This is a genomic window from Rhodovarius crocodyli, from assembly GCF_004005855.1.
Taxonomy (GTDB): Bacteria; Pseudomonadota; Alphaproteobacteria; order Acetobacterales; family Acetobacteraceae; genus Rhodovarius; species Rhodovarius crocodyli.
The window spans coordinates 835,728-947,952 of sequence record NZ_SACL01000001.1 but is presented as its reverse complement, the minus strand read 5'-3'; the positions used below and the strand labels follow the sequence as shown (position 1 = coordinate 947,952).

The 112,225-nt window shown below is 69.7% G+C and carries 100 protein-coding genes and 2 tRNA genes (2 of these 102 only partly in view); 44 read left to right on the top strand and 58 right to left on the bottom strand.

Annotated elements, in window-relative coordinates; translation table 11 throughout:
• From EOD42_RS04530 to EOD42_RS04505, 6 genes are all read left to right on the top strand, one after another.
• A protein-coding gene (locus EOD42_RS04530; protein ID WP_127786256.1) for an ABC transporter permease crosses the window boundary here: on the top strand, positions 1-828 show its 3' portion. 3 nt of this gene lie to the left of the window's left edge; only the last 828 of its 831 coding nucleotides appear in the window; the start codon falls outside the window, past its left edge; it ends in the stop codon at positions 826-828.
• Between the two features lie 13 nt (positions 829-841).
• Positions 842-1,495 (top strand): ABC transporter ATP-binding protein, encoded by a 654-nt coding sequence (locus EOD42_RS04525; protein WP_127786255.1) that lies wholly within the window; start codon positions 842-844, stop codon positions 1,493-1,495.
• 85 nt (positions 1,496-1,580) lie between these two features.
• Positions 1,581-2,702, top strand: a complete 1,122-nt coding sequence (locus EOD42_RS04520) for a capsule biosynthesis protein (RefSeq protein WP_127786254.1) — start codon at positions 1,581-1,583, stop codon at positions 2,700-2,702.
• Positions 2,692-4,383, top strand: a complete 1,692-nt coding sequence (locus tag EOD42_RS04515; RefSeq protein ID WP_127786253.1) for a polysaccharide biosynthesis/export family protein — start codon at positions 2,692-2,694, stop codon at positions 4,381-4,383. The genes EOD42_RS04520 and EOD42_RS04515 overlap by 11 nt, the downstream gene beginning before the upstream one ends.
• 2 nt (positions 4,384-4,385) lie before the next feature.
• Positions 4,386-5,234 carry a DMT family transporter gene (locus EOD42_RS04510; RefSeq protein WP_240654887.1) on the top strand — a complete coding sequence of 283 codons (849 nt, stop codon included), beginning with the start codon at positions 4,386-4,388 and terminating at the stop codon, positions 5,232-5,234.
• Positions 5,235-5,252: 18 nt separating this feature from the next.
• Positions 5,253-8,033, top strand: a complete 2,781-nt coding sequence (locus tag EOD42_RS04505; RefSeq protein ID WP_240654884.1) for an ATP-dependent DNA helicase — start codon at positions 5,253-5,255, stop codon at positions 8,031-8,033.
• 230 nt (positions 8,034-8,263) lie between these two features.
• Here EOD42_RS04505 and cysE read toward each other — a convergent pair whose 3' ends face one another.
• Genes cysE through EOD42_RS04490 form a run of 3 tightly spaced genes read right to left on the bottom strand, consistent with a single transcriptional unit; the run spans position 8,264 to position 10,877 of the window.
• Complete coding sequence (cysE, locus tag EOD42_RS04500) at positions 8,264-8,905, bottom strand: serine O-acetyltransferase (RefSeq protein ID WP_127786252.1); 642 nt, start codon at positions 8,903-8,905, stop codon at positions 8,264-8,266.
• A complete protein-coding gene (gene cysK, locus EOD42_RS04495) occupies positions 8,905-9,879 on the bottom strand; it encodes a cysteine synthase A (RefSeq protein ID WP_127786251.1) in 975 nt (324 codons plus the stop codon). Before cysK ends, cysE begins: the two co-directional genes overlap by 1 nt.
• Positions 9,867-10,877, bottom strand: coding sequence for a cysteine synthase A (locus EOD42_RS04490; RefSeq protein ID WP_127786250.1), 1,011 nt, complete (start codon positions 10,875-10,877; stop codon positions 9,867-9,869). The genes cysK and EOD42_RS04490 overlap by 13 nt, the downstream gene beginning before the upstream one ends.
• A 78-nt stretch (positions 10,878-10,955) precedes the next feature.
• On the opposite strand from EOD42_RS04490, the gene EOD42_RS04485 reads away from it, so the two are divergent.
• The gene (locus EOD42_RS04485; RefSeq protein WP_127786249.1) at positions 10,956-11,399 is read left to right on the top strand and encodes an RrF2 family transcriptional regulator; all 444 of its coding nucleotides are present in this window, start codon (positions 10,956-10,958) and stop codon (positions 11,397-11,399) included.
• On the opposite strand, the gene EOD42_RS04480 is transcribed toward EOD42_RS04485, so the two are convergent.
• Positions 11,396-12,025 carry a peroxiredoxin gene (locus EOD42_RS04480; protein WP_127786248.1) on the bottom strand — a complete coding sequence of 210 codons (630 nt, stop codon included), beginning with the start codon at positions 12,023-12,025 and terminating at the stop codon, positions 11,396-11,398. The two genes, EOD42_RS04485 and EOD42_RS04480, sit on opposite strands and share 4 nt — an antisense overlap.
• 96 nt (positions 12,026-12,121) lie before the next feature.
• Between EOD42_RS04480 and EOD42_RS04475 the strand changes: the two genes are divergently transcribed.
• Complete coding sequence (locus EOD42_RS04475) at positions 12,122-13,081, top strand: Bug family tripartite tricarboxylate transporter substrate binding protein (protein WP_127786247.1); 960 nt, start codon at positions 12,122-12,124, stop codon at positions 13,079-13,081.
• A 169-nt stretch (positions 13,082-13,250) separates the two neighbouring features.
• On the opposite strand, the gene EOD42_RS04470 is transcribed toward EOD42_RS04475, so the two are convergent.
• Entirely contained in the window at positions 13,251-14,756 is a 1,506-nt protein-coding gene (locus EOD42_RS04470; protein ID WP_127786246.1) for a gamma-glutamyltransferase, read from the bottom strand.
• A gap of 130 nt (positions 14,757-14,886) precedes the next feature.
• Here EOD42_RS04470 and EOD42_RS04465 point away from each other — a divergent pair, with 130 nt between their 5' ends.
• Positions 14,887-17,019: a malate synthase G gene (locus EOD42_RS04465; RefSeq protein ID WP_408902130.1), complete on the top strand. Its 2,133-nt coding sequence runs from the start codon at positions 14,887-14,889 to the stop codon at positions 17,017-17,019.
• A gap of 262 nt (positions 17,020-17,281) precedes the next feature.
• On the opposite strand, the gene EOD42_RS04460 is transcribed toward EOD42_RS04465, so the two are convergent.
• The 4 genes from EOD42_RS04460 to EOD42_RS04445 all read right to left on the bottom strand — a co-directional run bounded on the left by EOD42_RS04460 (position 17,282) and on the right by EOD42_RS04445 (position 21,385).
• Complete coding sequence (locus EOD42_RS04460; protein WP_127786244.1) at positions 17,282-17,599, bottom strand: DUF4387 domain-containing protein; 318 nt, start codon at positions 17,597-17,599, stop codon at positions 17,282-17,284.
• 1 nt (position 17,600) lies between these two features.
• Positions 17,601-18,965 (bottom strand): acyclic terpene utilization AtuA family protein, encoded by a 1,365-nt coding sequence (locus EOD42_RS04455; RefSeq protein WP_240654882.1) that lies wholly within the window; start codon positions 18,963-18,965, stop codon positions 17,601-17,603.
• A gap of 11 nt (positions 18,966-18,976) precedes the next feature.
• Positions 18,977-19,936 carry a tripartite tricarboxylate transporter substrate binding protein gene (locus EOD42_RS04450; protein ID WP_127786243.1) on the bottom strand — a complete coding sequence of 320 codons (960 nt, stop codon included), beginning with the start codon at positions 19,934-19,936 and terminating at the stop codon, positions 18,977-18,979.
• A 66-nt stretch (positions 19,937-20,002) separates the two neighbouring features.
• Complete coding sequence (locus EOD42_RS04445) at positions 20,003-21,385, bottom strand: LLM class flavin-dependent oxidoreductase (RefSeq protein ID WP_127786242.1); 1,383 nt, start codon at positions 21,383-21,385, stop codon at positions 20,003-20,005.
• 376 nt (positions 21,386-21,761) lie between these two features.
• Between EOD42_RS04445 and EOD42_RS04440 the strand changes: the two genes are divergently transcribed.
• Complete coding sequence (locus EOD42_RS04440) at positions 21,762-22,823, top strand: LacI family DNA-binding transcriptional regulator (protein WP_127786241.1); 1,062 nt, start codon at positions 21,762-21,764, stop codon at positions 22,821-22,823.
• Between the two features lie 50 nt (positions 22,824-22,873).
• Entirely contained in the window at positions 22,874-24,304 is a 1,431-nt protein-coding gene (locus EOD42_RS04435; RefSeq protein WP_127786240.1) for an NAD(P)-binding domain-containing protein, read from the top strand.
• Between the two features lie 131 nt (positions 24,305-24,435).
• Here the strand turns inward: EOD42_RS04435 and EOD42_RS04430 are convergent, their stop codons facing one another.
• The 3 genes from EOD42_RS04430 to EOD42_RS04420 are packed head-to-tail and all read right to left on the bottom strand — an operon-like array spanning position 24,436 to position 27,410.
• Entirely contained in the window at positions 24,436-25,407 is a 972-nt protein-coding gene (locus EOD42_RS04430) for a Bug family tripartite tricarboxylate transporter substrate binding protein (protein WP_164867777.1), read from the bottom strand.
• A gap of 17 nt (positions 25,408-25,424) precedes the next feature.
• Positions 25,425-26,384, bottom strand: coding sequence for a Bug family tripartite tricarboxylate transporter substrate binding protein (locus EOD42_RS04425; RefSeq protein WP_127786238.1), 960 nt, complete (start codon positions 26,382-26,384; stop codon positions 25,425-25,427).
• Between the two features lie 57 nt (positions 26,385-26,441).
• Entirely contained in the window at positions 26,442-27,410 is a 969-nt protein-coding gene (locus EOD42_RS04420; RefSeq protein WP_206020232.1) for a D-2-hydroxyacid dehydrogenase, read from the bottom strand.
• Positions 27,411-27,516: 106 nt separating this feature from the next.
• Between EOD42_RS04420 and EOD42_RS04415 the strand changes: the two genes are divergently transcribed.
• Complete coding sequence (locus EOD42_RS04415; protein ID WP_338069627.1) at positions 27,517-27,816, top strand: hypothetical protein; 300 nt, start codon at positions 27,517-27,519, stop codon at positions 27,814-27,816.
• On the opposite strand, the gene EOD42_RS04410 is transcribed toward EOD42_RS04415, so the two are convergent.
• The 5 genes from EOD42_RS04410 to EOD42_RS04390 all read right to left on the bottom strand — a co-directional run bounded on the left by EOD42_RS04410 (position 27,813) and on the right by EOD42_RS04390 (position 30,758).
• On the bottom strand, positions 27,813-28,181 hold the full coding sequence (locus EOD42_RS04410) for a zinc-ribbon domain-containing protein (RefSeq protein ID WP_127786237.1): 369 nt from the start codon (positions 28,179-28,181) through the stop codon (positions 27,813-27,815). The genes EOD42_RS04415 and EOD42_RS04410 overlap by 4 nt on opposite strands.
• Before the next feature lie 76 nt (positions 28,182-28,257).
• The gene (locus tag EOD42_RS04405) at positions 28,258-28,584 is read right to left on the bottom strand and encodes an AzlD family protein (RefSeq protein WP_240654879.1); all 327 of its coding nucleotides are present in this window, start codon (positions 28,582-28,584) and stop codon (positions 28,258-28,260) included.
• Positions 28,581-29,282 carry an AzlC family ABC transporter permease gene (locus EOD42_RS04400; protein ID WP_127786236.1) on the bottom strand — a complete coding sequence of 234 codons (702 nt, stop codon included), beginning with the start codon at positions 29,280-29,282 and terminating at the stop codon, positions 28,581-28,583. Before EOD42_RS04400 ends, EOD42_RS04405 begins: the two co-directional genes overlap by 4 nt.
• Positions 29,279-29,848: a RecX family transcriptional regulator gene (locus EOD42_RS04395; RefSeq protein WP_127786235.1), complete on the bottom strand. Its 570-nt coding sequence runs from the start codon at positions 29,846-29,848 to the stop codon at positions 29,279-29,281. The genes EOD42_RS04400 and EOD42_RS04395 overlap by 4 nt, the downstream gene beginning before the upstream one ends.
• Before the next feature lie 7 nt (positions 29,849-29,855).
• Positions 29,856-30,758 carry a branched-chain amino acid aminotransferase gene (locus EOD42_RS04390; protein WP_127786234.1) on the bottom strand — a complete coding sequence of 301 codons (903 nt, stop codon included), beginning with the start codon at positions 30,756-30,758 and terminating at the stop codon, positions 29,856-29,858.
• Between the two features lie 158 nt (positions 30,759-30,916).
• Between EOD42_RS04390 and EOD42_RS04385 the strand changes: the two genes are divergently transcribed.
• From EOD42_RS04385 to EOD42_RS04375, 3 genes are read left to right on the top strand one after another with little or no spacing between them, the layout of a single operon-like run.
• On the top strand, positions 30,917-31,435 hold the full coding sequence (locus tag EOD42_RS04385; protein WP_127786580.1) for a MarR family winged helix-turn-helix transcriptional regulator: 519 nt from the start codon (positions 30,917-30,919) through the stop codon (positions 31,433-31,435).
• Entirely contained in the window at positions 31,432-32,133 is a 702-nt protein-coding gene (locus EOD42_RS04380) for a response regulator (protein WP_127786233.1), read from the top strand. Before EOD42_RS04385 ends, EOD42_RS04380 begins: the two co-directional genes overlap by 4 nt.
• Before the next feature lie 10 nt (positions 32,134-32,143).
• Complete coding sequence (locus EOD42_RS04375; protein ID WP_127786232.1) at positions 32,144-33,502, top strand: ATP-binding protein; 1,359 nt, start codon at positions 32,144-32,146, stop codon at positions 33,500-33,502.
• Positions 33,503-33,511: 9 nt separating this feature from the next.
• Here the strand turns inward: EOD42_RS04375 and EOD42_RS04370 are convergent, their stop codons facing one another.
• The 5 genes from EOD42_RS04370 to EOD42_RS04350 form a co-directional block, all read right to left on the bottom strand.
• The gene (locus EOD42_RS04370) at positions 33,512-34,474 is read right to left on the bottom strand and encodes a Bug family tripartite tricarboxylate transporter substrate binding protein (RefSeq protein WP_164867776.1); all 963 of its coding nucleotides are present in this window, start codon (positions 34,472-34,474) and stop codon (positions 33,512-33,514) included.
• A gap of 43 nt (positions 34,475-34,517) precedes the next feature.
• Positions 34,518-35,612, bottom strand: coding sequence for a 2OG-Fe(II) oxygenase family protein (locus tag EOD42_RS04365; RefSeq protein ID WP_127786230.1), 1,095 nt, complete (start codon positions 35,610-35,612; stop codon positions 34,518-34,520).
• A gap of 13 nt (positions 35,613-35,625) precedes the next feature.
• The gene (gene trpS / locus EOD42_RS04360; protein ID WP_127786229.1) at positions 35,626-36,627 is read right to left on the bottom strand and encodes a tryptophan--tRNA ligase; all 1,002 of its coding nucleotides are present in this window, start codon (positions 36,625-36,627) and stop codon (positions 35,626-35,628) included.
• A gap of 61 nt (positions 36,628-36,688) precedes the next feature.
• On the bottom strand, positions 36,689-38,227 hold the full coding sequence (gene murJ / locus EOD42_RS04355) for a murein biosynthesis integral membrane protein MurJ (protein ID WP_127786228.1): 1,539 nt from the start codon (positions 38,225-38,227) through the stop codon (positions 36,689-36,691).
• 273 nt (positions 38,228-38,500) lie between these two features.
• Complete coding sequence (locus EOD42_RS04350; RefSeq protein WP_127786227.1) at positions 38,501-39,640, bottom strand: M20/M25/M40 family metallo-hydrolase; 1,140 nt, start codon at positions 39,638-39,640, stop codon at positions 38,501-38,503.
• A gap of 46 nt (positions 39,641-39,686) precedes the next feature.
• Here EOD42_RS04350 and EOD42_RS04345 point away from each other — a divergent pair, with 46 nt between their 5' ends.
• Genes EOD42_RS04345 through EOD42_RS04335 form a run of 3 tightly spaced genes read left to right on the top strand, consistent with a single transcriptional unit; the run spans position 39,687 to position 41,397 of the window.
• The gene (locus EOD42_RS04345; protein ID WP_127786226.1) at positions 39,687-40,412 is read left to right on the top strand and encodes an aspartate/glutamate racemase family protein; all 726 of its coding nucleotides are present in this window, start codon (positions 39,687-39,689) and stop codon (positions 40,410-40,412) included.
• Positions 40,412-41,101, top strand: coding sequence for an AzlC family ABC transporter permease (locus EOD42_RS04340; RefSeq protein WP_127786225.1), 690 nt, complete (start codon positions 40,412-40,414; stop codon positions 41,099-41,101). Before EOD42_RS04345 ends, EOD42_RS04340 begins: the two co-directional genes overlap by 1 nt.
• Positions 41,098-41,397, top strand: coding sequence for an AzlD family protein (locus EOD42_RS04335; protein ID WP_127786224.1), 300 nt, complete (start codon positions 41,098-41,100; stop codon positions 41,395-41,397). Before EOD42_RS04340 ends, EOD42_RS04335 begins: the two co-directional genes overlap by 4 nt.
• On the opposite strand, the gene EOD42_RS04330 is transcribed toward EOD42_RS04335, so the two are convergent.
• The gene (locus EOD42_RS04330) at positions 41,384-42,343 is read right to left on the bottom strand and encodes a LysR substrate-binding domain-containing protein (RefSeq protein ID WP_240654876.1); all 960 of its coding nucleotides are present in this window, start codon (positions 42,341-42,343) and stop codon (positions 41,384-41,386) included. The genes EOD42_RS04335 and EOD42_RS04330 overlap by 14 nt on opposite strands.
• On the opposite strand from EOD42_RS04330, the gene EOD42_RS04325 reads away from it, so the two are divergent.
• Positions 42,342-43,079: a TSUP family transporter gene (locus EOD42_RS04325; RefSeq protein WP_127786223.1), complete on the top strand. Its 738-nt coding sequence runs from the start codon at positions 42,342-42,344 to the stop codon at positions 43,077-43,079. The genes EOD42_RS04330 and EOD42_RS04325 overlap by 2 nt on opposite strands.
• Here the strand turns inward: EOD42_RS04325 and EOD42_RS04320 are convergent.
• Both EOD42_RS04320 and EOD42_RS04315 read right to left on the bottom strand, forming a co-directional pair.
• A complete protein-coding gene (locus EOD42_RS04320; protein ID WP_127786222.1) occupies positions 43,076-44,053 on the bottom strand; it encodes a Bug family tripartite tricarboxylate transporter substrate binding protein in 978 nt (325 codons plus the stop codon). The genes EOD42_RS04325 and EOD42_RS04320 overlap by 4 nt on opposite strands.
• Positions 44,054-44,173: 120 nt before the next feature.
• Positions 44,174-45,472: an Nramp family divalent metal transporter gene (locus EOD42_RS04315; protein ID WP_127786221.1), complete on the bottom strand. Its 1,299-nt coding sequence runs from the start codon at positions 45,470-45,472 to the stop codon at positions 44,174-44,176.
• Between the two features lie 69 nt (positions 45,473-45,541).
• On the opposite strand from EOD42_RS04315, the gene mntR reads away from it, so the two are divergent.
• From mntR to EOD42_RS04290, 5 genes are all read left to right on the top strand, one after another.
• Positions 45,542-45,988: a manganese-binding transcriptional regulator MntR gene (gene mntR / locus EOD42_RS04310; RefSeq protein WP_127786220.1), complete on the top strand. Its 447-nt coding sequence runs from the start codon at positions 45,542-45,544 to the stop codon at positions 45,986-45,988.
• A gap of 76 nt (positions 45,989-46,064) precedes the next feature.
• Positions 46,065-47,144, top strand: a complete 1,080-nt coding sequence (locus EOD42_RS04305) for a 2-aminoethylphosphonate--pyruvate transaminase (protein ID WP_127786219.1) — start codon at positions 46,065-46,067, stop codon at positions 47,142-47,144.
• Positions 47,144-48,034, top strand: a complete 891-nt coding sequence (locus EOD42_RS04300; protein ID WP_240654874.1) for a YicC/YloC family endoribonuclease — start codon at positions 47,144-47,146, stop codon at positions 48,032-48,034. Before EOD42_RS04305 ends, EOD42_RS04300 begins: the two co-directional genes overlap by 1 nt.
• Positions 48,024-48,656 (top strand): guanylate kinase, encoded by a 633-nt coding sequence (gmk, locus tag EOD42_RS04295; protein WP_127786218.1) that lies wholly within the window; start codon positions 48,024-48,026, stop codon positions 48,654-48,656. The genes EOD42_RS04300 and gmk overlap by 11 nt, the downstream gene beginning before the upstream one ends.
• Positions 48,657-48,705: 49 nt before the next feature.
• Positions 48,706-49,626, top strand: coding sequence for an AEC family transporter (locus EOD42_RS04290; protein ID WP_127786217.1), 921 nt, complete (start codon positions 48,706-48,708; stop codon positions 49,624-49,626).
• 1 nt (position 49,627) lies between these two features.
• Here EOD42_RS04290 and malQ read toward each other — a convergent pair whose 3' ends face one another.
• From malQ to EOD42_RS04260, 6 genes are all read right to left on the bottom strand, one after another.
• The gene (gene malQ / locus EOD42_RS04285) at positions 49,628-53,212 is read right to left on the bottom strand and encodes a 4-alpha-glucanotransferase (RefSeq protein WP_127786216.1); all 3,585 of its coding nucleotides are present in this window, start codon (positions 53,210-53,212) and stop codon (positions 49,628-49,630) included.
• A complete protein-coding gene (glgA, locus tag EOD42_RS04280; protein WP_164867775.1) occupies positions 53,205-54,638 on the bottom strand; it encodes a glycogen synthase GlgA in 1,434 nt (477 codons plus the stop codon). Before glgA ends, malQ begins: the two co-directional genes overlap by 8 nt.
• Positions 54,638-55,906, bottom strand: a complete 1,269-nt coding sequence (gene glgC, locus EOD42_RS04275; RefSeq protein ID WP_127786215.1) for a glucose-1-phosphate adenylyltransferase — start codon at positions 55,904-55,906, stop codon at positions 54,638-54,640. The genes glgA and glgC overlap by 1 nt, the downstream gene beginning before the upstream one ends.
• Complete coding sequence (glgB, locus tag EOD42_RS04270) at positions 55,885-58,104, bottom strand: 1,4-alpha-glucan branching protein GlgB (RefSeq protein WP_127786213.1); 2,220 nt, start codon at positions 58,102-58,104, stop codon at positions 55,885-55,887. The genes glgC and glgB overlap by 22 nt, the downstream gene beginning before the upstream one ends.
• The gene (gene glgP / locus EOD42_RS04265; protein WP_127786211.1) at positions 58,101-60,542 is read right to left on the bottom strand and encodes a glycogen/starch/alpha-glucan family phosphorylase; all 2,442 of its coding nucleotides are present in this window, start codon (positions 60,540-60,542) and stop codon (positions 58,101-58,103) included. Before glgP ends, glgB begins: the two co-directional genes overlap by 4 nt.
• A 225-nt stretch (positions 60,543-60,767) precedes the next feature.
• Complete coding sequence (locus EOD42_RS04260) at positions 60,768-61,313, bottom strand: MarR family winged helix-turn-helix transcriptional regulator (protein ID WP_164867774.1); 546 nt, start codon at positions 61,311-61,313, stop codon at positions 60,768-60,770.
• A 106-nt stretch (positions 61,314-61,419) separates the two neighbouring features.
• On the opposite strand from EOD42_RS04260, the gene EOD42_RS04255 reads away from it, so the two are divergent.
• Positions 61,420-62,919 (top strand): 4-hydroxyphenylacetate 3-hydroxylase family protein, encoded by a 1,500-nt coding sequence (locus EOD42_RS04255; protein ID WP_127786207.1) that lies wholly within the window; start codon positions 61,420-61,422, stop codon positions 62,917-62,919.
• Between the two features lie 20 nt (positions 62,920-62,939).
• On the opposite strand, the gene EOD42_RS04250 is transcribed toward EOD42_RS04255, so the two are convergent.
• Entirely contained in the window at positions 62,940-64,259 is a 1,320-nt protein-coding gene (locus tag EOD42_RS04250) for a sensor histidine kinase (RefSeq protein WP_127786205.1), read from the bottom strand.
• Entirely contained in the window at positions 64,259-64,921 is a 663-nt protein-coding gene (locus EOD42_RS04245) for a response regulator transcription factor (RefSeq protein ID WP_127786203.1), read from the bottom strand. Before EOD42_RS04245 ends, EOD42_RS04250 begins: the two co-directional genes overlap by 1 nt.
• An 88-nt stretch (positions 64,922-65,009) precedes the next feature.
• Between EOD42_RS04245 and EOD42_RS04240 the strand changes: the two genes are divergently transcribed.
• Positions 65,010-65,990, top strand: a complete 981-nt coding sequence (locus EOD42_RS04240; RefSeq protein WP_127786201.1) for a class I SAM-dependent methyltransferase — start codon at positions 65,010-65,012, stop codon at positions 65,988-65,990.
• Here the strand turns inward: EOD42_RS04240 and EOD42_RS04235 are convergent, their stop codons facing one another.
• Positions 65,991-66,632: a CoA transferase subunit B gene (locus EOD42_RS04235; protein WP_127786199.1), complete on the bottom strand. Its 642-nt coding sequence runs from the start codon at positions 66,630-66,632 to the stop codon at positions 65,991-65,993.
• Positions 66,633-66,644: 12 nt separating this feature from the next.
• Positions 66,645-67,355 (bottom strand): CoA transferase subunit A, encoded by a 711-nt coding sequence (locus tag EOD42_RS04230; RefSeq protein ID WP_127786197.1) that lies wholly within the window; start codon positions 67,353-67,355, stop codon positions 66,645-66,647.
• A gap of 109 nt (positions 67,356-67,464) precedes the next feature.
• Here EOD42_RS04230 and EOD42_RS04225 point away from each other — a divergent pair.
• Positions 67,465-67,540 (top strand) — tRNA-Ala (locus EOD42_RS04225).
• Positions 67,541-67,638: 98 nt separating this feature from the next.
• Here EOD42_RS04225 and EOD42_RS04220 read toward each other — a convergent pair.
• Together EOD42_RS04220 and EOD42_RS04215 are read right to left on the bottom strand one after the other, a co-directional pair.
• Positions 67,639-68,589 carry a Bug family tripartite tricarboxylate transporter substrate binding protein gene (locus EOD42_RS04220; protein ID WP_127786196.1) on the bottom strand — a complete coding sequence of 317 codons (951 nt, stop codon included), beginning with the start codon at positions 68,587-68,589 and terminating at the stop codon, positions 67,639-67,641.
• Between the two features lie 26 nt (positions 68,590-68,615).
• The gene (locus EOD42_RS04215) at positions 68,616-69,755 is read right to left on the bottom strand and encodes a muconate/chloromuconate family cycloisomerase (RefSeq protein ID WP_127786194.1); all 1,140 of its coding nucleotides are present in this window, start codon (positions 69,753-69,755) and stop codon (positions 68,616-68,618) included.
• Positions 69,756-69,850: 95 nt separating this feature from the next.
• Between EOD42_RS04215 and EOD42_RS04210 the strand changes: the two genes are divergently transcribed.
• Positions 69,851-70,705 carry a LysR substrate-binding domain-containing protein gene (locus EOD42_RS04210; RefSeq protein WP_127786192.1) on the top strand — a complete coding sequence of 285 codons (855 nt, stop codon included), beginning with the start codon at positions 69,851-69,853 and terminating at the stop codon, positions 70,703-70,705.
• A 119-nt stretch (positions 70,706-70,824) separates the two neighbouring features.
• On the opposite strand, the gene EOD42_RS04205 is transcribed toward EOD42_RS04210, so the two are convergent.
• The 6 genes from EOD42_RS04205 to EOD42_RS04180 are packed head-to-tail and all read right to left on the bottom strand — an operon-like array spanning position 70,825 to position 77,825.
• Positions 70,825-72,150, bottom strand: coding sequence for an LLM class flavin-dependent oxidoreductase (locus EOD42_RS04205; protein ID WP_127786190.1), 1,326 nt, complete (start codon positions 72,148-72,150; stop codon positions 70,825-70,827).
• A 29-nt stretch (positions 72,151-72,179) separates the two neighbouring features.
• Positions 72,180-73,910 (bottom strand): ABC transporter substrate-binding protein, encoded by a 1,731-nt coding sequence (locus EOD42_RS04200; protein ID WP_127786188.1) that lies wholly within the window; start codon positions 73,908-73,910, stop codon positions 72,180-72,182.
• 16 nt (positions 73,911-73,926) lie between these two features.
• Positions 73,927-74,910: an ABC transporter ATP-binding protein gene (locus tag EOD42_RS04195; protein ID WP_127786186.1), complete on the bottom strand. Its 984-nt coding sequence runs from the start codon at positions 74,908-74,910 to the stop codon at positions 73,927-73,929.
• Positions 74,907-75,950 (bottom strand): ABC transporter ATP-binding protein, encoded by a 1,044-nt coding sequence (locus EOD42_RS04190; RefSeq protein WP_127786184.1) that lies wholly within the window; start codon positions 75,948-75,950, stop codon positions 74,907-74,909. Before EOD42_RS04190 ends, EOD42_RS04195 begins: the two co-directional genes overlap by 4 nt.
• Positions 75,922-76,851, bottom strand: a complete 930-nt coding sequence (locus tag EOD42_RS04185) for an ABC transporter permease (protein WP_127786182.1) — start codon at positions 76,849-76,851, stop codon at positions 75,922-75,924. The genes EOD42_RS04190 and EOD42_RS04185 overlap by 29 nt, the downstream gene beginning before the upstream one ends.
• A gap of 5 nt (positions 76,852-76,856) precedes the next feature.
• Complete coding sequence (locus EOD42_RS04180; protein ID WP_127786180.1) at positions 76,857-77,825, bottom strand: ABC transporter permease; 969 nt, start codon at positions 77,823-77,825, stop codon at positions 76,857-76,859.
• A 372-nt stretch (positions 77,826-78,197) separates the two neighbouring features.
• Between EOD42_RS04180 and EOD42_RS25810 the strand changes: the two genes are divergently transcribed.
• From EOD42_RS25810 to EOD42_RS04155, 5 genes are all read left to right on the top strand, one after another.
• Positions 78,198-79,115, top strand: coding sequence for a LysR substrate-binding domain-containing protein (locus EOD42_RS25810; protein WP_164867773.1), 918 nt, complete (start codon positions 78,198-78,200; stop codon positions 79,113-79,115).
• A gap of 377 nt (positions 79,116-79,492) precedes the next feature.
• Positions 79,493-80,851 (top strand): LLM class flavin-dependent oxidoreductase, encoded by a 1,359-nt coding sequence (locus tag EOD42_RS04170; RefSeq protein WP_127786178.1) that lies wholly within the window; start codon positions 79,493-79,495, stop codon positions 80,849-80,851.
• A 4-nt stretch (positions 80,852-80,855) separates the two neighbouring features.
• The gene (locus tag EOD42_RS04165; protein WP_127786176.1) at positions 80,856-82,205 is read left to right on the top strand and encodes an LLM class flavin-dependent oxidoreductase; all 1,350 of its coding nucleotides are present in this window, start codon (positions 80,856-80,858) and stop codon (positions 82,203-82,205) included.
• A gap of 3 nt (positions 82,206-82,208) precedes the next feature.
• Positions 82,209-83,051: an amidohydrolase family protein gene (locus EOD42_RS04160; RefSeq protein WP_127786174.1), complete on the top strand. Its 843-nt coding sequence runs from the start codon at positions 82,209-82,211 to the stop codon at positions 83,049-83,051.
• A gap of 29 nt (positions 83,052-83,080) precedes the next feature.
• Positions 83,081-83,446, top strand: a complete 366-nt coding sequence (locus EOD42_RS04155) for a nuclear transport factor 2 family protein (protein WP_206020231.1) — start codon at positions 83,081-83,083, stop codon at positions 83,444-83,446.
• Here the strand turns inward: EOD42_RS04155 and EOD42_RS04150 are convergent.
• From EOD42_RS04150 to solA, 4 genes are all read right to left on the bottom strand, one after another.
• Positions 83,443-86,100: a DUF2339 domain-containing protein gene (locus tag EOD42_RS04150; RefSeq protein ID WP_127786170.1), complete on the bottom strand. Its 2,658-nt coding sequence runs from the start codon at positions 86,098-86,100 to the stop codon at positions 83,443-83,445. The genes EOD42_RS04155 and EOD42_RS04150 overlap by 4 nt on opposite strands.
• 45 nt (positions 86,101-86,145) lie before the next feature.
• Positions 86,146-86,349: a hypothetical protein gene (locus tag EOD42_RS04145; RefSeq protein ID WP_127786163.1), complete on the bottom strand. Its 204-nt coding sequence runs from the start codon at positions 86,347-86,349 to the stop codon at positions 86,146-86,148.
• Between the two features lie 73 nt (positions 86,350-86,422).
• Positions 86,423-91,342 (bottom strand): putative Ig domain-containing protein, encoded by a 4,920-nt coding sequence (locus EOD42_RS04140; RefSeq protein WP_127786162.1) that lies wholly within the window; start codon positions 91,340-91,342, stop codon positions 86,423-86,425.
• A gap of 150 nt (positions 91,343-91,492) precedes the next feature.
• Positions 91,493-92,668, bottom strand: a complete 1,176-nt coding sequence (gene solA, locus EOD42_RS04135; protein WP_127786160.1) for an N-methyl-L-tryptophan oxidase — start codon at positions 92,666-92,668, stop codon at positions 91,493-91,495.
• A 605-nt stretch (positions 92,669-93,273) separates the two neighbouring features.
• Here solA and EOD42_RS04130 point away from each other — a divergent pair.
• The 5 genes from EOD42_RS04130 (at position 93,274) to EOD42_RS04110 (ending at position 98,107) form a co-directional block, all read left to right on the top strand.
• Positions 93,274-93,801 (top strand): hypothetical protein, encoded by a 528-nt coding sequence (locus tag EOD42_RS04130; RefSeq protein ID WP_127786158.1) that lies wholly within the window; start codon positions 93,274-93,276, stop codon positions 93,799-93,801.
• The gene (locus EOD42_RS04125) at positions 93,719-94,069 is read left to right on the top strand and encodes a hypothetical protein (protein WP_127786156.1); all 351 of its coding nucleotides are present in this window, start codon (positions 93,719-93,721) and stop codon (positions 94,067-94,069) included. The genes EOD42_RS04130 and EOD42_RS04125 overlap by 83 nt, the downstream gene beginning before the upstream one ends.
• A gap of 335 nt (positions 94,070-94,404) precedes the next feature.
• Positions 94,405-94,869: a (2Fe-2S)-binding protein gene (locus tag EOD42_RS04120; RefSeq protein WP_127786154.1), complete on the top strand. Its 465-nt coding sequence runs from the start codon at positions 94,405-94,407 to the stop codon at positions 94,867-94,869.
• Between the two features lie 5 nt (positions 94,870-94,874).
• Positions 94,875-97,193, top strand: coding sequence for a xanthine dehydrogenase family protein molybdopterin-binding subunit (locus EOD42_RS04115; RefSeq protein WP_127786152.1), 2,319 nt, complete (start codon positions 94,875-94,877; stop codon positions 97,191-97,193).
• Positions 97,190-98,107: an SDR family oxidoreductase gene (locus EOD42_RS04110; RefSeq protein WP_127786150.1), complete on the top strand. Its 918-nt coding sequence runs from the start codon at positions 97,190-97,192 to the stop codon at positions 98,105-98,107. Before EOD42_RS04115 ends, EOD42_RS04110 begins: the two co-directional genes overlap by 4 nt.
• A gap of 24 nt (positions 98,108-98,131) precedes the next feature.
• Here EOD42_RS04110 and EOD42_RS04105 read toward each other — a convergent pair whose 3' ends face one another.
• A complete protein-coding gene (locus EOD42_RS04105; protein ID WP_164867772.1) occupies positions 98,132-98,737 on the bottom strand; it encodes a DedA family protein in 606 nt (201 codons plus the stop codon).
• Positions 98,738-98,739: 2 nt separating this feature from the next.
• A complete protein-coding gene (locus EOD42_RS04100) occupies positions 98,740-99,354 on the bottom strand; it encodes a class I SAM-dependent methyltransferase (RefSeq protein ID WP_127786146.1) in 615 nt (204 codons plus the stop codon).
• Between the two features lie 154 nt (positions 99,355-99,508).
• Between EOD42_RS04100 and EOD42_RS04095 the strand changes: the two genes are divergently transcribed.
• Both EOD42_RS04095 and EOD42_RS04090 read left to right on the top strand, forming a co-directional pair.
• On the top strand, positions 99,509-100,219 hold the full coding sequence (locus tag EOD42_RS04095; protein ID WP_206020230.1) for a response regulator: 711 nt from the start codon (positions 99,509-99,511) through the stop codon (positions 100,217-100,219).
• An 11-nt stretch (positions 100,220-100,230) separates the two neighbouring features.
• Complete coding sequence (locus EOD42_RS04090; protein WP_127786142.1) at positions 100,231-101,538, top strand: sensor histidine kinase; 1,308 nt, start codon at positions 100,231-100,233, stop codon at positions 101,536-101,538.
• 197 nt (positions 101,539-101,735) lie between these two features.
• Here EOD42_RS04090 and EOD42_RS04085 read toward each other — a convergent pair.
• Positions 101,736-101,810, bottom strand: a tRNA-Val gene (locus EOD42_RS04085).
• A 101-nt stretch (positions 101,811-101,911) separates the two neighbouring features.
• On the opposite strand from EOD42_RS04085, the gene EOD42_RS04080 reads away from it, so the two are divergent.
• Entirely contained in the window at positions 101,912-102,700 is a 789-nt protein-coding gene (locus EOD42_RS04080; protein WP_127786140.1) for a DUF3108 domain-containing protein, read from the top strand.
• A gap of 2 nt (positions 102,701-102,702) precedes the next feature.
• Here the strand turns inward: EOD42_RS04080 and EOD42_RS04075 are convergent, their stop codons facing one another.
• From EOD42_RS04075 to EOD42_RS04065, 3 genes are read right to left on the bottom strand one after another with little or no spacing between them, the layout of a single operon-like run.
• Complete coding sequence (locus EOD42_RS04075; protein ID WP_127786137.1) at positions 102,703-103,866, bottom strand: acyl-CoA dehydrogenase family protein; 1,164 nt, start codon at positions 103,864-103,866, stop codon at positions 102,703-102,705.
• Positions 103,867-103,890: 24 nt separating this feature from the next.
• Positions 103,891-105,969, bottom strand: coding sequence for an acetate--CoA ligase family protein (locus EOD42_RS04070; protein ID WP_127786135.1), 2,079 nt, complete (start codon positions 105,967-105,969; stop codon positions 103,891-103,893).
• Positions 105,970-105,973: 4 nt separating this feature from the next.
• A complete protein-coding gene (locus tag EOD42_RS04065; protein WP_127786133.1) occupies positions 105,974-106,765 on the bottom strand; it encodes an enoyl-CoA hydratase/isomerase family protein in 792 nt (263 codons plus the stop codon).
• 106 nt (positions 106,766-106,871) lie between these two features.
• Between EOD42_RS04065 and EOD42_RS04060 the strand changes: the two genes are divergently transcribed.
• Positions 106,872-108,275 (top strand): MmgE/PrpD family protein, encoded by a 1,404-nt coding sequence (locus EOD42_RS04060; protein ID WP_127786131.1) that lies wholly within the window; start codon positions 106,872-106,874, stop codon positions 108,273-108,275.
• Positions 108,276-108,319: 44 nt separating this feature from the next.
• Positions 108,320-108,592, top strand: a complete 273-nt coding sequence (locus EOD42_RS04055; RefSeq protein WP_127786129.1) for a hypothetical protein — start codon at positions 108,320-108,322, stop codon at positions 108,590-108,592.
• Here the strand turns inward: EOD42_RS04055 and EOD42_RS04050 are convergent.
• From EOD42_RS04050 to gloB, 4 genes are all read right to left on the bottom strand, one after another.
• Positions 108,589-109,194: a class I SAM-dependent methyltransferase gene (locus tag EOD42_RS04050; RefSeq protein WP_127786127.1), complete on the bottom strand. Its 606-nt coding sequence runs from the start codon at positions 109,192-109,194 to the stop codon at positions 108,589-108,591. The genes EOD42_RS04055 and EOD42_RS04050 overlap by 4 nt on opposite strands.
• Positions 109,191-109,610: a cupin domain-containing protein gene (locus EOD42_RS04045; protein WP_127786125.1), complete on the bottom strand. Its 420-nt coding sequence runs from the start codon at positions 109,608-109,610 to the stop codon at positions 109,191-109,193. Before EOD42_RS04045 ends, EOD42_RS04050 begins: the two co-directional genes overlap by 4 nt.
• A complete protein-coding gene (locus EOD42_RS04040) occupies positions 109,607-110,200 on the bottom strand; it encodes a glutathione S-transferase family protein (RefSeq protein ID WP_127786123.1) in 594 nt (197 codons plus the stop codon). Before EOD42_RS04040 ends, EOD42_RS04045 begins: the two co-directional genes overlap by 4 nt.
• Positions 110,201-110,289: 89 nt before the next feature.
• The gene (gene gloB / locus EOD42_RS04035) at positions 110,290-111,015 is read right to left on the bottom strand and encodes a hydroxyacylglutathione hydrolase (protein ID WP_127786121.1); all 726 of its coding nucleotides are present in this window, start codon (positions 111,013-111,015) and stop codon (positions 110,290-110,292) included.
• A gap of 58 nt (positions 111,016-111,073) precedes the next feature.
• Here gloB and EOD42_RS04030 point away from each other — a divergent pair, with 58 nt between their 5' ends.
• A complete protein-coding gene (locus EOD42_RS04030; RefSeq protein ID WP_164867771.1) occupies positions 111,074-111,766 on the top strand; it encodes a class I SAM-dependent methyltransferase in 693 nt (230 codons plus the stop codon).
• Between the two features lie 77 nt (positions 111,767-111,843).
• On the opposite strand, the gene EOD42_RS04025 is transcribed toward EOD42_RS04030, so the two are convergent.
• A protein-coding gene (locus EOD42_RS04025; protein WP_127786117.1) for an SDR family NAD(P)-dependent oxidoreductase crosses the window boundary here: on the bottom strand, positions 111,844-112,225 show its end. Its footprint extends 527 nt past the window's final position; 382 of the gene's 909 nt are visible here — the last part of the coding sequence; its start codon lies off the right edge, out of view; its stop codon occupies positions 111,844-111,846.

Sequence of the window (112,225 nt, the reverse complement as noted above, 5' to 3'; positions counted from 1 at the left end):
CAGGCGGGTGAGCGCCCCATCGCCGCGCCATCCGGCCTGCGGCGCTTCCACGCCGCGCTCCAGCTGCAGCTGCGCGTCATCGGCGCCCTGCTGCTCCGCGAACTGCATACCCGGTTCGGGCGCCATCACGGCGGCTATGTCTGGATGTTCTTCGAGCCGATGCTGCTCGCCGCCTGCATCGCCGGCCTGCACACGGTGCTCGGCCATCACCTGCCGGGCGACATGGACATCCCGAGCTTCTACCTGACGGGCTACGTCCCCTATTACCTGTTCCGCGGCATCATCAACCGCTCGGGCAGCGCGCTGTTGGGCAATGCGCCCCTGTTCTTCCACAAGCAGGTCACCTACCTGGACGTGATCATCGCCCGCAACGCGCTGGAAATCCTGTCGGTTCTGTTCGTGCAGAACTTCCTGCTGTATCTGGTGGGCGTCTTCACCGGCACCTTCCCGGACAATCCCGCGCAGGTTTCCCTGGGTGTGCTGCTGATCGGCCTGTTCTGCCACGGCGTCTCCATGGCGATCACGGCCGCGACGGTGATCGGCACGGAGGAAGTGGACCGCGTGACCCACCCGATGACCTATCTGATGATCCCGCTCGTCGGCGCCTTCAGCATGATCTGGTGGTTCCCGTCCGACATGCAGGCCATCATGATGCTGAACCCGACGATGAACATGTTCGAATATATCCGCGAAGGGCATTTCGGCCCGATGGTGCCCTATCACTACGACATGACCTTCATGGTGAGCTCGGTCATCGCCGCGAACTTCTTCGGGCTGTTCTGCCTGCGCGCCGCAGGCAACAAATACCCCTACTTGGCCGACGTCTGAGCGACAGACGCCGATGATGGAGCTGCGCGATGTCTGGGCCGGGTACAAGGTGCATGGGCGGGAGCACATGGTCCTGCGCGGGGTCAACGCCACCTTCTGGCGGGGCGACGCCGTGGGCATCCTGGGGCGGAACGGCGCCGGCAAATCCACCCTGATCAAGGTGCTGGGCGGCCGACTTCAGCCCAAGAGCGGCAGCTTCCGCCATGATCCGGATTTCCGCATCTCCTGGCCGCTGGGGTTCACCGGCGCCATCCATGGCTCCATCACCGGGGCGGACAATGCGCGCTTCGTCGCCCGCATCTATGGCCGCGACCCCTATGAGATGGAACAGGAGGTCGAGGCCTTCGCCGAGCTGGGCAGCCACATGTACAAGCCGGTGAATACCTATTCCTCGGGTATGCGCGGGCGCCTGGCCTTCGCCATGTCCATGGCCATCGACTTCGACTGCTACCTGGTCGATGAGGCGATCGCCGCGGGTGACGCCCGTTTCCAGTCCCGCTTCCGCAACGCGATGGAGGAACGGCGAGACCGCAGCACCATGATCCTGGTGACGCACTCCGCCGGCATCCTCCGTGACCTCTGTACCTCCGCCGCCATTCTCCAGCAGGGAAAACTCGCCTTTTATGAAGATCTGGACGAGGCTATCTCCATCTACGAAAGGCTCTGAGGCCACTTCCGGTCGCGGCCGGAAGATCGCCTCGCGCCCATCGACCGAAAACGGGCTCGTACTCGGCGGCTTCGGCTCGCTTGAGGTGCAGCCGGCCGGCCCGGTGGAGCGACTGCGCGGATGGGTGCGGCGGCATCCCTACTGGTTCTTCGTGCTGCTGCCGACGCTGGTCGTCGCCGCCTATTTCTATCTGGTCGCCGCCGACCAGTATGTCTCCGAAAGCCGCTTCGTCGTTCGTTCCCGCACCCAGAGCTCGGGCCTTTCCGCCCTGACGGACGCGTTGAACAGCGCGGGCTTCCGCTCCGCGCCCGAGGACGCGGTGATGGTGAAGGATTTCATCACCTCCCATGATGCGGTCCAGCAGCTGCGCCAGCAGATGGACCTGGTGGCGATGTTCCGCCGTCCGGAATCTGATCTCTGGTCCCGGCACTGGTATGAGACGCCGCCGGCCGAGCGGCTGCTGCGTTTCTACCGCGGCATGGTCACGGCGCAGATCGACACCACCTCCGGCATCGCGACGCTGGAGGTCCGCAGCTTCCGCCCGGCGGACAGCCTGCAGATCAACGAGGCGCTGCTGAAGATGAGCGAGGGCCTGGTGAACGGCCTGAACTCCCGCATCCAGCAGGACACCATCACGGGCGCCCGCCAGGAAGTGGCGCGCGCCGAGCAGCGCGTCGCCGACGCGACCGAAGCGATCTCCCAGTTCCGGGAGCGTGAGCGCCAGCTCGATCCCACGCGTTCCGCCGGCATCGCGGTCGAGACCATCGGCCGGCTGCAGGGCACGCTGGCCGAGACCCGCAGCCAGCTTCAGACCCTCCAGGGCTATGCCCGGCCCAACAACCCGCAGATCGCGGTGCTGCAGAACCGAATCCAGGCGCTGGAAGCCCAGATCGAGGAAGAGCGCGGCCGTACCTCCGCCGGCGACAACCGCGGCTTCACCGCCCAGGTCGCGGCCTATGAGCGGCTGCGGCTGGAGCTTGAATTCGCCGGTCGGCAGCTGACGACCGCGACCGCCAGCCTGGAATCGGCGCTGAACAGCACCCTGCGGCAGCAGATCTTCCTGCAGCGGGTGGTCGAGCCGAACCTGGCGGAATATAGCCTCTATCCGAAGCGCTTTCTCTCCATTCTCTATACTTTCATCGGCCTTTCCGTTGTCTACGGTCTGGGCTGGCTGCTGATCGCGGGGGTCAAGGAACATGCTGCGTAACAAGCTTCTGATGGCGGCCGCGCTGACGGCCGCGCTTTTGCCCGCGCTCGTCCACGCCCAGCCCGCGCAGGATCTGGCGCCCGGGCGCGCCGAGGCGGGGGCCCGCCAGACCAACCGCGTGGGCTCCGCGACCGAGGCCGAGGCCGGGGCGCAGGCCGTGCTGCCGCTGGGCGCCGGGCAGCGCAACCCGGGCCCGGCCACCGCCGTGTTCGGCTCCGCGCTGTTCACCAACAACGCGACGGCCACCTCCGACGCACCGAACCCCAACTACGTCATCACTCCCGGTGACCGCGTGTCCGTCCGCGTCTGGGGCGCGACGGAGGCCGAGGTGACTGGCCAGGTCGACAGCGCGGGCATGCTGTTCCTGCCGCAGATCGGCCCGGTCCGCCTGGCCGGCACCCGCGCCGGAGACCTGCAGCGCACGGTCGAGGGCGAGGTCCGCCGCATCTACACGCAGGAGGTGAACGTCTATGCCGTGCTGCTGTCCACGCAGCGCATCGGCGTGTTCGTCACCGGCTTCGTCAAGACGCCCGGGCGCTTCGGCGGCTCGGCCGCCGATTCCGTCATCGACTTCCTGGTGCGCGCCGGCGGCGTCGACCCCTCTCGCGGGTCCTACCGGGATATCGTGGTGCGCCGGAACGGGGCCAATGTCGCCAGCGTCGACCTCTACAACTTCCTGATCGAGGGCCGCCTGCCGGCCCTGCGCCTGCAGGAGGGCGACACGATCGTCGTCGGCCGCCAGCGCGCGCTGGTGGGCGCGGACGGCGCCGTGCGCAACAACTTCCTGTTCGAGGTTCCGGGCCGCGCCATGACCGGGCGTGAGCTGGTGGAATATTCCCGCCCGCTGCCGGCGGCCACCAATGCCGTGATCCAGGGCAGCCGCGGCGGCCGCCCCTTCAGCCGCTATGTCACGCTGGGTGAGCTTTCCTCCGCCCAGCTGGGCGACCAGGACACGGTCAGCTTCATCACCGACGCGCCCGCGCGCACCATCCGCGTGACGATCGAGGGCAGCCGCATCGGCCCCTCGGTGCTGGTGGCCGATCGGGACACGCAGCTCTGCACCCTGCTCGACTATGTGGCGGTGGACCCCTCGCTCGCGAACACCCAGGGCGTGTTCCTGCTGCGCCAGCGCGTGGCGGCCCAGCAGCAGCGCACCATGGAGGAAACGCTGGACCGGCTGGAACGCCAGCTGTTCCTCGCCACCTCTCCCACCACCGGCGTGTCGCAGATCCGCACGGCCGAAGCCAATCTGGTCGGCCAGTACATCCAGCGCGCCCGCCGCACCCGTCCCGACGGGCTGGTGGTGGTGATGGATTCGACCGGAAACTGCGCGCCCGTGCGGCTTGAGGACGGCGACGTGATCGTCATCCCCGAGCGCAGCCAGACCATCCTGGTCTCGGGCGAGGTGAATGCCCCGCGCGCCATCCTGTGGCAGCAGAACCTGGTGCCGGCGGACTACATCCGCCAGGCGGGCGGCCTCTCGCCGCGCGGCAACACCTCTTCCCTGATGATCCGCCGCGCGAGCGGCGAGCTGGTGCTGGACGCCACCCAGCCGCTGCGGCCGGGTGACGAGCTCATCGCGCTTCCGCACCTCGACCGGCGCGTGATCCAGCTGTTCACGGATTTCAGCTCCATCGTGTTCCAGCTGGCCTACGCCGCGAGGTCGCTGCAGAACTTCTGACCTTGTCCAAACCGTTGCAGGGCATGGCGCTGATGGCCGGCGCCGCCCTTTTCTTTTCGGCCATGGGCATGTGCTACCGCGTCGCCTTGCAGGAGGGGCTGCCGACACCGGCGGCCCCTTTCGCGCGTGGCGCGATCACCCTCATCATCATCCTGCCCTGGCTGCTGCGGGTGGGCGTGTCCGGCATGGCCACGCGGCGGCCCTGGCTGATGACCTGGCGCTGCGCCGCGGGGCTGGTGGCCTTCCAGTGCTCCATGCTGGCGCTGCTGCTGCTGCCGCTGGCCGATGCGGTGGCCATCGGGCAGGCTCGCCCCATCTGGGCCATCTGCCTGGCCGCCGTGCTGCTGAACGAGAAGCTCAGGCGTGACCGCGTGGTGGCGGCCCTGGTGGGCTTCGCGGGCGTCATCGTCATCGCGGACCCGGGCGGGCACATCTCCTGGGGGTTGGCCGCCGCCGTGGGGGCGGGCATCTCGGGCGCGCTGGTGCTGATCTCGGTGAAGAAGCTGGCGCCGACCGAGCCCCCCATGCGCGTCATCGCCTGGTATGCGGTGGCCAGCGTGGTGTTCTGGGCGCCGCTGACGGCCTGGCTGTGGGTCACGCCCAGCCTGGGCGCGCTGACGCTGCTGGTCGTGGGCACGCTGGCCTCGGTGATCGGTGACTACATGGTGTCCGCAGCCGCGCGGCGGGCCGATGCCGGGCTGCTGGCCCCGATGGAATATGTGCAGATCCCGTCCGGCGCCTTCTGGGGCTGGCTGGTGTTCAGCGAGGTGCCGGGCTGGGGCCTGCCGGCGGGTGTCGCGCTGATGCTGGGGGCCAGCCTGTACCTGGCCCGCAGTGCAGGGAAGCGTTAGCCGCGCTATATACTGCAGGTGCCCGTTGCCCCCCGCCTTCTGCTGCCTGACTCGCCCGCCCTGGTGGCCGGGCCCGGCCGCGCCACCCTGCTGACGCCGGATGGCGAGCTGATGGTGCTGCAGGGGGCCGAGATCGAGCGCGAACTGGCCCTGCACCCGCCGCCGATCCTGGTACACGCCCCAGCCACCGCGCGGCGGCTGGACATCCCGCCCTTCCTCGACAGCTATGACCTGCTGGAGCTGTTCGCCTTCGCCCTGCCGGCGCGGCTGGCTGCCCCCACGCCGCGCGGCCTGGCCGCCGCCCTGGGCCTGACGCCCCCGCATGAGGACGCGGACGCCGCCGCCCTGCTGCCCGAGATCGCGACCAAGCTGCTGCGCGCCCTGGCCGAAACGCGCAACAGCGCGGCGGGCGCCGATGCGGCCGCCATGGCCGCCCAGCTGAAGGCCACCATCAACTGGGCCTGGGCCGATTCCGTGCTGGCCGCGCTGGGCACGCCGGACGCCAAGCCCGACCGCAACGCCTTCCGCCCCTGGCGCCGCCTGCCGGAATGGGAGGACGACGCGCCCCCGCCGCCGCCCGCCAGCCACGGCATCACCGCCACCGAGACCCGCCAGCGCCTGGCCGAGATCCTGGGCGAAGGCTCCGAGCAGCGCCCCAGCCAGGCCGACTATGCCTCCGCCGCCGCCATGGCCTTCCAGCCGCGCGAGGTGGAGGGCGAGCCCCGCCTGGTGCTGGCCGAGGCCGGCACCGGCACCGGCAAGACGCTGGGCTATATCGCGCCCGCCAGCCTGTGGGCCGAGCGCAACGGCGCGCCGGTCTGGCTCTCGACCTATACCCGCAACCTGCAACGGCAGCTGGACCAGGAACTGGCGCGCCTCTACCCGGACCCCGAGGAACGCCGCGCCCGCGTTGTGCTGCGCAAGGGCCGCGAGAACTACCTGTGCCTGCTGAACCTGGAGGAAGTGCAGGGCCAGATGACGCTGAAGGACAGCGTGCTGCCCCTGGCGCTGGCAGCGCGCTGGACCACCCACACGCGTGAGGGCGACATCCTGGGCGGCGACTTTCCCGGCTGGATGACGGAGGTGTTCGGCGTGGGCGTGATCGGCCACCTGCCGGACCGGCGCGGCGAGTGCATCCGCTCCGCCTGCACGCATTACCGGAAGTGCTTCGTCGAGCATTCGATCCGCCGCGCGCGCCATGCCCGGCTGGTGGTGGCGAACCACGCGCTGGTGATGGTGCAGGCGGCCCTCGGCGGCGGCGAGGACGGCAAGCCGCTGCGATACGTCTTCGATGAGGGGCACCACATCTTCGACGCCGCCGACGGCGCCTTCTCCGCCGCCATCACCGGCTTCGAGACCGCCGAGCTGCGCCGCTGGCTGCTGGGTGCCGAGGGCGGGCGCAGCCGCGCCAAGGGGCTGCAACGCCGCATCGAGGATCTGGTGGAGGAGTCCGGCGAGGACGTGACCGGCCCCCTGCTGGCCGCCCTGCACGCCGCCCAGGGCCTGCCGGGGCCCTTCTGGCAGACCCGCATGGCCGAGGGCACCGGCGCCAGCAACCCCACCGAGGCCTTCCTGGCCGCCGTGCGCGCCCAGGTGCTGGCCCGCGCGCCCGAGGATGACGGGCAATACGGGCTGGAGGCCGACGTCCACCCGCTGAACCCGGAGGTGGAGGAAACCGGCCGCCTGCTGGATGTGGCCCTGTCGGCCCTGGAAGACCCGCTGAAGAAGCTGTGCCAGGCCCTGCAATCACGCATCGACCACGCGCCGGAGGAACTGGAGACCTCCGACCGGATCAAGCTGGAAACCGCGATCCGCGGGCTGGAACGGCGCGGGCTGATGCCGCTGGCGGCCTGGCGCGGCATGCTGAAGGGCATGACCGTGGTGCCTGAGCCCGGCACCCGCCCGCGCATGGTGGATTGGTTCGAACTGACCCGGCGCGAGGCGCGCGACGTCGACGCCGGCATGCGCCGCCACTGGCTGGACCCGACCATCCCCTTCGCGACCGACCTTGCCGGCCCGGCCCATGGGTTGCTGATCACCAGCGCCACCCTGCGCGACCGCGCCCCCAACGCCGATGAGGAAGCCGCCTGGCGCGCCGCCGAAGCCCGCACCGGCGCCGGCCACCTGGCCATGCCCGCCATCCGCGCGGCGGTGCCCAGCCCCTTCGACTACCAGTCCCAGACGCGCGCCTTCGTCGTGACCGATGTGGACAAGAGCCGCACCGAACAGGTGGCCAGCGCCATGCGCGCGCTGTTCCTGGCCTCGGGCGGTGGCGGCCTGGGGCTGTTCACCGCCATCCGCCGCCTGCGCGAAGTGGCCCGCCTGATCGCCCCGCCCCTGCTGGCGGAGGGCATTCCCCTCTACGCCCAGCATGTGGATGCGATGGACAACTCCACCCTGGTGGACGTGTTCCGCGCCGAGGAGGATTCCTGCCTGCTCGGCACCGACGCGATGCGAGATGGCGTGGACGTGCCCGGCCGCTCCCTGCGGCTGCTGGTCTATGAGCGCGTGCCCTGGCCGCGCCCCACCATCCTGCACCGCGAACGGCGCATCCACCTCTCCGGCGGCTACCCCAAGGGATACGACGACGCCGAGGCGCGCCACCGCCTGCGCCAGGGCTTCGGCCGCCTCATCCGGCGCGGCGAGGACAAGGGCGTGTTCGTCCTGCTGGACCCCCGCGCGCCCAGCCGCCTGATGGCCGGCCTGCCGGTCGAACCGCGCCGGGTGACACTGAAGGAAGCAGTGGCGGAGACGGAGGCGTTTCTGCGGGAAGAGAGCACAGGGGGCTCCGCCCCCTGACCCCCGGCAAGGGCTTTGCCCCTGCACCCCACCAAAGGCCGAAGGGCCTTTGGAAACCGGGAGCCGAAAGGTTGAGGAGGGGGCGGGTGGCGCGTGTTGGGCCAGGGGGCCGCTTGCTGCCCCCTCCTCAACCTTTCGGATAACTCATGGGGGTCCAGGGGCCACAGGCTCCTGGCGGGTCCAGGGCAGAGCCCTGGTCGGGGTCCGGGGGTGAAACCCCCGGGTGCGCCTCACCCCCCAGCAGCCACCCTCGTCTCCATCCGCGCCTTCAGTGCTTCCAGCTCGGCGCGGATCTGGGCGATTTCCTCGCCCAGCGGGTCGATGTCGCGGTCGCGTGGCATGCCGTAGCCCACGGTGGCGCCCGTGCTCTGCGCCGGTGCGCGGGCCGGGATGCCCACCACCGTCACGCCTTCGGGCACGTCTTCCACCACCACGGCGTTGGCGCCCACGCGCGCCTTGCGGCCCACGGTGATGGGGCCGAGGACATGGGCGCCGGCGCCGATCACGGCGCCGTCCAGCACGTCCGGGTGGCGTTTGCCGGGTTTCAGGCTGAGGCCGCCGAGGGTGACGCCCTGATAGATCGTGACGTCGTCGCCCAGTATCGCCGTGCCGCCGATCACCACCCCCATGCCGTGGTCGATGAACAGCCGCCGGCCGACGCGGGCCGCCGGGTGAATCTCGATGCCGGTCAGGAAGCGGGAGAGGTGGGAGATGAAGCGCCCGGCACCGGGCAGGCCCCAGCCGTAGAGGCGGTGGGCCAGCCGGTGCCACAGCACCGCATGCACGCCGGGGTAGCTGAAGATGACTTCGAACCAGGTGGGCCGGGCGGGGTCTCTGTCCCGTATCGATCGGCCGAGTTCGATGAGTTCCATCACTCCAATCCTTGGAATAGCGCCGTCGAGAGGTAGCGTTCCGCGAAGGAGGGGGTGATACAGACGATGCGCTTGCCGGTGTTTTCCGGCAGGGCCGCGAGGCGCAGCCCGACCGCCAGGCAGGCGCCGGAGGAAATGCCGATGGCCAGCCCCTCGGTGCGGGCGGCGCGGCGGGCGGTGGCGATGGCGTCGCGCTCGGTGGCGGTCTCCACGCCGTCCAGCAGATCCAGTTCCAGCACGCGGGGCTTGAAGCCGGGGCCGATGCCCTGGATGCCGTGGGGCCCCGGGTCGTCGCCGTGCAGGATGGCGCTCTCGGCGGGCTCGATGCCCAGCACCTTCAGCCCTGCCTTGCGGGGCTTCAGCGCGCGGGCGATGCCCGTCATGGTGCCGCCGGTGCCCATGCCGCCGATGATGATGTCCACCTCTCCGGCGGTGTCGGCCCAGATCTCCTCGGCCGTGGTAGCGGCGTGGATGTCGGGGTTGGCGGGGTTGTCGAACTGCTTCGCGATCCAGCCGCCGGGGGTCTTGGCCGCGATCTCCTCGGCCTTGGCGATGGCGCCGCCCATGCCCTGGGCGGAGGGCGTGAGCACCAACTCGGCGCCCATCAGCCGCATCATGCGCCGCCGCTCGATCGAGGCGCCTTCCGGCATCGTCACGATCACCCGGTAACCCAGCGCGGCGCCGACGAAGGCCAGCCCGATGCCGGTATTGCCCGAGGTCGGCTCGATGATGACGGAATGGCCGGGCCTGATGGTGCCCGCGGCCTCGGCGGCGCGCACCATGGCCAGCGCGATGCGGTCCTTCACGGACCCCGCCGGGTTGAAGAACTCCAGCTTCATCAGCAGGTCGGCCTTCAGCCCGTCCTCGGCCGAGATGCGCGGCAGGCGCACCAGCGGGGTCGCGCCCACCGTGTCCAGCACGCTGTCATAGATGCGGTTGCGGAAGGTGGCGGGTGAAGGGGTCAGAGCATCCATGGCGGCACCGGCAGGTTCTTGGAACGGAGGAATTCCGGGTTGAACAGCTTCGACTGATAGCGCGCGCCGCCGTCACACAGGATGGTCACCACGCGGTGCCCGGGCCCGAGGCGCTTCGCCACCTTGATCGCAGCGGCCACATTGATCCCGGCGCTGCCGCCGATGCAAATGCCTTCGTGCTGCGTCAGGTCGAACACCTGCGCCAGGGCTTCCTCATCGGTCACCTGCAGCGCGTCGTCGATCGGCGCGCCGTTCAGGTTTTCCGGCACGCGGCCCTGGCCGATGCCCTCGGTGACGGACCCGCCGGACATTTCCAGCGTGCCGTTGGTCTTCCAGGAATACAGCACGCTGCCCATCGGGTCCGCGAGCGTCACGCGGATGTTGGGGTCGCGTTCCTTCAGCGCCATGGCCACGCCGGCCAGCGTGCCGCCCGTGCCGCAACTGGTGGTGAAGGCGTCGATGCGCCCGCCCGCCTGTTCCCAGATCTCGGGGCCCGTGGTCAGGCGGTGGCCCTCGCGGTTGGCCAAATTGTCGAACTGGTTGGCCCAGGTCCAGCCATTCTCCTCCGCCAGCCGGCGGGAGACATGGACGTAGTTGCCCTGGTCCTTATAGGGCTTGGCCGGCACCAGCCGCAGGTCGGCGCCGATCATGCGCAGGAAGTCGATCTTTTCCTGGCTCTGGGTTTCCGGCATCACGATCACGCTGCGAATACCAAGGGCGTTGGCCACCAGCGTGATGCCGATGCCGGTATTGCCGGCCGTGCCTTCCACCACCGTGCCGCCGGGCGCCAGCGTGCCGCGGGCGATGGCGTCCTGGATGATGGCGAGGCCCGCGCGGTCCTTCACGCTGCCCCCGGGGTTCATGAACTCGGCCTTGCCGAGTATGTCGCATCCGGTGGCCGCACTCGCGCGCTCCAGCCGGATCAACGGGGTGTTGCCGATGGCGCCGAGCAGACCTGCGGCGATCGGGGATTTTTTGGTATCGACGGGCGTATCCACCGGCGGTTCTCCCTTATCACGAACCGAGTGAGTGTATTATGGGTGGGAAACACCGCGTTTCACAGAGGGGGTTCAGGAATGCTGCTGCAAGGAAGGCCGGCTTTGGCGATCGCGGTGGTGGTGGATGTGGCGCTGCACGGCGGGCGGGGCACCGTTTCCGCCGCCGACATAGCGGAACGGCTGGGCCTGGCCCGGCGCGGGCTGGAGCCCATCCTGCAACCGCTGTCGCGTGCCGGGGTGCTCAATTCCACGCGTGGCCCTTCGGGTGGCTATCGCCTGGCGCGGCCGCGCCGGGGCATTTCGGTGGGTGAGATCATCCGCGCCGTCATCGCCGGCAAGGAGGAAGCGGACGAGGGTGAGAGCAGCCCGCTGTTCACCCAGGTCGTCGCACCCTTCTGGGCGGAGATGGAGGAGGAGACGCTGGCGCGCTTCGACGCCATCACGCTGGACAGGCTGGTGCGGCGCGCCGCGACCGCCGGCCTGACGCCGGCGCCGAGCGAGCCGATCAGCTTCGTGATCTAAGCCGTTTCGACGTAGCGCAGGTAAGGCTTCACCGCGTCCCACCCCTGCGGGAACAGCTGCTTCGCGTCCTCGTCCGAAACACTGGGCACGATGATCGCGCGCTGGCCGGGCTGCCAGTTCACCGGGGTGGCCAGCTTCGCGCGGTCGGTCAGCTGCAGGCTGTCGATCACGCGCAGCACTTCCTGGAAATTGCGCCCGGTGGAGGGCGGATACAGGAAGCTGAGGCGCAGCTTCTTCTTCGGGTCGATCACATAGACCGCGCGCACCGTCACGGACGGGTCGGCCTCCGGGTGGATCATGTTGTAGAGCGTGGCGACCTTGCGCTCCGGGTCCGCGATCATCGGGAAATTCACGGCGTGGCCCTGGGTTTCCGCGATGTCGGCCTCCCAGCCGGCATGGCGGTCCAGCGTATCCACCGACAGGCCGATCACCTTGGTGTTGCGGCGGTCGAACTCGGGCTTCAGCCGGGCGGTCTCGCCCAGCTCGGTGGTGCAGACGGGCGTGAAGTCCTTGGGATGACTGAACAGGACCGCCCAGCTGTCGCCGATCCATTCATGGAAGCGGAGACGGCCCTGGGTGGTCTCGGCCTCGAAATCGGGCACGATCTGGCCAAGCTGCAAGGACATCGAAAACTCCAAGCCGTGTGAGTGGTTTTCCTCTGTCTGGAGAGTGCCTTTTCTAAATCACGTTGACAAGGCGTTTTAATGCGATAATTACACCGCATGTTCCGCCGCGCCCTCCTCTCCGCCTCCGCCGCCGTACTGGCGCTGCCCGCCGTCTCCCGCGCGCAGGCCTGGCCGGAAAAGCCCATCCGCCTGCTGGTGCCCGTGGCGCCGGGCGGCAGCCAGGACATCGTGGCGCGGCTGTTCGCCCGCCACATGGGCCCGGTGCTGGGCCAGAACGTGGTGGTGGAAAACCTGCCCGGCGCGGGCTCCAACATCGGCTATGAGGCCGTGGTGCGCGCCCGCCCCGATGGCTACGTGCTGGGCGCGGGCAGCGACAGCCTCTCCATCAACAAGGGTCTGTTCCGCCGCCTGAACTTCGACCCGGTGGAGGATATCACCCCGGTGGCCGAGGCCGCGCGCGTGCCGCAGATCCTGGTCGTGGCGGCCAACAGCCCGGTCAATACACTTTCGCAATTTGTGGAACTGGCGAAGGGCCGCCCCGTCGCCGTGGGCACGCCGGGCAACGGCAGCCTGTCCCACCTGCTGCAACAGCAGCTTCAGGATGCGTCTGAGGTGCAGTGGACCCACGCCCCCTATCGCGGCGGCGCCCTGGCCCTGCAGGACCTGATGGGCGGGTCCCTGCAAGGCGTCATGATCAACATCGGCGCCGTGACCGACCACGTGAAGGCCGGGCGCCTCAAGGGCGTCGTCGTGTCCTCGCCGGCCCGCACCCAGGCCCTGCCGGATGTGCCGACCTTCGCCGAGGCCGGCCTGAACAACGCCGACGCCGTGGGCTGGCACGGCCTGTTCGCCCCGCGCGGCACGCCCGAGGAACTGGTGGCCAAGATCAACACCGCCCTGCGCCAAGCCCTGCGCGACGAAGAACTGGCCGGCCACCTGAACGCCCTGGGCATCGAACCCTCCGACACCGGGCCCGAATACCTCGGCCAACGCCTGCGCGCCGACGCCACACGCTGGGCCGGGGTGATCGAACGGGCACGGCTGCTGCCGGACTGAGGGTTGGACCGGGGGCGTCGCCCCCGAACCCCCAGCCAGGGGCTTTGCCCCCGGCACCCCCACCAAAGGCCGAAAGGCCTTTGGAAACCGGGAGCTGAAAGTGTGGGGAAGGGGCACAGAGCGCCCCCCGACCCACCGGTCCTTCACAGCCCCTTCCCCACACTTTCAGTTAACTCGAGGGGGTCCAGGGGCCACTGGCTCCTGGCGGGGGTCCCAGGGGGCGGAGCCCCTTGGTGGGGTCCGGGGCAAAGCCCCGGCCCCCCCGCACATCGGGGCCCAGGCGGCGGTCGGCGGTCACGCCTTCGGGGCTGCTGACGTCCAGGCGCGGCAGGTGGGCGGCGGCTTCCGGGTCCAGGCCGAAATCCGCGACATAGGAGTACATCTGGAACACCGCGGCCATGATGCGCCGTCCGCCGGAGGCACCGACGGCGATCTCGGGCTCTCCGTCCTTCAGCGCGATCACCGGGCACATGTTGCACAGCGGGCGCTTGCTGGGGGCGATGGCGTTCTTCGCCTCGGGGCGCGGGTCGAACCACATGATGCCGTTGTTCATCAGGATGCCCGTGCCCGGCAGCACGGTGCGGCTGCCCATGCTGGACAGCAGGGTGGTGGTCATGGAGACCATCATCCCGTCCTTGTCCGCCACGGTCAGGTGGGTGGTGCAGCTTTCGGCGGCCGCGGGCTCGGCATCGCCCAAGCCTGCCAGGCGGTCGGCATAGGCGGCGCGCATGGCCCGCGCCAGGGCCGCGTACCACTGGGCATCCGGCACGGCGCCATAGGGCACCTTCTCCATCTGGCGCAGCACTTCCAGCAGGGTGGGCGCGGCGGTCAGGCCGTTCGCCAGCGCCAGGGTGCGCCCCTTCCATTCGCGCAGGATGGCCGGCAGCACGCGGGCCTCGCAGTGGGCCAGATCCTCGGCCGAGAGGAAACCCTCCATCGCCTGCACATCGGCCACGATCGCGCGCGCCACGTCGCCCTTGTAGAAATCGTCGAGCCCCGCGTGCTGCAGGCGTTCCAGCGTGTCGGCCAGGCGGCCCTGGCGGAAGTAGCCGGGCTTGCCCTGATAGGGGCCGATCACCGGCATGCCGCCCGGCAGGTAAATGCGGGATGATTCCTCATACAGCTTCAGGATGGGCGCGCTGGCGGCCACCTTCACGGTGGTGAACCAGTCCTTGGAAAGCCCGCGCTTCGCCAGCGCCACGGCGGGTTCCAGCAGCTCCTTGATCGGCATGCGGCCGTGGCGCTCATGCAGCAGCCTGTAGCCGGCGACGGCCGAGGGAATGGCGAAGCTTTTCGCGCCATGGATGTTCACATCGCCCACCACCTCGGGCCAGCCGAACAGGTCGGACGCCACGCTGCCCGTCAACCTGTAGGCGGAGGGGTCGAGGCCGCGTGGTGAGACGGGGCCGAAATCGAAGGTCTCCGGCTTGCCGCCGGGCTTCATCACCTGGGTGAAGCCGATGCCGCCCAACCCGCTGTTCCAGGGCTCCACCACGGCGAGCGCGAAGGCCGCGGCCACCGCCGCATCGGCCGCCGTGCCGCCGGCGCGCAGGATGTGCTGGCCCACCTCGGCCGCATCGCGGCTCTGGCTCGCGACCATGCCACCCTTGCCCCGGGCGGCGGGCTTGCGCACCTGCCAATGCTGAATGGTGTGCTCGGGCGGGGTATAGGGCATGGCGGTTTCTCCGTTTCCCGCATGCTTCACCCGCGCGGCCGGGCAAGCAACCCCCACGGGAACCCCTTGGCCGCGTGCCACTTTGCCCGTATGGCGGATCGGTTAGCGGGGGAGGCTGGATATGCCCGAAATGCACGGACTTCAGGTGGCCGATGAGTTGGCCCGTTTCATGGCCGATGAGGCTCTGCCCGGCACGGGCATCGAGCCCGATGCCTTCTGGGCAGCGGCAGCCGCGATCCTGAAGGAGATGGCGCCGCGCAATGCGGAGCTGCTGGCCGTGCGTGACGCGCTGCAGGCCAAGATCGACGCCTGGCACCGCACCTTCCCGGCCAAGCCCATCGACGCGGAGGCCTACACCCGCTTCCTGCGTGAGATCGGCTATCTGCTGCCGGAGGGCGAGGATTTCGCCGTGGACACCGCCAAGGTGGACCCCGAGATCTCCAGCATCGCCGGCCCGCAGCTGGTGGTGCCCGTCTCCAACGCCCGCTACGCGCTGAACGCCGCGAATGCCCGCTGGGGCAGCCTGTACGACGCGCTGTACGGCACCGACGCCATCCCCGGTGAGCGCAAGCCCGGTTATGACGCCGAGCGCGGCGCCGCCGTCATCGCCCGCGCCCGCGCGGTGCTGGATGAGATCGCGCCGCTGGTCTCCGGTAGCCATGCCCAGGCGACCGGCTATGCCATCCTGGACGGCGCCCTGGCCGTGACGCTGGAAGGCGGCGTGGTGACGCGCCCGCAGGCGGCCGACGCGCTGGCCGGCTATCTGGGCGATGCCTCGGCGCCCAACACCATCCTGCTGCGCCACAACAACCTGCACGCCGAGATCGTGATCAACCGCGATCACCCGATCGGCAAGGACGACAAGGCCGGCGTGGCCGATGTGATGATGGAAAGCGCCATCACCACCATCCAGGACTGCGAGGACAGCGTCGCGGCCGTGGATGCGGCCGACAAGGTCGCCGTCTATCGCAACTGGCTGGGGCTGATGAAGGGCACGCTGGAAGCGTCCTTCGAGAAGTCCGGCCGCACCATGATCCGCCGCCTGAACGCGGACCGCGAATACACCGCGCCCGACGGCCAGGGCGCCGTTTCCCTCGTCGGCCGGTCGCTGATGCTGGTGCGCAATGTCGGCCACCACATGATGACCGACGCGGTGACGATGGACGGCAAGGAAGTGCCGGAAACCATCATCGACGCGCTGTGCACGGTTGCCATCGCGATTCATGACATCAAGGGCAAGCGCCTGAACAGCCGCACCGGCAGCGTCTATATCGTGAAGCCCAAGATGCACGGGCCGGACGAGGTGGCCTGGGCCGAGGAGCTGTTCACCCGCGTGGAGGACGCCTTCGGGCTTGAGCGCCACACGCTGAAGATGGGCATCATGGACGAGGAGCGGCGCACCACCGTCAACCTCAAGAACTGCATCCGGGCCGCGAAGCACCGCGTGGCTTTCATCAACACGGGCTTCCTGGACCGCACCGGCGACGAGATCCATACCTCGATGGAAGCCGGCGCCATGATCCGCAAGAACGACATGCGCGGCACGGCCTGGATCAAGTCCTATGAGGAGTGGAACGTCGATGTGGGCCTGCTGTGCGGCCTGCGCGGCGTGGCCCAGATCGGCAAGGGCATGTGGGCCATGCCCGACGCCATGGCCGCGATGCTGGAGCAGAAGGTGGGCCACCCCAAGGCCGGCGCCAACACCGCCTGGGTGCCGTCGCCCACCGCCGCCACCCTGCACGCCCTGCACTATCACCAGGTGAACGTGCAGGAGCGCCAGGCCGAGATCGCCGCCGGCGGCCGCCGCGGCAAGCTGGAAGACCTGCTGAACGTGCCCGTCGCCCTCGACACCAACTGGGAACCGAGCGCGATCCAGCAGGAGCTGGACAACAACGCCCAGGGCATCCTGGGTTACGTCGTGCGCTGGGTGGACCAGGGCATCGGCTGCTCCAAGGTGCCGGACATCAACAATGTCGGCCTGATGGAAGACCGCGCGACGCTGCGCATCTCCGCCCAGCACATCGCCAACTGGCTGAAGCATGGCGTGGTGAGCGTCGAGCAGGTGACCGAAACCATGCAGCGCATGGCCGGCGTGGTGGATGTGCAGAACGCCGGTGACGCGGCCTACAAGCCGATGGCACCGGGCTTCGACGGGGCTGCCTATCTGGGCGCGCTGGACCTGGTGCTGAAGGGCGCGGAACAGGCGAACGGCTATACGGAGTTCGTGCTGACGGAGCGGCGCCGGCAGGCCAAGGCGGCCTGATCCGGGGCTTTGCCCCGGACCCGACCAGGGGGCTCTGCCCCCTGGACTCCTGCCAGGACCGTAGCGGCCCTGGACCCCGGGGAGTTTGGCACTTCAGCTTGGTAGCGTGTTTCTGATTGATTTTTATATAAAAATTGGCGCCATACCCACCCGGGTAAGGCGCCAAACTTCTTTCAGGTCCAGGAGATATGATCTCCTGGCGGGGAGCCGAGGGGCAGCGCCCCTCGGTGGGGGCTCCGGGGGCAAGGCCCCCGCATCCACCTCACAAATTAATCGGCACCTCCACATCCAGCAGCGGCGCGTGCTGCTGGGCGCCATACACATCCGTATCCCCGATCCCCCCGGCCGGCACCTGCCGCGGCAGCGTGGCCTTGAAGGCGTTCGCGCTGTCGTAGGGTGTCAGCAGCACGTCGCTTTCCTTCACCCCGTACAGCTTGGCGAACAGGGCTTCGGTGATCACGCCGGTCGCCTTCACGGCGCGGTAGCGGGCCGGGTCCTCGAACAGGATGTCGATGGTCACCAGGAAGGGCCCGGCATTCTTGCTTTTGCAGATCTGCGCGATCTCTCGGATCTTGGGCATCTCAGTTCCTGACGGTTTCGTATTCGATGGGGAACAGCTCGCACGGGTCCTTCGGCGCCAGGGTGTGGAACACGCTGAACTGGTACATCGGGCCCAGTTCGATGTCGGACGGCGAGAAGGGGAAGGCCATGTTGCCTTCCTTGCATAGGCGGCCGGGGAAGTCCGCGTGCAGCATGCTGGTGCGGGCCATGGCGATCACGGCGTTGGCCGTGTCCTGGTCCTGGGCCACCACCTCGATCACGAAGCCCAGCTCATGGCTGGTGATCTGCTTGATGGGTTCCCAATCCGCCATCACGCCATCCTTGCCATAGGTGCGCACAACCATGGTGTAGCTGTCGGCCGGCACGCCGAAGGCCGCGGCCTTGGCCTGCACCTTGGTGCGGTGGGTGTCGAGGTAGCTGTCGATCTGGCTGATCAGCACCGGGTCGCGCGTGCCGCAGATGGTGATGGCGCGGAAGCCCGCCAGCTCCACGCCTTCCAGCTTCACGGTATAGGGGCGGGGCGTCCAGGTCATGCCGCTGACGCGCACCGCGCGCTCGGTCTCGATGTCGAAGCTGACCTTCGACGTATCGAGCAGCCCGCCCGGCTCCACATGGTGGATGGGGCTGGAATTCTCATGCAGGGCGAAGTTCGCGACCGACAGCGGCGTGCAGCGGCGGATCGGGTTCGGCGGCTCGCAGATCAGGTAGTCGTCCTTGATCGTGACCAGCAGGCAGTCCGGCTCCTTGGGCGTGGTGGGCTCGGCGCCGCATTCCAGCATCTTGCCGGCGTACCAGCTGGGGGCGGGGTCCATGCCGGCGCGGATGGCGGCGGCGGCCCATTGCGCGGGGTCGCTGCTGCGGCCGGCCAGGATGACTTCCGCGCCCGCGTCCAGCGCCTTGATGAAGGGCTCGGGGCCCATCATGGCCACGATGCGCTTGGCGCGGCGGATGCGGTCGGCGTCCAGCTCCGGCATGTTGGCCAGCGGCCTGGTCAGCCCGGCGGCGGCGCGCGCCACCAGGTCCTCGCGGTCGGGCTCGGCATGGATCAGCGCCATCTTGAAGGAGAGTTTCTCCTCCCGCGCGATCTCGCGCACGATCTCGGCCTGCCATTCCAGATGCGGCTCACCGCCCGCCCCGCCGGAGGTGCCGATGATGCAGGGAATCTTGGCGGCGCGCGCCGCGATCAGCATCAGCCGCAGGTCGCGCTTCACCGCGAGGCGGGAGGTGAAGCTGGTGCCGTTGCCCAGGTAGAACGGGCCGGGGTCGGTGCTGCCGGCATCGGCGCCGATCACATGCGGCTGCCGCTCCATGCCGATCTTCAGCGATTCCTCGGCATAGCCGTAGCCGAGGATGCCGCTGGTCGAGAGAAGGCGATATTCCTTCAAGGTCCGTGTCCTTACTGGCGGGTGATCAGGCCTTCGCGGGCGGCGGCGATCCAGCGCGCGTCGTCCTCACGCATCAGGGTCGCGAGCTGCTCCAGGTTCATCGGCGCGAACTCGTTGCCGAGGCTGGCATAGCGCTCGCGCATCGCCGGGGTCGCGATGATCTCGTTCAGTGCCTGGTTGAACTTGCTGGTGATCTCGGTGGGGGTGCGGGCGGGGGCCAGCAGGCCGAACCAGCCGATGAAGTCGGCCCCGGTCACGCCCGCTTCCCTCAGCGTGGGCACATCCGGCAGGAAGGGCGACCGTTCGGGAGAGGTGACGCCGATCAGGCGGATCTGCCCGGACTGCACCAGGGCGCGGGCGGTGGCGGGGCTGCCCCAGGCCATGGGCAGGTGGCCGGCGGTCAGATCCGCCAGATAGGCGCCGCTGCCGCGATAGGGCACCTCGTTCAGCTCGATGTTCGCCCGCTTGGCGAAGTTGCGCGCGGCGAAGCTGGACTGCGCGTCGGACGTGCCCTGCGCCATGCCGCCCGGGGTATTGCGGGCCTGTTCCAGCATGCCCCGGATGTCCTGGAAGGGCGCGCGGTTGCTGGCCATCATCACCAGCGGATAGCGCGCCATCAGCGACACCAGCTGGAAGTCGGTCACGGGGTCATAGGGCAGGTTCACCAGCTGGCGCGCCATGATGTGCGTGCTGGTCTGCGCGCCGAAGGTGTAGCCATCGGGGGTGGCACGGGCCACGGCCTCGGTGCCGACCACGCCATTGGCGCCCGCGCGGTTCTCCACCACGAAGCCATGGCCGGTGCGGCTGCCCATGGCCTCGGCCAGGGCGCGGGTGGTCACATCGGTGCCGCCGCCGGGGGCATAGGGCACGACGATGCGGACGGTGCGGCTGGGCCAGGCATCCTGGGCCAGGGCCGGCGCCGCAAGCGGCGCAAGGGTGGCCGCGAAGGCGGCACGGCGGGTGATGTTCATGGACGTTATCCCGGTAGGTTTTTTGTGTTTGGCGCCGCGCGGCAGGCCCACCGCGCGGCGATGGGGTCAGGCCGCGCTGCGCGGCTTCACCAGGCGCCAGTCGCCGGCGGCGGGCTTGGGCAGGCCCAGGTTCTCGCGCAGCGTGTCGCCCGCGTAGTCCTGGTGATACAGGCCGCGCCGCTGCAGCTCGGGCACCACGTATCGGGTGAAATCCTCGAAGGCGCCGGGCGTGTGGGTGGCCGCCAGCACGAAGCCGTCGCAGGCGGGGGTGGTGAACCATTCCTCCATCTGGTCGGCCACGTCCTGGGGCGTGCCGCAGAAGATCGGGAACTCGCCGATCGTGCCGCGCCCGGAGAAATGCACGAAGTCCCGCACGGTGGGGTTCGCCTTGCCCGAGAGCATCACCACCCGGTCCCGGAAGCCGGTCCAGGAGATGCGCTTCAGCTCCTCATCCGTGAATTCGGAATCGAGGTCCTTGGAGCCGAAGTCGAAGTTCAGCGCCTCGGACAGCAGCACCAGCGCGTCGATCGGCTTGGCGAGCGCCCGGATGTATTCGCGCTTCTCCTCCGCCGCCGCGCGCGTCTCGGCCACGCAGACATAGCAGGCGGGGGCCACGTTCACGCTGGCGGGGTCGCGGCCTGCGTCCGCCACGGCCTGCTTCAGCGCGGCATACTGCGCCTTTCCGGCCGCGAGGTTGGGATAGACCACGAAGATCAGCTCACCCCAGCGCCCGGCGAACTGGCGGCCCCGGCCGCTTTGCCCGGCCTGGATCAGCACCGGATGGCCCTGGGGGGAGCGCGGGACCGACAGCGGCCCGCGGCTGCTGAAATACTTGCCCTGGTGCCGCAGCGCATGAACCTTGGAGCCATCGGCGAAGCGCCCGCTGGCCTTGTCCATGATCAGCGCGCCGTCCTCCCAGCTGTCCCAGTGGCCCAGCACGACCTCGACGAACTCATCGGCGCGCTCATAGCGCTCGTCATGGGCCAGGTGCTCGGTGCGGCCGAAATTCCCCGCCTCGGAGCTGTTGAGGGAGGTGACGACGTTCCAGGCGGCGCGGCCCTTGGTCATCAGGTCCAGCGTCGCGAACAGGCGCGCCACGTGGAACGGCTCGTAATAGGTGGTGGAGTAGGTGGCCCCGAGGCCCAGCCGCTTTGTCGCCATGCCGATGGCGGTCAGGATGGAGATGGGGTCCATCTTCACCACGCGGATGCCGTTCTCCACGGCTTCGCGGTGGTCGTCGGTGAAGATGTCCGGCATGGCCAGGCGGTCGTCGAAGAAGGCCAGGTGGAACTTGCCTTCCTCCAGCACGCGGCCGATGCGCTGGAAATACTCCGGCGTCAGGAAGTCCATCATGTTGGCCGGGTGGCGCCAGGAACCGGGCGCGATGGAGCAGTTCTGCGCCTGCATGAAGCCCACCATTTTGATCTGGCGGGGTTTTCCCTGCGGCATGTGGTTTCCTCCGTAGATGTAACGTTTGCGCGAAAAGCGCGGCAATCGTGCTTGTTGCGGCAGGAAGTGCTGCCGAAGGGCGGTGCGGGAGGGGGTGCATGCGCCAGGCACAGCCGGAGGCATTCGGGGTTGGCCCGTTTTCCTCCGTGATGCGCGGCGTATGCATGCCCGCTTGGCGCCGACACTAGGGATGACGCGGCAGGCTGTCCAGATAATTTGTGCTATCGTTCGCACAAGCTGAACCCTCATGTTCTGCGGCGGTGCAGCACGTGGTCAGTGCAAAATCAGGCACGAATTTGCATTATGTTTGCGCGCTCCATGCCATGGCCGCGCATTGTGCTTTTCATGCCATGCAAAGCCCGCTATGCGCGAAGGCATGGCAATTCCCAGCGCCCGTGGCGCTATCCCCCGTGCGCGGTCCCAAAGCCCTTCCAAGGGCCGGGCCACCATCGTCACCCTGTCGCAGCTGGCGGGCGTCTCGGCCTCCACCGTGTCGCGCGCGCTGAAGAACGACCCGCGCATCTCGGAGGAGACGCGCAACCGCATCGCCGCCCTGGCGACCAAGGCGGGCTACACGCCCAACGCCTTCGCGCGCACCCTGTCCTCCGGCCGCAGCGGGCTGCTGGGCATCGTGCTGGGCTCCGTGCAGAACCCGTTCTACTCCGAGCTGCTGGAAGAAGCGGTCGCCCAGGCCGCGGCCCGCGGCATGCGGCTGCTGATCGTGCATGCCGGCGGCGGCCCCATCGAGGACCGCACCGCCGAGGCCCTGCTGCAATACCAGGTCGACGGCTGCATCATCACCTCGGCCGAGCTGTCCTCCAACGCCGTCAACATCTGCGCCGCCAACGGCGTGCCGGTGGTGATGGTCAACCGCATCCCCCGCCTGCATGCCTCCGCCGTTGCCTGCGACAATGCCGAGGGCGGGCGGGAACTCGCGCGCTTCCTGGTCGAGGGCGGGCACAGGCGCATCGCCATGGTGCAGGCCCCGGCCCGCAGCTCCACCGGCATGGAGCGCGTGCGCGGCTTCGTGGAGCAGCTGACGGCGCTCGGCCTGGAGCCCGCCATGCGGATGGATGGCGGCGGTCATTATGACGGCGGCTTCGCCTGCGGGCAGGAGATCGCGAAGCTGCCCCCCAACCGCCGCCCGGATGCGATCTTCGGTATCAGTGACGTGATGGCCATGGGTGCGATGGACGCGCTGCGCATCGCCGGCATTCGCGTGCCCGAGGACATCTCGGTGGTGGCCTTCGACAACATCGCCGCCGCCTCCCACCCGCCCTATGGGCTGACCACGATCGCGCAGCCCTTGCAGGCGATGGTGCACCGGGGGCTGGATATCCTGATGGCGCGCATCCGCGACCCGTCGCTGCCGGATGAGGCAGTGCAGCTGCGCGGGCGCCTGATCGTGCGGCGCTCGGCGCGCGTGCCGGGCGCCTGAAACTTCCCCGGCGGTTGAGGCGCCCGTGCGCCCGGGCGTAGGTTCCGGCCATGCCCGCACCGCGCAACCTCGCCGAACTCGAAGCCGATGTCCGCCGTGACCTCGACCTGACCGCCCACCCCCGTGCGCCCTGGCTGCAGGCCAAGACCGCGCGCGGCGTGCCGGTGCTGGATGCGCTGGTCATCGGCGCAGGGCAATGCGGCCTGGCGGTGGCCCATGCGCTGAAGCGCGACCGCGTCGACAACATCCTGTGCATCGACCGCGCGGCCGAAGGGCGCGAGGGCCCCTGGGTGACCTATGCCCGCATGCGCGCCCTGCGCAGCCTGAAGGACCAGACCGGCCCCGATCTCAAGACACCCTCCCTCACCTACCAGTCCTGGCACGAGGCCCGCTACGGCCTGCCGAGCTGGGAGGCGCTGACCTGGATCCCGAAGGAAGATTGGAACGACTACCTGCTGTGGTTCCGCCGCGTCACGCAGATCCCGGTGCGCAACGGCGTCTCGGCCGGCCGCATCACCCCCACCCGCACCGACGACGACCTGCCCGCGCTGCATGTCGAGACCAGCGAGGGCCCGATGGTCGCGCGCAAGATCGTGCTCGCGACGGGCCAGGAGGGTGTCGGCGGCTGGTGGATGCCGCCGCACCTGGCGGCCCTGCCCGCACAGTTCCGCGCCCACACCAATGAGGAGATCGACTTCCGTGCCCTGCGCGGCAAGGTGGTGGCCGTGCTGGGCGCCGGCGCCTCGGCCTTCGACAACGCCGCCGTCGCGCTGGAGAACGGCGCGGCCGAGGTGCATCTGTTCTGCCGCCGCGTGGAGCCCATGGTGGTGCAGCCCTATCGCTGGCTGACCTTCGCGGGCTTCCTGCGCCATATGGGTGAGATGCCGGACGAATGGCGCTGGCGCTTCATGTCCTACATCCTGGGCCTGCGGGAGGGCTTCGCGCAGGAGCACTACAACCGCGTGCTGCCGCACCCGAACTTCACCATGCATATCGGCCGCCCGTGGGAGGCCGCGCGCATCGAGGGCGGCCGCGTGGTGCTGGGCACCCCGCGCGGGGATTTCACGGCGGATTTCCTCATCACCGGCACGGGCGTGAAAATGGACCCCGCCCTATGCCCTGAACTGGCCGAGTGCGCCCACAACATCGCCGCCTGGAACGACCGCTACACCCCGCCGCCCGAGGAAGCGAATGAGCGGCTGGGCCAGTTCCCCTATCTGGCGGCCGACAGCAGCTTCGAGGAGCGCGTGCCCGGCGAGACGCCCTGGATCCGCGACATCCACCTGTTCGGCATCGGCACCACCATGAGCTTCGGCCCGGCCGGCAGCAGCATCAACGCGATGTCGATCGCGGCACCCCGCGTGGCGGCGGGCGTCACGCGCGGGCTGTTCCAGGCGGATCTGCCGCGGCTGTATGCGGATCTGCGGGCGTATGACACGGTGCAGGTGGAATTGCAGGCGGATCGGATCGCGGCGGAGTAGAATAACCTTCTTTTTCTGTAGAAAAAGAAGCAAAAATACTTTTGCAAGTTTGCGCGGAACGGGATGGGAAGGGCCCCATCCCGCTAATTATTAAAAATTTTTTGGTTCTTTTTTACAAAAAAGAACGTTTATTACTCTGCCTTGATATCCGCCGCGCGGATCACCGCCCCCCAGCGTTCCACTTCGCTGCGCAGGAAGCTGGCGGTGCGTTCCGGGTCGGTGCCTTCGGGGATGAAGCCCAGATCATGCAGCCGCGCGGCCATGGCCGGCTCGCGCACGATGCGGTGGGTTTCGGCGGCGACCTTTTCCGTGATGGCGGCGGGCGTGCCGGCCGGGGCCAGCACCATGCACCAGGTGCTGGCGATCACGTCGGGCACCCCGGCCTCGGCGAGCGTGGGCACATCGGGCGCGAAGCTGGGGCGCGCCTCGGCCGAGAAGCCCAGGTTGCGGATCGCCCCGGACTCGAAATGCGGCTTGAGGCCCGAGATGGTGTCAAACATCAGCCCGATATGCCCAGCCATCAAATCCGCCAGGGCCGGCTGGGTGCCGCGATAGGGCACGTGCTCCATCTGCAGCCCGGTCTTCATCTTCAGCATTTCCATGGCCATGTGGGCCGTGGCGCCGATGCCCGAGGAGCCGTAGTTCACCCGCCCCGGATTGCGGCGGACATACTCCATGTAGCCGCGCAGGTCCTGCGCCGGGATCTGCTTCGCCCCGGCCAGCACCAGCGGCGAGGTGACCATGAGCGTGACGGGCGCGAAGCTGGTCAGCACGTCGAAGGGCAGGCGGCCGGCCTGCATGGTGGCGTTGGCGGCATGGGCCGGCAGCACCATGGCGAAGGTGTAGCCGTCAGGCGCCGCGCCGGCGGTGGCGGCAGCCCCCACGATGCTGTTGGCGCCCGGGCGGTTTTCCACCACCACGGGCTGGCCCAGCGCGCGGCCCAGTGGCTCCGCCAGCAGGCGCGTCGCGATGTCGGTGGTGCCGCCGGGGGTATAGGGCACGATGAAGCGCACCGGGCGCGCGGGCCAGGCCTGGGCAAGCGCGGGGGCCGCAAGGGTGGCGCCCGCGATGGACAGCGCGGCGCGGCGGGTGATGGTGGGCATGGCGTTTCCTCGGGTCATCAGTTCAGCGGCACTTCCATGCGCGCGAGAGTGGGGCGCCACAGCTCCTGCTGCTGCGACAGGAACTGGGCGAATTCGGCGGGCGTGCTGCCGATGATGGTCTGCGCCTCCGCGTCCAGGCGCTCCTTCAGGCGGGCGTCGGTCAGGGCTTCCTTCGCGGCGTTGTGCAGGGTGTCGATGGCGTTCTGGGGCGTGCGGGCGGGGGCCAGCAGGCCGAACCAGCTCAGCGCCTCCAGCCCCGGCGCGAATTCGGCGAAGGCCGGCACGTCCGGGGTCTGCGGCATGCGGCGCGCGCTGGTCCAGCCCAGGATGCGGCCCTGGCCGTTGCGCTGCACCGGCACCGCCGTGCTGCCGGCCACCACCAGCAAGTCCAGGTTCCCCGCCACGAAGTCGTTCATCGCCGCCGCATCGCCGCGATAGGTCACGTCCTGCATGCGCAGGCCCAGCTTCTCCAGCACCATCAGCATGGCCACGTTGGTCAGCGTGGTGGGGCCGTTATGGCCATAGGTGATGGTGCCGGGGCGCGCCTTGGCGCGGTCGATCAGCTCCTGCACGCTGCGCGGGCCATCCGGGCGCGCGATGACGGCGAAGGGGTATGTCGTCGCCAGGCTGATCGGGGAGAAATCCTCGATCCTGTAGGGCAGGTTGCGCTGGATGATCGGGTTGATCGTCAGCGTCGTGCCCGAGGACATGAGCAGCGTGTAGCCGTCGGGCTGGGCACGGGCGACGTATTCGGCGCCGATGACGGTGTTGGCGCCCGGGCGGTTTTCCACCTGCACCGGGCGGCCCAGCGTCTGGGTCATGCGCTCCGCCATCAGGCGGCTGACGACATCCGTGCTGCCGCCGGGCGCGAAGGGCACGACGATGGTGACGTTGCGGGCGGGGAAGCCGCTTTGCGCCAGCGCCGGCGTAGCCAGCAGCGCGGACGCACCCAGGGCGCGCCGGGTGAGCGTGAACATGATTCCTCCAGTTTTGTTGGAGGCATGTCAGCCCAGCCGGGGCCCCGGCGCAACCGTTTACACGATCTGATTGATCAGCGTGCTCTCACCCGCCCACACCCGCTCCAGGTTCGCCACCAGCAGGTCCAGCACATTGTCCTCATACACGCAGGTCTCGCCGCCCGTGTGCGGGGTGATGAAGACGTTGGGCAGGGTCCAGAGCGGGCTGGTCTCGGGCAGGGGCTCGGTGGCGGTCACGTCCAGGGCCGCGCCCTTGATCTTGCCGCTGACGAGCGCCGCGATCAGCTCCGCCTCGTCGCACACCTTGCCGCGGGCGCAGTTGATCAGATAGGCGCTGGGCTTCATCGCGGCCAGCGTGGTGGCGTTCATCAGCCCCGTGGTCTCGGGCGTCAGCGGGCAGACCAGCACGACCATGTCCGCGCGCGGCAGGATGGCTGGCAGGGCGTCCATGCCGAACACCTCGTCCGCGCCCTCGGCGCCGGCGGCGGGGTTGGCGCGCACGCCGATCACATGCATCTCGAAGGCCTTGGCCAGGCGGATCAGCCGCCCGCCGATGCGGCCCATGCCCACCACGATCAGCGTCTTGCCGGCCAGCTCGTCCTCGCGGGTCCAGAAGTCGCTCTGCATGCCGCGCCAGAACTTCTTGTGCTGGTTGTCGCGGGCTTCGGGCAGGCGGCGGGTCATGGCCAGCATCAGGGAAATGGCGTGCTCGCTGACGGCCTTGGCGTTGGCGCCGGCCGCACTCGCCAGGCTGATGCCGGCGGCCTTCATGATCGCGCGGTCATACTGGTCGGTGCCGGCGGACATGGACTGCACGTAGCGCAGCTTGGGCGCCAGGGGCGGGATGTCGTTGCGCCACATGCCCGACAGGGACAGCACGTCCAGCTCCGGCAGCATGGCGTCCAGCTCGGCGCGGGTGCGGGCCTCCAGCGTGCGGAAGCCCAGGTTGCGCGCATCCAGCCGCGCCTTGCAGTTATAGGCCACATGGGCAAAGCCGATGGTGATCTTGTCGCGCGGCGGCAGCATGCCGATCTCCCCTGTCTGGTGGCGCCAGGGAACATGCCCCTGCGCGCCCGCGCAAGCTGCCGGAAAAACATTGCAGACTTGCCGCGAAACGCTCAGCATCGGGGCCGTGGCACAGGTGAATCAGACCGAACTTGTGAACTTCCAGAAGCGTGACGACGACACGCTCTGGGCCGTGATGGCGTCGCTGGGCAAGAAATCCCGGGTCGCGGAAGTGTTCCGCAACCGCGCCGCCGCGATCTCCGACATGACATGGCGCACCCAGCAGGTGCAGGCCTATGCCGATTTCCTGCGGCGGTCAGGCCAGCCGGTGCCGCAATACAGCCTGGCGCCGATCAGGCGCACGGACCTGCCCCGGAAATGGACGCCGTTGCCGGCGCTCGGCTTCCTCAGGGGCGAGTATATCTAAAGCCCGACCCAGCCATACAGCCGCTCCAGCGGCGGCCAGGCCTCGGCCAGGGGCACGCGCAGCAGGAACAGCGCGGCCACGCCACCGGCCACCGCCAGCACAGAGGCCACCCAGGCCAGCGCCAGCACCAGCTTTCCGGGTTTCGCCGCATCCGTCGGCGGTGTGCTGACCACGGGCCTTTCCAGTGGCGGCGCCGCCACCGGCGCGGGCTCCACCGGCTCCGGCCTGCGCTCGGCAGAGGGTGCTACCTCCGGCACGAAATGCCAGTCATGCCCGCATTTGGCGCAGCGCATCTGACGGCCCGCCGCGACCAGATGGTCCGGCACCTGATAGGTGGCGTCGCAGGCGGGGCAGGCAATCAGCATCGGAATGCTTTGTGCCGCCACTTGCCCCGCGCGGGCAAGCGGCCACAAGCACGCAACCGCAGATTGTGGAGCGCCCTCATGCCGGCAGCAGCGCCACCAGCGCCCACAGCGTGCCCACGCCCACGATGATCGAGAGCGTCAGCATGCGGGTCAGCGCCATGCACAGCACGGCGGCGGCGGCCCCGGCCAGGTGCAGCGGCCCCTGGGCCACCACCCCGGGCAGGATGAAGGCCACGAAGATGCAGCCCGGCAGGTGTTGCAGCATGGCCTGCACGAAGCGCGGCGGCCGCCGCCCGCGCAGCACCACATAACCCCCGGCGCGGCAGGCATAGGTCGCGGCCGCCATGCCCAGTATGGCCAGCAGCACGTCCAGCCGCAGGGTGAACAGTCCGGGCTCCGTCATGGCCGGCGCATGTCCCGCAGGGCGCCGGCGGCGCTGCCGGCGATGGCGCCCGCCAGGATGGGCCAGGGCGTGGGCAGCCCGGCCTGGCTCAACGCCACGCCCACCGCGCCCGCCACGCCCCAGGGCAGCAGGTCCGTCCGGCCGCGCCACAGCGTGACCGTCAGCGCCGCCATGGTCGCCAGCCCGGCAAACACCAGCGGATGGCTGGCAGAGATGGTCATCACCCCCGCCAGCGCATGGCCCAGCGTGACGCAGCTGGTCCACCACAGCCAGGTGGGAATGCCCATGCCCAGCAGCACGGCGGCGTCGCGGTTGCCCTCACGCATCTCCTTCACGGACATGGCGAAGGAATGATCCGTCACGGTGAACAGGCTGGCCCACAGCCGCCAGCCGTGCAGGCCGTGGAACATCGGCGTCAGGGCCGCGGTCATCGGCGCCATGCGCAGGTTCACCACCATGGCGGCCACCGCCACGGCCAGCACCGGCACCGGCCAGCCCCAGGCGCCCAGCCCCACCAGCTGGGAGGTGCCGGCGAAGACCGTCAGGCTCATCAGCGTGATCTCCAGCGCCGACAGGCCCTGGCCCGCCGCCTGCAACCCGACCACGAGGCCGAAGGGAATGAAGCTGGGCAGGGCGGGCGCGACCAGCCGCAGCCCCCGGCGGAAGCCCGCCCAGGTGAAGGTGACGGGCGCGCTCATTGCCGCATCGCGATCAGCCGGTCGGCCGCTTCCTCGGGGTCGCGGCGCAAGGCGGCCTCGGCGATGTCGCGCGCGAAGCCGGCGCGGGCCAGCGTGCCCAGCCACTTCATATACAGTTCCGGCGGCGGGTCGGGCGGGCCGAAGGGGCCGATGCGGCGCCGCTTGCACAGGGCCAGCGCCGCGTCGCGCTCATCCGGCCCCTGGTCCAGCGCGGCGGAGGCGGTCTCGACCGCGATGCCCTTGGCGGCCAGATGCGCGGCCGCCGCGCGGCGGGACCGTCCGCCCCGCAGCAGGCGGCGCGCGCGGGCCTCGGCGAAGGCCGTGTCATCCACGGCCCCCGCGCCCACCATGGCGGCGACGATGGCGGGTATGGCGGCCAGCGCCGGGGCCACGGCGGCGGTGTCCCGCCCCTCGGCCTCTGCCATGGTCGCCCAGCGGCGCACCTTGTTGGTCAGCACCCGGCGCAGCCCGGCCTCGGTCGCGGAAAACCGCGACAGGTGGCGCAGGGCTGCCTCCCGCAATCGGGCTTCGGTGGGCGCCGGGCCCAATTTACGGGGAGGCCGCATGGTGGCCTCAGCCTATCACCTTCGCCACTTCCTCGGGAGGCATGCGGACCAGCCGGTCGTAATCCTCCATCAGGGTGCGGGTGATGGTGCCGGGGGTATAGGCATGCTGCGCGATGCAGGCCACGGGCGTCACCTCGGCCGCCGTGCCGGCCAGGAACACCTCGGACGCGCGGGCCAGGTCGGTGGCGGGCATCACGCGCTCATGCACCACCATCTGCCGGCGGCGGGCCAGCGCCATCACGCTGCGCCGGGTGATGCCGTCCAGGAAGCAGGTCGGTTTCGGCGTATGGATGGCGCCCTCGATCACGAAGAAGGCGTTGGCGCCGGTGGCCTCGGCCAGATCACCCTTGTGGTCCAGCATGAAGGCATCGTCGAAGCCCTGATCCTGCGCCGCGTGCTTGGACATGGTGCCGATCATGTACAGGCCGGATGCCTTGGAGGCGGTGGGCGCGGTATCGGGCGCCGGGCGCTTCCAGGGCGACAGCGCCAGGCGCACGCCGCGCATCCGCTGCTCCACCCCGAAATAGGCGCCCCACTGCCACACCGCGATCGCCAGATGGGTCTTGGTGGCACGGGCGCCGACGCCCATCTCCTCGCTGCCGCGCCAGGCGACGGGGCGCAGATAGGCCTCGGTCAGGTTGTTGGCGGCCAGCGTCTCGATGCAGGCCGCGTCGATGGCCTCGGCGGTATAGGGGATCTCGAAGCCCAGGATGCGGGCCGACTGGAGAAGGCGCTCGGTATGGTCGCGCAGGCGGAACACATGGCCGGCATAGCAGCGTTCGCCTTCGAACACGGCGCTGGCATAATGCAGCCCATGCGTCAGAACATGCAGTTTCGCGTCGCGCCAGGGCACCAGCGCGCCGTCCAGCCAGATGAAGCCGTCACGGTCGTCGAAAGGGATCAAGGCCATGATATGGTGTTCTCCGCTTTGCGCCGTTTTCCCGGCGCTTTAAGATGAGTTCAAGATTGTCTGTCTGTGCGCAATTTTATGTCGTGCAATAGGGGCGTTTTAGAACAACCAATGGAGAAGCGTCAACAATGCTGACCAAAGCGCCCGGCATGGCAGCCATGCCCGAATCGACGCGGCTCGGTACGGGCGCCTCCGCGCGTGACCTGCTGTTCCTGAGAGAGGCCGAGCTGCGCCTGGCGCAGGACCTGCTGTTCTTCGGCTATCGCGACTTCACGGCGGGGCCGGACCAGATCCTGGCCGAGCTCGGCATGGGCCGCGCCCATCACCGGGTGCTGCACTATGTGGGCCGCCGCCCGGGCATCACGGTGGGTGAACTGCTGTCGATCCTGGCCATCACCAAGCAGTCGCTGGGGCGCGTGCTGCAGCCGCTGATCGAGGACGGCTATGTGATGCAGAACCCCGGCCGGCACGACAAGCGCCAGCGCCTGCTCTCCCTCACCGAGAAGGGCCAGACCTTCGAGCGCCGGCTGTTCGAATGCCAGCGGGAGGTCATCATGCGCGCCTACCGTGAGGCCGGGCCCCAGGCCGTGGAGGGCTTCCGCCGCGTGATGCGCGGGCTGATGGGCCCCGACGCCAATGGATGGATCGACCAGCTTGAGAAGGGCTGCCAGCCGTGACCGACCAGCCGCATCTGCTCGTGGTGGATGACGACGCCCGCCTGCGTTCCCTGCTGCAGCGCTTCCTGACGGAAGCGGGCTTCCGCATCACGGTGGCGGCCGATGCGGCAGAGGCGCGTGCGGCGCTGAAGGCCGTGGCCTTCGACATGCTGGTGCTGGACGTGATGATGCCCGGCGAGACGGGGCTGGAGCTGGTGGCCGACCTGCGCGCCCGCCGCAACGACGTGCCGGTGCTGATGCTGACCGCGCGCGGCGCCCCGGATGAGCGCGTGGCGGGCTTTGAATCCGGCGCCGACGACTACCTGGCCAAGCCCTTCGACCCGAGGGAGCTGGCGCATCGCGTGCGCACCATCCTGCGCCGGGCCGTGCCCGTGCCCAATGCGGTGCCGCCGCAGAAGGGCCCGATCCAGCTCGGCCAGCGCTGGTTCGACCCGGACCGCAGCGAACTGCGCGGCCCCGACGGCACCCAGCGCCTGACCGGCGGCGAGGCCGCCCTGCTGGGCGCGCTGGCCGCCCATGCCGGAGAGGTTCTGAGCCGCGAGACCATCGCCGAGGCCCTGGGCACGCCCGATGCCGGGGAGCGCGCGGTGGACGTGCAGGTGACGCGCCTGCGCCGCAAGATCGAGCCCGACCCGCGTGAGCCGCGCTTCCTGCACACCATCCGCCACAAGGGTTATGTGCTGAGGCCCGGGCCGTGAGGACACGACCGTGAGCGACGCGGCGCTTCCGGCCGCCCCCGTTTCGGCGCGGCGGGACTGCCCGTTGCGACGCCTGCTGCCCAAGGGGCTGCTGGGGCGCGCCGTGCTCATCATCCTGGTGCCGCTGCTGGTGGTGCAGACCGTGGCGCTGACCGCCTTCTACGGCGGGCATCTGGATGTGATCTCGCGCCGGCTGTCCTCCTCGCTGGCCGGCGAGATCGGGATGGTGGCGCAGCTGCTGAACCGCACGCCCGAGGAAGCGCACCCCGTCATCCTGCGCGAGGCCACCTGGCGCCTCGGCATGTCCGCGGCCTTCGAGCCGGGGGCGCGGCTGGGTGCGGTGCCCCAGCGCCCCGCCTGGAACTCCCTGCTGCCGCTGGAGGAGGACCTGCACGACGCGCTGTCGCGCCTGGTGGCCCTGCCCTTCGACGCGGACTGGCAGTCGGACCCGCAGAACATTGTGGTGCGCGTGCAGCTGCCCGGCGGCGTGCTGTATGTGGAGGCCCCGCGCAAGCGCCTGTTCAGCGCCACGCTGTACTGGTTCATGATCTGGCTGGTGGGCAGCGCGGTGGTGTTCGCCGTCATCGCGGTGCTGTTCATGCGCATCCAGGTGCGGGCCATCCGCCGCCTGGCCATGGCGGCGGACAGTTTCGGCCAGGGGCGCGACATCGGGCCCATCAAGCCCGAAGGGGCCGCCGAGGTGCGCCAGGCCGCCATCGCCTTCAATTCCATGCGCGACAACGTGCGCCGCTTCGTGGCGCAGCGCACGGACATGCTGGCCGGCATCAGCCACGACCTGCGCACGCCCCTGACGCGCATGCGCCTGACGCTGGCCATGCTGCCCCCCACCCCGGAGCTGCGGGAGGATGTGGACGGGCTGGTGCACGACACCGAGGAGATGGAGCGGCTGGTCGAGGCCTACCTCGCCTTCGCCCGCGGCGAGAGCCTGGAGAAGCCCGTCGAGACCGACCTGGTGCCCATGCTGCGCGACCTGGCCGAGAGCGCGCGGCGCAGCGGCGGCCAGCTTTCCACCGAGCTGCCCGAGGCCCTGCGCCTGCCCCTGCGTGAGGGCGCGGTGCGCCGCGCCGTGGGCAACCTGCTGGACAATGCCCGCCGCCACGCGAGCATCGTTCGCCTCTCCGCCCAGGCCGACGAGCATTGGGCCGAGATCCTGGTGGACGACGACGGCCCCGGCATCCCCGAGGCCGAGCGCGAGCGCGCCTTCAAGCCCTTCGCCAGCGGCTCCGCGACCGGAACCGGGCTGGGGCTGGCCATCGCGCGCGACGTGGTGCGCGGCCATGGCGGCGACATCCTGCTGGAAGCCAGCCCGATGGGCGGGCTGCGGGCCAGGGTACGCCTGCCGATCTGAGGGGCGCCGCTACTCCGCCGTCGCCCCCGTCTGGCGCACCAGCCTTTCCATCAGCGCCACGTCCTCGCGCTGCGCCTTGGCCATGTCCTCGGCGCTGCCGCCGATGGGCAGGTAGCCCTGCTGTTCCATCCGCCGGCGCAGGTTGGGTTCCCGCACCGCCTGCGCGATCGCGCCCGACATGGCCTGCACGATGGGCCGGGGCAGCCGCGCCGGGCCGAAGATGCCGATCCAGGAATTGAACTCATAGCCCGGCACGGCGCTGGCGATGGGCGCCAGGTCAGGCAGAGCGGGCATGGGCTGCAGGCGGCTGCCGCCCAGCGGGCGCACTTGCTCGCCCCGGATGGGGCCGATCGCCTCGGCCAGCGGCGCGAACACCACCTGCACCTGGCCCGCGATCAGGTCCGCCATCGCCGGCGCGCCGCCGCGATAGGGGATGTGGGTGAAGCGCACCCCGGCCAGATCCTCGAACAGCGCGCCCGCGAAATGCTGGGTGCCGCCCGGCCCGCTGGTGCCCATGTTGAGCTGCCCCGGCCGCGCCTTCGCATAGTCGATGAACTCCCGCAGGTTGCGCACCGGCAGGCGCGGGTCCACGCACAGCACGGCACCCCCGCCCAGCACCAGCGAGACGGGTGTGAAGTCGTCCACCACATGGAAGCCCATGTTCCGGTACAGGAACTGGTTGGTGGCATGCGTGCCCACGGAGGCCACGACGAAGACGGACCCGTCGGGCGCGCTGCGGGCCACCAGCTCCGACCCGACATTTCCGCCGGCGCCGACGCGGTTCTCCACCACCACCGGCTGGCCCAGGATCGGCGCGATCCCTTCCGCGACCAACCTGCCGGAGATGTCGGTGCTGCCGCCGGCGGCGAAGCCGACCACCAGGCGGATGGGCTTGTCGGGGCGCCAGGGGCTTTGGGCGCGCGCCGCCAGGGGCGCAGCCGCGAGCGCGGCCGCCAGGGTGCGACGTTTCATGGGCATTCCTCCTGCTGGCCGGTTCTCCGGCCTTGGGGGAAGCCTAGCCCTCCGCCTCCGCGGGGGCACCCACGAATTTCATGTTTTCCTCGCGGATCTTCGCGGCGGCGTCGTCATACAGGAAGGGCAGGAAGGCATAGCGCCGCCCCGCCGTGACCGGCATCGCCTGGTGCAGCAGCGAGCAGGAGAACACCACGGCGCCCCCGGTCGGCGCCTTGTATTCCGTGGGCCCGAACTCCGGGAAGCGCAGCCCGCCGCCCGAAAAATCCTCGGCATTCAGGTTGATGGTGACGGCGAAGCGCCGATGCGCCGTGCCCTTGGTCGTGTTGTCCCGGTGGGCGGAGAAATGCCCGCCCTCCGCCGCGTCGTAGCAGGCGACCAGATAGCGTTCCATGCGGGTGGCGGTGAACTGGAAGGCGCGCTGGATCTCGGGCACCACGCGGGTGCGGATGCGGTGCTGAACCGCGTCCTTCAGCGGGCCGTTCTCCAGGTTCACGTCGCGGCGCACCTTATGGCCGGTGTCGTGCAGCAGCACGGTGCGGCCGTTCACCTCGCGCATGAAGCCGCTCTGCTCGCCGCCCTGGCGGTCGTATTCATCCATCAGCGCGCGGCACAGGCCGGGCTCGAACACGCGCGGCAGGACCAGCACGGGGGCGGGCACGGCACAGCCCGCGTGCAGGCCGGGCGGCGGCAGGGCCTGAAGCCGCGCCAGCAAGGGCGCCAGGGCGTTGATGGGCGCCACTTCCAGCACGCGCAACTGCGGGTCCAGCAGCATCCAGCAGGGCTGGTACTCCATGCCCGCGGCACCTTCGCGCACCACGCCGTATTGGCGGCTGATGGCCGCGCCCTCATCCCACACCGCGCGCAGCACCGGCGGGCGCTGGGGAATGCGCGCCTGCTCGCGGTCGGCGGGGTCGACGGAGACCAGGAAAGCCACGGCATGGCCGGGGTCGGGCAGGGTGGCGGCGTTCAGCACGGCCAGCGCCTCTGCCACCAGGGGCTGGGCCGCGCTGCCGAGGAACCCCAGCAGCACATAGCGCCCGGCGACCGAGCCCATGACGAAGCGGGGGTTCGCGTCGGTTGCGCCGATCCACCAGGGAACCGGGTCACCGACGCGGGGCAGGGCATGCGTACTCATGCCCCGGACTATGTCACCGACGGGCCAGGAAGCCCACGATCTCGTAGGTCTTTTTCAGGATCGGCTCCGCGATCGCATCCGCCTTCTCGGCGCCGCGCCGCAGCTCGGCATCCAGCGCGCCGGGGTCGGTCAGCAGGCGCTGCATCTCGGCCCGGATCGGCGTCAGGTGCGAGACCAGGGCCTCCGTCAGCACCGGCTTGAAGGCGCCGAAACCCTTGCCCGCATGCTCGGCCAGCACGGCCTCGGGCGTGGTGCCCGTGACGGCGGCCAGGATGCCCACCAGGTTCCGTGCCTCCGGCCGGCCTTCCAGCGCGGCCAGGTTGTCCGGCAGCACATCGGGGTCGGTCTTGGCGCGCTTGATCTTGTCCGCGATCAGGTCCGCGTCGTCGGTCAGGTTGATGCGCGACTGGTCCGAGGGGTCGGACTTGCTCATCTTCTTGGTGCCGTCACGCAGGCTCATCACCCGCGCGGCCACGCCCTGGATCATCGGCTGGATGTTGGGGAAGAAGTCCACGCCGTAATCGTGGTTGAACTTCTGCGCGATGTCGTTCGCCAGCTCCAGGTGCTGCTTCTGGTCGTCGCCCACGGGCACGACATTGGCGTGATAGACCAGGATGTCGGCCGCCATCAGGTTCGGATAGACGAACAGGCCGGTCGAGACTTCCTCACGGTTCTTGCCGGCCTTGTCCTTGAACTGCGTCATGCGGTTCAGCCAGCCCATGCGCGCGATGCAGTTGAACACCCAGCCCAGCTGCGCATGCGCCGGCACATGGGACTGCACGAACAGGGTGCACTTGTTCAGGTCCAGACCGCAGGCCAGCAGGGTGGCGGCCATTTCGCGGGTGTTGGACAGCAGCTCCTTCGGGTCCTGCCGCTGGGTGATGGCGTGCAGGTCCACCACGCAGAACAGGCACTCGCTTTCGTCCTGCATCGGCACCCAGTTGCGGATGGCACCCAGGTAGTTGCCGAGAGTGGGAATGCCGGAGGGCTGGATGCCCGAGAAAACGCGCTGCATGGGGGTGCTTCCATGGTGAACAGAGGCGCTTTGCTTCGCGCGCCCCGGGGGTGGGGTCAAGTCACCGCCGCCGCATCATCCGCTTCACCTCGCGCAGGTCCAGCGCGCCCGTGACATGCGCCAGCGCGAAGTAGCAGCCGGCCCCCACCACGCAGACCGCCCCGAACACCGCGCTGCCCAGCAGGCCCGGCCCCATGGGCAGGAATGCGGCCAGCACCCACAGCACCGCCGCCATCGCCGCGGCCGAGGCCAGCAGGCGCGGCATGTCCCGCCGCAGCCGCCTGTCGGGCACCCACAGCCGCCGGCGCAGCAGCAGCACGCCCAGCAGCCCCGCATTCACCCAGGCCGCGATGCCGGTGGAGGCCGCGATGCCCACAGCCTCGAACCCCGTGGCGTGCAGGAACAGCAGGTTCAGCCCCAGGTTCAGCGCCACGGTGCACAGCCCGATGATGACCGGCGTGCGGGTGTCGCCCCGCGCGAAGAAGCCGGGCGCCAGCGCCTTCACCAGCACGAAGGCCGGCAGGCCGGCGGCATAGGCCACCAGCACCGGCGCGCTGGCCGCGACATCGGCGGCCGTATAGGCGCCGCGCTGGAACAGCACCGCCATGATCGGGTGCGCCAGCACCATCAGGGCTGCCGCCGCCGGCACGCACAGCGCCAGCGTGATCTCGACGCCCCGGTTCATCGACAGATGCGCCGACAGGCTCTTGCCGCCCGCCAGCTGCGCCGCCAGCGTGGGCAGCAGCGCAGTGCCGATCGCCGCCCCGATCACGCCCAGCGGCAGCTGCGCCACGCGGTCCGCGTAATACAGGAAGGACACCGAGCCCGCCGGCAGCAGCGACGCGATGATCACATCCACCGCCAGGTTCAGCTGCGTGACGCCCGCCCCGATCAGCCCCGGCCCCATGCGGCGCAACACCTGCATCTCGGCGGCCGAGAGCCGGGGCAGGGCCGGCCGCAGCACCATCCCGGCCCGCGCCGCCGCCCACCAGACCAGCCACAGCTGCGCCACGCCCGAGATCGTGACACCCCAGGCCAGCGCATGGGCCGGCGTGTCTGTATAGCGCGCGAGCGCCAGCAGGGACGCCATGGACAGCAGGTTGAAGAAGATCGGCGCCGCCGCCGCCGCCGTGAAGCGCGACATGCTGTTCAGCACGCCCGAGACCAGCGCCGTCAGGCAGATGAAGGGCAGATACGGAAACACGATGCGCGTCAGCTCGGTGGCCAGGCGCATCTGCTCCTCGCCGCGCGCGGCGAAGCCGGGGGCCAGCACCGCCAGCACCTGCGGCATGAACACCAGCCCCAGCACCGTCAGCCCGCCCAGCCACAAGGCCATCAGCGATGCCAGGCGCTCCGCCAGCTGCCGCGCGGCCTGCGGCCCCTGGCGGGTGTAGAGCGACGCGAAGGCCGGCACGAAGGCGGCGTTGAACGCGCCCTCACCGAACAGGCGGCGGAACAGGTTGGGCAGCTTGAGGGCGACGAAAAAGGCATCGGCCATCGGGCCGGCACCCAGCCGGGCGGCGATCAGCATGTCCCGCGCGAAGCCGAGCAGGCGGCTCGCCATGGTCCAGCCGCCGACAGTGGCGAAGTGACGCAGCATCAGCGCGGTGTCCCACGGAGGGGCGGGGGGTTCAAGCCGTCAGGGGCTTTGCCCCCGACACCCCGAGCCAGGGGCTCTGCCCCCGGCACCCCCGCCAGGAGATAATATCTCCTGGACCTGATAGAAGTTTGGCGCCCGGCCTTCGCAGGCTTGGCGCCATTTTCATTATAATATTCAATGAGAAAAACCTTGGCAGGGTCTGGTGCCAAGTGCTCTAGGTCCAGGACCGAGCACGGTCCTGGTGGGGGTTCGGGGGCAAGGCCCCCGAGTGCCTCACACCACCTGCAACAACCCCGCGAACAGCTTCCCGCGCTCCGCCAGGCTGTCCACGAAGATGTGCTCCTCCAGCGTGTGCGCCAGCGCGCCGCGCACGCCCAGGCCGTCCAGCGTCGGGATGCCCATGGCGCCGGTGAAGTTGCCGTCCGACCCGCCGCCGGCCGACTGCGACGGCACGTTGAAGCCCAGCCGCTCGGCCAGGGCCTGAGCCTTGCCGTGCAACTGCATGACCCCTTCGTTGGGTTCCCACACCGGCCGCGTCACGCCGCGCTTCACCTCGAAGGACACGTCGTTGCCGGTGGCGCGCAGGGCCAGCATCTTCTCGACCGCGGCGTCCAGATCCTCCTGGCGCTTGGCCATGGACAGGGCCTCCGCGTCGCAATGGGTGGTCACGCAGTTCACCCAGGTGCCGCCCTGCAGCACGCCGACCGAGAAGGTGCAGGCCTCCGTCGTCATGTCCTCGATCGCGAGGATCTGGCGGCACATTTCCTTGATGGCGCTGCGGCCCTCGGCCAGGCGTGCGCCGGCATGGGAGGGGCGGCCGGTGCTGCGCATGTTGAAGCGCGCGATGGCATAGCGGCCGGTCACCACGCCGCCATCGGGCCGCGCGGGCTCGGGCACCAGCACCACGGCGTGGCGGGCGGCCTCTGCCTCGATCAGGTCACGGGTGGCGGGGCTGCCGATTTCCTCGTCGGAGGTGAACAGGAACGTCACGGGGCGCGAGGTCTGGATACCGGCGGCGCGCAGCTGCTTCACGGCTTCGAGCGCGATGTAGTTGCCGCCCTTCATGTCCTGGATGCCGGGGCCGAAGGCCTTGTTGCCCTCACGGCGGAAATGCAGCTGGCCGTTGATGGTGCCCATCGGGTGCACCGTGTCCATGTGGCCGAGGACGAGGATGCCCTTTTCCTTCGACGGGTGGTCGAACTTGGCGCGCACGCAGTCGCCCAGGTTCATCCGGCCCGGGATCGTCTCCACGCTGGCACCCGCCAGCGCCAGGTCGCGGGCGGCGACGCCCATCATCCGGTTGACGGCGGCGGCGTCGAAGGTGGGGCTTTCGGTTTCGATCCAAGTGCGCAGGCCATCCAGCATGCGGTCGGAGTCGAAGGGCAGGTCGAGGGCGGCGGTGTCGGGTGTCATGCCACGGAGCTTGCGGCGGGTGTGACGGCTCTGCAAGCTGGCGGCCATGCGCATTCTTCTCGTCAACGGCAACACCACGGCCGCGATCACCGAACTCTGTGCGGCCGCCGGGCGGGCCGCCGCGTCGCCAGGGACGGAGGTCGTGCCCCTGACCCCGGCCATCGGCCCGGCCGTGATCTCCAGCCGGCTGGAAAACGCCATCGCGGCGCATGGCATGCTGGAGGCGATGGCCCCCTTCGCCGGAAAGGTGGACGGCGTGCTGCTGGCCGTCAGCTACGACACGGCGCTGGAGGCCGCGCGCCAGCTGATGCCCTGCCCGGTGCTGGGCATGACCGAAGCGGCGTGTCTCACCGCCATGACGGTCGGCCGCCGTTTCGGCCTGGTCACCTTCGGCGGTGTCGAGATCTATCGCGAGCTCATTGCCCATCATGGCTTCTCCGGCCGGCTGGCCGGGCTGCTGGGCGTTTCCGCCACGCCGAAGGATGCGCTGGACGACCCGCAGGCGGTAGCCGTGCAGGTCAACACCGCCATCGCCGCCCTCGTCTCCCAGGGGGCCGAGAGCATCGTTCTGGGCGGCGCGGCACTGGCGGGCATGGGCGCCCGGCTGAACAGCCCGGTGCCCCTGCTGGACGGCATCGCCTGCGGCGTGCGCCTGCTGGAAGGGCTGGCGGGGCTGAAGCTGCCCCGCCCGCTGAACGGCAGCCTGGCGCCCGTGAAGGGCCGCGCCAGCCAGGGGCTGGGTGACGCGCTGGCCCAGGCTCTGCAAGGCTGATGCAGGCGCCGCCCTTCACCTGGGCGGGGGTGCGGCACGGGTTTCTGCGCGCCCAGCCGCTCGGCGCGGGCGTGCTGATCTACGGCCTCGTTTTCGGCATCCTGGCCACCGAGGCCCGGCTCTCGGCGCTGGAAGCCGTGCTGATGAGCATCTTCGTCTATTCGGGCTCCGCCCAGATGGCGGCGTTGCAGGTGATGCGTGAGGGCGCGGCCCTGCTGCCGCTGCTGGCCACGGTGCTGCTGATGAACGCGCGCTATCTGCTGTATGGCGCGGCGATGTACCCGTGGCTGGGCGGCGCGCCGCCGGCGCAGAGCTACAGCAGCCTGTTCTTCCTGGGCGACGCCAACTGGGCGCTCTCCATGGCCGAGCGTGAGCGCGGGCAGGACGATGCGGGCTTCGTGCTGGGCTCCGGCCTCGCGATGTTCCTGCCCTGGGTGGGCGGCACGCTGGCCGGGCGGCTGATGGGCGGGCTGATCCCGGACCCTGCCTCGCTCGGCATGGACTTCATGCTGGTGGCATTCTCCGCCGCGCTGATGATGGGCATGTGGCGGTCGCGCGCTGACCTGTGGCCGGTGCTGGCGGCGCTGGCGGCGGGGCTGGTCCTGGTGCCGATGCTCTCGGCGGGCTGGGTGATCGTGATCGCGGCCCTGGCGGCGGGGGCGGCCGGCGCGCTGATGCACCGGCCATGAGCACCGAGTTCCTGATCGCGCTGGTCGCCATGGCCGCGGTGTCGTTCTTCTGCCGGGTGGGCGGGTTCTGGGTGATGCGCTTCGTGCCCATCACGCCCCGGCTGGAGGCAGCGCTGCGCGCCCTGCCGCTGGGTGTGATGGTGGGCATATTGGCGCCGGTGCTGCGCCAGGGCCGCATCGCCGAATGCGCGGGGCTCGCGGTGGTGGTGCTGGCGATGCGGCTGTTCGGCAGCGACCTGGCGGCGGCGCTGGCCGGGGTGGCGACGGTGGCTGTGCTGCGCCTTATCGTGCCGTGAGCAGGTGATCTGCCAGCCGCCGCGCCGGGGGCGTCAGCGTGGCACCCGCGCGCGTCACCAGGTGCAGGCGGCGTTCCGCCCACGGGTCGGCCAGCCGCACGGCGGCAAGGGCGGGCCAGCGGGCGGCGCTGCGTTCCGGCACCACCGCCACGCCCACGCCTTGCGAGACGATGCGGCACACGCCGTCCACCCCCTCCACCCGCGCCCGCATGCGCAGCGGCCGCCCGGCGCGCTGCGCATGGCCCAGCACATGCAGGTGCAGCGCGGTGTCGCCCGCCAGGCCGATGAACTCCTCGGCGAGACACTCGGCGAATGGCAACGCGCCGCGCCCCGCCAGCGGATGACCCGGCGGCGTTACCAGCACCAGCCGGTCATCGCGGAAGAAGTGCCGCTCCAGCCCCGAGAAATCCGCGTGGTCCGCCGCGATGCCCAGCTCGGCGGAACCCTCCGCCACCGCCTGGGCCACGGCGGGGCTGGTGCGGTCCTGCAATTCCACATCCAGGCTGGGGTTGGCGGCCAGGAAGCCTGCCAGCAGATCCGGCAATATCTCGGTGGAGGCAGCGGTGTTGGCCAGCAGCCGCACATGGCCGCGCAGCCCGGCGGCGAATTCGCCCATCTCGCCCCGCAGCCGGTCCAGCTGCGCCAGCATGGTGCGGGCATGCACCAGCAGGGCGCGGCCGGCGGGGGTGGGCGTCACGCCGCGCCGCCCGCGCTCCAGCAGGGCGAGGCCTGCCTGATCCTCCATGCCGCGCAGCCGGGCGCTGGCACTGGCGAGCGCGAGCCCGGCGCGGTCGGCGCCGCCGGTGATGCTGCCGGCCTCCGCCACCAGCAGGAACAGGCGCAGGTCGGTCAGGTCCAGATGCATGCAGCCTTCGTAATATCCGAAGCCTGGCTCTGCCAATGACAGATTGCGGACGCTTGGGTGGCCGTCCAGTGTGCGCATCATGACCGAGCACCTGATCCTGATCACGCTGACCTTTCTGCTGGCGGGGCTGGTGAAGGGCGTGATCGGCCTGGGCCTGCCGACGGTGGCCATGGGGTTGCTGGCCGCCGCCATGCCGCCCGCCCAGGCGGCGGCCATGCTGCTGGTGCCTTCGGCGGTGACGAATTTGTGGCAGCTGCTGGCCGGGCCGCGCTTCCTGCCGCTGCTGCGGCAGTTGTGGGGGATGATGCTGGGCATCGCGCTCGGCACCATCGCGTGCTCCGGCCTGATCGCCGGGCCGGCGGTGCATCTGGCCACCGCCGGGCTGGGGCTGGCGCTGCTGGCCTATGCGGCCATCGGGCTGGCGAAGCCCGGCCTGAGCGTGCCGGTGCAGGCACGCGGCTGGGCCGGGCCGCTGGTGGGGCTGGCGACCGGCGCCGTCACGGGTGCGACGGGCGTGTTCGTCATCCCGGCCGTGCCGTATCTCTCGGCGCTGGGGCTGGCGCGCGACGATCTGGTGCAGGCGCTGGGCCTGTCCTTCACCGTCTCGACCTTCGCGCTGGGGCTGGGGCTGGCCTGGCATGGCGCCCTGCCGGGGCTGGCGCTGGGTGCGTCGCTGCTGGCGCTGCTGCCGGCCTTGCTGGGCATGCTGCTGGGCGGGTGGCTCCGGGCGCGGGTGCGCCCGGAACTGTTCCGGAAGATCTTCTTCGTCGGGCTGGCGATACTCGGCGCGGAGATCCTCTGGCGCGCCGTGGGTTAGCTCACCACGATATTGAACTGCCGCGCCACGGCGGTCCAATCGCGGATCTGCTCGCGGATGATGCCCACGAATTCCGCGCCCATCGGCGGCGGGTTGCGCGGCAGGGTCTGCAGCTCCTCGAAGCGCGCGCGCAGGGTGGGCATGGTCACGATCTGCGGGATCAGTGCCGAGATGCGCTCCACGATCGGCGCCGGCAGGCCCTTCGGCCCGGACAGGCCCAGCCACTGCGCGCTGGTCAGCTTGGGGAAGCCCAGCTCCGCGAAGGTCGGCACATCCGGGAAGGCCGGCAGGCGCTGCGGGGTGGAGACCGCCAACGCGCGCAGCACGCCGTCCTTCATCATCTGCACATTGGTGGTGATGGGGTCGATGAAGCTCTCGATCACATTGGCCATCAGGTCCTGCAGGGCAGGCGCGCTGCCGCGATAGGGCACATGGTCCAGGTTCGGCGCATGCGCCTCCGAGCTCAGCATCGCGCCCAGCAGATGCGGAGCGGAGCCGATGCCGCTGCTGCCGAAGCGCACGGCGCGGGTGCGGGCCGCGGTCAGGTACTGGTCCAGCGTGCGATAGGGGCTGTCACCCTTCACCAGCAGCACGTTCGATGCCTCGACCAGCATGCCCATATGGGTGAAGTCGGTGATGGGGTCGAAGGGCAGGCTGGGCATGGTCGCCGTGGAATACACATGCACCGAGGCATGGCTGACCAGCAGGGTGTAGCCGTCCGGGGCGGCCTTCGCCACGGCATCGGTGCCGATCACGCCGCCGGCGCCGGCGCGGTTTTCCACCACCACCGTCTGGCCCAGCGCCTGGGACATGGCGGGCGCCATCAGCCGCGCCACGGTATCGACCAGCCCGCCGGGCGGAAACTGCGCGATCAGCCGGATGGAACCCCGGCTGGGCCAAGCGCCGGATTGGGCAAGCGCCGGGGCAGCCAGAGGCAGGCCCAGGCCGGCAGTCATAAGTTGGCGACGATTCATGATGCTCTCCCGTGAAGCAGATGCACGGGGAGCGTGCGCCTTATGAACGCATCTTCCCCATGCGGTGGCGCGGAAACCCCAATCCGCACACGGGATAGGCAAACGACATGCCAGACATGGTCAGATCACCAGATCGCTCAGCATCTTCACGTTCAGCGCCACGATGATCGCCGCGATCACCCAGCCCACCTTCACCTGCCAGCCGGGGGCGGCCAGCGGGCCCAGGCGCTGCTGGTCCTGCACGAAGATCATCAGCGGGATCACGGCGAAGGGCAGCTGAAGCGACAGCAGCACCTGCGACAGGATCAGCAGCTGCGCCGTGCCGGACTCGCCGTAGTAATAGGTGACGAGCACCGCCGGCACGATCGCGACGATGCGCGTCACCAGCCGCCGCAGCACGGGCGACAGGCGGAAGCGGATGAAGCCCTCCATCACGATCTGCCCGGCCAGCGTCGCGGTCACGGTGGCGTTCAGCCCGCACAGCAGCAGCGCCACCGCGAACAGCTTCGCCGCCATGTCGCTGCCCAGCAGCGGCGCCATCAGGCGATAGGCATCGCCGATCTCCGCGATCTCGGTATTGCCGGAGGTATGGAAGATGGCCGCCGCGGTGATCAGGATGGCGGAATTGATCATCAGCGCCAGGCAGAGCGCGACGGTGCTGTCCAGGATGGCGTAGCGGATCGCCTCCTTCTTGCCGGCCAGGTCCTGGCGCCAGGCGCGGGACTGCACGATGGCGGTGTGCAGATAAAGGTTATGCGGCATCACGGTAGCGCCGATGATGCCCATGGCGATGTAGAGCTGCGTGCGGTCCGTGATGATGGTGGCGGCCGGCACATAGCCCATCAGCACATCGCCCCACACCGGATGCGCGAGGGCGATCTGCACCGCGAAGCAGCCGAAGATCAGGAAGATGAAGCCCGCGACCAGCGCCTCCAGCCAGCGCATGCCCTTGTGCTGCAACCACAGGATCAGGAAGGTATCCAGCACCGTCAGCCCCACGCCATACAGCAGCGGAATGCCGAACAGCAGCTCCAGCGCGATGGCGGTGCCGATCAGTTCCGCGAGGTCAGTCGCGCAGATCGCGATCTCGGCCAGCAGCCATAGGGGGAAGGCGGCGCGGGGGAAGCGTTCGCGGCACAGCTGCGCCAGGTCCCGGCCCGTCGCGACCCCCAGCCGCGCGCAGAAGGCCTGCAACAGCATGGCCATCAGGGACGACATCAGCGCCACGGCCAGCAGCGTGTAGCCGAAGGCCGACCCACCCGCGAGCGAGGTCGCCCAGTTGCCGGGGTCCATATACCCCACCGCGACCAGGAAGCCCGGGCCCATATAGGCCATCATCCGGCGCAGCTTGCCGCCGCCGCCGGGCACCGCCACGCTGCGATGCACCTCCGGCAGGCTGACGGTATCGGGGTGGGTCATGCTGGCACTCCAAAACTTAGTGTAGGCTAAGATTTGCAACCGGGCCTATCAAGAGGCTAAGTGACGCCGATGCCCACCAGACGCCCCGATCCTGCGCGCTGCCTGCCCAGCGCCGAGGCCCAGGCCAGCCGCTTCGCCCGCCAGCGCGAGGCGGACCGCGCCGCCACGGCCGAGGATTACGTGGAGCTGATCGCGGACCTGATCCGGGAGGAGAAGGAAGCCCGCGCGGTGGTGATCGCCCGGCGCATGGGCGTGTCGCAGGCCACCGTCACCGCCACGGTGGCGCGCCTGCAACGCGACGGGCTGGTGGAGACCCAGCCCTATCGCGGCCTGTTCCTGACCGAGGCCGGGCAACAGATGGCGGCCGCCGCCCGCGCCCGGCATGAGCTTCTGGTGCGCTTCCTGATCGCGCTGGGCCTGGATGCCGAAACGGCCGAGCAGGACGCCGAAGGGCTGGAGCACCATGTGAGCGACAAGGCGCTGGCGGTGTTCGGGAAGTTTCTGGAAGGGCGGTGAGCCCCGCGCCCCACACCCCCAGCCATGCCGAATCCCCGCATTCCGGCCCCGCGCGACCTCGCGTATTTTGCGCGCCATGATCCTCCTCACGCCTGGCCCCGTGCAGACGCGGCCCGAAACCCGTGCCGCCGCCGCCCAGGACATCGCGCCGTGGGACAATGACTTCCGCGCCGTCTACGCCCGCATCCGTGAGCGCGTGCTGGCGCTGGCCGGCGGCGACCCGGCCATCCACGCCTGCCTGCCGCTGCAGGGCGCCGGCCACTTCATCGTGGAGGCCACCATCCGCTCCCTGGTGCCGGCGGGCGAGGCGATCATCGTCCCCTATAACGGCGCCTATGCGGACCGCATCACCAAGCTGGCCCGCGCCGCCGGGCGCGTGGTCCACACCTGGCCCGTGCCCGACACGCGCGGCATCACGGCCGAGGACGTGCAGGCCGCGATCGACGCCCACCCCGATGCCCGCCACTTCGCCATGGTCCATCACGAGACGGGCACCGGCATCATCAACCGCCCTGAAATCGCGGGCCCCGTGCTGCGCGCCGCCGGCAAGCGGCTGATTCTGGACTCGATTTCCTGCTTCGGCGCGCTGCCCTTCACCCTGGCCGACTACCCGGAATGCGACGCGGTGGTGTTCACCAGCAACAAATGCATCGAGGGCCTGCCCGGCATCGCCTTCGCCGTCGCCCGCACCGATGCGCTGGAAGCCGGCCGCGCCGGGTCCTGGAGCTTCGACCTGCATGATGTCTGGCAGCACGCCCTGCGCGCCGGCCCCGGCAGCTTCCGCTTCACGCCCCCGGTGCAGGCGCTGGCGGCCTTCGGCGTGGCGCTTGACCTGTATGACGAGGAAGGCGGCCAGCCCGCCCGCCTCGCGCGCTACCAGGCCAACATGCGCACCATCTACGAAGGCTGCATGAAGGCGGGCCTGCGCCCCTATCTGACCCAGGCCGAGCAGGGCCCGATCATCGTCACCGTCCACCAGCCGCCGGGCTTCGACCTGCAAGGCTTCGTGGATGCGCTGAAGGCGCGCGGCGTGCTGATCAGCAACTTCTACACCACCGAGACGCCCACCATCCGCATCGGCTGCATCGGCGCCGTCAGCACCGCCGAATGCGAGCAGGCGATGGCGGCCCTCGCTGACATTCTGGTCGCCGCCTGATGCTCTCGATGACGGGTTTCGCGCGGGAAAGCGGGTCGCTTTCCGACGGCACGGCCTTCCTGTGGGAGATCAAGAGCGTCAACGGCCGCGGCCTCGATGTCCGGTTCCGCCTGCCCCACGGGCAGGAGGCGCTGGAAGCTCCCCTGCGTGACGCCGCCTCGAAGAAGCTGAAGCGCGGCAATGTCCAGGTCGCGCTGGTGATGAAGCGTGAGGCCCGCCCCGAACTGCGCGTGGACGAGCCCACGCTGGAGCGCATGCTGAAGCTGGCGCTGGACGTCGCGGCCCGCATCCCCGGCGCCACACCCCCGCGCGCCGAGGCCCTGCTGACCCTGCCCGGCGTGCTGCGCAATGACGCGCCCGAACCCGATGAGGCCGCGGACGCCGCCACCCGCGTGGTGCTGGAAATGTCCTTCGCCCGCGCGGTGGACGGCCTCATCGCCTCACGCGGGGCAGAGGGCGCGCGGCTGGCCGCCATCCTGTCCGCCTTGCTGGACGAGATCGCGGCCCTGACCGAGGAAGCCTCCCGCGAGGCCGCCGGCCAGCCGGAGGCCCAGCGCGCGCGGCTGCTGGAAAACATCGCGCAATTGCTCGACACCGAATCCCGCTCCCGCATCCCCGAGGAGCGGCTGGCCCAGGAAGTCGCCCTGCTCGCCGCCCGCAGCGACGTGCGGGAGGAGCTGGACCGCCTGAACAGCCACATCACCGCCGCCCGCGCCCTGCTGGCCGATGGCGACGCGGTGGGCCGCAAGCTGGAATTCCTGACCCAGGAATTCGTGCGCGAGGCCAACACGCTTTGCAGCAAATCCGCCACGGTCGGCCTTACGCGCGCCGGCCTCTCGCTCAAGGCCGCGATCGAGCGCCTGAAGGAACAATCCGCCAATGTCGAATGAAATGCCCCGGCGCGGCGTATGCCTGGTGCTCTGCGCGGCCTCCGGCGCCGGCAAATCCTCCGTCTCCCGTGCGCTGCTGCAATCGGAAAAGGCGCTGAAGCTGTCCGTCAGCGCCACCACCCGCGCCCCCCGCCCGGGTGAGGACGAGGGCATCCACTACTTCTTCAAGGATATCCCGGAGTTCCAGCGCATGATCGCCGCCGGCGAGCTGCTGGAATGGGCCGAGGTGTTCGGCCGCTATTACGGCACCCCCCGCGCGGCGGTGGAGCAGGCGCTGGCCAGCGGCCATGACGTGCTGTTCGACATCGACTGGCAGGGCCACCTGAAGCTGCGCGCCGCCCTGCCGGATGACGTGGTGTGCGTGCACCTGCTGCCGCCGAGCCTGGGCGAGCTGGAGCGCCGCCTCGGCGCCCGCGGCCAGGACAGCGAGGCCGAGGTGGCCAAGCGCATGGCCGCCGCCCGCGACGAGATCGCGCACTGGACCGACGCGGACCATGTGCTGATCAACGACGATTTCGCGGCGACGGTGGAGGGCGTGCGCTCCATCCTGGCCGCCGCCCGCACCACCCGCGCGCGCCAGCCGGGGCTGGCCGCCTTCGTCGCCACGCTGGGCACGCCGTGAGGCCGATTCACCGCGCCGGCCCCTTCGGGCCTCTGCGGATCGGGCTCTGATGGAGCGCATCCTCGCCACGGTGCTGCCCGTGTTCCTGATCGTGGGCATGGGCTGGGGCACGATGCGGCTGCGTTTCCTGGACGCGGCGGGGCTGCGCGGCATAAACCGCTTCGTGTTCAGCTTCGCCGCGCCCGCCCTGCTGTTCAATGCCGGCACGCGCGGAGAGGGCGGGGGTGGCGGCATGGTGGCCGTCGCCTTCTTCGGTACCGCCGCACTCGTCTATGCGCTGGTGCTGATCGTGGCGCGGCTGTCGGGCCGCGACCTGCCGCATGCCGGCATGACCGCGCTGGACTGCGTGTTCGGCAACACGGTCATGATGGGCATTCCCATCGTCTTCGCGCAGTACGGCCAGCCGGGCCTGTCGATCTTCCTGATCATCCTGGCGCTGCACCCCATGCTGTTCCTGACCACGGCCACGGTGGTGGCCGAGATCGGGCTGCATGCGAAGGCGCGCCCCCTGCTGCTGGTCCGCAGCGCCCTGAAGGGCGTGCTGCGCAACCCCATCGTGGTGGCGGTGATGGCGGGGCTGGTGTGGAACCTGCTGGGCATTCCCATGCCCGCCTTCGGCCGCCGCACGCTCGAGATGCTGGGTGCCGCCGCCCCGCCCGCCGCGCTGTTCTGCCTGGGGGCCTCGCTGGTGGGGTTCAACCTGGCCTCGGCGTGGAAGCACATGATCGCCTCGGTCACGGTGAAGCTGGCGGTCTTCCCCGCCGCCGTGTTCGGCATGTGCCACCTGCTGGGCCTGCCGCCGCTGGAGACCTCGGTGGCGACGCTGACGGCCGCCCTGCCCACCGGCGCCAACGCCTTCATGCTGGCCGCGCGCTATGGCGTGGGGCAGGCCGAGAGCGGGGCTGTGGTGCTGGGCAGTTCGCTGCTGGGGGTGCTGACGTTGAGTATTCTGCTGGCGCTGCTGGGATAGATCACTTCACCCTGTCCCCCAGCGCGCCCACAATCGCCTGCGCCACCGGCGTCTCGAACAACTTGTCCGCCTCCACCCCCAGCCTTCGCCGCCAGTTCGGCCGCTCGGTATCGGTGCCCGGCAGGTTCACGCCGATGGTCTCGCCGGCCAGATCCTCCGCCTGCACCAGCATCAGCGTGGTGGGGCTGCCGGCCACAAAGCCATGCACCGCCGCCGCGACCTCGGGCGAATACGGGCCATCCTCGATGCCGCAGGCTTCGGCCAGCGCCGCGCGGTCCTCGGCGCGGGTGGCGCTGGCCGGCAGGCCCAGCGCCTCGGCCTCCGCGATATCGGCCCCTTCCCACCAGCCCGCCAGCGGCGGCAGGTCATGGGTGGAGACACAGCCCGCCGCGAATTCCGGCCATTGCCCGGGCGGGCGGAATGCCATGCCGTCCCGCTCGAACCACAGCACGCGATAGGCCAGCACCTGGGCGGCGGCCAGCCGTTCGGGGAAGCCGCCGGGCACGGTGCCCAGTGCCTCGCCCACCACCGCGCATCGCGCGGCGCGGCTTTCGCGCGCCAGCGCCGCCAGCATGGCCGCGCCGTCGTAATGCAGATAGCAGCCGTCACCGGCCAGCCCGCCTTCCGGCACCACGAACAGGCGTTCCAGCCCCATGGCGTGGTCCAGCCGCAGGGCGCGGGCATGGCGCATGTTGGCGGCGAGCAAGGCGGAAAGCCCGGCCTCCGCGCATTCCGGCGCGGGCACCGGCAGGCCCCAGATCTGCCCCAGCGGCCCCAGCGGGTCAGGCGGCGCGCCGATGGAGAAGCCGGGCAGGAACATGCCGGGCTGCGACCAGACCTCGGCGCCGTCCGGGGCGGCACCGATCGCCAGGTCCCGGTACAGGCCGGGCCCTGCGGCGGCCACCATGCCCAGCTGCCGGTCGCACAGCTGCTGCAGAAAGACGTGGAAGCGGATCTCCTCCGCCGCCTCGGCACGGAAGGCGGCCATGCCGGCATCGCCCGGATGCGCGAAGCCCGCGGGCCACAGGCGGCGCGGGCCGAAACGCTCCGACAGCGCGTTGAACGCGGCGAAATCGGCCAGCGCCGCGCCGGCGTCGCGCCCCGCATCCGGGGCGGCGCGGAACGCCGCCTCCAGCACCGGCCGCTTGGCGGCCCAGACGGCGGTGTAGTCCACCACCTCTCCACGCCGCAGGGCGGCGAAGACGGGCTCGGCGGCATTCAGCGCGGCACCCACGCCCTCCAGCGCCGTCACGTCCAGCAGCACCGGCTCCAGGAAGCGGCGGTCCGAGGGCTGGTAGGGGCTGGCGCGCTCGCGCTCCACCGGCATCAGCGCGTGCGGCGGGCTGAGGCCGATCAGCGAGGCCCCCGGCGCGCGGTCGGCCAGCATGGCCAGCGCCGTATAGTCCCCGATGCCCTGGTCCCGCGCGTGGCGCTGGGCGAAGGCCTGGGCCATCAGCGCCCAGTGGCGGCCGGGCGGCGGCGGATGGCATTGCCCGGCCTCGGGCGCCACGGGCCGAGGCAGCGCCCGCCGCCGCGCCAGGCTGTCGCGCGCCTGGGCGGTGGTGGCCGCCGGAAGGCCCAGCAGGGGCAGCAGCGCGTGCAGCGTTTCCGCCGGCACGACATGGCGCTGCCCGTCCACATCATGCCAGCTGGTGGCGATGCCTGCCGCCTGGGCCAGCTCCGCCAGCAGGGCCGCATCGGGCGCGCCCTGCGCGCGGCGCGCGGGCGCCTCGGCCAGCCACAGCACGCTGCGCGGGGCCATCATGTCCGGCGGGGTGGTGCGCGCGGGGTCGGCGCTGTCGGCCAGCAATTCCCAGCCGGTGCGGGCGGGCGGCAGGGTCAGGGCCGCGGGCTCCCACCCGCCATGCACCACCACCGCCACGCGGTCGCCGGCGGCGTGCAGCACCAGGCACAGGCTGCGCGGGTTGTGGCTGTGCCAGTCCATCGCCGCGCCATCCAGCCCGAACCATTCGGCATCGCACTCGCCGCCGGCATCGGCCTCGCCCAGCAGGGGCGCCGCGGCATGCAGCGCCGGATGCGCCCGCCGTGCCGCCACCAGCCTGGCCACGAAATCCGTCAGCCCGGCATCGGCCCCCGCCCAGTCGAACCAGGAGACCGGGCCGTCCTGGCACCAGGCATTGTTGTTGCCCTGCTGGCTGCGCCCGGCCTCGTCACCCATGGACAGCATGGGCGTGCCGCGCGCGGCCAGCAGCGTGGCCAGCAGCGCGCGCGCATCGGCGGCGCGGCGCTCGCGCAGCTCATCGCTCGGTCCCTCGACGCCATGATTCCAGGAGATGTTGTCATCCGTGCCGTCGCGGTTGTCCTCGCCATTGGCGGCATTGTGCTTGTGGGCGTGGCTGACGAGATCAGCGAGCGTGAAGCCGTCATGCGCCGTGACGTAGTTCACGGATTCCGCGCTGGCCCGCCCGCCGAACACGTCGCGCGACCCCGCGAGCCGCGTCGCGAACTCCCCCAGCACATGCTCGTCGCCGCGCCAGAAGCGGCGCACGCCGTCGCGGAAGCGGTCGTTCCATTCCCCCCAGCCCGGCGGGAATTCCCCCAGCCGATAGCCGCCCGGCCCGATGTCCCAGGGCTCCGCGATGATCCAGCTGCGGGCCAGCACGGGGTCCTGCCGCATCGCCTGGATCAGGGGCGCGTCGGGGTCGAAGCCATCCGCGCGGCGGGCCAGCGTGGTCGCCAGGTCCAGCCGCAACCCCGCGAGCCCCGCCTGCACGATCCAGTGCCGCATGGCGTCCATGGCGAGGCGCATGGGCAAGGGCCGGTCCAGCGCCAGGATGTTGCCGCAGCCGGCATCGTTCACGTATCGGCCGTCGGCCTCGCGATACCAGGCCGTGTCGCCCAGCCCCTTCAGCGACAGCACGGGGCCCAGCTCGTCGCCCTCGCCGCTGTGGTTCAGCACCACGTCCAGGATCACGCCGATCCCGGCCTCGGCCAGGGCGGCGACGGCGGCGCGGACCTCCGCCATGCCGCCCGGCGCCAGGCGCGGGTCGGGCGCCAGCCAGCCCACGGGGTTATAGCCCCAGTAATTGCCGAGCCCGAGCGGACCCAGATGCCGCTCATCCGCCCAGGCGGCGGCGGGCATCACCTCGACATGGGTGACGCCCAGGCGCCGCAGATACTCCACCGAGGCGGGATGCCCGAGCCCCGCGAAGGTGCCGCGCAGCTCCTCCGGCACCGCCGGGTTCCGCATGGAGAAGCCGCGCACATGCAGCTCGTAGATCACCCGCGCGCCGGGGCAGGGCGGCGGCAGGGCGGGGGGCAGGGGCGCCTCCAGCACCGCCAGCGGCATCACACCGGGGGCAAAGTGCCGGTCCAGCCGCCGCGCCCAGGGGTCCAGCAGCAGGGGCCCGCCATCGGCCCGCAGCCCGTAATGCGCGCCGGCCTCCAGCCCCGCCACGAAGCCATGGAACACATCCCCGGTGCGGGCTGGCAGGCGCAGCCGCGTCTCGCGCCCATCCTGGAACAGGCACAGGTCCAGCGCCTCGGCGCCCGGTGCGGGGATGGCGATGTTCGCACCCCCCGCGACCAGATGCACGCCTAGCGGCGCGGGCGCCCCCTCAAGCATGGCGCGCCGCCAGCTCCTTCAGGATGCCGGCATAGCGCGCGGCGGAAGGCCCCCAGGAGACATCGGTGGCCATGGCGCGCTTCTGCATGCCGCGCCAGGCGGGCTTCACCTCATACAGGGCCAGCGCCCGCCGCAGCCCGGCCGCCAGTGCCGGCATGCTGCCGGGCGTGACCTGCACGCCGGTGCCCGCGCCCGCCACCAGCGCCGCGTGGCTGGTGTCGATCACGGTGTCGGCCAGGCCGCCGGTGCGGGCCACCACGGGCACCGCGCCGTAGCGAAGGGCCGCCAGCTGCGCCAGCCCGCAGGGCTCGAAGCGGGACGGCACGACCAGCGCGTCGCACCCGGCATAGACCAGCCGCGCGAAGCCCTCGTCAAAGCCGATGAACACCCCGCCACGCCGGGGATTGGCCGCCGCGAAATCGCGGCAGGCATGCTCCAGCCCTGCCTCGCCGGAGCCCAGGATCACCAGCTGCGCGCCGCCTTCCATCAGCGCCGGGGCGGCGCCCAGCAGCAGGTCGGCACCCTTCTGCCAGGCCAGCCGGCCGATGAAGGCGAACAGCGGCAGGTCGGGGTTCAACTCCAGGCCCAGCTTCTCCTGCAGGGCCTTCTTGTTGGCCGCGCGCGGCGCCGGGCGGCGCGCCGAGAAATTCGCCGCCAGATGCGGGTCGGTCTCGGGGTTCCAGTCCTGGGTATCCAGCCCGTTCAGGATACCGTGCAGATCCCCCTGCCGCCCGCGCAGCAGCCCGTCCAGGCCCATGCCGCCCTCTGGCGTCAGGATTTCCTCGGCATAGCTGGGCGAGACGGTGTTGATCGCATCCGCGTACCACAGGCCGGATTTCAGGAAGCCGATGGCGCCGAAATACTCCAGCCCCTGGGTCGAGAGCGCGGCCGGCGGCAGGCCCAGCAGCGGGAACAGCCCCGTGTCGAACTTCCCCTGATAGGCCAGGTTATGGATGGTAAACAGGCACGGGATCGGCCGCTCCGCGAAGCGCAGATAGGCCGGCACCAGCCCCGCCTGCCAGTCATGCGCATGCACCGCCGCGAAGCCCATCTCCCGCGCCGCGCGCGCCGCCGCCTGGCCCAGGGCCGCGAAGCGGATGGCGTTGTCGCCGAACTCCGCGCCGTTGGTGCCGACATAGGGGCCGCCCGCGCGGTCGAACAGGTGCGGCGCGTCCAGCACCAGCAGATCCAGCCCCGCCGCCTGCGCCGCCAGCAGCCTGGCGGGCGCGCCGTACAGCTCGGGCCAGTCCATCACGGTGCTCGCCCCGCCCAGCGCGGCCAGCACCTTGGGATAGCCGGGGATCAGCGTGCGCACCGCGATGCCCTGCGGCGCGAGCGCCGCCGGCAGGGCGCCGGCCGCATCGGCCAGCCCCCCGGTCTTGATCAGCGGATACAGCTCCGACGCGACAGCCAGGACAGGCAGCATCAGGACAGCTTGTCGATCATGGTCTTGGTGATGAGGCACACGCCGCTGTCGGTGCGGCGGAAGCGCGCGGCATCCAGCTCCGGGTCCTCGCCCACCACCAGCCCGGCCGGGATGCGCACGCCCCGGTCCACCACCACGTTGCACAGCCGCGCGCCGCGGCCGACATCGACCTGCGGCAGCAGCACCGCGCCATCGACCACGGCATGGGAATGCAGGTGTACCTCGCTGAACAGCAGCGACCGCCGCGCCCGCCCGCCCGAGACGATGCAGCCGCCCGAGACGAGCGAGGACACCGCCTCACCCCTGCGCCCGTCCACGTCATGCACGAATTTCGCGGGCGGCGTGACCTCGGCATTGGTCCAGATCGGCCAGGCGCGGTCGAACAGGTCCAGGTCCGGCACCACGTCCGTCAGGTCGATGTTCGCCTGCCAATAGGCATCCACTGTGCCCACGTCGCGCCAATAGGGTTCGGCCTCTGCGCCCGAGCGCACGCAGCTGTCCTCGAAGCGATGCGCGAAGGCGCGGCCGTGCTTCACGATGTAGGGGATCAGGTCCTTGCCGAAATCATGGCTGGACCCCGCATCCTCGGCGTCGCGGCGCAGCTGCTCGGCCAGGAACTTGTAGCCGAAGACATAGATGCCCATCGACGCCAGCGACAGGTCCGGGTGGCCCGGAATGGCCGGCGGGTCCTTGGGCTTCTCCACGAAATCGGTGATGCGGCCGCGCTCGTCCACATGCATCACGCCGAAGCCCGTCGCCTCCATGCGCGGCACGGTGATGCAGCCGACCGTGACATCCGCCCCCGTCTCCACGTGCTGGGCGATCATCTTCTCGTAGTCCATCTTGTAGATGTGGTCGCCCGCCAGGATGACCATGAAGCGGGGGCCGTAATCCTCGATGATATCGAGGTTCTGGAACACCGCATCCGCCGTGCCGAGGTACCAGTTGCGCTCATCCACGCGCTGGCTGGCGGGCAGGATGTCGAAGGTCTCGTTGCGTTCGGGGCGCAGGAAGTTCCAGCCGCGCTGCAGGTGGCGGATCAGGCTGTGCGCCTTGTACTGCGTGGCCACCGCGATGCGCCGGATGCCGGAATTGATCGCGTTGGACAGCGCGAAGTCGATGATGCGCGACTTGCCGCCGAAATAGACCGCGGGCTTGGCGCGCCGGTCGGTCAGTTCCAGCAGCCGGGAGCCCCGCCCGCCCGCCAGCACATAGGCCATGGCATGGCGCGCATAGGGCGGGCCGATCACGGGACGGTCGTCGGGCATGTCGTGCTTTCTTCCGGATCTTTATCAGTTGCCGGCGGCCATTCCGCCGGTTGCAGGTACAACGCGCCAAGCGGCGGCAGGTCGATCAGTGCGGAGGCCGGCTGGCGCTGCCAGGGCACGGGCTCGGCCAGGGGCTCGCCCTCGATGGCCTCTCCGGTGCCGCCATAGCCGGCGTCGTCGGTGCTGAGCAGCACGCGCCAGTGCCCGGCCACGGGCAGGCCGAAGCGCAGGCGGCGCCGGATGGGCGTGAAGTTGCACAGCACCGCGACCGGCGCATCGCCCGCATCCCCGAAGCGCAGCCACGAGAAGGTGGAATGCGCGGCATCGTCCGGCTCGATCCACTGGAAGCCGCCGGCCTCGCAGTCACGCGCATGCAGGGCGGGGATGGTCCGGTGCAGCTGGTTCAGCCGGCGCACCAGCCCCTGCATGCCCCGGTGCGGCGCATGCGCCAGCAGCCACCAGTCGCACTCGCGTTCCTCGGACCATTCGCGCCAGGGGGCGAATTCCTGGCCCATGAACAGCAGCTTCTTGCCGGGATGCCCCCACATGAAGGCGTAGTAGCAGCGAAGCGTGGCGAAGCGCTGCCAGTCATCGCCCGGCAAGCGCCCGAGCAGCGTGCCCTTGCCGTGCACTACCTCGTCATGGCTCAGCGGCAGGATGAAGGCCTCGTTCCACGCATACATCATGCCGAAGGTGACCAGGTCGTGGTGCCAGCGGCGATGGACGGGGTCGGTCGCCACATAGCGCAGCGTATCGTTCATCCAGCCCATGTTCCACTTGAAGTTGAACCCCAGCCCGCCATTCGAGGCGGCTGCCGTGATCCCCTTCCAGTCGGTCGCTTCCTCGGCGGCGGTGAAGGTGCCGGGCGCATGTTCTGCCACCAGCGCGTTGGCCTGGCGCAGGAAGGCCACGGCCTCCCGGTTCACGCGGGTGCCGTCCTCGTTCGGGGCCCAGGCGCCCGGCGCGCGGTCGTAGTCGAGGTAGAGCATGGACTGCACCGCATCCACCCGCAGCCCGTCCGCGTGGAAGCGTTCCAGCCAGAACAGCGCATTGGCGGCCAGGAATCCCGCCACCTCCTTCCGGCCGAAATCGAACACCGCCGTGCCCCAATTGGGCAGGAAGCCCCGGCGCGGGTCCGGCGGCTCATACAGCGGCCCGCCGTCGAAGCGCGCCAGCCCCGCCGCATCCAGCGGGAAATGCGCGGGCACCCAATCCAGGATCACGCCGATGCCCGCCGCATGGGCGCGGTCGATGAAGCGCGCCAGCCCCTCGGGCGGGCCGTGCCGGGCCGTGACAGCGAACAGCCCGACCGGCTGATAGCCCCAGCTGGCATCCAGCGGATGCTCCGCCACCGGCATCAGCTCGATATGGGTGAAGCCCAGGTCGAGTGCATAGGGGATCAGCGTCTCTGCCAGTTCGTCCCAGCTGTAGAAGCGGCCGTCGGGGTGGCGCCGCCAGGACGCCGCATGCACCTCATAGATGGCCATCGGCGCGCGCCTGGCATCCTGCGCGCGGCGGGCGGCCACCCAGGCGGCATCGCCCCATTCATGCGGCGTCGCATCGGCCACGATGGATGCATTGGCGGGCCGCAGCTCCGCCGCCATGCCCAGCGGGTCCGCCTTCAGCGGGCACAGCACGCCGTCGCGGCCCAGTATCTCGAACTTGTAGCGCGCACCGGCGCCGATGCCTGGCAGGAAGATCTCCCACAGGCCGGAATCCAGGCGCTTGCGCATGGGGTGGCGGCGGCCGTCCCAATGGTTGAACTCACCCACCACGGAAACCCGCAGCGCGCCGGGCGCCCAGACGGCGAAGCGCGTGCCCGCGGCGCCTTCATGCGTGCAGGGGTGCGCGCCCAGCCGGTCGTACAGCCGGGCATGCGTGCCCTCGACCAGCAGGTGGTCATCCATCGGGCCCAGGGTGGGGCCGAAGGCATAGGGGTCCAGCAGCTCCTGCCCGGCCACGCGCAGCCGATAGGGGCCGGCGGGTACCAGCCCCTCGAAGAACCCTTCAGGGTGGCGCAGCGCCAGCGGGTGGGCGGCATCGCCCACCAGGATGTCCAGCGCCTGCGCCCCCGGCAGGAAGGCGCGGACGACCACGCCGCCGGCCGCCGCATGCGGCCCCAGCAGCGCGAACGGGTCCGGATGGCGCGCGGCGAGGAGCGCCTCGATTTCCTCCTCGCCGGCGCGCCAGTCGCTCATCGGGAAACGGGCACGTTCCAGATTTCCTTCGCGTATTCGGAAATGCTGCGGTCGGAGGAGAACCAGCCCATGCCTGCGGTGTTCAGGACGGCCTTGCGCCGCCATTCCGTGGTGTCGCGGTACAGGGTCATCGCATCCTTCTGGGCGTCCAGATAGCTGTCGAAATCGGCGGTGACCATGAACCAGTCATCGCCGCGCAGGCTGGCCACCAAGTCACGGTAGCGCGTGCGGTCGTCGGGGGAGAACACGCCGCCCTCGATCGCGTCCAGCACCCCGCCCAGCGTGTCCGAGGCAGCGATGGCGCGGCTGCCCTTCCAGCCTTCGGCCTTGCGGTCCGCCACCTCGGCGGCCGAGAGACCGAACAGGAAAAGATGCTCGTGGCCGATATGCTCGGCCATTTCCACGGTGGCGCCGTCCAGCGTGCCGATGGTCAGCGCGCCGTTCAGCGCCAGCTTCATGTTGCCGGTGCCCGAGGCCTCCATGCCCGCCGTGGAGATCTGCTCCGACAGGTCGGCCGCCGGCACGATCACCTCGGCGGCGGAGACGTTGTAGTTCGGGATGAAGGCCACCTTCAGCAGGCCGCGCACCGCGGGATCGCGGTTGACGACGCGCGCGACATCCCAGGCCAGCTTGATGATCTGCTTGGCGCGGTGATAGCCGGGGGCGGCCTTGCCGGCGAAGATCTTCACCACCGGCGTCCAGTCCCGCATGGGGTGGGCGCGCATGCTTTCGTAAAGCGCGACCGTCTGCAGCACGTTCAGCAGCTGGCGCTTGTATTCGTGGATGCGCTTGATCTGCACGTCGAACAGGGCCGCCGGGTCCACCCGCACGCCGGTGCGTTCCTGGATCATCACGGCCAGGGCTTCCTTGTTCGCGCGCTTCACGGCGGCGTAGCGGCCCTGGAAGATGGCGTCATCGGCCATGCCGCGCAGCTCCGTCAGCGCGGACGCATCGTCCAGCACGCGCGGGCCCAGCGCATCCACCAGCAGGGAGGTAAGCCCCGGGTTGCACTGGAACAGCCAGCGGCGGAAGGCGATGCCGTTGGTCTTGTTGACGATGCGGTGGGGGAACAGGCGATGGAAATCGCTGAACACCGTCTGCTTCATCAGCCCGGTATGCAGGGCCGAGACGCCGTTCACATGATGGCTGCCGACAAAGGCCAGGTGGCCCATGCGCACGCGCCGGCCATGGTCCTCGCCGATCAGCGAGACGCTGGACAGCAGCCGGTCATCGCCCGGGAACTTCGCCCGCACGCCGTCCAGATGCTCGGCGTTGATGCGGTAGATGATCTGCATGTGGCGCGGCAGCATGCGCTCCATCAGATGCACCGGCCAGGATTCCAGCGCCTCCGGCAGCAGGGTGTGGTTGGTGTAGGAAATGGTGCCCCGCGTCACCTCCCACGCCTTGGCCCAGGCCAGGCCGTATTCGTCGACCAGCAGGCGCATCAGCTCCGCGACCGCGATGGCCGGGTGAGTGTCGTTCAGCTGGATGGCGGCGTGGTCGGCCAGGGTCTCGACGCTGCCGGCCTGGCGCACCTGGCGGCGCAACACATCGGCCAGGGCGGCGGCCGTGAAGAAGTATTCCTGGCGCAGCCGCAGCTCCTGGCCCGCCGGGCTGTCATCGGCCGGGTACAGCACCTTGGAGATGGATTCAGCGCGCACCTGCTCGGCCAGCGCGCCGTGGTGGTCGCCGCTGTTGAAGGCATCCAGGCGCAGCGGGTCCGGCGCCTGGGCGTGCCACAGCCGCAGCAGGTTCACGTGCTCACCACGCCAGCCCACCACGGGCACGTCATAGGCGACGGCGTCCACCCATTCGCCCGGCGTCCAGGTGGCCTTGTCGCTGTCGTCGTCGCCCGAGACCTCGCCGCCGAAGCCCACGCGATAGCGGAACTCGGGCCGGGCGAATTCCCAGGGGTTGCCGAAGTTCAGCCAGTCCTCCGGGAATTCCTGCTGCCAGCCTTCGCGCAGGATCTGCCGGAACAGGCCGTGGTCATAGCGGATGCCATAGCCGAAGGCCGGGATGGCGAGGCTCGACATGCTTTCCAGGAAGCAGGCCGCGAGCCGCCCCAGGCCACCGTTGCCGAGCGCGGCATCCGGTTCCGCCTGGCGGGCCTGGTCGGTCGTGACACCCAGATCGGCCAGCGCCTCGCGCATTTCCTCGACCAGGCCCAGGTTGTTCGCGTTTTCCCGCAGCAGGCGGCCGATCAGGAACTCCAGCGACAGGTAGTAGACGTGCTTCTTCGCCTTGCCGCGGTTCATCTCCATCTGCTTCAGGAAGCGTTCGGTGATGCGGTCGCGCACGGCCAGGGCGGTGGCCACGAACCAGTCGCGGTCCTGGGCGGCGGTGACCGGCTTGCCCAGCGTGTAGGTCAGCTTCCGGATGATCAGGTCGCGCAGGGCCTGGGTTTCGACAGGCAGGACGGTGTCTGGCGGGGTCAAGGCGGGCTCCGGGGCTGGCGGGTTAATGGCGTCGTGCGTGCCGTCGCGGGTCCGGCATGGGGCAACGATGAACCTACCTGTCCATGAGGTACCAAATGCTTTCCGCGCCGCGGCAAAAAATCGGACGCGTGGGCATGGGTATTCTCAGGCCAGGTCGGCGGCGGGGATCATACCGCACCGCGATGGCGGGCGTTTAACAACAACTTGTCAGGAAGATATGGCGCATCATTCCTTCAACGCCGCCAGCACCGCCTGGTTGTTCGCGGCGACCCTGCCCAGGATGTCGCCCAGCCTTGCCATGTCCTCCGCGCCGATGCCGTCGAACAGGCGATCATTCACGGCGCGGATATAGGGCGCCAGGGCCTCCACCATGTCCCGCCCCTCGGGCGAGAGGCTGACCAGGACCGAGCGCCCATCCGCCGCGTTGGGCCGCTTCTCCAGCAGGCCGCGCCGCGTCAGGCGGCCCACCTCCGTCGTCACATGGGTGTCGGCCATCTGCACATGGTGGGACAGGGCGCGGATGGTCACGCCGCTTGCCCCCTTGGCCGCACCCTGGCTGTAGGCGACGCCGAACAGCACGGCGAACTGGGAACCCGTCATGCCGGCGCGCCTGCCGAAGGCCTCACGGCAATCCAGCAGCTGACCGAGGGTGAGAACCATCAGGTACAGCGTCTCCCGGAAGGCCACATCCCGCCCGCCCGCCAGCAGCGCGGGGTGGGAGACCGTCAGCGGCGGCACGTAGTGGGCAGCCGGTAACGCCTTCTTCGCCATGCCTGGGCCGCCCCCGAAAGATTCGCGCGGCCAGCATAAAAGGATTTGACGGCGGCGCCGATACCTACATATCGTAGGTAAATCCACCGAGCCACGGAGAGCCCCGATGTCCATCACGACTGAAGCCCCGCCCGCCCAGTCCCGCGCGAAAGGCCCCGCCCCCTTGCGCACCGGCGCGGATTTCCTGGCCTCGCTGGACGATGGCCGCTGCGTGATGGTGGATGGGGAGCGCGTGAAGAACGTGGCCACCCACCCGGCCTTCGCCGGCGCCGCCCGTTCCTCCGCCAAGCTGTTCGACATCGCGGCCGACCCCGCCATGCGCGACCGCATGACCTATGCCTGCCCCGAGACCGGCAAGCCCATCTGGCGCGCCTATCAGATCCCGAAGACGCATGCGGACCTGAAGGCCAAGCGCCTGGCCAGCGAGACCTGGTCCGAGGTCAGCCACGGCCTGATCGGCCGCACGCCCGATCACGTCTCCAACTTCTTCACCGGCTATGCCGCCGTGCCCGAGGTGTTCGCCCAAGGCGGGCAGCAGTACGCGGACAACGTGGTGAACTTCTACGGGCGCATGCGCGACAACCACCAGTGGATGACCTACGCGATCGTCCCGCCGCAGATCGACCGCTCCAAGCCCGCGCACCAGCAGACCGACCCCACCCTGTATGCCGGCGTGGTGAAGGAGACGGATGCGGGCATCGTCGTCTCCGGCGCGCAGCAGCTGGCCACGGCGGGTGTGTTCTCCGACTGGATCTATGTCTCCTGCATCCACCCGCTGCGCCCGGGTGATGAGAACTACGCGATCGGCGTGGCCATCCCGGCCAACGCCCCCGGCCTGAAGCTGTACCCGCGCCGCCCCTTCGCGTTGCAGGCGCCGGACGCCTTCGACAACCCGCTGAGCAGCAAATACGACGAGAGCGACTGCTTCCTGGTGCTGGACAACGTGTTCATCCCCTGGGAGCAGGTGTTCATCTACCGCAACCTGCAGGTCTGCTTCGAGCAGTGGTGGAAGACGCCCAGCCACGCCTACGGCAACCTGCAGGCCCAGGCGCGCTATGTGACCAAGCTGCGCTTCATGATGGGCCTGGCCAAGCGCATGAACGAAGCCACCGGCAACGACGCCAACCCCGCCGTGCAGATCCAGATGGGTGAGCTGGCGGCCCTGGCCCAGACGGTGGAGACCATGCTGGAGGCGCAGGAGATCCGCGCCACCATCGACGACAAGGGCGTGATCTGGCCCTGCCGGGCGTCCCTGTACGCGGTGATGGCCCTGCAATCCGAGAACAACCCGCGCATGGTGGACATCATCCGCGAGCTGACGGGGGCCGCGATGATCTCCATGCCGTCCTCGGTGAAGGATCTGCAGAGCCCGGAAACGGTGGGGGATGTGGAGCGCTACATGGGCTCGGGCGTGATGGGCGCCAAGGAACGCATCGCGCTGATGCGGCTGGCCTGGGACTTCATCGGCAGCGAGTTCGGCAACCGCCACCAGCAGTATGAGAAGTTCTACGGCGGGGCGTCGTTCCTGGTGAAGCAGAACATGTACCGCTGCTATGACTTCAAGCGGGCGACGGCGATGGTGGACCGGGAACTGGCGGGGGAATAATCTTCTTGTTCTGAAGAACATCACGCCGGAAGAACGACGCGCACGCCCAAACCGCCCAGGCTGGACTCCTCCAGCCCCAGCGTCCCGCCATAGGCCGCCGCGATATCCCCCGCGATGGCCAGCCCCAGCCCGGTACCGCTCTGCGCCGGGTCCAGGCGGCCGCCGCGGGTCAGTGCTGCCCGGCGTTCCTGCGGCGGGATGCCCGGGCCGTCATCCTCGATCAGCAGGGTGACATGCCCTTCGGCCGCCGAGGCGCGCAGCACCACCTGGCCGCGCGCCCATTTCGCCGCATTGTCCAGCAGGCAGCCCAGCAGCTCGGTCACGTCCTCCGGCTCCGCCGCCAGCACCAGGCCGGCCGGTACCTCGCTGGACCAGCGCAGCGCCTCGCCGCGCGGAGTGCGCGCCATGGCGCCGGCCAGCCGGGCGGCCAGGGGCGCCAGCTCGGTGCGCGCGGCGGCGCTTCCGGCCTGGATATGGGCGCGGGCGAGTTCCCGCGTCATGCGCTGTTCCAGGCTGGCGGCGATGGCCTCGATGGCGGCGGCGTTCTCGGCATCGCCGCGCTCCCGCAGGTCCCGCGCGCGGGCGCCCAGCAGGGCGAGCGGGGTGCGCAGGCCGTGGGCCAGGTCGGCGGTGCGTTCGCGGGCGCGCCGCGCCTGCTGCCGCTGCTGGTCCAGCATGGCGTCGAATTCCTGCGCCAGCCCGTCCAGCTCGGCGGGCAGGGCGCCGCCCAGCCGGTCGCGCCTGCCGGCGCGCAGGGCGGCCAGGGCGCGCCGCGCCCGCCGGATGGGCCACAGCGCGATGGCGCCCTGCAAGCCGAAGGCGGCGAGCAAGCCCAGCGAGATCGTTGCCAGCGCCGGCAGCATGTCCAGCACGAAGGCGCGGTTCGCGGCCTCCATGATCTTGCGGTCCATCGCGATGGCCACGCGGAAGGGGGTGTCCGGCCCGTCCAGCCGCCGTTCCAGCAGGATCATCTTCCCGCCACCCGGTCCGAAGACGATGTGGCGGTGCAACTCGCCGGGGTGCAGCGTGTCGGGCCGGAAGGGCAGCTCGAAACCCGCCAGCGACGGGCTGCGCCGCACCGCCCCGCTGCGCTCGTCCCGTACCTGCCAGTACAGGCCGGAGAGCGGTTCCTGGAAGCGCGGGTCCGCCAGCCGCGGGGGCGCGTCGGCGCCGGCCACCAGCTCCCGCGCCAGCAGCCGCAGGTCGGCATCCAGCTCGCTCAGCTTCTCCCGCTCCACATGGCTTTCGAACAGGCCCTGCATGGCCGCGCCCAGCGCGCCGGCGGTGGCCAGCGCCGTGACCACCGCCACCACGGCGAAGCGCCCGCGCAGGGAGCGCATCAGCCCGAACCCCCCAGCACATAGCCATGGCCGCGCCGGGTGCGGATGGTCTCGGCGCCGATCTTGCGGCGCAGCCGGGCCACCAGCGCCTCCACCGCATTGTCACCGCGCTCGGCTTCCTCGGCGTAGAGGTGCTCGGTCAGTTCGGTCTGGTGCACGGCGCGGCCCGGGTGGTGCATCAGATAGGCCAGCAGGCGGAATTCCAGCGGCGTCAGCTCCACCGGCCGGCCATCCAGCGTCAGGCGCCGGCCGCGCAGGTCGAGCGCGAGGGGACCGGCCACCAGCACATTCGCCGCCGCCCCTGCCGCGCGCCGCAGCACCGCCCGCAGGCGGCTGACCAGCTCCTCCATCACGAAGGGCTTCACCAGGAAATCATCGGCGCCGGCATCGATCGCCTCCACGCGCGTGGTCCAACCCCCGCGCGCGGAGAGCACCAGGATGGGAAAGCCCACCCCCTCCGCCCGCCAGCGCCGGATCAGCGACAGCCCGTCGATGCGCGGCAGGCCGAGGTCCAGCAGGGCGGCGTCGAAGGGCTCCACCCCGCCGCGCTGCCAGGCGGTGTCGCCATCGGGCGCGTGTTCCACCGCGAAGCCCGCGCCCGTCAGCACGCGGGCCAGGTCGCGGGCGATCTCGGTCTCGTCTTCCACCAGCAGGATTTTCATCACCCGCTCCTTAGCCTGCCTTGGCTGACAATGCGCTGACAGGCCGCATCAGCGCGGCGTGCCGCCGGCCTTCTACAGCCCCAGGGCCATGAGGGAGATCGCCATGCGCGCCGGCACGCCATTCGCCACCACCCCCTGCCGCCTGTGCGGCGGCACCGAGCGAGAGGTGCTGGCCACGCGCGGCCGCGGCTTCACGCCGTTGACCACGGTGCTGTGCACCGGCTGCGGGCTGGTCAGCCACCACCCGCTGCCGAGCGCGGAGGAGACGGCCGCCTTCTACGCCACGCGCTACCGGCTGGACTACAAGGGCGGGTGGGAGCCCAAGCGCAAGCACGCGCTGCGGGCGGTGCGCGGCGCGCTGGCCCGGGCCGCGCGGCTGGCGCCCCTGCTGCCGGCGGGTGGGCGGGTGCTGGATATCGGCGCTTCCTCCGGCGAGCTCGTGCATGTCATGGGCCGGATGGGGTTCCGCGCGCGCGGCATCGAACCCAATCTCGGCTATGCCGAATTCGCCCGCCGCACCTATGGCGCCGAGGTGGAGAGCGGTGGCTTCGAGACGCTGAAGGTGATGCCGGGCAGCCTGGATCTGGTCACGCTGAACCATGTGCTGGAGCATCTGGCGGACCCCTGGGGCGCGCTGCGCCTGGCCCATAGGTGGCTCGCCGGGGACGGGCTGCTGTTCCTGGAGGTGCCGGACCTGTCCGCCACCCGGAAACAGGCCGCCAACCTGTTCCACACCGCGCATATCTGGAACTTCACGCCGGAGACCCTGGCGCTGCTGGCCTGGCGATGCGGCTTTACGGTGATGCAGGGCCGCGGCACCTCTCTGGTGCTGCGGAAATGGCGGCCGGATGACGAGCCCCCGACAGGCGCCGATGCCGCGCTGGCCGCGCGGCTGCGGCAGCTGGTGACCAGCGACTCCCGGCCGCTCGCCTATCTGCTGTCCGGCAGCCCGGTGCGGCGGCGCGTGGCCAGGCTGCGGCGCAACATCGACGAATATCTGGTCTGCCGCCGCCATGACTGCATCCGCGAGATGGCGGATGCGGTCATCGCCGCGGCAGCGCGGGGCTGATCAGAAGCCGACCTTGAAGGGGGCTTCCGTCTTGGCCTTCACCTCATCCACCGTCACGCCATCGGCCAGCTCCATCAGCGTGATGCCGCCGTCGCCCTTCTTGTCGATGGTGAAGAAGCCGAGGTCGGTCACCAGCGTGTCCACCACGCGCTGGCCGGTCAGCGGCAGGGTGCAGCTGTTCAGCAGCTTGGGCTTGCCGCCGGCGGTGTGTTCCATCAGCACGATCACGCGCTTCACGCCGGCCACCAGGTCCATGGCGCCGCCCATGCCCTTCACCATCTTGCCCGGCACCATCCAGTTCGCCAGGTCGCCGTTCTCGGCCACCTGCAGCGCGCCCAGGATGGACAGGTCGATGTGCCCGCCGCGGATCATCCCGAAGGAATCAGCGGAGGAGAAGATCGAGGTGGTCGGCAGCATCGACACGGTCTGCTTGCCGGCGTTGATCAGGTCCGCATCTTCCTCGCCCTCGAAGGGGAAGGGGCCGATGCCCAGCATGCCGTTCTCGCTCTGCAGCTGCACGGAGATGCCGTCGGGGATGTGGTTGGCCACCAGCGTCGGGATGCCGATGCCGAGGTTCACATAGAAGCCGTCTTCCAGCTCACGCGCCGCGCGGGCGGCCATCTGGTCACGATTCCAGGCCATGGTCGTCTCTCCTCAGGCCGCGTCGCGCTTGCGGGTGGTGCGCTTCTCGATCAGCTTCTCGTAGCCCTGGGGCAGTTCCACGATGCGCTTGATGAAGATGCCGGGGGTGTGGATGCTGTCCGGGTCCAGCGTGCCGGCGGGCACCAGGTGCTCGACCTGCGCCACGGTGATCTTCGCGGCGGTGGCCATCACCGGGTTGAAGTTCCGCGCGGTGTGCCGGTAGATCAGGTTGCCCTCGGTGTCGCCCTTCCAGGCGTGGACGATGGCGACGTCACCGAAGATGCCGCGTTCCTGCAGATAGGTCTCGCCATCGAACACGGCGGTGGGCTTGCCCTCCGCGATCGCGGTGCCGACGCCGGTCTTGGTGTAGAAGGCCGGGATGCCGGCGCCGCCGGCGCGGCAGCGTTCGGCCAGCGTGCCCTGCGGGTTGAACTCCACCTCCAGCTCACCCGCCAGATACTGGCGCTCGAACTCGCCGTTCTCGCCGACATAGCTCGCGACCATCTTCCTGATCTGATGGGTGCGCAGCAGCTTGCCGAGCCCTTCATTGTCGATGCCCGCATTGTTGGACACGACCGTCAGCCCCTTCACGCCTGAGGCGGCGATGGCGTCGATCAGTGCGGACGGAATGCCGCACAGGCCGAAGCCACCGGAGAGGATTGTCTGGCCATCCTGCAGGATGCCGGCCATGGCGGATTTGGCGTCGGGATAGACCTTGCCCATCGGACGGGAACCTCACGCTGTTCTGCGTTGCAAACTAGATGCGCAAAAGGTTGGGGGGAAGGGGTTGCGGGGTGTCGCTGGGGGCGCTATTAGCCCGCCCACACCCGGTGGGGCTATAGCTCAGTTGGGAGAGCGCTTGAATGGCATTCAAGAGGTCGTCGGTTCGATTCCGATTAGCTCCACCAGGTGTTTCAATGGCTTGAGAGCCACCGCCGGCCCGGCAGCATTCTAGAATGCTCCGGGCTTTTTTGTGTCGTGATGGTTTTGTGGCGGTGGGGGCGGATCAATCCGCCCTGATCCCCGCCTCCCGCACCACGGTTCCCCACTTCACCGTCTCCGCCTCGATCAGCCGCTGCAGGCTGTCGGCGCCGCCTTCCATCGGCTCCGCCCCGATCCCCGCGAATTTCTCGCGAATCCCCCCATCCCGCATCGCCGCCAGCACCGCCGCTTCCACCTTCTCCCGCGCCGCTCCCGGCAAATCCTTCGGCGCCAGCATCGCGAACCACGGGTCCACCGCGTAACCGGGCAGCCCCGCCTCCGCCACCGTCGGCAAATCCGGATACGCCTGGGCGCGCCGTGTGGTCGTCGCCGCCAGCACCCGCAGCCGGCCGCTGGCGATATGCGGTGCCGAGGACGTCACGCTGTCGAACATCGTGTCCACCCGCCCCGCCAGCAGATCCGCGATGGCCGGCCCCGAGCCGCGATACGGGATATGCGTCATCTCCACCCGCGCGCTCGCGCAGAACAGCGCGCCTGCCAGATGGATCGACGTGCCGTTCCCCGCCGAGGCATAGGAAATCTGCCCCGGCCGCGCCTTCGCAGCGTCGATCAACCCGCGCACATCCCGGATCGGGCTGGCCGCCGGCACCACCAGCAGGTTCGGCACCACCGCGACCGGCGCCACCGCCACCAGGTCGGCGGGGTCATAGGGCAGGCGCGGGTACAGCGCCGGGTTCACCGCATGCGCCATGGAGACCATGAGCAGCGTCGCCTGGTCACCGGATCGCGCCGCGGCCTCCGTGCCGATGGTGCCGCCGGCGCCGCCGCGATTCTCCACCACGCAGGGCTGGCCCAGCGCATCGGCCATGGCCGGCGCCAGCAGCCGCGTCATCGCATCGATGGCGCCGCCGGGCGGGAAGGGCACGATCAGCCGCAGCGGCCGGGTGGGCCAATTCTGCGCCAGGGCAGGGGTAGCCAGCAGTCCGGGTAAGGCCAGCAGAGAGCGACGGTTCATTCTTTTCGTTTCCTCGTTAACGCAATTCAGGCCGGCACCAGCGTGCGGCGGCGGTCGGTGCGGAAATGCTCCAGCTTGTCGGCATCCAGGCCGGTGCCGATGCCCGGCCCCTCCGGCAGGTGGATCGCGAAGTCCCGCACCTCGATCGCGGTGGTGGCCAGGCTGTCGCGCAGCAGCAGCGGCCCGAACAGTTCCGTGCCCCAGGCGTATTCGCCCAAGGTCGAATACAGATGCAGGGACGCCAGCGTGCCGATCGTCCCCTCCAGCATCGTGCCGCCATACAGGCCGAGCCCCGCCGTGCGCGCGATGGCGGCCACCGCGCGGGTGCCGGCCACGCCGCCATGCTTGGCGGGCTTCAGCGCCACGGCGTGGCAGGCGGCCTCCGTCACATGGCGCTGGGCGTCCTGTGGGGTCGCAATGCCCTCGTCACCCATGATGGCCAGGCGCGGGTTGGCGCGCTGCAGCCGGGCCATGGCGGGCACGTTCCAGCCCGCCACCGGCTGCTCGGCCATGGTCACGCCCGCATCGCTCAAAGCCGGCAGCCAGCGCGCGGCGGTGGGCTCATCCCAGGCCTGGTTCACATCCACCCGGATGGAGGCCCGCCCCGCGAAGGCCCGCGCGATGGCCGAGACATGCGCCACATCCACCTCGGGCGCCTTGGCGCCGATCTTCAGCTTGAAGTCACGGTGGCGGCGCAGGCCCAGCATGCGCTCGCCTTCCTCGATGTCGCGCGCGGTGTCACCGCTGGCCAGCGTCCAGGCCAGGGGCAGGGCGGTGGAAAGCGGGCCGCCCAGCAGGTCGGCCAGCCGCATGCCCTTTGCCCGCGCCACCACGTCATGGATCGCCATGCACAGCGCTGCCTTGGCGAAGTAGTTGCCGCGCACGGCGCGGGCGATGCGGTCCTCGGCGGCGTTCAGCGCCATGGCGTCCTGGCCCAGCATTACCTCTGCCAGATAGTGTCCGGCGATGGCCGCGATGCCCTCCGGGCTTTCCTCGCCCCAGCGCGGCCCGCCGATGGTGCTGGCCTCGCCATAGCCCTCGATGCCGCCGGCGGTGACGCGCACGATCACCACATCCATCGCATCCACGGTGGCGAAGGACAGGTGATGCGGGCGGATGGTGGGCACGCGGGCGGGGATCGCCTCGATGCGCTCGATGGGCAGCATGGCCCGTTCCTCCGTGATTGCTTGCGGAAAACACTGGCCATGCCGCGCTGTTCGATCAATATCCGCCTGGCGAATGGATTGTTCGAAGATTTCTAATGGATCTGCACCAGCTCCAGCTGTTCCAGGCGATTGCCGAGGAAGGGCATCTCGGCCGCGCCGCCGCCGCGCAGGGGCTGGCGCCGGCCACGCTCTCCCACCACCTGGCCGCGCTGGAGCGCAGCCTGGGCACCACCCTGTTCGACCGCGCCGGCCGGGGCCTGCGCCTGACGGAAACCGGCCATCTGCTGCGCGGCTTCGCCGCCCGCATCCTGAACGAGGCCGCCGCCGCCCGCGCCGCCATCGCCGAGCATGAGCGCGCCGAGAGCGGCACCCTTCGCCTGGGCGTCATTCATTCCTTCCACGCCAACCTGATGCCGGGGCTGGTGGCGGAGTTCCTTTCCGCCCACCCCCACATCCGCGTGGACGCACGAGAGATGATCGCCCGCGACATCGAGGCCGGGCTGCTGGAGGGCGAGCTGGACCTGGGCCTGGCCTTTTCCCCGGCCGGTCAGGCCGGGCTGGGCTGCCTGCGCCTGTTCGATGAGGCGCTGGTGCTGGTCACCGCCGAGGGCAGCCCCCTGGCCGGTGCCCCGCCCGAGGAGATCCCGCTGGCCCTGCTGCCGCAACGCTTCGCCACCCGCCGCATGATCGACGCGGCACTCAAGGGCCGCTGGGTGCCGAAGGTGGTGGCGGAGGTGGACGCCATCGGCTCCATCCTGGCGCTGGTGCGCAGCGGGGCGGTGGGCACGGTGCTGTCGTCGCGCAGCGTGGTGGGCGGCGGGCTGGACTGCCGCGCCATCGGCGACCCGCCGCCTATCCGCAGCGCGGCGCTGCTGTGGTGCCCGTCGCGGTATCAGAGCGCGGCAGCCAGGGCGTTTTCGGCGCTGGTGCGGAAAAGGCTGGGGGAGTGATCTTCTTTTTCTGTCGAAAAAGAAGCAAAAAGACTTTTATGAGTTTGAGGGCGCCCCTGATCTCCGGGGCGCCCTCCAATAGTCAAAAGTTTTTTGGTTCTTTTTTACAAAAAAGAACGTCAGCTATACCTGTTCTTCGGCTTGGCCAGCCCCAGCTGATCCCGCAGCGTCGGCCCCGCATACTCCGTGCGGAACAGCCCGCGCCGGCGCATTTCCGGCAGCACCAGCTCCACGAACTCATCCAGGTCCAGCGGCAGCACCGGCGGGCACAGGTTGAACCCGTCGGCGGCCCCGCCTTCGATCCATTCCTGCATGTTGTCCACGATGTCGGCCGGCGTGCCGATCACGTAGCGCACGCCGAAGCCGGGCGTGATGGTCTGGTACAGCTGGCGGATCGTCAGGTTCCGCTCCCGCGCCAGCGCCAGCATCCGCCCGGCGGAGCTCTTGATGGTCGCGTTCGGCGGCTCAGGCACCGGCCCGTCCACGTCGAAGGCGCTGAGGTCGCCCAGCGTCTGGTACAGGTAGGATAGGCCCAGCTCCGGCGAGACCAGGTCGTTCAGCTGGTCGAACTTCGCCTGCGCCTCGGCGCGGGTGCGGCCCACGAAGGTGGTCAGGCCGGGCATGATCTTCAGCTCGTCCCGCTCACGGCCGTACTTGGCCATGCGGCTTTTCAGGTCCTCGTAATATTTGCGGCCCGTGGGGATGTCGAAGGTCATGGAATAGACCACGTCGGCGTGCTGCGCCGCGATCTCCATGCCCTGTTCCGCCGCACCCGCCTGCACCAGCACCGGCCGGCCCTGCGGCGTGCGCTTGATGGTCAGCGGGCCTTCCACCTGGAAGTGCTTCCCCTTGTGGAACAGCGTGTGCATCTTCGACTGGTCGAGCATGATCCCGCTCTCCTTGTCGAAGACCGGCGCATCTTCCTCCCAGCTGTCCCACAGCCCCTTCACCACATCCACGAACTCGGAGGCGCGCTCATAGCGCAGCTCATAGTCCATGTGCTTTTCGCGGTTGAAGTTGCGCGCCTCCACCTCGGACCAGGAGGTGACGATATTCCAGCCCGCGCGCCCGCCGCTGAGGTGATCCAGCGAGGCGAATTTCCGCGCCAGGTGATAGGGCTCGTTGTAGGTGGTGCTGGCGGTGGAGACGAGGCCGATGTTCTTCGTCACCGCGGACAGCGCCGAGAGCAGCGTCAGCGGCTCCAGCTCGAACACCTGGTGGGAGCGCCGCAGCGCACCCTCCGGCTCGTCACGCGTGCGCAGGCCGATGCCGTCGGCCAGGAACACCATGTCCATCTTGGCCCGCTCGGCCGTTTCGGCCACGCGGCGATAGTGGCTGAGCTTGGAGGCACCGTCCGGGTCCGCCGAGGGGTGCCGCCAGGCGGCGGCGTGATACCCCAAATAGCGCATCGAAAGGCCGAGGCTGATCTGCTTCGGGCTGGTCATCGTTCGTCTCGTCTCACACTCAACAGGGTTCAGTAGCGATAGCCGGCGCGTTCCAGATATTCGCGGGACTTCGCCAGGTCGTATTCGATCGGCTTGAGCAGGTCATGGTCGTACTGCTCGGAGGTGAAGGGAAGCGGCACCGTGCCCTGTTCGCCATACCCCCCCGCGATCTCCTTGACGATCTGCTCGCGCGGCATGGCATGGCTGATCGCCTTGCGGATATAGGCCGCGGCCTCGGCGGCGCGGGCAGGGTCCTGCCGGCCGAGCGGGGTATCTACGCCGGTGCCGAAGACCGGGTGGCGCAGGTTGTAGCAGATGTGCTGCCACTTGAAGCTGTCGAAGGTCTGCACCTTGCCCCAGCTCGGTTCGATCGTCTCGGCCAGGGGGCCGATGTCGTACATCGGGTCATGCGCGTCGATGGCGCCCGAACGCAGGGCCGACAGCACGGAATCCGTGCCCTGGATGTTGACCACGTAGAAGGTCTTCACATTGCCGGTGTGCGGCTTCCAGTAATTCTCGTTGCGCACGAACTTGTAGGCGCGGCGCTGCGGGTCATATCCCTGCGCGATCCAGGGCCCGGTGCCCACGCCGCCGAGCGCGGTGTAGTTCCGCCCGCCCGAGATCGGCACCTGGTAGCGGCCGTTCCAGGTGGAGGCGACATGGCCGCGCATGGAGGCGGGCGGGATGCGCTCATAGGCGTGCTTGGGGATGATCGCCTGCGCGCCCAGCAGCCAGTCGAGGAACAGCATGTCGTATTTCGGCAGCTCGACCGTGATCTCGTACTTGCCGGTCACGCGGTAGCTTTCTGTGCTGCCCAGCACCTGCTCGGCGGTGGCGGAGATGGGCGCGCCATAGGCCTTGTTGAGGATGGTGTCCCAGGTGAACTTCACGTCCTCGGCGGTGAATTCCTCGCCCGAATGCCAGCGCACATTGGGGCGCAGCGTGATCACCCAGCGCTTGCCGTCATCGGACATGGTGTGGCTGAGCGCGAGGCCCGGCTGCAGGCGCTTGTTCTCCCAGCTCTCATACTCATACAGGCGGTTATAGACGGGGCCGAAGATGTTGCTGTCCGAATAGCCGTTCGAATACATCGGGATCAGCGACATGGGCGGCGCCCAGCTGGCGAAGGCGGCGGTCGCGTCATTGCCCGCGCCCTCGATCGTCCAGCTTTCCGGGTTGGGGAAGAAGACCGGGTTGAAGGTGGTGGTGTCGAAGCCCTTCAGCTTCGGATTCACCGCGATCACGTCCTTCGGGTAGAACAGGATCGTCATCGGCTCCGTGTCGTACCAGCGCTTGGCGAAGTCGCGATAGGCGGCCTGGCGGCCGGCGGGGTCGATGGTGTTGCCGATGCGGTCCAGCGCGTCGTCGATCTGCGCGTCGTTCACGTAATAGAAGTTCTGGCCCGAGGGCGGGGCGAGGCGGCTGTGGAACAGCGAGTTCGGCGTGGGCTGGATGGCGTTGTAGTAGTAGCGCTCTAGATAGGCGTCCCAGCCGCCTTCGGCATGCGGCTTGCCGTCACCGCGCGACCGGCGCGGCGAGATGACGGTGAAGGGCACGAAGCTCGACACCACATCGATGCCGATGCGCGACATCTGCTGGGCGGCCAGCGTGCCCCAGATCATCCGCGCGGGCTGGTTGTTCGGGATCATCAGGTACAGGCGGAAGAAGGGCGGCGCGGCCCTTGCCGGGCCCACCGCCGCGGTGACGAGCGAGGCGGCCGAAGCCTGCAACATGGCGCGGCGCTTGGTGGTCAGTCGCATCAGGTCTGTCTCCGTATCAGGCGGGGTTGTGGCAGGCGGCGCGATGCGGCGCGGAGGGCTGCATCAGCATGGGTTCGTCGGTGGCGCACACGGGCAGGGCGGCCGCGCAGCGCGGGTGGAACGGGCAGCCGGCGGGCCGGCGCATCGCGCTCGGCACCTCGCCCTTCAGCACCACGCGGTCCTGCGCTTCACCCGGCGAGGGCACCGGAATCGCGCTGAGCAAAGCGCGGGTGTAGTGGTGGCGCGGGCGGGTGAAGATGTCGTCCACCGGCCCGATCTCGACCAGCTTGCCCAGATACATCACCGCCACATGGGTGCTGATGTAGCGGACGGAGCTGAGGTCGTGGGAAATATAGAGATAGGCGAGGCCGAGCCTGTCCTGCAGTTCCACCAGCAGGTTCAGGATCTGCGCGCGCACCGATACGTCCAGCGACGACACCGGCTCGTCCAGGATCAGCAGCTTGGGCTCGATGGCCAGGGCACGTGCGATGCCCACGCGCTGCCGCTGGCCGCCGCTGAATTCATGTGGGTAGCGCCAGGCGTGATGCGGCTCCAGCCCCACCATCTGCAGCAGTTCGGCCACGCGGGCGTCCCAGCTTTCGGGCGCTTCGGGCCGATGCACGCGCAGCGGTTCCTTCAGCGTCTCGCCGATGGTCCAGCGCGGGTTCAGCGACAGCCAGGGGTCCTGGAACACGTATTGCAGGGACCGCCTGATCTCCAGCATCCGCGCCCGGTCGCTGCCCTTGAACACCGGCACGATGTCCTCGCCGCGGAAGCGCACCGCGCCGTCTGACGGCGTGACGAGGTTGAGGATGGAGCGCGCGGTGGTGGTCTTGCCGCAGCCTGATTCACCCACCAGGCCCAGCGTCTCGCCCTCGTTCACGGTGAAGGAGACACCATCGACGGCGCGGATCTCGCTCTGCTTCGCGGCGCGGAACAGGCGGCGCTCGAACACCGGGTAGTGCTTGGACAGGCCGTCCACTTCCAGCAGCGCGCTCATGCCGCGATCCCCTCGCTGCCGCGCTTCAGGCAGGACACGCTGTGGCCCGGCGCGATGGTGGTTTCCAGCGGCAGCAGTCGGCGGCATTCGGCACTCGCTTCCGGGCAGCGATCGTGGAAACGGCAGCCCGGCGGCGGGTTCAGCAGATTGGGCGGGCGACCGGCGATGGTCGGCAGGGGCTGGCGCTTCGTCCCGGTATAGGACTGGTCGATGCGCGGCATGCTTTCCAGCAGCGCGCGGGTATAGGGGTGCTGCGGCGCGTTGAAGATGGTCGCGGCATCGGCACTTTCGCACACCCGGCCCGCGTACATCACGGTGATGCGGTGGGCCATGCGCGCCACCACCCCCATGTCGTGCGTGACCAGCACCATCGACATCTTCAGCCGCGCCTGCAGATCGGCCAGCAATTCCAGGATCTGCGCCTGGATGGTGACGTCCAGCGCGGTGGTGGGTTCATCCGCCAGCACCAGCGACGGATTGCACAGCAGCGCGCGCGCGATGCCCACGCGCTGCTTCATCCCCCCCGACAGCTCATGCGGGAATTGCCGCAGCCTGGTGGCGGGGTCGGAGATGCCGACCAGCGTCAGCAGTTCCACCACCCGCGCATCGGCCTCCGCGCGCGAGAGCTTGAGGTGCCAGCGCAGGATCTCTCCCAGCTGGGCCCCGATGGAATAGATCGGGTTCAGCGAGGTCGCGGGATTCTGGAAGATCATCGCGATGCGACGGCCGCGCAGAGCCTCCATCTCATCGGGGGTCTTCGCCAGCAAATCCTCGCCCTCGAACAGGATCTGCCCGCCGACATTGCGCGCGGGCGGGGGCACGAGGCGCATGATGGACATGCTGGACACCGTCTTGCCGGAGCCCGACTCACCCACGATGCCCAGCGTCTCGCCGGGGTTCACGCGGAAATCCACCCCGTCCACCGCGCGCACCACGCCCTCTCGGACGAAGAAGTGCACGCGCAGGTCACGGACCTCGAGCAGCGGGGCGGGGGGCGCGGCCGTCACCGGGCTACTGGCGGAGGCGAGGGTTGAAAGCATCGGTCAGTCCATCCGCCAGCAGGTTGAAGCCCAGCACCGTCACGAAAAGTGCCGCACCCGGCGAGAGCACGGCCCAGGGGGCCACTTTCAGCGCCTCGTAGTTGAAGAACAGCGACTGCCCCCAGGACACCGCCTTGGGGTCCCCGAAGCCCAGGAAGCTGACCATCGTCTCGGCCAGGATCGCGCCGCCGATGCCGAGCGCGACCAGCACGATCAGCGGCGGCATGGCGTTGGGCAGGATGTGGCGCAGCAGGATGTCGCGGCGGGAGGAACCGATGCAGTGCGCGGCCTCCACGAACTCGGCCCCGCGCAGCCGCAGGAACTCCGCGCGCGCCATGCGGGCGATGGGCGGCCATTCGAAGCAGCCCAGCAGCACGATGATGGTCATCATGTTGAGGTTGGGGATGTCCTCCATCCAGGTGCCGACCACCACGATGCCGAACAGCCGCACCACGGCCAGGATCACGACGAAGACCGGGATGACCATGAAGAACTCGGCGAAGCGCATCAGCAATTCGTCCACCAGCCCGCCGGAGAAGCCGGCGATGCCCCCGATCAGCACCCCGATGACGGAGGCGATGAGCATGGCCCCCAGCCCCACCATCAGCGCGGTGCGTGCGCCGTAGAGGGTGCGGGTGAACACGTCATAGCCGTTGCGGTCGGTGCCCAGCCAATGCAGCGCGCTGGGCGGCCGGCGCGCGGCACCCCGCAGCATGGCCGAGGTATCATCGGGCACATAGGGCGCGATGAAGGGCGCGAGGATCGCCAGCAGCACCACCAGCGTGACGATGCACAGCCCGATCATGCCCGCGCGGTTGCGGCGGAAGCGGTACCAGCTCTGCCGCCAGATGCCGGGCGCGCGGGGCGGCGCGGCGGTGGGGGCGAGGATTGCGTCGCTCATGTGCTTCAGCCCAGCCGGATGCGGGGGTCGATCGCCACATAGGCGATGTCGGTCAGCAGCGTGGCCGTCACCAGCATCACGGTGATGACCATCGTGGCCCCCATGATCAGCGGATAATCCAGCTGCTGGATGGCCATGATGTACAGCGCGCCCAGGCCCGGCCAGGTGAACACCGTCTCCGTCACCGGGGCGGTGCCCAGCATCAGCCCGAACAGGATGCCGAGATAGGTCAGCACCGGGATGAAGGCGTTGCGCAGCGCATGGCCGAACACCACCCGCCGTTCCGGCAGGCCCGAGGCGCGCGCGGCGGTGATGAAATCCTGCCGCAGCACATCCACCAGAGAGGATCTCAGCAGCAGCGTCAGCGTGGCGCAGTTGAAGAACACCAGCATGCCGACGGGCAGCACCATGTGCCACAGCGCATCGGCCATATCGCTGCCCCACAGCGGGTTGCGCGTGGAATAGGCGCCGTAGCTGGGCAGGATGCCGAGCGTGTAGGAGAACACCAGGATCAGGATGATGCCGAGCAGGAAGCCCGGCAGCGAATGCCCCACCATGGCGCCGGCGATGACGCCGAAATCCACCCGGCTGTACTGCCGCGTCGCCGCCAGCACCGAGATCAGCACCGACACGCACAGCGCGATCAGGATGGCCGGCACCTGGATCTTCAGCGTCTCCAGCCCATAGGTCACGAGCATCTCGGAGACGGGCAGGTTGTAGATGATGGAGGTGCCGAAATCGAGGCGCAGCAAGGCCCAGATCCAGGTGAAGTACCTGTCCGTCACGCTGCCGTGCAGGCCGTAATACTCGGTCACGGCCTGGATCATTTCCTCCGTGATGCCGGGCCGTTCGGCCAGCAGCACCTCGATCGGGTTGCCGATGGCGTTGATCATCGTGAACAGGATGATGCTGACGCCGATGATGAGGCAGAGCGAGAAGATCAGGCGTCTCGCGATGTATCGGGCGGTCCCCATGACGTCTCCCGGAAACGGCGACCATTGATGGAAGAAGCCGCCACCATCCCCTCGCTCTCACCCTCGGGGATGGCGGCGCACTACGGAGCAAACCCCGGCCGTAGGCCGGAGGAATTTGCTCCGAACCTATTCCGCCAGAGCAGCGGCCGCTGCTCTGGAGCCGGGCGCGTCGGCGCCAGGTCCAAATCGTTCGTGATGTTGAATTCCCAGTTCCTGCACGTCAGCAACTCCCCCACGGAGTGTGCCGCGACCCCAAGCATTCTTCCCTGCCGCACCGGTTTGCCCGGTTGCGATGGATCAAACCGTGGGGCATGGACCGGCGGCGATCAAATGCTGTTTTCAGCCTTCTTCATAACAATATATGATGAAGCCATGGTACGCCGTATCACCCAGCGTCAGATCGAGGCTTTCCGCGGCGTGATGCTGCGCGGCTCCATCTCCGGCGCCGCCGAGATGCTGGGCCTGACCCAGCCCGCCGTCAGCCGCCTGATGCGCGACCTGCAGGACGTGCTGAAGCTGAAGCTGTTCGAGCCGCGCGGCACCGGCATCGTGCCCAATGCGGAGGCCAACCTGCTGTATGAGGAGGTTCAGCGCAGCTTCCTCGGCCTTGACCGCATCGAGCACACAGCGGGCGAGATCAAGCGCGCCAGGCGCGGAAATCTGCGGATCATCGCCATGGCGGGCCCCGCCCATGGCATCCTGCCGCGCCTGATCGCGCGCTTCATCGAGGAACACCCGGACACCTTCGTGGCGCTCCATAACCACATCGCGCCCACCGTGCTGGAGCGCGTGGCGATGCGCCAATACGACCTCGGCATCGCCTATGCCCCGCTGGATTACCCGGGCGTGGATATCGAGGCCCTGCCGCAGCTGGATGCCGTGTGCGTCATGCCCTCGGCCCATCCGCTGGCGCGGAAGAAGGTGATCCGGCCCGAGGACCTGCACGAGCAGCAACTGGTGAACCATGGCGCCGGCAGCCACATCACCGTGAAGCTGGACGCCATGCTGCGCCTGGCGGGCGCCGTGGTGCGGGAAGTGGCCGAAAGCACCTCAGCCGAGGCGATGTGCCGCCTGGTGGGGCAGGGCGCCGGCATCGCGCTGCTGGACCCGTTCACGGTGACCGCGGTGCGCGACCCGGCCATCGCGCTGCGGCGGTTCGAGCCGCGCATCGATTACCCGGCGACGCTGGTGTTCCCGTCAGGACAGCCCAGGTCGCGCGCGGTGACGGAGTTCACGGCGATGCTCAGGGCCGAGGCGACAATGGAACGGCTGCTGCCAGGGCTGCCGTGAGGCTGGGGCTTTGCCCCAGGCCCCACCAGAGGGCTCTGCCCTCTGGACACCCGCCAGGACCGTAGCGGCCCTGGACCCCGGGGAGTTGGCCCCACACCCTGACAGCCTTGATTTTAATAATAAAATTGGCGCCCCGCTTATCCGGCAAAGGCGCCAATCTCCTATCAGGTCCAGGAGATATTATCTCCTGGCGGGGAGTTTGAGGGGCAGAGCCCCTCAAGCCCACCTAACCCCCATTTCATACCATTTCGTTCTGATAGCCCTTGCGCCCCCGTTCGCCCCTGTGCATCCTGGCCTCCTCACCCTCTCGCCGGTTTTCCGGCCATCGCGTTCAGGCAATGGATCAGCGGCGCCGTGGCGCGCCTGAGGATGTGGGAATGGCTCGGCAAGGAATGATGAAGCTCGGCATGTCGATGCGCGGGCTTGGCTACCACCCCGCCGCCTGGCGGCACCCGGACGTGCCTTCGGACGGCACGCTGCGCTTCGAGCATTACGCGCACAACGCGAAGATGGCCGAGCAGGGCCTGTTCGACATGATTTTCTTCGCGGACGGCATCGGCCTGCGCGAACGCGACGAGCCGCGCGGCTCCCTGGCGCGGTCCGGCTATGAGCTGGTGGAGATGGAGCCGATGACGCTGCTGCCGGCGCTGTCGGTGCTGACCAAGCACATTGGCCTCGTGACCACGGCCAGCACCACCTACAACGAGCCGTATCATATCGCCCGCAAGTTCGCGACGCTGGACCTGATCAGCGGCGGGCGCGCGGGGTGGAACATCGTCACGTCGTGGTCGGAGGCGGAGGCCAAGAACTTCAACCGCGAGGAACACCTGGAATACGACACGCGCTATGAGCGCGCGGCGGAATTCGTCGAGGTGGTGAAGGGCCTGTGGGATTGCTGGGAGCCTGACGCCTTCGCCTATGACAAGGAAGGCGGGCTGTTCTACCACGAGGACCGCATGCACCTGCTGAACCACAAGGGGAAGCATTTCCAGGTGCGCGGCCCGCTGAACGTGGCGGGCATGCCGCAGGGCCGGCCCATCCTGGTGCAGGCCGGCGCGTCGGAGCAGGGGCGCGAGATCGCGGCCGAGACCGCCGATGTGGTCTATGCGGCCGCCGATTCCGTGCAGGCCTCCAAGGCCTATTACGACGACGTGAAGGCGCGCATGGCCAAATACGGCCGCGACCCGGATGAGCTGAAGATCATGCCCGGCGTGCGCACCATCGTGGCCGCCACCCGCGCCGAGGCCCAGGCCAAGTTCGACCGGTTGCAGGAGCTGACGGACCCGCTGGTGGGCCTCGCCCGCGTCTATGCCGCGCTCGGCGATCTGTCGGGCTTCGACATCGACGGCCCGGTGCCGGAGCCCCAGCGCGAGGCCCAGGTGCGCAGCGCCACGGAGCGCGTGATGAAGCGCGCCCGCGACGGCAACCTGACCATCCGCCAGCTGTATACGCAGATCGTGGGCGGCGGCTTCTACCTGATCGGCACCGCCGCCGACATCGCGGACGGCATGCAGGAATGGTACGAGGCCGGCGCCTGCGACGGCTTCAACGTGCTGCCGCCCTATCTGCCCGGCTGCGTCGATGATTTCGTGCAGTACATCACGCCCGAGCTGCAGCGGCGCGGCCTGTTCCGCAAGGCTTACGAGGGCGCTACGCTGCGCGAGAACCTGGGGCTGAAGATGCCCCGGAACCGCTGGGCGGCCGAGCGCGCCGCCCATTCGAAAGCCGCGGAGTAAGCTGATGACCAGTCGTTCCATGAAGCTCGGCCTCAACCTGGTGGCCAACGGCGCGCATGGCGGCGGCTGGCGCATGCCCGACTCGCTGCTGGGGTCCGCCATGGACATCGGCATGTGGAAGACGCTGGCCAAGGAAGCCGAGCGCGCCAAGTTCCACCTGATGTTCTGGGCCGACGGCATGGCGGTGCGCAGCTCCGCCAAGGACGACACCCAGCTGAGCTACGACAGCCGGATCGATGTGTTCGAGCCGATGACCCTGCTCTCGGCGCTGTCGGCCGTGACGGAGCACATGGGCTACATCGCCACCGTCTCCACCACCTATTACGAGCCCTTCACCGTGGCCCGCCTGTTCGCCTCGCTGGACCATATCAGCGAGGGGCGGGTGGGCTGGAACGTCGTGACGTCGTGGTCCGAGCAGGAGGCGCTGAACTACAACCGCGACAAGCACATGGAGCACGGCGCGCGCTATCGCCGGGCGCAGGAATTCGTCGATGTCGTGTTCGGCCTGTGGGACAGCTACGAGGACGACGCCTTCATCCGCAACCAGGCGACGGGCCAGTATTTCGACCCCGCCAAGATCCATGTGCCCGACCACAAGGGTGAGCATTTCAAGGTGCGCGGGCCGCTGAACGCGCGCCGTCCCATCCAGGGCTATCCGGTCATCGTGCAGGCGGGCTCGTCCGGGCCGGGCCAGGACCTGGCGGGGCGCATCGCCGAACTCGTCTACACGATGCAGAAGTCGCTGCCGGAGGCGCAGGCCTTCTACGCCGGCGTGAAGGAGAAGGTGGTGGCCCATGGCCGCCGGCCGGAGCATTCGCTGATCATGCCGGGCATGATGCCCATCATGGCCGACACGATGCAGGAGGCCCGTGACCTGCAGGAGCAGTTGCAGGAGCTGATCCACCCGCAGCTGGGCCTCGCCGCGCTGTATCCCTCCTTCGGGGACCTGTCGGGCTATGACCTCGACGCGCCGGTGCCCGCGCTGAACGCCGACACCAACAGCCTGAAGTCGGAACACGCCAAGCTGGCGCGGCAGCTGGCCGCGAACCAGGGCCTGACCATCCGCCAGCTGATCAACCAGCGCAGCGCCTCGGGCCACCACGTCATCGTCGGCACGCCCGAGAGCATCGCGGATGAGATGACGGAATGGTTCCTGGGCCATGGCTGCGACGGCTGGAACATCCTGCCGCCCTACTTCCCCGGCCCGGTGCGCGACATCTTCGAAAAGCTGATCCCCGCGCTGCAGCGGCGCGGCGTGTTCCACACGGAATATGAGGGCAAGACGCTGCGCGAGAATCTGGGCCTGCCGCGCCCCGAGCACCCGGCGCGGCGCCGGGCGGCGGCGGCGGAATAAGCCATGCGCACGCCGGTCATCGACGCGCAGGTCCATGTCTATGAGCGCAACCACCCCGGCCGCCCCTGGGTGGACGCGCTGGCCGGCCCGCCGGAGGTAACCGCCGAGGACCAGGTCGCCGCCATGGACGCCGTGGGCGTGGACGGCGCGCTGCTGGTCTCGGTGCACCTGATGTACCGCTACGACGCCAGCTACGCGATCGAGGCGCATCGTCGCTTCCCCGGCCGCTTCGGGCTGATCAAGCCCGTGGATGCGGCGGACCCGGCGGTGGCGGAGGTCATCGCGGACTGGGCGGCCCTGCCCGGCACCGTGGCCGTGCGGCTGATGATGCGCGACGATGTCTCGCGTGATCCGGCGGACCCCGGCATCGGGCGCATCCTGTCGGCAGCGGGGCGGCAGGGCATGCCGGTGAACCTGCTGGCCTATGGCCGGCTGGGGCAGGTCGCCGACCTCGCCGCGCGCTATCCGGATACGCAGATCGTGGTGGACCATCTGGGCATCAGCCAGCCCTTCCATCCGCCCTTGCAGCCGGACCCGTGGGCGGACCTTCCGGCCGTGCTGGCGCTGGCCCAGGCGCCGAATGTGGCCATCAAGCTGACCGGCGCCTGTACCCTGTCCGCGCAGGGCGCGCCCTTCGACGACATCTGGGGCCCGGTGGGCCGCATCATCGACGCCTACGGCATCGGACGCTGCCTGTGGGGCACGGACTGGACGCGGGCGGTGGCCCTGCTGACCTATGCCCAAGGGGTGGCGGCCTTCCGCGACAACCCGCGCTTCTCGGCCGAGGAACGCGCGGCGCTGATGGGCGGCAACGCCCAGCGCCTGTATCGCTGGTCGCCGGCCTGATGCAGGCCGCGCATGAGCTTGAGATCCGCATGCAACGCGCCGCCTTCAACCGCGCGCTGGCCGAGGGCGACCTTGCCGCCATCGGCCCGCTGCTGACCCCGGGCGCCATCCTGGTGACGGGCACGGACAGCGGCGTGCTGTCCGGGCGCAAGGCCCAGCTGGCCGCCTGGAAGCGCGAATTCGCGGCCAGCCCGCGCACCATCTACACCCGCACGCCGCAGACCATCACGCTGTCGCCGGTCGAGCCCATCGCCTTCGAGCATGGCGCCTGGCAATGGGCTTTGCAGGGGGCGGTGGCGGGGCAGGTCCAGTCATCCGGCGCCTATACCGCCAAGTGGCGCCGGATCGGCACCGCCTGGCAGATCGAGGCAGAGCTGTACCTGACCCTGGCCTAGCTTTTCGGCACCACCACGAAGCGCCGGTACACCCACCCCAGCGCGATCAGCGCCAGGCCCAGCCCGAAGAAGCTCAGCGCGCGCCACAGCCCCACCAGCCCGTCCATGTCGATCAGGAAGGCCTTGCCCACCGTGACCGCCATGACCCCGAGCGCTGCCCGCCGCAGCGCCGGCACGCCCTGGCGGATGCCCAGCGCCAGCAGGCAGCCCGCCAGCACCAGCCAGGCCCCGGAATAGGCATAGAGCTCGGCCTCACCCGGATAGGCGAGATACAGGGCCATGGCCTTGGGGTTGAAGATGTGGCGCACCTCCAGCGTCACCCAGGCGAAGACGGCGACGATGGCATAGGTGCCGAGCGCCTGGCGGAAGCCGGGCAGCCAGCCGGCCTCCGGCGCGCGCATCGCCAGCGCGGCGAACAGCGCGGGCACCGCATAGGCCAGCAGCAGCTCATTCAGCACCGGGGTGCGCGCCACCAGCGCATAGGGATCCATGGCGGGGCTGGCCAGCAGCAGCATCGTGCCCAGCGCCAGCGCGCCGATCTGGTGCAGCCGCCAGCCCCAGCGCAGCACCGGCCGGTCGCCCAGCCGGCGGTTCGCCAGGCGCAGGAACGCCGCCATCACCGACAGCGCACACAGCTGCCAGGCGGGCTCCCGGAAGGGCCAGCCGGAGGCACCGTCCTCCAGCACGCCGCCGGTCAGCGCGTGGCGGACCTGCAGCATCAGCAGCGCGGTGGTGAAGGCGATGGCCCCGGCCTCCAGCACCGCCACGGCCAGGTCATCCCCGCGCCGGCGGAACAGCACCGCCGTCAGCGCGAAGGCGGCGGCAGGCACGCCATAGGCCGGGATCAGCCCGTTCAGCACCGGCATGCTGCCCAGCGCGTAATGCGCCACCTGTTCGTTCAGCAGCAGGCGCGCCAGCACCACGGCGGCGACCGCCAGCGCCACCTTGCGCAGGGCGGGCAGCTCGGCCCGGGCCTCGATCCAGGCCAGCGGCGGCAGGAACAGCGCGACCGCCAGCGTCAGCCACTGGTCGGACAGCAGCATGGCGGCCCCCAGCGCCAGCGCCGCCACGGCACCCGCCGCATGCACGCCGGCGCGCTGCGGCGCGGCCTCACGCCGGGCCAGCGCCGCCAGCCCGACGAGTGCGGCCGCCAGCCCCAGCGCCACCGCCGCCCAGCCGCCATCCAGGGTGAAGCCCCGCACCCGCGCGAAGCCGACCAGCAGCGCGAGCACGGGCACCGCCGCCGGCAGGGCCGCCCAGCGTTCGCCATGCGGCCGGCGGCGTTCCAGCCACATCCCCGCGGCCGCATGCATGCCCGCCAGGATCAGCGCCGCAAGGAGGAAACCCTGCAATGCCTCGGGCGCCCAGGCCTGGGCGGGGATGATCCCGGCCACCGCGCCCTCGATGGTCAGGGCCTCGGCGCCGGTGCTCCAGCTGCCGATGGGCCAGGCCAGCAGCAGCAACAGGCCGGCGAGGGCCGCCAGCCAGGGCAGGCGGTCCATCCGGGGTTCCAGCGCGCCCTTGGCCACGGCCACCGGCGTCAGCAGCAGCAGCGCGGTGGCCGGCGCGGTCACCGTTCCGATCGCCAGCAGCATCAGCCCCGCGCCCGCCAGCACGGCGAAGGGCACCCAGGCCAGGCGCCGGCCCACCGGCCCTTCCAGGGCGGCGCCGGGCAGCAGGGCCAGGTGCAGCGCGGCGGCGGCCGGGATGAACAGGGCCGGCGGCCAGGCATCGGCCGGGCCCTGCGCCATGATCCCGCCCACCACGGTCCAGGCCGCGGCCGCCAGGATCGCGACCCAGCCCAGCCACACCGCGCCCACCTGCCGCACCACCGCCAGTGCCGCCGCCGTAACCAGCAACAGATAGGCGAACAGGCCCGGCAGGGACGGGTCTTCGGTTTCGACCAGCGCGGGGGTCAGATAGGCGCCGGCGATGCCCACCGCCGCGACCAGCGGCCCATGCCGCAGCGCCAGGGCCAGGCCCGCCAGCGCGGCCGCCGCCAGCAGCGCGAAGCCGATCACGGGCGGCACCAGCGCATACATGATGGCGGCCGCATAGGCCGCGCCGAACAGCAGCGCCACGCCGCCCGCCACCAGCGCGGCGGGCGCCTGGTCGGGCCACGGAATGTTCGGGCGTTCGGGAACAGGCCGTCGGACCAGCCATTCCGCCACGACGATCATCGCCAGGGCCAGCGCCGCCGCCATGGCGCAGCGCGCCACCGGGCCCAGCCACCCTTCCTCGACGGCGGTGCGCAGCAGGAACACCCCGCCCAGCAGCAGCACCGCCGCGCCCAGCCAGGTGCCCCAGCGCAGGGTCAGCAGTTCCTCCAGGCCCGGGCGGGCGCGGGCGGGCGCGGCGGGCTCGGGCTCGGGCGCGGGCTGGGGCGGATCGGTCGCTTCGGTGGGGGCTTCGGCAGGCGCCGGGGGTTGCTGTTCCCACGGGCTCGCGAAGACCGGCTCGGGAGGGGGTGCCGACGGTGCGGCGTGGGGTGCCGTTACGCCATCCGGGATCGGGATGCCCGCGGCGACCAGAGCCGCCCGCAGCTGCGCGATGTCGCGCCGGGCGCGGCGCGCCTGGCGCCAGCCGGATATGCCCAGCAGCCACCCGACGAACAGAACAACCGGGGCCAGCACCAAAAGCGTGAGATCATCCATGCTGAATGATCCTCACCGGGAGGGGCAGCGGTCAACCGCCGCGCCCTATCGTTCGGGCGGGGTCTCGGGGAAGTGTTCGGCCAGCACCGCCCGCAGATCGTCACCCATCGGGCCCAGGGGGGTGTCGTGACGGTCGTGCAGCGCGGCTGCGATCCAGCGGTCGAGGGCCTGAGCCGGCCGGCCGGCCACGCCCCTGCGCTTCGACTTGTCTTGCTGGAACTCCGGCGCGGTCACGGCATCACCTCTCATTGGATGGTCTCTGTGTGTGAAACACCTGAAGGCGGGAGTGGTTGAGGCTGCGCTCCAGGCGCGCCGCCCTGCCTCAGCCGAACAGGAAATCGCCCGCCGTCAGCGTGGCGCCGAACACCAGGATGACGTCGCCGCCGTGGTTCACCTGGGTGTTGCCGCCGGCGATGGTCAGGGAGAGCTGGTCGAAGGCGGTGACGCCGCTGCCGGCCAGGAAGCGCAGCTTCGCCCCGGCGGCGACGGAGAAACCGCCGATCTGGTCCACGCCCCAGCCCGGCGCGTCGTACAGGAAGCGGTCGGCCCCGCCATAGGAATACATCGTGTCGTTGCCGGTGCCGCCGGTGAAGGTATCGGCGGCCGCGGTGCCGAAGATCAGGTCGTCGCCGCCCCCGCCCGAGAGCGTGCTGCCCAGCCCCGCATTGTTGCCCACCAGCAGATTGTTCAGCGCATTGCCGGTCAGCCCGGTGCCGTCGGCCACCAGCCGCGCTTCCTCCACATTGTCGCCGATGAAGAAGGTGCCGGTGCCGGCGAAATAGACGATGTCATAGCCCTCGCCGGGCCGCTCGGTGACGGTGGCGCCGGCGTCGAACACCACATACTGGTCGTTGCCGGTGCCCCCGGCCATGATGTCGGCCCCGCCCTGCCCGCGCAGGATGTCGTCGCCCGCGCCGCCGTTCAGCGTGTCGGCATAGGGGCTGCCCCACAGCGTGTCGTTGCCGCCATTGCCGTCCAGCCGGCTGGCGGCGGTGTAGTTGGCCACCAGGTTCTCATCGCCCTCGCTGCCGTACAGCACCACGGCGCCGGGGGCCGCCAGCCGCGCGATCTCCACATTGGCCGCGTTGGTCCAGCCGCTGACGGCCAGCCAGGCGGTGTCGATGCCCTCACCGGCGTTCTCGACGATGGTGGCGCCCAGGTTGCTGATCACGAACTGGTCGTTGCCGGTGCCGCCGATCATGGTGGCCGGGCTGTCCTGCCCGCGGATGATGTCGTCGCCCGCGCCGCCGTTCAGCGTGTGGCCCAGCGCGCCGCCGCCCCAGATGGTGTCGTTGCCCCCGCCCGCATCGACGGAGGACACCAGCAGCGGGTTCACCACGATGATGTCGTCCGAACCCCCGGCCGTGAAGCTGCTGCCCTGGCCGAACAGGCGGAAGATCTCGACATTGGCGGGCGCGGCCCAGCCATTCACGCCGACATAGGCCGTGTCGGTGCCCGCATCGGCCGCCTCGGTCACGGTGTCGGTCGCGCTGGTCACGACATAGATGTCGTCGCCCGTGCCGCCGGCCATGTCGTTGGTGCCGCCGCCGCCGTACAGCACGTCGTTGCCCGCGCCGCCGCGCAGCCAGTCGTCCCCGGCATCGCCAGACAGCACGTCGTCGCCGCCATTGCCGCTGAGCGAGTCATTGCCGTTGCCGCCGTACAGCGTGTCGTTGCCCAGATCTCCCAGCTCGATATCCGCGCCCTCCCCGCCCAGGAACAGGTTGGCGTCGATATTGCCGAACATCAGGTCGTCGAAGGCGCTGCCCACCGCGTTCTCGAAGCCGGTGAGCGTATCCAGCCCGCCCCAGCCGTCATTGCCGAAGCCGTCCAGGGTGACGGTCACGGGGCCGGGCGCGGCGGAGTAATCCATGGTGTCGATGCCCGCGCCGCCCGTGAAGCTGTCATCGCCAGGGCCCGCGAACACGTAGTCGTCGCCCGCACCGGCATCCACGGTGTCGTTGCCCGCGCCCGCGTCGATGGTGTCGTTGCCGCCATAGGTGTTGATGACGTTGTCCAGCGCATTGCCGGTGAAGACATTGGCGTGGTCATTGCCCTCGGCCGAAACCTGGTGCGTGGTCAGGGCGAAGCTGTCGCCCGAGCCGGCCACGGTGCGGAACTTCTCATAGTCCAGGAAGAAGCTGTCCTGCCGGGTCTGGTCCAGCTCATACAGGTCGGTGTTGGTATAGACGGGGATGGTGATGCCGAAGATCGACAGCGTATCGGCATAGACCGGCGTGGCGGTCGCGATGGGAAAGGTGATGTCGATCGGGCTTTCGCCGATCTTCACGTCCAGCGCCGCCGCCAGCAGGCTGATGTCGAAATGCATGGTGCCGACCAGGCTGATCACCGTGGTCAGCGTGGCGACGGAAGTATAGGTCGCATCGACCTGGAAGCTGCCCTCGCCCTCCGGCGTGTCGAACTGCGTGATGTCTCCCTGCTGGCCCGTGACGGTCTGGCCGTAGCTCGTGGTCATCACGTAGTGGACGGAGGGGGTGAAGGTCATTTCCTCCTTCAGGCTGATATCGCCCACCAGGCTGAAGTCATTGTCCACGCCGAGCCCGATGGTGCCGATGCCCGTCTCGAAGGGCAGGCGCGGGTGGAACAGCTTCTCCAGGTCGATCTCGGGGTGCAGGGCCTTCACCAGCTCCGTCACCATCTTGTCCACATCGGCCGAGGCGGAGGCGATGGGATCGGAAACCGCGCTGACGCGCATGGCGCCGATGTTGCCGGTGGTGGCCGGCAGCAGCTCATACTCGTTGATGGTGAAGCCGGTGGGCGCGAGGAAGGAGAGCTTGCCCCAGTCGTCGTTGATCTTCTGCGCCAGGTGCACGTCATAGACCGGGTCGCCGCTCTGGATGTTCACATCCACGCCGCCGATGATGCCGTTGCTGGGCATCGTGATCTGGCCGTTCGCCACCTCGATCTTGCCGATGCTGAGGAAGTCGATCGGCAGGTCGAGCGAAACCGAGGCCGTGACGTCGGGCAGAGAGATGCTGCCGAAGGGCCCGAGGTCGATGCTGGGGAAGCGGAAGCCGCCATGCACGCTGGCGCTGAGCAGCGCGCCGATGGAGGCCGTGATGCCAGCGAAGGCATGCAGCGCGAAGGCCTGGTCGGCGGCCGTGACGTTGAAGTGGGAGGTATCCTCGAACACCGCCCCCACGATGACGAAGGGCGCGCTGTTGATGGCCTGGGCCGCGGTGGAACGGGTTTCGGTGATGCGGAAATCCGCCGCCAGGTCATAGCTGTCGGGCCTGAGCGTCAGGTCCAGCAGCAGCCCGGCCTGGAAGTTGTAGCCGAAGCCCACGCTGGCGCTGACGCCGCCATAGAGCGGCCCGGCCGAGAAATCCTCCGAGAAGCCGACCGACCAGCTGTTGCCGATCTCGTAATAGAGCGGGTCGAAGCGGAAATGCACTTCGCTCGGCGCATTCAGCCCCCAGGCGGAACCGCTGAGACGGAAGCTGAAATCGCCCAGCTGGTTCAGGGCGAACACGTCGCTCGCGCTGTTCGTCCCGTCGGAGGCGGTGACGCGGATATCGGCATGGCCCGACCAGCCGGCCGGCGCGGTGCCGGTGAAGCTGCGCGTCGCGGCGTCGAAATGCAGCCAGCCCGGCAGGGCGGAACCATCGGCCAGCGTCGCGGTATAGGCCAGGCTGGCGGTGTCGAGGTCCAGGAAGCTGTCGGCCGCGAAGCTGTACCGCCAGGGATTGCCCTGGACCAGCGTCTGGTCCGCCAACGGGTTCAGCAGCAGCGGCGCGCCGGTGGCCAGGGCGAAGGTCTCGGCGGCGCTGCTCAGCCCGTCGCTGGCCGTGACTGTGACGGCAAGGCCGGTGAAGCCCGCGGGCGGCGTGCCGCTGAAGCTGCGCGTGGCAGGGTCGAAACCGAGCCAGCCGGGCAGCGCCGTGCCGTCGGCGCGCGTGGCGCTGTAGGTCAGGCCGGGGCCGTCCACATCGGTGAAGGTGCCGGCGGGCAAGGCCAGCACGAAGGCCAGGCCCGGTGTCACGCGGTGGTTGGGCGTCGGCACGGCCAGCACCGGGGCATCATTCACCGGCGCGAAGACCAGGTTGAACACGTCCGATGTCTGCAGCACGCCGTCGCTGGCCGTGATGCGCACGGCCAGGGTGCCGTTGAAGTCCTGCGGCGGGGTGCCGTTGAAGGAGATCTTCACGCCGCCCAGGTCGACGGTGTGCAGCCAGGCGGGCAGCGGGCTGCCGTCATCCAGCGTGACGGTATAGGTCAGCGCGTCCCCGTCGGGGTCGATGAAGTCGTGCGACACGTACTGGTTGAAGGCGAAATCCGTGTCCTCCTGCACCACCTGGTCGTGCAGCGGGATCACCAGCCGGGGCGCGTCCTCCACATTCGTCACGGTCAGCAGGAAGGTGCTGGTCGCCACGCGGCTGCCGTCATCGGCGGTGACGGCGATGATCAGGCTGCCGGTGAAATCCCGGCCCGGGGTGCCGCTGAAGCTTCGCGTCTGCGGGTCGAAGCTGAGCCAGCCCGGCAGGGGCATGCCGTCCGCCAGGGCGGCGCGATAGACGAGGCCGCTGCTGTCGGGGTCGGTGAAGGCATTGGCCGGCAGGGTGAATGCCCAGGGCGTCTCCTCGGCCACGGCCTGGGCAGGGAGGGGGCTGGCCTGGGGTGCCGCGTTGCTGCTGCGCACGGAGAGGTGGAAGCCCCCGCTCGCGCTCGCGATGCCGTCCGTCGCGGTGACGACGATATTGTACTCGCCGGTCTGCCCGTTGGGGGGCGTGCCCTCGAACAGGCCGGTGCCGCTGTTGAAGGAAAGCCAGCCCGGCAGCGCGCCGCCATCGGCCAGGGTGGCGGTGTAGAACAGGTTGGGTTCGTCGGCGTCGGCGAAGGTGCCGTCCGGCAGGCGGAAATCGAACTGCTCGCCGGTCACGGCGTCGCGGTTCGGCAGGGGCTGCACCAGCACGGGCGGGCTGTTGGCCGGGGTGATCTGCAGCGTGAAATCGCCGCTGGCGCTGTCCGTGCCGTCAGAGGCAGTGACGCGGATGTCCAGCGTGCCCAGGAAGCCGTCGGGCGGTGAGACGGCGAAGCGCTGCAGCGCGGGGTCGAAGCTGATCCAGCCCGGCAGGGCGCCGCCATCGCCCAGCGTGGCGGTGTAGGTCAGGTCGGGCGTGTCATAATCGGTGAAGTTGAAAATGCGGAAGGCATAGTTTCCGGACTGTTGCAGCACGCGATCCATCGGCGGCGTGGACAGGAAAGGTGCCTGCGTGCTCAACGAATTCTCTGCCCCGATGCGAAACGGGCCGGATGATCTACCCTTTGTTAATACATTGCGATTCGGGATTGATATATTTTGCGTTAGGTGCGGAGGAAAGCGTCTTCCCCGCCCCTGGGCCACCGCCGCGGCACAGGGGCGGGCCTTCGGTCAGGCTGCGGGCGCGTAATTGGCCAGGCGGAAGGCCGACAGGTCCAGCTCGGGCTTTCCACGCACGGCAAGCTGCGCGATCGCCTCGCCAATCGCGGCCGAGTGCTTGAAGCCGTGACCGGAGCAGGGGGAGGCAAGGATCACCCGCTCCTCCTCGGCCAGCCGCTCGATCACGAAGTTGGAGTCGGGGGTGACGGTATAGAGGCAGGATTCCGCGCGGGAGGGTTGGGCGCGCGCGCCGGTCAGCCGCCCCCGGACGTGTTCGGCGAACATGGCGGCACTGTTCGCGGGGTCCACCGCGCGGTCCACCGTGTCCGGGTCGCAGGCGGATGCGTACTGCTCGGAGGCGACCTTGACGGTTCCGCTGCCCGGCAGGGAGGGGAAGCCATAGAAGTAATCCTCGGGCCTGGCGCCATGCATCCAGATATAACTGGGGCAGGCACCGGGCGCGTAGGCTGCCTCGTCCTCGACCGCGAACCAGTGCAGCACCTGGCGGCGAGGCACCAGAACCTGCTGCGCCAGCCCGCCGATCAGGCCGCCGGCCCAGGCGCCGGCCGCGACCACCACCTGGTCGGCCAGCACCGGCTCCGCATCCGTCTCCAGCAGCATGGCGCCGCCATCGCGCCGCATGGTCAGCACGCGCGTGCCGGTGACCACGCGCGCGCCGAGCGCCTGGGCGCGGCGGAGCTGGGCGGCGATGCAGCGCTCCGGATACACGAAGCCGCCATCGGGCTCGAAATAGCCCTCCTCCTCACCCGTCAGGCCGAAGCAGGGGAAGCGGGCGGCGATCTGCGCGGCATCGAGGGTTTCATGCGCGATCCCGTGGCGCTGCGCCACGCCGATGGTCTTGTTCAGGAAGTCGGTCTTGCCGTGGTGGCCGGTGTGCACCCCGCGCGGTGCCATCATCAGGAAGCCGCAGGCTTCCAGCAGCGCCTCGTCCGTCTCGGCCTCCAGCTGCCGCCACAGCTGGTGGGAGCGGATGACGAGCGGCGCGTATTCCTGGCCCTCACCCACCGCGAGACGGGTAATGCGCGTCTCCCCATGGCTGGAGCCCAGGCTGTGCGGCGGCGCATAGCGGTCGATGCCGACCGCCGACACACCCATCCGGGCAAGCTGATAAAGGGTCGCGGCCCCCATGGCGCCGAGGCCGATGACGGCGATGTCGGCGCGGATCATCGGGCGGGTCCGGGGTTCTCGGGGTGTTGCATGTCGCCTCCTGCACGGCCGGGTTGATGCGTCCATGGTGGGCACGGGGCGCACTGAAGTATTGGCAGGAAACGGCTTGGGCACCAGGGCCCTGTCGGGCGCCGCCGATACCTGGAGGCGAACCTTCAGGCAGTGCCGAGGGTCATTCACTGCTCATGCGGCTGGGAGCCGGGGGACTTCCGGCTCTCGCTGGCCTTCCGTCAGCCAGCAGTTCAGACCGCAGACGGCGTCAGCGAAGATCGGGTACAGCGCGCCCATAGAATTTGATGGCGCACCGCCAGGCGCTCGTCCTGGCGGATTGCGCGATAGCTGCCCTTCGGGAAGGACAGACAAGGGACTAACTGCTTGAAAACGATGGTGGGTGCGGCAGGGATTGAACCTTGCGGAGGTTGCGGAGGTCAGAGTCCCCCATACCCCCTACGTACTTCCGCACGCCCTTCGGGGCGGCGTGCGGGTAGGTGTGGCCGGCCGAGAGGCGGTCAAACACCGCACCGATCAGGCCTCGCCCCAACCCTTCCGGTCGCCGCTGGCACCGGGCGGCAGACCGACTTTCCAACCCGGTGCGGAGAACCATCATGGACCTGAAAGCACTCGTGGGGCTGCGGCCCCGGACCCAGACCGAGGTCATCAGCGCGGCCGTCGCGAAGGCGATGGAGGTGCTGGCCGATCGGAAAGCAGCCGTCGCCCAGCTCGAAGCCGATCGGCCCAACCTGCTGCTGAATGGCAGCGCCAGCGAGGTGGAGAAAGGCGAGGTGGCCTTGGTCGAGGCTCGCTCAGGGGCCGAGCGCGCTTCGGTCGTTGTCACCGCACTGGGCGAGCAGCTACGCGCAGCGGAGAAGCGGGACCGCGATGCGCAGACCAACGCCGCCATCATGGAGGCGGATGAGCTTCTCAATCGCTTCGAGAAATGGGTGGCCACCGAGAACATCGCCGCGGCCGAGAAGATCAGCTCCGGCCTCGCCATCGAGATGCGCGCACGCGATGCGTTGGAGCGAGCCCGTGGCCCTCCAGAATTGCAGCATGGGGTACTGTTTCAGCAGGAAGAACCTCGAGCCGCTGAACGGCACCGACGCCCAGGTGCTGCGGCGCTGGCGCTTCTATGAGATCAGCCTGGTGCCCCTGCCACGGGACTGGCGAGCATCGGTCGTGGGCGGCGATGAAGCCGAGGAGATAGCGCGCCGGCTGGCAGCGGATGCAGCCGCGACGGCATACCGGCAGCAGGGCGCCGCGAGGGGCAGGCGTCAGGCCGTCCTGGAGCCCTTCATGCAGGCCGCCAGTGCCGGGATGGCCCCGACCCTCGGCATGGCGCCCGATGCCCTCCTTGAGCTTCTGAGGGCTCAGGCGAAGGCCATGGAGGCGGCCGAGGCATAGGGGGTGGGAGGGGGGGGGGGCCTTTGGGTCCTTCCTGGGCCTGTAGGTATGCGGTCAGCAATCGCGCACCGGTTCCCTAGCGCCAGAACACATGCAAGGGTTCCGCCGCCGACCCTGCCGGCATGGTGGCCTTCCCCCGTTCTCCCCCGCCGCGAAACCTGCTGGGCGTTGACCACAGCGCTTCAGCCCCGGCAGCCGCCGGTTCCATCTGGAAACATCCCGGAAGCCTTCGCATCGCAACGTCCCGGCTCATCACCGAGCCGGAGACCCCGATGACGCCGACCCGCCCTGCGACAAGCCGCCCTTGGCACGCCACCTTCCCGGCCGTCTGACCCATGATTTCCCTGACCGTAAACGACACCGCCGTGCGCGTCTCCGCCCCTCCGGACAAGCCGCTGCTGTGGGTGTTGCGTGAAGACCTGGGCCTGCTGGGGCCGAAATACGGCTGCGGCGTCGCTCAGTGCGGTGCCTGCCGGGTACTGATCGACGGCGTTTCCACCCCCTCCTGCGTCACGCCGCTGGCCGAGGTCGAGGGCGCCTCGGTGGTGACGGTGGAGGGGCTGTCCGGGGTGGAGGGCGCGCTGTCTGCCGTGCAGCAGGCCTGGCTGGAGGAGCAGGTGCCGCAATGCGGCTTCTGCCAGCCCGGCTTCCTGGTCGCCGTCACGGCGCTACTGGACCGCAACCCCAACCCCAGCGACGCCGAGATCAACGAGGCGATCACCAACATCTGCCGCTGCGGCACCTATCCGCGCATCCGCCGCGCCATCCATCGCGCCGCCGCGGCGCGGGTTCAGGGTTGAGCGCCATGGCACGCATCCTCTCCCGCCGCGCCTTCCTTTTCACTGGGGCGGCGCTGGGCGGCACCGCCCTGGTCGCGGGGGTGGCCGGCACCGGCTATCTCGCGACCGTGGACATGGACGGGCCGGATGGCTTCGTCGACGGCAACCGCGCTGTCCTCAACGCCTTCCTGGCCATCCAAGAGGACGGCCGCGTGGTGATCCAGGTGCCCCGTACCGAGATGGGCCAGGGCATCCATACCGGCATGGCGATGCTGGTCGCGGAGGAGCTGGACATCCCTTTCGACGACCGCATCAGCGTCGAACACCCGACCGGGCTGCTGCCCGTCTACACCAACTACGCCCTGTCCCTGCGCACGCGCCCCGAAGATGCGCGCGGGCCACTGCTCTGGGCCGGGCAGCGGGCGCTGGGGCTGGTGCCGTTGATCGTCACCGGCGGTTCGTCCTCGACCTATGGGCTGTGGTTCCCGATGCGCAGCGCCGGGGCGGCGGCGCGGCATATGCTGTTGGCGGCGGGGGCCGCGCGGCTGGGTGTGCCCGTGGCCGAACTGACCACCAGTGACGGCTTGGTGCGGCACGCGGCCACGGGGCGGGCGATCGCCTATGGCGCGCTGGCACGCGATGCCGCCCGTCTGCCGCCGCCACGCAACCCGGCGCTCAGGCCCGTTTCCGCCTGGCGCGTCATCGGCACGCCGCAGCGCCGCGTGGACATCCCCGACAAGATCCGGGGCAAGCCGGTCTTTGGGATCGATGTCGTGCTGCCGGACATGCTGCACGCCGCGATCCGCCAAGCGCCGGTCTTCGGCGGCACGGTGGCCGGGGTGGCGAACATGGCTGAGATCCGCCGCGCGCCCGGCGTGGTGGATGTGGCGGTAATCGACGGCAAGAGCTTGGCCGTGGTCGCGAGTTCCTGGTGGCAGGCCGAGACGGCTGCGCAGGGCCTGCGCATCGACTGGGCCGCGACCGAGGCTGCCCACGTCAGCAGCGCCAGTCTGGGCGTCGCGCTGCGGGGCGCGCTCGACGCCGGCGGCGCGCATGTCCATCTGCAGCAGGGTGACCTGAGCGCAAGCTTCGCGCTCGGCCAGGAACGTGTGGTCAGCGCAACCTATGAGGTACCATTCGTCACCCATGCCTGCATGGAGACGATGAACGCCACCGTGCTGATCCGCCAGGATGGCTCGGCCGAGGCCTGGTCCTCCACCCAGTCGCCGATGACCCTGCGCTGGGGCGTGAACCGGGGTGCGGGCTGGGCAGGGGTGGAACCTACCTCCGTCATCGGCCATGTCACGATGAACGGCGGTGCCTTCGGCCGCCGCAACGAGTTCGACGCGGTAGCGCAGGCGGCCTTCCTGGCGGCGCGGCACCGGGGACGGCCCGTGAAGTTGCTGTGGTCGCGTGAGCAGGACATGACCCATGGCACCTATCGAAGCCACGCCGCGGCCCGGCTGCGCGCGGCGCTGGGCCCGGACGGGTTGCCGGTGGCCTATGACGCGATGGTGGCGGCGCAGTCGCTGCAGAACTCCGCGATGGGCCGCAGCCTGCCCTTCGCGCCCAGCCCGCATGGCGACCGCCTGACCGCCGAGGGGCTGGACAAATCCTACTACGCCATCCCCAGCCGCCGGGTGCGCAGCCAGCATGTGCCGAGCCACCTGCCGATCGGCTTCTGGCGCGCCAACGGCTATTCCTTCAACACCTTCTTCTCCGAATCCTTCATCGACGAATGCGCGCTGGCCGCAGGCCAGGACCCGGTGGCCTATCGCCGCCGGCTGTTGCGCGACAGCCCGCGCCACCTGGCCGTGCTGGAGCGCGTGGCGGTGCTGGCGGGCTGGGGCAGCCTGTTGCCGCCCGGGCGCGGGCGGGGCGTGGCGCTGGAGGAATCCTTCCTCAGCATCGTGGCGCAGGTGGCCGAGGTAACGGTTGCGGACGATGGCGAGGTCACGCTCGACCGGGTGCTCTGCGTGGCCGATGTCGGGATCGTGGTGAACCCCGATTCAGTGGCCGCCCAGATGGAGGGCAGCATCGTCTTCGGCGCCACCGCCGCGCTGATGAACGCCATCACCATCGAATCCGGCGCGGTCGCGGAAACTAACTTCCACGACTTCCCTGTCCAGCGTCTGGCCAATGCGCCAGAGGTGATCGTGGAGCTGATCCGCAGTGAACTGCCACCGGGCGGGGCAGGGGAGCCCGGCACGCCGCCGGTCGCGCCCGCCATCGCCAATGCCATTGCCAACGCCACCGGCCGCAGGCTGCGCCGCCTGCCGCTGGCCATCACCGAAACCATCGGCGAGCGCCGCACCCGCAGCGTGCTGGCCAAGGAGCCTTCATGACCCATCACTGGACCACCCAGGACATGCCATCCCAGCGCGGCCGCACCTTCGTGGTGACCGGCACCGGGGGCCTTGGCTTCGAGGATGCGCTGGCGCTCGCCGCTGCCGGCGCGGATGTCGTTATCGCCGGCCGCAACCCGGCGAAGGGCGCCGAGGCCGCTACTCGCATCAAAGCGGCGGTGCCCGGCGCAACCGTGTGCTTCGAGGTGGTCGACCTGGCCCGGCTGGCCTCGGTCGCCTCCTTCGCCCGGCGGCTCTCGGCAAAGCGGGACAGCATCGACGTGCTGATCAACAATGCCGCGGTGATGACCCCGCCCCGGCGGGAAAGCACGGTGGACGGGTTCGAGCTGCAATTCGGCACCAACTACCTGGGGCATTTCGCGCTGACGGCGCATCTGCTGCCGATGCTCCGGCGCGGCAGCGAGCCCCGGGTGGTGACGCTGTCCAGCGTCGCCGCACGCTCGGGCACCATCAACTTCCTCGATCTGCAATCCCGGCGCGCCTACACGCCGATGCCTGCCTATGGCCAGTCCAAGCTCGCCTGCCTGATGTTCGCCTTCGAATTGCAGCGCCGCAGCGAGGCCGCCGGCTGGGGCGTCGCCAGCATCGCGGCGCATCCCGGCGTCTCGCGTACCGACCTACTGCACAACGCCCCGGGGCGCGGCAGTTTCCAGAGCCGGCTGCGCTCCGCTCTCTGGTTCCTTTTCCAGCCGGCGGCGCAGGGGGCGCTCCCCACCCTGTTCGCCGCGACCGCGCCCGAGGCGCGGCCGGGCGGGTACTACGGCCCCCACCGGCTGGGCGAGACGCGCGGCTACCCCACCGAAGCGAAGCCGCCAGAGCAGGCGCTGAACCTGGAGGTCGCGAGCCAGCTCTGGGAACTGTCCTGCGGCCTGACAGGCATCAGCTTCGACTGAAGCGACGGGCGAGTGAGGCCCGCCTTACCCAGGCTGGCTGGCCAGCCTGGAACGGCGCCGCACTGCGCGTGTGACCAGCGCCGCGCCGACCTCAAGCACCACCATGGTGCCGAGCACGGTCAGCCCCGCTTCCCCTGCCTCCCAGCCCAGCCGGTGCAGGAAATGCCCGGACCCCGCCAGCAGAGCGATCCAGCACAGGGAGCCGAGGGCGGTCGCCATCAGGAAGGGCATCTGCGGTAGCCGCAGCACCCCGGCTGGCAAGGCCTGGAAGATCCGCACCGTGGGGATCAGCTGGCCGATGAAGGTCAGCCCCGCCGGCTTGCGCCGATAATCCGCCATCAGCCGCCCGTACAGCGCGGGCGACAGCAGCAGCCAGCGGCCATGGCGCTCGACCAGCGCCTGGGTCCGGCGCTCCCCCACCCAGGCGCCCAGCCAGTACCATGCGACGGCGCCGCCCATGGAGCCCGCCGTCGCCACCAGGCAGCGCATCGCCAGCGCCCAGCCATCCTCCGCCCCGATGCCGATCATCGGGTACAGCAGATAGGAGGGAAGGATGGGGATGAACTTCTCGATCAGCGCGGCGAGGAACACCGCCTCCATGCTGGCCGCCCGCAGCAGGGTGTCGAGCATGCTCACGCAGCCTCGGCGAGGCGGCGTGGCAGGCGATAGGTCCAAACCCGCGCCGGCCATAGATTGCGCCACACCATGGAGGAACCATGCGCACGCAGCCCCGGGCGCGGGGCCGGCACCGGCGAGCGGACGAAATAGGTGAACTGGATGAAGGGCGCCCCCGGTGAGGCCTGACGAAGGCAGTCCATAACGAGCCGCAGTCGCTGGGAGGGCGGGCGGATCAGCAGCGGCAGCCCGGCGACGACGGCCGCCGCAGGTGCGTCGAAGTCGCGCATCAGCGACGGCGTGCCATAGGCATCGGCCTGCAGCACGCGCGCGGTGGGCCATCGCCGGCGCAGCAACGTGCAAAAGTTCGGATCGGCCTCCACCAGCACCAGCCGGGCAGGGTCGACGCCCCGCTCCACCAGGGCGCGGGTGATGGCGCCGGTGCCGGGTCCCAGCTCCACGATCGGGCCGGGGATGGAGGGATCGACCTGGCCCGCCATGGCGCGTGCCAGGTCGGGGCTGCTGGGCTTGAAGGCGCCGGCCCGCAGCGGGTCCTGCATCCAGGAACGGAGGAAGAGCAGGTTGTCACGCTCGGGAGGCAGGGTTTGTTCAGTGACGGTCTCGGCCGACATCGGTATCCTCGGGGTCCAGTTGCGAAGCGGGGCGACCCTCGGGGCAGTTCGTGTCCGGCGTATTTCCTGCCGGACACCTCGCTACGGCGGCCCGGACATCCGCCAGAAACATTCCCGCCCGACTTGCCGCGCCATGCCACGGGGATCAGGAGCGATGGACGACGAGCGACAGACCATCCTGGTGGTGGATGACGATGCCGGCATCCGGGACGCCATTGGCGAGAGCCTGCGCGGCCACGGCTACCGGGTGCTCGACGCGCCGGAGGTCCGCTCCATGGAGCGCATCCTGGCCGCGGAGCCCATCGATCTGATCCTGCTCGACGTGCTGATGCCGGGCGAGAATGGGCTGACCGCCTGCGAGCGCCTGGCGCGTGCGCCGCACCCGCCGGTGGTGATGCTCTCCGCGCTGGACACCCCGCCCGCCCGTATCGCCGGGCTGAATGCCGGCGCCGATTACTATGTCGGCAAGCCGAGCAGCCCGGGCGAGCTGCTGGCCGTGGTAAAAGCGATGCTGCGTCGTGGCAGCCGCGTCCCGGGGCAGGGGTTCCGCGCCTATCGCGTGGGCTTTCGCGGTTGGGTCGCGGATTTCAGCGCCCATGAGCTGCGCGACCCGGAGGGCGTGCTGGTGCACCTGACGGATGGGGAGCTGTTCATGCTGAAGGCCTTCATCGAGCGCCCGCGGCGGGTGCTGACGCGCGACCAGTTGTTGAATGCGGCGCGGGGGCCGGACAGCGATGCCTTCGACCGCGCGGTGGACGTGCAGGTCAGCCGGCTGCGGCGCAAGCTGCGCGGGCCGGGCGATGCCCTGATCCGCACCATCCGCAATGAGGGCTACATGTTCGTCCCAGCCACGCAACGCCTGTAGGGAGAGCCGCCATGAAGCTGCGTTCCATCCCCATCGTGGTCCGCGCCACGGCCATCCTGTTCGGGTGCGTGCTGCTCGTGCAGATGCTGAACCTGGCGGTGTTCCTCATCTGCCCGCCGGTGCCGCTCGGCCCGTTGAGCTTCGCCAAGGTGCAGATGGCCATCCTGGACGGCCGGGACACCACGGGCATCGAGATCCGCGAGGCACGGGAATTCCGCCCGCAGGAGCCGGCGCTGGAGCCGCTGAGGGACATGGTGGCCGAGCGGCTAGGCCTGCCCGCCGGGCGGTTGCGGCTGGAGCTACTGGGTGTCGGCCGCTGGGCCGCCGGCCCGCGCCAGGCCATGAGCCTGGGCCCGACCGGTGGCGGGTTGGACCTGGAGACGCTGGATTTCGCTGGCGGCATCAAGCTCGCGCGGCAGATGGACGACGGCAGCTGGCGTGTCGTCACCTCCTCCGCCTCCCTGCTGCGGGGCTGGCTTGCCTTGGCCGCAACCTGGGTGGTGGCCAGCATCCTGTTCGCCATTCCCTTCGCCTTTTTCCTGGCGCACTGGCTTTCCTGGCCCATCAGGCAATTCGCCGAGGCGGCGGAGCGGTTGGGCCGAAACCCGCGCGAACCCGACCTGAAGCCGGACGGCCCGCGTGAGCTGCGGGGTGCGGCACTGGCCTTCAACGAGATGAAGGGACGGCTGGGCCGCTACATCGACGACCGGCTGGATATGATGAGCGCCATCGCCCACGACCTGCGGGTGCCGCTAACGCGGCTGGCCTTTCGGCTGGAACGCGCGCCCGAAGCCATCCGCCATCGCGCCGAGGCCGACATCGCCGAGATGCAGCGCATGCTGGGGGCGGTGCTGTCCTTCGTGCAGACGACCCATGTACGCCGACCGAGACAGCGGCAGGAATTGCGTTCCCTGCTGTGCAGCATCGCCGACGACATGGCCGAGACCGGCCGCGACGTGCGGCTGGAGGACGGGCCCGACGTGGTCCTGCAGGCGGACGACATCGGGTTGCGCAGCCTGTTCACCAACCTCATCAACAATGCCGTCACTTATGGCGGCGCGGCGCGGGTGCGGCTGATGCGGTCCCCTGGAGCCGCCGTGGTCGAAATCGAGGACGACGGCCCAGGCCTGCCGCATGAGGAGCTGGAGCGCGTCTTCGAGCCCTTTTATCGCGGCGAGCCGTCGCGCAACCGGGAGACAGGCGGCATCGGGCTCGGCCTTGCACTGGTGCGCTCCATCGCGGTTGCCCACGGTGGGTCGGCCACTCTGGAGAACCTGGCTGCGCGCGGGTTGCGGGCCAGGGTGATCCTGCCAGCTTAGACACTCGGCTTTAGTATACGGTCAACGATATCGTAAAAATCGGTGACTGGTCGGCGATTGGTAGCCGAATGGATGTAGCTCAGCCTCGAGGGTCGGTGACCAACTGCCGCGATTTGCTGGCAGGAGACTAGGCGCAACGCGCGTTACCCAGCCCGTTCTGAGAGCCACTACAACACGCCATAAGTCACTGAAAACGATGGTGGGTGCGACAGGGATTGAACCTGTGACCCCTGCCGTGTGAAGGCAGTGCTCTACCGCTGAGCTACGCACCCATCGTGTGGGGCGCCATTTGCCCGTATGGCGGCGGGGTGTCAAGCCGGGGTCAGGCAAGAATGCTCTTGCACTTTGACCGTTGCGTCCCTGATTCTAAGCCATGCGCCGTCTGCTGCTTCCCTTGCCGATCCTCGGCCTGGCCATGCTGGGCGCCCGCCCTGCCGCGGCGACGGTCTGGTACGCCACCTATGACCTGCATGTGGCGGGGCTGCATGTGATGCAGACGCGCATCACCATCGATTCCGACGCCCGCCGCTATCGCCTGGAAATGCAGAGCCGGTCTCGCGGCATGCTGGGCGTGTTCTCGCGTTCCGACCAAACCACGGTGGTTGAGGGCGACTGGCAGGGCAACACGCCCCGCCCGCGCCGCTATGTCGTGCAGGGCGTGATGCGCGGCGAACGGCGCGAGGCATTGATGGACTACGCCGCGGACGGCCGGCCGCAGGTGCGCAGCTTGGTTCCGTCTCTCGAAACCGAGGAGCGGGACGGCGTGCCTGCCGACCAGCTGGCGGGCACCATGGACTCGCTCTCCGCGCTGCTCATGCTGTCCCGCAACGTCGCCGCCACCCGCCGGTGCGAGGGCGCGATGCGGCTGTTCGACGCCCGGCGGCTGACCCAGGCCCAGGCCCGCACGGAAGGCGAGGAAACCGTGCCCAATGAATGGGGCGTGGGCATGCAGGGCCGCGCCCTGCGCTGCACGGTCGAAAGCCGGATGCTGGGCGGCTTCCTGCGCAACCAAGACCAGGCCCGCTCACGCGAGCCCAGCGAGATCACGGCCTGGATCGCCTCCCCGCGCGCGGGCGCGCCGCCCGTGCCGCTGCGGGTCGAGATCGCCTCCCGCTGGTGGGGCCGCGTCTACGCGACCCTCACCCGGCTGGAAGGCGAATAGGATCAGACCTTGCCGTTGCGCAGCACGCGCTTGGCGATGGCCATGCGGTGCACCTCGGTCGGGCCCTCATAGATCCGCATCAGGCGCACCTGCTGGCTGAACAGCTGCAGCGGCAGTTCCTTGGTCATGCCCATGGCGCCGAAGGTCTGCATGGCCTGGTCCAGGACGGTGGTGGCCATCTCGGTGGCGAACACCTTGATCATGCTGGCCTCGTTGCGCACGTCGCCGCCTTCCTCCAGCGTCTTGGCGGCGGTCATCACCATCAGCCGGCAGGCATGGATCTTGATGGCGGCATCCGCGATCCACCACTGGATGGCCTGGCGGTCGGCCAGGGGCACGCCGAAGGTCACGCGGTTCTTCGCCTGCTCGCACATCATCTCGACCGCGCGGCTGGCGATGCCCACGCAGCGCGCGCCGATCTGCAGGCGGCGCACGTTCAGGCGCAGCTGCATGGGGGCATAGCCGCGATGCAGCGTGCCCAGCACCTGGCTCTCGGGCAGGCGCATCTCGTCGAAGACCAGCTCATAGGTCTTGCGGCCGCCGATCATCGCGATCTCGCGCTCGATGATGAAGCCGGGCGTGCCCTTGTCCACGATGAAGGCGGACATGCCTTCCTCGCGCTTCCCCTCGCCCGTGCGCGCCATCAGGATGATGAAGTCGCAATACGGCACGCGGCTGACCCAGATCTTGCGGCCGTTGATCACCCAGTCATTCCCGTCCTTGCGGGCGCGGGTGATCATGCCGGCCGGGTCGCCGCCGGCGCCGGGCTCGGAAATGGCGATGGCCGACTTCATCCTGCCCTCGGCATAGGGCTTCAGATAGCGCTCCTTCTGGTCCTCGTTCGCGGCCACCATCAGCATGTGCAGGTTGGGGCTGTCGGGCGGGAACTCGAAGGGCACGACGGTGCGGCTGACCTCCTCCTCCACCACCATGCGCGCCACGGGGTTCAGGTTGGCGCCGCCGTATTCCTCGGGCACGTCCAGGCCCCACAGGCCCAGCTCCTGGCACTTGGCCAGCAGCGGCTTCTCCTCGGCCTCGGTCAGCGCGTATTTGCCGCCCTCGGCCTCGCGCTTCAGGACGGCGGCTTCCAGCGGCATCAGCTCGTTCTGCACGAACTTCGACACCAGCTCCTGCAACATGCGGTCTTCTTCGGACAGCGCGGTCATGGTCATGCTTCCTATCGGTTCTTTTTACAGGCTGATCAGGCCGTCGACGGCGACGACGCCCTGGCCCTGATGGCGGATGAACAGCGGGTTGATCTCGGCTTCCTGCACGGTGGGCCCATCGGTCACGGCCAGCAGGGAGATCGCGTGGATCGCCTTGGCCAGCGCCGCCACATCGCCCAGCGGCAGGTTGCGGAAGCCGGTCAGCATGCGCAGCTCAGGCAGCTCCGCGATCATCTCGGCCGCCGTCTCGACCGTCACGGGCGCCAGGCGCACGCAGAAGCTCTTGCGCAGCTCCGCCAGCACGCCGCCCATGCCCAGCATGACGATGGGCCCCACCTCCGGGTCGCGGCGGAAGCCCAGGATCACCTCGGCCAGGCCCTTGTGCATGGGGGCCACCAGCACGCCGCGGATGCGTGCCTCGGGGAAGTGCTCCTTCGCGCGGGCCAGCATGGCGGCCACCGCGTCGCGGATCGCGGCCTCTCCCACCACGCCCAGCTTCACCAGCCCGGCATCGGTCTTGTGCAGGATGTCCGGCGACAGGATCTTCACGGCCACCGGACCTTCCATGCCCAGCGCCTCATCGGGGCTGTTCACGATGCGCGCGCCGGAACCCTCGATGCCCAGCGCCTCGAACACCGCCACGGCCTCTGATTCATCGAGGGTGGAGGCGGGGGCGGCCTTCAGCAGCGCGGACGCCTTGGCCAGCGCGTCGGGCGCGCCCACCCCGCGCGGCACCGGGGCGCGCCAGTTCAGGAAGGCATGCAGCGCGTCGGCGCAGGATTCCGGCGTGCGGAAGCCGGCCACATCGGCCTCGTCGCAGATCCGCAGCGCCTCGTCGGCCTGGGGCGCGCAGAACACGGCGATGGGCTTCGAGCCATCGTAGATGTCCAGGATGTTCTCGTTCACCTGGGTGGGGCGCAGCCGGGCCGTGCTGCCCAGCACCGCCACCACCGCGTCATTGCCGTCGGAGGCGATCATTTCCTTGAGGACGGAGGTGTATTGGCCCGCCCCGCCGCCCATCGGCAGGTCGATCAGCGGGCTGTCGCTGAGGTGGATGCCCTGCGCGCCCAGCCGTTCCTGCATGGCCGGGGTGGGGCCCACCACCTCATCCCCATACAGGCCCAGGCGATCCACGATCATGGCCGCACCGCCGCCCGTGCCGGTGATGATGGACACACGCCGGCCCTTCGGCGTGCTGCGCCCCAGCACCAGACGCGGTGCCTCCACCAGCGCATCCAGGGTCTCGACGCGCAGGATGCCGTTCTCGCGGAAGAAGGTGGCGGCGAGTTCGTCTGCCCCCACCATCGCCCCGGTATGGGAAACGGCGATGCGCCGCCCGAGGTCAGAGCGACCGAGCTTATAGGCGATGATGGGCTTGCCCAGCTGATGCGCCCGCGCGGCGGCGGCGGCCAGCTTGTCCGCATCGCGCAGGGTTTCCATGAACAGCAGCACGCAGCGGGTCGCTTCGTCCTCGACCAGCAGCTGCGCCACCTCGCCCACGCCCACGTCGCATTCGTTGCCGACGGAGACGAGCTTGGAGAAGCGATGCCCGCGCGCCATGGCCCGCGACAGCAGCGCGCCCATCATGCTGCCGGATTGCGAGGCGACGCCGATGGAACCGGCCTTGATCTCCTCGGCCTCGACGGCGGCGTTATTGGTGATCGGCACGCCGTCGGTCACGTTCACCAGGCCGAGGCAGTTCGGCCCGATCAGCCGCAGCCCACCCTTGCGGGCGGTTTCGGTGAAGGCTTCCTGCATGGCGCGGCCCTCGGCGCCGATCTCGGCGAAGCCCGCGCTGTAGATGGTGGCGACCTTCACGCCCTTTTCGACGCAGCCGGCGATGGCATCGGGCACGGCGGCGGCCGGCACCATGATGAAGGCATGGTCGATCGGCCCCGGGGCGGCGCGGATGTCCGGGTAGGCGGTGTCGCCCATGATCTCGGCGCGGCCCGGGTTGATGGGCACGATCTGGCCCTTGTAGCCGTTCTTCTTCAGCACCCGCTGCGCGCGGGAGTTGTTCTTCTTCTGGTCCGGCGTGGCCCCCAGCAGGGCGATGGCGCGCGGGCGGAAGACGGCGTCCGCCAGATTCTTCAGATCGGTCATGGTCTCAGCGGCCCTTGAAGTCCGGGGTGCGGCGCTCGGTCATCGCCAGGCGCCCTTCCTTGAAATCTTCCATCTGGCGCTGCCAGATCTGCTGCTCGTATTCGCGCTCGGTGGCGGATTCATAGGCCTCGGCGAAGCCCCGGCGCAGGGTGGAACGCAGCCCCTGCACGGCGGCCGGCGCGGACAGCGAAATCTCCATCGCCAGCGACTGCGCGGTGGTCAGCACATCCGGCTGCGGCACCAGCAGGTCCGCCAGGCCCATGTCGAAGGCTTCCTGACCCGTGATGCGGCGGCCGGTGTAGAACAGCAGGGCGGCCTTCTGCAGCCCGATCAGCTTGGGCAGCGTGTAGGACAGCCCGAAGCCCGGATGGAAACCGAGGCGCGTGAAATTGGCGGAATACCGCGCCTCCACGCAGGTCACGCGGAAATCCGCGATCACCGCCAGGCCCAACCCCGCGCCGATGGCAGCCCCCTGCACGGCCGCGATGATCGGCTTCTTGGTGCGCGTCAGCCGCGCGGCCTTCTTGTAGAGGGTCTGGCCCGGCTCCTCCGGCGGCCAGGACAGGCCGCCCGACTCACCGCCCGAGAAATCCGCCCCCGCGCAGAAGTGCTTGCCCGCACCCGTCAGCACGATGGCACGGCAGCCCTCATCGGCGTCCAGCGCCGTCAGCCGGTCACCCAGCGCCACCACCAGGTCGCGGTTGATGTGGTTGTTGGGCGGGCGGTCCCAGGTGAGGGTGACGACATGGCCTTCGCGCGTCTCGCGCAGATACTCAGGCAACACAGGCTCGGCCAAGGCGCTCTCCTCAATGCTTGCACGGACCGGCTTGCGCGGCCCTGCCACTGGTCATAAACTTGTTCGTACAAGATGACAACGGGGGCCAGGCTCCCTGGAGGAACAGATGGACCTGCCCGTGACCGTCAGCGGCCCGACCCGCCAATTGGCCGATTTCGCTTCCGCGTTGACGCTGGCCGATGTCGATGACGTGGCGCGCCATGCCGCGCGCCGGCATGTGATCGACACGCTGGCCTGCATCATCAACGGCGCCGGCCAGGATGCCACGCTGTCGGTGCAGAAGGCGCTGACGGCGGCGGGGGTGGGTGCCGGCCCCGTCTCCATGGCCGGTTTCGTCGAGAGCTTCGACGCGCTCTCCGCCGCCTATCTCGGCGGCACGGCCGCCCATGGGCTGGAGCTGGATGACGGCTTCCGCGCCGGTTCCGTGCACCCCGGCGCGGTGGTGGTGCCGGCGGCGCTTGCCCTGGCCTCCCAGCGGGGCATTTCAGGCGCCGAGCTGCTGACCGCCATCATCGCGGGCTATGAGGCGGCCTGCCGCATCGCCGCGGCCAGCCACCCGCGCAGCCGCTGGCGCGGCTTCCACAACACCTCCACCGCCGGGGTGTTCGGCGCGGCCGTGGCCGCCGCCCGGCTGCTCGGCATGTCCGCCGACGACACCGAGGCCGCGATGGGCATCGCCGCGTCCTCGGCCGCCGGCATCTTCACCTTCCTGGCGGGTGGCGACGTGAAGCGCATCCACCCCGGCCATGCCTCCCGCGAGGGCCTGCTGGCCGCGCTGCTGACCGAATCCGGCCTGCCCGCACCGCGCGGCGCCCTGGAGTTCAAGGAGGGCTTCTTCGCCGCCTATGCCGGCGGCGACACCGGCGAGGTGGACTACAGCACCATCGACATCCTGGCCGCCGGCGACAACAACCCGAAAAGCCGCTTCGCCATCGCCAACTGCTACATGAAGCCGCACGCCTGCTGCCGGCACATCCATGCCGCCATCGACGCGGTGCTGGACATGGCCAAGGCCGACGGCATCACCGCCCCGCAGGTGGACCGCGTGGAGATCGGCACCTATGCCGTCGCCGCCAGCCATGCCGAGGTCGGCTGGTCCGAGATGACCACGGCGCAGATGAGCTTCCCCTTCGTCATCGCCACCGCCCTGGCCCGCAACCAGGTGGGCGTGGCCGATTTCGGCGATGTGGAGCGCGCGGACGGCGACACGCTGGCCCTGACCGGCCGCATCGACGTGCGGGTGGATGAGGCTTACGAGGCCGCCTATCCCCGCAAGCGCGGCGCCCATGTGCTGATCCGCACCAAGGACGGGCGCGTGGCCGAACGCCATGTGCCGGAGCCCTTCGGCTCTGCCTCCAACCCGCTGACCGATGAGGGGCTGGAGACCAAGTTCATGGCGCTGGCCGCACCCCGGCTGAGCGAGGCCAAGGCCCGCCGCGCGCTCGAACTGCTGTGGAAGCTGGATGAGCTGGAAGACCTGGCGCCGCTGGTTGAGGCGATGCGCGGCTGATCATTGCGCTATCCTGCGCCCCGGAACGTTCAACGGGGTGCGGGATGCGGAAGATCTGCCTGTGCGCGGCGATGCTGTGCGCCTCGCCCGCCCTGGCGCAGAGCGACGCGCAGATTCGCCAGATGATCGTGCGCGACAGCGTGGCCGCCTATCTGGCCACCGGCCGGCCCTGCGCCTGCCCCTACAATACCATGCGCAACGGGGCATCCTGCGGCAGCCGAAGCGCGTATCTCCGGCCCGGCGGACGATCGCCCCTGTGCTATGAAACGGATGTGACGGCCGAGGCGGTGGCGGCCTATCGGCGCGGCAGGCGCTAGGGCCGCCGCAAAACCGCCCTCACCACTTCCGCCAGCCCCTGGTGCTTCGGCCCTTCATCCAGCCTGACCGCGCCTTCCAGCAGCGCCAGCACCTCGAAGCCCGGGAACTCCGCCTCCACGATCGCGCGGGTCCAGAGCAGCGCGGGCTCACGCGGGCCGCCGCTGCGGCGGCCTTCCTGCGCCGGTGAGAAGCATTCCAGCACCAGCAGCCCGCCGGGCTTCAGCGCGCGCCGCACCCCGGCGCAGGCCAGGGCGCGGTCCTCGGGCGGCAGGTGAACATAGATCCAGGCCACCAGGTCGAACGCCGCCTCGGGCCAGTCCCAGCTGGTGGCGTCGGCCACCACGGTGCGCAGGGCCACGCCCGCCCGCGCGGCCTGTTCGGCGGCGTGGGCCATGCCGACATCGGACCAGTCCAGCGCCGTCACCGACAGGCCCTGCCTGGCCAGCCAGATGCCGTTGCGGCCCTGGCCGTCGCCCAGCGCCAGCGCGGCCATGCCGGGGCGCAGGCGGTGCGCCTGCTCGGTCAGGAACTCATTGGGCGCCGTGCCGAACATGGCAGGGCCCGCGGCATAGCGGGCATTCCAGGCGGCGCTGTCGCTCACGCGCCGGGCTCCCGGCCATTGGGCTCCCAGCCCGGCGGCGCCATCTCGAAACAGGCGAAGTCGAAGGCGGGCGAGACGGTGCAGCCCACCAGCACCCAGCCATCGACCGGTTCCGCCGCCTGCCATTGGCCCACCGGCACCACCCCCAGGGGGCGCTGCCCGGCGGCCAGCTCCATGCCCAGCAGCTGCTCGCTCACGGCCGCGCCGTCCGAGACACGCAGCCGCAGGGCCCCGCCGGCATGCCAGTGCCAGCACTCGGCGGCATGGGTCACGCGGTGCCAGTGGCTGCGTTCACCCGCCTTCAGCAGATACAGGATCGCGGTGCCGGCGGCATCGCGCCACATCTCCCGGTAATGCCCACCCTCCGGGTGGGGGAGGAGGCCAAGGGTGTCGATGATGGCCTCCGCCGTCATCATGCCGGCACGGTCTCGGCCACGGCCGGCGTCGCCTTCACGCCCTCATACCAGGCGGCCAGCTTGGGGTGCGTCTCGCGCCAGGGCTCATGCGCATAGCGGAAGTCGAGGTAGCCCAGCGCACAGACCAGCGTGATGCCGCCCAGGCAGGACAGCGGCTGCGGCGGCAGCTTGCCGCCTTCCATCACGGCCAGGGCGCGGTCCACGATGCCCTTCTGCCGCGCGTCGAACGCCTTGCGGCCGTCATCCTGCGGCAGCTGCGCGCTGCCGCGCCGGGCCACGGCCGCATCCAGCAGGCCATCCGCGATGGCGTGGAAGTTCAGGATCCCGATGCGGTTCGCGGCCGGCAGGATGGTGGGCTCACCACCCAGCGTGTCCAGGTATTCGCAGATCACCAGGCTGTCGATCAGCTTCTTGCCTTCATCCGTGACCAGCGCCGGCACCTTGGACAGCGGGTTGTCCGCCAGCAGCCCGGCCGGGCTTTCATGCGGGTTGGTGGACACGCGCTCGATCTTGTCGTTCAGGCCGCGCAGCATGGCGGCGATCACCACCTTGCGCACGAAGGGGCTGGTGGGGCTGTAGTGCAGCTTCATGGACGTTTTCTCCTGATCGGATTGCGGGTCGGCATGCCCGGGGTGTTCGCCGGATGCCCGCGAAGGATACGCGGGCATCCGGCAGGACCTCAGCCGCGGAAATTGTCCTTGCCGGTGCGGATCTCCGCAAGCCGGGCGGCCGTCTTGGCGCGCAGGAACGGATTGAACGTCAATTCCTGCGTCAGCGTCGTCGGCACCGTGGGCTCACCGATGCGGCGCAGGGCCGCCGCTTCCTTGGCGCGGGCCTGCAGGGCCTCGTTTTCCGGCTCCACCGTCAGGGCGAAGCGGATGTTGCTCTCGGTGTATTCGTGGCCGCAACAAACCAGCGTCTCGCCCGGCAGCTTGGCCAGCTTCTGCAGGCTGTCGAACATCTCCTGCGCGGTGCCTTCCAGCAGGCGCCCGCAACCCGCGCTGAACAGCGTGTCCGCGCACAGCAGCACATCGCCGAACAGCAGCGAGATATGGCCGCGGGTGTGGCCCGGCGTGTCGAAGACCTGGCCCTTGGTCTTGCCCAGCATCGGGCTGTCGCCCTCGGCCAGTTCCAGGTCCAGCTTCGGCAGGCGGTGGGCGTCCGCCTTCGCACCCATCACCTTGGCACCGAAGGCGGCGCGCACGCCCTCAACCCCGTTGATGTGGTCGCCGTGGTGGTGGGTGATGATGATCCAGTCCAGCTTGCCGCCATGGGCGTTCACGAAATCGATGATGGGCTGGGCCTCGCCAGGGTCCACCACGGCGGTTGTGCCGGTTTCGGCATCCTTCAGGAACCAGGCGTAGTTGTCGGACTGGTGCGGGATCGGCAACACGGACACAGACATGGGCTGGGGGCTCCTGGCGAATCTCCCGCTCGGGCGCGGTTGCCCCTATATCCCCCGCATGAGCCAAGAGGTCCACGCCCTGCCGGCCTTCTACACCAGCCCGCCCGGCGAGGCGGCGCGCTGGGTGCTGGCCCCTGCGCTGTCCGGCTTCTGGCCGGAATTGAGGGGAATGGAGGTCGCCGCCATCGGCTGGGGGCAGCCCTATCTGCCGCTGTGGCAGGCCGAGGCGGCCCGCTGCCTGGCCCTGGTGCCGGAGCCGGTGGCGGAGGGCGTGGCCCCCCCCGCCGCCGTGATGCCCGAGCTGAACCTGCCCCTGCCGGATCTGTCGCTGGATCGCATCCTGTTGATCCATGCGCTGGAGCATGTGGAGCGCCCGGACGCCCTGTTGCGCGAATGCTGGCGCGTGCTGCGGGAGAACGGCCGCCTGCTGGTGGTGGTGCCGAACCGGCTGGGCTGGTGGTCACTGACGGACCACACCCCCTTCGGCCAGGGCCGCCCCTATTCGCGCGGGCAGATCAAGCGGCTGCTGCGATCCCGCCTGTTCACGGTGGAGCGGCGGGAAAATGCGCTGTATGTGCCGCCGTTTTCCAGCCGCTGGGCGCTGGCGGGAACGAGGCTGTGGGAGGGTGCCGGGAGGCGGCTGTTCCCGCGCTTCGGCGGGGTCATCCTGGCGGAGGCACGCAAGGAGGTGCTGGGCGGGTTGCCGACCGGGACGGTGCCGAAAAGGCGCGTCGTGGAAATGCCGGTTTAGAGTGTCTGGAAATCAGGGTGCGGCACCCTGCGAGAAGGTGCCGCTGAACCCTTTTGCTTCAGAAAAAGTACAGGACCTCAGACCGGATCCCAGCTGAACACGTCGCCCGAGCGATCCAGCGGCGTGAAGCCGCTGCGGAAGGCCGGCAGCGCGATCTCGGCGATCTTTTCCGGCGTCCAGCCATTCTCGCTATGGACCGACTTGATCGGGCGGGACTGGTTGAACAGGAACAGCTCATGCATGCGGGGCGCGAAGATCTGGCCCGACACTTCCTTCGCCGCGTCGGAGGCGAGGAACACCGCGAGCGGGGCGTTCTTCTCGGGTCCCATGCGGGCGATGCGCTCCACGCGCGCCTTCTGCTCCGGCGTCTCCGCCGGGATGGAGCTGGTCATGCGGCTCCAGGCGAAGGGCGCGATGCAGTTGGAGCGCACGTTGTAGCGCTTCATGTCCAGCGCGATC

Coding starts and splice junctions, on each gene's coding strand:
- gloB (WP_127786121.1), bottom strand. CDS start 111,015: ATGTCTGTGTCCGTGTTGCCGATCCCGCACCAGTCCGACAACTACGCC.
- EOD42_RS04110 (WP_127786150.1), top strand. CDS start 97,190: ATGACCCATCACTGGACCACCCAGGACATGCCATCCCAGCGCGGCCGC.
- EOD42_RS04405 (WP_240654879.1), bottom strand. CDS start 28,584: ATGACGGAGCCCGGACTGTTCACCCTGCGGCTGGACGTGCTGCTGGCC.
- EOD42_RS04075 (WP_127786137.1), bottom strand. CDS start 103,866: ATGACCGCGCTGTCCGAAGAAGACCGCATGTTGCAGGAGCTGGTGTCG.
- EOD42_RS04485 (WP_127786249.1), top strand. CDS start 10,956: ATGCTGCTGCAAGGAAGGCCGGCTTTGGCGATCGCGGTGGTGGTGGAT.
- EOD42_RS04040 (WP_127786123.1), bottom strand. CDS start 110,200: ATGAAGCTGCACTACAGCCCCACCAGCCCCTTCGTGCGCAAGGTGGTG.
- trpS (WP_127786229.1), bottom strand. CDS start 36,627: ATGCAGCGCGTTTTCTCGGGCATCCAGCCCTCCGGCATTCCCACTCTC.
- EOD42_RS04160 (WP_127786174.1), top strand. CDS start 82,209: ATGCGCACGCCGGTCATCGACGCGCAGGTCCATGTCTATGAGCGCAAC.
- EOD42_RS04230 (WP_127786197.1), bottom strand. CDS start 67,355: ATGGGCAAGGTCTATCCCGACGCCAAATCCGCCATGGCCGGCATCCTG.
- EOD42_RS04150 (WP_127786170.1), bottom strand. CDS start 86,100: ATGGATGATCTCACGCTTTTGGTGCTGGCCCCGGTTGTTCTGTTCGTC.
- EOD42_RS04390 (WP_127786234.1), bottom strand. CDS start 30,758: ATGGCCTTGATCCCTTTCGACGACCGTGACGGCTTCATCTGGCTGGAC.
- EOD42_RS04340 (WP_127786225.1), top strand. CDS start 40,412: ATGCAGGCGCCGCCCTTCACCTGGGCGGGGGTGCGGCACGGGTTTCTG.
- EOD42_RS04425 (WP_127786238.1), bottom strand. CDS start 26,384: ATGTTCACGCTCACCCGGCGCGCCCTGGGTGCGTCCGCGCTGCTGGCT.
- murJ (WP_127786228.1), bottom strand. CDS start 38,227: ATGCTGCGTCACTTCGCCACTGTCGGCGGCTGGACCATGGCGAGCCGC.
- EOD42_RS04420 (WP_206020232.1), bottom strand. CDS start 27,410: ATGCTGCCGCCGCGCGACAAGATCACCATCGGCTTTGCCCATGTGGCC.
- EOD42_RS04185 (WP_127786182.1), bottom strand. CDS start 76,851: ATGAGCGACGCAATCCTCGCCCCCACCGCCGCGCCGCCCCGCGCGCCC.
- EOD42_RS04220 (WP_127786196.1), bottom strand. CDS start 68,589: ATGAACCGTCGCTCTCTGCTGGCCTTACCCGGACTGCTGGCTACCCCT.
- EOD42_RS04250 (WP_127786205.1), bottom strand. CDS start 64,259: ATGCGCTCCCTGCGCGGGCGCTTCGCCGTGGTGGCGGTGGTCACGGCG.
- EOD42_RS04105 (WP_164867772.1), bottom strand. CDS start 98,737: ATGCTCGACACCCTGCTGCGGGCGGCCAGCATGGAGGCGGTGTTCCTC.
- EOD42_RS04155 (WP_206020231.1), top strand. CDS start 83,081: ATGCAACGCGCCGCCTTCAACCGCGCGCTGGCCGAGGGCGACCTTGCC.
- EOD42_RS04235 (WP_127786199.1), bottom strand. CDS start 66,632: ATGGCCTGGAATCGTGACCAGATGGCCGCCCGCGCGGCGCGTGAGCTG.
- EOD42_RS04080 (WP_127786140.1), top strand. CDS start 101,912: ATGCGCCGTCTGCTGCTTCCCTTGCCGATCCTCGGCCTGGCCATGCTG.
- EOD42_RS04320 (WP_127786222.1), bottom strand. CDS start 44,053: ATGAATCGTCGCCAACTTATGACTGCCGGCCTGGGCCTGCCTCTGGCT.
- EOD42_RS04100 (WP_127786146.1), bottom strand. CDS start 99,354: ATGTCGGCCGAGACCGTCACTGAACAAACCCTGCCTCCCGAGCGTGAC.
- EOD42_RS04445 (WP_127786242.1), bottom strand. CDS start 21,385: ATGCCGCAGGGAAAACCCCGCCAGATCAAAATGGTGGGCTTCATGCAG.
- gmk (WP_127786218.1), top strand. CDS start 48,024: ATGTCGAATGAAATGCCCCGGCGCGGCGTATGCCTGGTGCTCTGCGCG.
- EOD42_RS04120 (WP_127786154.1), top strand. CDS start 94,405: ATGATTTCCCTGACCGTAAACGACACCGCCGTGCGCGTCTCCGCCCCT.
- glgA (WP_164867775.1), bottom strand. CDS start 54,638: ATGCTGCCTGTCCTGGCTGTCGCGTCGGAGCTGTATCCGCTGATCAAG.
- malQ (WP_127786216.1), bottom strand. CDS start 53,212: ATGCTTGAGGGGGCGCCCGCGCCGCTAGGCGTGCATCTGGTCGCGGGG.
- EOD42_RS04430 (WP_164867777.1), bottom strand. CDS start 25,407: ATGCCCACCATCACCCGCCGCGCCGCGCTGTCCATCGCGGGCGCCACC.
- EOD42_RS04385 (WP_127786580.1), top strand. CDS start 30,917: ATGCCCGAATCGACGCGGCTCGGTACGGGCGCCTCCGCGCGTGACCTG.
- EOD42_RS04435 (WP_127786240.1), top strand. CDS start 22,874: ATGCCCGCACCGCGCAACCTCGCCGAACTCGAAGCCGATGTCCGCCGT.
- glgC (WP_127786215.1), bottom strand. CDS start 55,906: ATGCCCGACGACCGTCCCGTGATCGGCCCGCCCTATGCGCGCCATGCC.
- EOD42_RS04395 (WP_127786235.1), bottom strand. CDS start 29,848: ATGCGGCCTCCCCGTAAATTGGGCCCGGCGCCCACCGAAGCCCGATTG.
- EOD42_RS04300 (WP_240654874.1), top strand. CDS start 47,144: ATGCTCTCGATGACGGGTTTCGCGCGGGAAAGCGGGTCGCTTTCCGAC.
- EOD42_RS04055 (WP_127786129.1), top strand. CDS start 108,320: ATGCGGAAGATCTGCCTGTGCGCGGCGATGCTGTGCGCCTCGCCCGCC.
- EOD42_RS04525 (WP_127786255.1), top strand. CDS start 842: ATGATGGAGCTGCGCGATGTCTGGGCCGGGTACAAGGTGCATGGGCGG.
- EOD42_RS04255 (WP_127786207.1), top strand. CDS start 61,420: ATGTCCATCACGACTGAAGCCCCGCCCGCCCAGTCCCGCGCGAAAGGC.
- EOD42_RS04245 (WP_127786203.1), bottom strand. CDS start 64,921: ATGAAAATCCTGCTGGTGGAAGACGAGACCGAGATCGCCCGCGACCTG.
- solA (WP_127786160.1), bottom strand. CDS start 92,668: ATGATCCGCGCCGACATCGCCGTCATCGGCCTCGGCGCCATGGGGGCC.
- EOD42_RS04465 (WP_408902130.1), top strand. CDS start 14,887: ATGCACGGACTTCAGGTGGCCGATGAGTTGGCCCGTTTCATGGCCGAT.
- EOD42_RS04205 (WP_127786190.1), bottom strand. CDS start 72,150: ATGACCAGCCCGAAGCAGATCAGCCTCGGCCTTTCGATGCGCTATTTG.
- EOD42_RS04215 (WP_127786194.1), bottom strand. CDS start 69,755: ATGCTGCCCATCGAGCGCATCGAGGCGATCCCCGCCCGCGTGCCCACC.
- EOD42_RS04210 (WP_127786192.1), top strand. CDS start 69,851: ATGGATCTGCACCAGCTCCAGCTGTTCCAGGCGATTGCCGAGGAAGGG.
- EOD42_RS04470 (WP_127786246.1), bottom strand. CDS start 14,756: ATGCCCTATACCCCGCCCGAGCACACCATTCAGCATTGGCAGGTGCGC.
- EOD42_RS04515 (WP_127786253.1), top strand. CDS start 2,692: ATGCTGCGTAACAAGCTTCTGATGGCGGCCGCGCTGACGGCCGCGCTT.
- EOD42_RS04460 (WP_127786244.1), bottom strand. CDS start 17,599: ATGCCCAAGATCCGAGAGATCGCGCAGATCTGCAAAAGCAAGAATGCC.
- EOD42_RS04480 (WP_127786248.1), bottom strand. CDS start 12,025: ATGTCCTTGCAGCTTGGCCAGATCGTGCCCGATTTCGAGGCCGAGACC.
- EOD42_RS04325 (WP_127786223.1), top strand. CDS start 42,342: ATGACCGAGCACCTGATCCTGATCACGCTGACCTTTCTGCTGGCGGGG.
- cysE (WP_127786252.1), bottom strand. CDS start 8,905: ATGGAACTCATCGAACTCGGCCGATCGATACGGGACAGAGACCCCGCC.
- mntR (WP_127786220.1), top strand. CDS start 45,542: ATGCCCACCAGACGCCCCGATCCTGCGCGCTGCCTGCCCAGCGCCGAG.
- EOD42_RS04145 (WP_127786163.1), bottom strand. CDS start 86,349: ATGAGAGGTGATGCCGTGACCGCGCCGGAGTTCCAGCAAGACAAGTCG.
- EOD42_RS04370 (WP_164867776.1), bottom strand. CDS start 34,474: ATGAAACGTCGCACCCTGGCGGCCGCGCTCGCGGCTGCGCCCCTGGCG.
- EOD42_RS04115 (WP_127786152.1), top strand. CDS start 94,875: ATGGCACGCATCCTCTCCCGCCGCGCCTTCCTTTTCACTGGGGCGGCG.
- EOD42_RS04350 (WP_127786227.1), bottom strand. CDS start 39,640: ATGACACCCGACACCGCCGCCCTCGACCTGCCCTTCGACTCCGACCGC.
- EOD42_RS04400 (WP_127786236.1), bottom strand. CDS start 29,282: ATGAGCGCGCCCGTCACCTTCACCTGGGCGGGCTTCCGCCGGGGGCTG.
- EOD42_RS04165 (WP_127786176.1), top strand. CDS start 80,856: ATGACCAGTCGTTCCATGAAGCTCGGCCTCAACCTGGTGGCCAACGGC.
- EOD42_RS04095 (WP_206020230.1), top strand. CDS start 99,509: ATGGACGACGAGCGACAGACCATCCTGGTGGTGGATGACGATGCCGGC.
- EOD42_RS04410 (WP_127786237.1), bottom strand. CDS start 28,181: ATGCTGATTGCCTGCCCCGCCTGCGACGCCACCTATCAGGTGCCGGAC.
- EOD42_RS04045 (WP_127786125.1), bottom strand. CDS start 109,610: ATGATGACGGCGGAGGCCATCATCGACACCCTTGGCCTCCTCCCCCAC.
- EOD42_RS25810 (WP_164867773.1), top strand. CDS start 78,198: ATGGTACGCCGTATCACCCAGCGTCAGATCGAGGCTTTCCGCGGCGTG.
- EOD42_RS04190 (WP_127786184.1), bottom strand. CDS start 75,950: ATGCTTTCAACCCTCGCCTCCGCCAGTAGCCCGGTGACGGCCGCGCCC.
- EOD42_RS04315 (WP_127786221.1), bottom strand. CDS start 45,472: ATGACCCACCCCGATACCGTCAGCCTGCCGGAGGTGCATCGCAGCGTG.
- EOD42_RS04195 (WP_127786186.1), bottom strand. CDS start 74,910: ATGAGCGCGCTGCTGGAAGTGGACGGCCTGTCCAAGCACTACCCGGTG.
- EOD42_RS04200 (WP_127786188.1), bottom strand. CDS start 73,910: ATGCGACTGACCACCAAGCGCCGCGCCATGTTGCAGGCTTCGGCCGCC.
- EOD42_RS04330 (WP_240654876.1), bottom strand. CDS start 42,343: ATGATGCGCACACTGGACGGCCACCCAAGCGTCCGCAATCTGTCATTG.
- EOD42_RS04475 (WP_127786247.1), top strand. CDS start 12,122: ATGTTCCGCCGCGCCCTCCTCTCCGCCTCCGCCGCCGTACTGGCGCTG.
- EOD42_RS04290 (WP_127786217.1), top strand. CDS start 48,706: ATGGAGCGCATCCTCGCCACGGTGCTGCCCGTGTTCCTGATCGTGGGC.
- EOD42_RS04130 (WP_127786158.1), top strand. CDS start 93,274: ATGGACCTGAAAGCACTCGTGGGGCTGCGGCCCCGGACCCAGACCGAG.
- EOD42_RS04450 (WP_127786243.1), bottom strand. CDS start 19,936: ATGAACATCACCCGCCGTGCCGCCTTCGCGGCCACCCTTGCGCCGCTT.
- EOD42_RS04240 (WP_127786201.1), top strand. CDS start 65,010: ATGAGGGAGATCGCCATGCGCGCCGGCACGCCATTCGCCACCACCCCC.
- EOD42_RS04305 (WP_127786219.1), top strand. CDS start 46,065: ATGATCCTCCTCACGCCTGGCCCCGTGCAGACGCGGCCCGAAACCCGT.
- EOD42_RS04180 (WP_127786180.1), bottom strand. CDS start 77,825: ATGGGGACCGCCCGATACATCGCGAGACGCCTGATCTTCTCGCTCTGC.
- EOD42_RS04335 (WP_127786224.1), top strand. CDS start 41,098: ATGAGCACCGAGTTCCTGATCGCGCTGGTCGCCATGGCCGCGGTGTCG.
- EOD42_RS04170 (WP_127786178.1), top strand. CDS start 79,493: ATGGCTCGGCAAGGAATGATGAAGCTCGGCATGTCGATGCGCGGGCTT.
- EOD42_RS04070 (WP_127786135.1), bottom strand. CDS start 105,969: ATGACCGATCTGAAGAATCTGGCGGACGCCGTCTTCCGCCCGCGCGCC.
- EOD42_RS04090 (WP_127786142.1), top strand. CDS start 100,231: ATGAAGCTGCGTTCCATCCCCATCGTGGTCCGCGCCACGGCCATCCTG.
- EOD42_RS04365 (WP_127786230.1), bottom strand. CDS start 35,612: ATGAGTACGCATGCCCTGCCCCGCGTCGGTGACCCGGTTCCCTGGTGG.
- EOD42_RS04030 (WP_164867771.1), top strand. CDS start 111,074: ATGAGCCAAGAGGTCCACGCCCTGCCGGCCTTCTACACCAGCCCGCCC.
- glgB (WP_127786213.1), bottom strand. CDS start 58,104: ATGAGCGACTGGCGCGCCGGCGAGGAGGAAATCGAGGCGCTCCTCGCC.
- EOD42_RS04125 (WP_127786156.1), top strand. CDS start 93,719: ATGGGGTACTGTTTCAGCAGGAAGAACCTCGAGCCGCTGAACGGCACC.
- EOD42_RS04060 (WP_127786131.1), top strand. CDS start 106,872: ATGGACCTGCCCGTGACCGTCAGCGGCCCGACCCGCCAATTGGCCGAT.
- EOD42_RS04345 (WP_127786226.1), top strand. CDS start 39,687: ATGCGCATTCTTCTCGTCAACGGCAACACCACGGCCGCGATCACCGAA.
- EOD42_RS04440 (WP_127786241.1), top strand. CDS start 21,762: ATGGCAATTCCCAGCGCCCGTGGCGCTATCCCCCGTGCGCGGTCCCAA.
- cysK (WP_127786251.1), bottom strand. CDS start 9,879: ATGGATGCTCTGACCCCTTCACCCGCCACCTTCCGCAACCGCATCTAT.
- EOD42_RS04260 (WP_164867774.1), bottom strand. CDS start 61,313: ATGGCGAAGAAGGCGTTACCGGCTGCCCACTACGTGCCGCCGCTGACG.